The organism is Luteococcus peritonei (assembly GCF_039526385.1).
Classification (GTDB): domain Bacteria; phylum Actinomycetota; class Actinomycetes; order Propionibacteriales; family Propionibacteriaceae; genus Luteococcus; species Luteococcus peritonei.
Genome location: NZ_BAAAIX010000009.1, coordinates 94,863 through 206,924 on the forward strand (window position 1 = coordinate 94,863; position 112,062 = coordinate 206,924).

The following is a 112,062-nucleotide window of genomic DNA, read 5'->3' on the forward strand; positions in this document are numbered from 1 at the left end:
CCTGGAGCCCGGCCAGGGCAGCGTCGGGGTGCACGTCGACATCTCGCACACCGCGGCCACCCTGCCCGGCATGGAGGTGCGCTACGAGTGCACCGTCACCGAGGTGGACGGCCGTACCGTCTGGTGGGAGGTCAAGGCCTTCGACGACCTGGGTCCGATCGGTGAGGGGCGCCATGCCCGCGCCGTGCTCGACCAGGCCCGCTTCGAGGCGGGCGTGAACCGTCGCGCCGAGCAGGCCGAGGTGCCGGGACTGGCCGGCTGACCCGACGCGCAGAGCGCCCGGTCGCCGGCCTCAGAACAGGCTGTCCGGCTCCGGCGGCGGGGCGTAGGAGGGATCCACCCCGCGGAAGAGCTTGCTGACGCTCTTGCCCTCGTGGGTGCGGGCGATGGCGTCGGCGAACAGGCCGGCCACGCTGCGCACCTCCAGCTCGGGCCAGTCGGCGGGGCGCGGGACCGTGTTGGTGGTGATCACCTCGTCCACCATCGGGTGGCGCCGCAGCCGCTCGACGGCCTTGCCGGTGAACAGGCCGTGGGTGGTGGCCACCGAGGCCTGGACGCAGCCGAAGTCCTTGAGCCGGTTCAGCAGCTCGACGATGGAGCCGCCGGTGGCGATCTCGTCGTCCAGCACGATGGCCTTGCGTCCCATCACGTCACCGACGATGGAGTCGATCACCACCCGGTCGTCGGCCAGCCGCTGCTTGGAGCCGGCGGCCACCGGCAGGCCCAGCAGGCGGGCGAAGATGGTGGCCTGCTTCGCATTGCCGAGGTCCGGCGAGACGACGGTGTACTCGGACAGGTCGCGGCCACGGAAGTGGTCGGCCAGCACGCCGATCGCGGTGAGGTGGTCCACTGGCACCGAGAAGAAGCCGTGCACCTGCGGGGAGTGCAGCGCCATGGTCAGCACCCGGGTGGCGCCGGCGGTGGTGATCAGGTCTGCCACGAGCCGGCCGCCCATCGAGATCCGCGAGGCATCCTTCTTGTCGCTGCGGGCATAGGCGAAGTGCGGCATCACGGCGGTGATGTGAGCCGCCGAGGCGCCCTGCGCGGCATTGATCATCATCAGCAGCTCCATCAGGTTCTCCTGGGTGGGAGGGACCAGCGGCTGGATGATGTAGACGTCGCGGCGGCGGCAGTTGGCCAGCAGCTGGGTCTGGATGCAGTCATTGCTGAAGCGCTTGATGTCCACCTTGCTCAGTGGCACGCCCAGGTTGGTGCAGATCTCCTCGGCCAGCTCGGTGTGCGCCGAGCCGGAGAAAACGACGATGTCCCTGTCCTTCACGCGGGTGCCTTCCGGGCGAGTGGTGCTGACCGGACCACAGTAGTGCCAGATGCCGTGGGCGGGGCCCGGTCCCGCGATCCTGGCGCGGCACGGCCCCGGGCTGCGGGGATGCCGTCGGCTGGTCGACGGGCCGCCCCACCCGACCACCTGGCCGCCCCCACCCGGCGACGATGCGGGTCCGCGGCGTCACCTCGCCTAGGATTGGCGCCATGGCAACCACTTCCTCCACCGCCCTGTCCCGCCTGCGCACCACCGCCCTGGTGATCGTGGCGTGCGTGCTGGTCCAGGCGGCGCTCGGCATCGCCTCCCTCACCGGCTACCCCCAGGTCAACGAGATCCACGGCTGGATCGGCTACGTGACCTTCATCGCCTCCATCGTCGCGGCCGTCCTGGCCTTCAACCTCAGCAAGCTCTCGGCCCGCTTCAAGGGCACCTTCTTCCACGCCCTGAGCCTGCCCGTGCTGGCGCTGGTGCAGATCGGCATCATCGAGGCCAGCCAGGGCGCCGGCGCCATGAAGTGGCTGCACGTCGTGCTGGGCATCGCCTTCGTGGTGGCCTCCGTCGGCCTGTACGCCATGACCGGCGCCAAGCAGAACGGCCGCAGCGACGTCGTCGCCTGACCCCTGACCGACGAGGCGCCCCGGACCTGGTGGTCCGGGGCGCCTTGCCGTCTGCGGATCGGCCGGGCGCCCAACCCCGGAAACCGGCCCGTCGATCGTGAAGATGGCCCGGGACCCGCCGATCTCCGGATCGAGGGCGCGGATCTCAGGGTTGGGGCGAGCTCACCGCTCGTGCGGCGGCGGGGGAGGCCGGTGGCCGGGCGGCGGCGGGGCCGGGATGGAGTCCAACGAGGGCGTCTCGCCGGGCCAGAGCAGCGCGACGGTGCACGGCGCGTGGTCCAGCACGAACCGGGTGTGCCGCCCCAGGCTGGCCGGCCCCAGCCGGGACCGGTCCCCGTCGCGGGCCAGCAGCAGCAGGTCGGCCTGGTCGCAGGCGGCGGTGACCACCCGCTCGACGCGCCCGCTCAGCACCTCGGTGCGGCAGTCCCGGCCGAGCGCATCCGCCGCGCGGGCCAGCAGCTCGGTGGCGGCCTGCTCGGTGAGCCGCTCGCCAACCTGCTGGTGCTCCTCGCGACGGCGCCCCCGCCCCATCAGCCCGCCCATCATCGAGCTGGGCAGCGCCTCCTCGGCGTCGACGGCGGCCACCAGCCGCAGCTCGTCCTCGGCCGGGCGGCGTCGCGCGGCCTCCACCACGGCCTGCCAGGTTCCCGGTTCGATCCAGGCCAGCACCCTCATCCTCAGACTCCCATCACTCGAGCGGCGCCCCACAGGGCGATCGTGCACAGCACCAGGCTGGCGGGCACGGTGGCCACGCCCAGCTTCGTGAACTCGGCCACCTCGGTGTCGTGGTCGTGGTCGGCGACGATGCGTCGCCACAGCAGCGTGGCCAGTGAGCCCACATAGGTCAGGTTGGGGCCGATGTTGACCCCGATCAGCACCGCCAGCACGGCCACCGGGCCGGCGGGCGCCACCAGCGGCAGCAGCACCAGGACGGCGGGCAGGTTGTTGACCAGGTTGGCCAGCAGGGCCGCGGTCAGCGCCAGCGCCAGAAGGCTGCCCAGCCCGGCACCGTGCGGCACCAGGTGGCCCATCGCCTCGGACAGGCCGTTGTCCACCACGGCGCGCACCACCATGCCCAGGGCCAGCACGAAGGCCACGAACCACAGGTTCACCGAACGGGCCAGCGCGACGGCCTCCTCGCCTCGCTGCGCCCCCGAGGCCTCCACCAGTCGCTTGCCGCCCAGCAGCACGACGCCCGCCAGCGCGGCCCAGAAGGTCTCCACGCCCAGCGCCGAGCAGGCCACGAAACCCACCAGCACCAGGACCAGGACCGCCACGGCGAAGCGCGGGACGGCCACCTCCTCCTCGTCGCCGCGGCCTCCCTGCTCGTGCACCGACAGGTCGCTGGCGAAGTGGCGCCGGAAGACCAGGTACTCGATGGCCAGGCTCACCGCCCAGGGCAGGAACATCACGGCCGCGAACATCCCGAAGCCCAGTCCGGAGGCCTGCAGGGCCAGCAGGTTGGTGAGGTTGGAGACCGGCAGCAGCAGCGAGGCCGAGTTGGCCAGGTGGGCCGTCGCATAGACGTGCGGACGGGGCCGCACGCCCACCCGCGAGGCGGTCGCGAAGACCACCGGGGTGAGCAGCACCACGGTCGCGTCCAGGCTGAGCACGGCCGTGGTGACGGCGGCGGCCACGAAGACCAGCCGCAGCAGCCGTACCGGCTCACCACGCGCACCACGGGCCATCAGCTGGCCGGCGGCGTGGAAGAGGCCTTCGCGCTCGCACAGGTCGGAGAGCACCAGCACCGCGGCCAGGAAGGCGACGGTGGGGCCCAGCGAGGCGGCCTCCTCGCCGGCGGTGTGCAGGCTGATCGCGCCTGCTGCCAGCAGCAGCAGGGCGCCGGGCACCGCGGCCACGGCCTCCGGCAGCCCGCGTGGCCGGATCACGGCGAAGCCCAGCACCAGCACCATGACGGCCAGGCAGAGCGCCTCCGTCGGGTTGGCCATGGCTCCCATGGGCCCTCCTCCCGCCGGTCGAGGCGGGCCGCGGTGGCGTCGCCGGAGGGCAGGCTATGCCCGCAGTGGTCCAGCGCGGAAGGGCTTGGTCCGCCGGTGGTCGATTCAGCCCGCGGCGAGGCCGAAGCCGACGGCGATCGGCTCGGTCTGCCCGCCGACGTGCTGCAGGGTCGCGCCGTCGTCCAGCACGGTGAGCTGCGAGGCGTGGTGGCGCAGGGCGGTGGCGACGCGGTCCAGCAGCTCGGGGTACTCGAACCACTCGACGCCGGGGCCGCGATGGTGACGCACCTCGACGAAGGGCAGGCCTCGTGCCTGCGCGGCGGCCCGGGCCACCTGGTGCATCCGCACGTGGTCGGGATGGCCGTAGCCGCCCTCGGCGTCGTAGCTGACCAGCACCTCGGGCTGCCAGGTGTCGAGCAGTGCCAACAGGTCTGCCACCTCCTGCTCCAGCGGTGCGACGCTGAAGGCGCGTGCGTCGGTGGTGTCGGCGGGCCCGGCCAGGCCGGGGCGGATCCACTCCATGCCGGAGTCGCGGTAGCGGCGTTCCGGCAGACCGGCCGCGCGGGCCGGTGCCGTGCCCAGGAAGGCGTGGCGCTCCACCCCGAGCACGGCCAGGGCGCCGGCCAGCTCACCCATCCGGTGCTCCTCCAGGTCCTTGCCGGCGACCCGGTCCGCGACGGCGGGCACCACCTCGCCCATCTCGCCGCGGGTGGCGGTGACCAGCTGCACCTGCTTGCCGGCGTCGGCCAGGTGGGCGATCAGGGCGCCGGTGGCGATGGTCTCGTCGTCGGGGTGGGCGTGGCAGAAGAGCACGCGCCGCATCTCGTGGGTGATGGTGGTCATCGCTTCTCCAGCAGGGTGCGGTAGTGCTCTTCCAGGCGCTCGGCGACGCTGTCCCAGCCGAAGCGCAGGGCGCGCTCCCGACCGGCCTCGCCCATGGCGTCGGCGCGTCGGGGATCGGAGAGCAGTTCGTCCAGCGCGCGGCTCCAGTCGTCGGCCTGCCGGGAGGCCATCACGATGCCGGTGACGCCGTCCTCGACCGCCTCGCGCAGACCGCCCGAGTCCGCGGCGAGCACGGGCACGCCGCTGGCCTGGGCCTCCAGCGCCACCAGCCCGAAGGTCTCGCTGAAGGAGGGCACCAGCACCGCGCGGGCACCGCGCAGCAGCCGGGCCAGGTCCTCGCGGGTCTGGCTGCCCAGCCAGCAGGTGCGGTCCACGATGCCCAGGCTCTGCGCCAGGTCCACCAGCTCGTCGCGGTAGCCGGCGAAGTCCTGGCTGGCCTCCCCGGCCACCGCCAGGGTGGGACGTCGATGCTCGGGGATCCCGGCCAGCGCCACCAGCGCCAGGTCGGGGGCCTTGAGCGGCTGCAGGCGGGCGGCGAAGAGCACATAGCCGTTGGGATTGGGGGCGACGCAGACCGGGCCGAACTGGGGCGGCTCGTCGTCGCCGTCGAGCTCGGGGGCCCAGCGGCGGTCTGCCTCGCAGAGCGGGTGGAAGAGTTCGGTGTCCACGCCGGGGTGCACCACGACCACCCGCTCGGCGGGGGCGCCGCAGCGCTCGATGATGGTGCGCGCCTCGTACTCGCTGACCGCCACCACCAGGTCGGAGCCCTGCGCGATCAGCCGCTCACCGGCATTGCGACCGGGCGACTCCGGCGGCTCTCCCTCGCTGAGCGGGGAGTCCGGCGGGGCCGCGACGGAGTGGAAGGACTGCACGTGCGGCACGCCCCAGGCCCGGGCCACCGGCAACGCTGCCACGCCGCTCATCCAGTGCTGCGAGTGCAGCAGGTCATGGGGCGGCAGGTCGGCCAGGGCGCGGGAGAAGTCCTCGATCCACTCCTCCTGCGCACTCTTGGCGAGCGGCTCTGCCGGGCCGGCGTCGAGCTGGCGCACCACGACGCCGGGATGGATCTCGGTCAGCTCGGGCAGCTCGGGGTTGTCACGACGGGTGATCAGCTCCACCTGGTGGCCGCGGTCGGCGAGCGCGCGGGCCTGGTGCACCTCCACCACGTTCATGCCGCCGGCGTCCTTGGAGCCGGGGGAGTCCAGCGGTGAGGTGTGGAGCGAGACCAGTCCGAGACGCATGTTGGGATGCTACTTGGCCTCAGGAAGGGCTGATGCGGTGGAGCGTGATCTGGGACTGCACACCCAGCCTCATCGGGGTGGACTGGCCCACCCCGGAGTCGATGTAGAGGGTCGCGGCGCCGTTGCGGAACAGGCCCTTGTCCAGCCGCGGCAGGAAGCCGCCGCCTGGCGTGTAGAGGGCGCCCAGCCAAGGCAGCCGCACCTGGCCGCCGTGGGTGTGACCGCAGACGGCCAGGTCGGCGTCGAGGCGGCCCAGGTCGTCGAAGAGCTTCTCGGGGGAGTGGGTGAGCACCAGGTGGTAGGCCTTGGGCCGTGCGCCCACCAGCGCCTGCTCCAGGTTGCCGACGCCGGTGTGGTAGTCGTCGGTACCCACCACGTCGAGGCTGCCCCAGGGTCCGTCGAAGCGCTGGTTGGCATTGCGCAGCACGACGACGCCGTGCCGCTCGAGCATCTCGACCACCTGCGGCAGCAGGCCCGAGGCCCACTCGTGGTTGCCGGGCACGTAGAAGAGCGGGATGTCGAGGGCAGCCAGCTCGGCGACGAAGGGCTCGATCCGGGATAGGTCCTTGGTGTAGCTGTTGATCAGGTCGCCGGTGAGCGCCACCAGGTCGGGGCGCAGCTCACGGGCCTGGGCCACGATGCCGTCGCGCTGCGGGCCGGGGCGCATGTCGTGCACGTCGGTGATCTGCAGCATCCGCAGCTCCTGGCTGAGCTGGTCGGTGCGGTGCTCGACGGTCTCCAGCCGGGTGTGACCGGTCTCCCATCGGCTGCGCAGCACCACCGCCGCGAGCAGCACCGCGCCCACCAGGGTGAGCACGAGCAGGGTTCGCAGGAGTCGGCGCAGCATGCCCGCCAATCTATGACAGGGCCACGAATGGGCGCCTCCCACCAGGGTCTGGTGGGAGGCCCGGCGTCGGCCCGTGGTCCTGCCACAGTGTCACGGTTTGGTGGGCGTACACCCCCACCAGACTGTGACATTGTCCGCGGCGACGAGACCTCCGGCTCCGCGCCCGAGGCATGGCGCCGGAGGTGCACGAAGGGCCCCGTCATGTGACGAGGCCCTCCGGATCTGGAGCGGGCGCCGGGAATTGCACCAGGCTCTCCCACCAGGAAGGTGGGTGTTCTGCTACTGAACTACACCCGCGGGGTGCGTCTCACCACTCTACCGGGTGCCCGTGCTCGACGACGAATCGAGCGCCTCGGCGTGCTCCGTCTCCGGCAACAGCGGCCCCGATCAGCGGACGCCGGGACGCGACGAGGGGCCGGACGCTCATCGCGTCCGGCCCCTCGGGTGTCTCAGCAGGGAGTCACTCCCCGCGTCAGGATCACTCGGCGTCGAGGTCCTTCTCCACCAGGGCGGCGATGGCCTCGACGGCCTCGGCGTTCTCGCTCTCGATGGTGACCTGGGCGCCCTTCTCGGCACCGAGGGTCATGATGAGCAGCGGGGAGGAGGCGTCGACGCCCTCCTCGCCATCCACCGACAGGGTGATGTCCTCGTCGTACTCGCCGGCAGCCTCGGCGATCAGGGCGGCGGGACGCGCGTGCAGGCCGACGCTCGAACCGACGGAAACGGTCTTGCTTGCCATGGTGGTTCCTTTCAGCAGTGAATTGCTCAATTGTGACTGATCTCAGGCCGCAGCAACAGCCGGGGCGGCGTCTGCGGGCTTGCGGGTGGACTTCAGCACGATCACCAGGATCGCGGAGATCACCGTGCCGACGGCGATCGACAGCAGGAACTTCCACCAGGTTCCGTCCATCGCGAACAGGACGAAGGCGCCACCGTGCGGGGCACGCGACATGGCGCCCAGGGCCATGCTCAGCGCGCCGGTGACGGCGCCGCCCACCATGGTGGCGGGGATGATGCGCAGCGGGTCGGCGGCGGCGAAGGGGATCGCGCCCTCGCTGATGAAGGAGGCGCCCAGCAGCCACGAGGCGCGCCCGTTCTCCTGCTCCACCTTGGTGAACAGCTTGGGACGCAGCGCGGTGGCCAGGGCCAGCGCCAGCGGGGGCACCATGCCGGCGGCCATCACGGCGGCCATGACCTTGAAGGAGCTGGTGCTGCCCGCGCTCAGGCCGGCGGTGGCGAACAGGTAGGCCGCCTTGTTGACCGGGCCGCCCAGGTCGAAGCACATCATGAGGCCGAGCACGACGCCCAGCAGGACGATCGAGGCGCCGGTCATGCCGTTCAGGCCGTTGGTCATCATGCGCATCAGCACGGCGATCGGACGGGCCAGCACCAGGTACATCAGGCCGCCCGAGACCAGGGTGGCCAGCAGCGGGATCACCACGACGGGCATCAGGCCGCGCATCCAGGCGGGCACCCGCCAGGAGGCGATCCACTGCGCCACCAGACCGGCGATCAGGCCGCCCACCAGGGCGCCCAGGAAGCCGGCGCCGGTGGCACCGGCCACCGCACCTGCGACGAAGCCCGGCACGATGCCGGGACGGTCGGCCAGCGCGAAGCCGATGTAGCCGGCCAGCGCGGGCAGCAGGAAGCCCATCGCGGTGCCGCCCAGGGTGAACAGCAGCGCACCCAGGTACGCCATCAGGCTGCTGTGGCCCAAGGCGTGCGGGGCCAGCTCCGCCGCATTCGGCAGGTTGGTGATCGAGTTGTTCTTCATGATGTCCGCGGCCGTGGCGGTGATGTCGTAGCCGCCGAACAGGAAGCCGAGCGCGATCAGCAGACCGCCCGCGGCGACGAAGGGCACCATGTAGGAGACGCCGGTCATCAGCGCCTGCTGGATCCGCTTGCCCCAGCTGAGCTGGCTCCTGGAGGCACCGGAGCCGGCGGCGGCCGCGGCGGCGGCATCGCCCTTGACCCGCGGCCCGTTGGGATCGTCGGCGGCGGCCAGCGCCTCGGTGATCATCACCTTCGGCTCGTTGATGGCCCGCTTCACGCCGGACTCGATCACCGGCTTGCCGGCGAAGCGCTCCCGGCCCTTGACGCCCACGTCGGTGGCGAAGATGACCGCATCGGCGCGGGCGATCTGCTCGGCGGTGACCGGGTCGGTGGCCGAGGAGCCCTGCGGCTCGGTGATGACCTCGACGCCCATCTCCTCGCCGGCGCCGGTGAGGTAGTCGGCGGCCATGTAGGTGTGTGCGATGCCGGTGGGGCAGGCGGTGATGGCGATCACGGAGCGCTGGCCGGAGCCGGCGCTCTGGGCGGAGGCCGCCGGGGCGGGCTCGCCGTTGATCGGCACCACGTTGCCGACGGCCGCGGCGGCACCGGTGGCGGCGTCGCCCGTCGCCACCTGGGCGGTGGCCGGGGCCACGCCGTCGGGCTCGACGACGTCGCGCACCAGGCTGACCACCTCGTCGGCGGTGCGAGCCTCGCGCAGGGCGATCAGGAAGTCCTTCTTCACCAGGGCGCGGGCCAGCTTGGTCAGCAGCTTCATGTGGTCGGCGCCGCCGGACTCGGCCGCGGCGATCAGGAAGACCAGGTCGGCCCGGCCGTCCTTGGCCCCGAAGTCCACCGGGGTGGTGAGGCGGGCGAAGCCCAGCGATGGCGTGTTCACGGCGGCGGAGCGGCAGTGCGGGATGGCGAAGCCGCCGGGCATGCCGGTGGGCGACTTGCCCTCGCGGACCAGGGCGTCGGCGGCCAGGCCCTCGGCCTCGGCGCGTCCGGTGGAGGCGACGATCCCGGCCAGGCCGCGGATCACCTCCTCCTTGGTCTGGCCCAGGTCGACGTCCAGGGCCACCAGGCCCGGTTCGATCAGTGATGGTGTGCTCATGACTTCCTACTTTCCGGTGGACGGGGTGGTCGGCTGCACCGCCCCGGGTACTGCACTGTTCAGCTGACGGGGGTGACGACGACGGCGTCGGGAGTGGTCTGCTCGGGGCTCGGGAGGGAGGATCCGGGAAGGGCTGCTGCCCCGGAACCATAGGCGACCGCGCGCCGCAGCCGCTCCGGCGCGTCCAGCCCTTCTCGCTCGGCGAGCAGGTAGCCGGTCAGGGAGGAGTCGCCGGCGCCCACGGTGGAGGCCACCTCGATGGGCGGCGGGGTGGCGTGCCAGGCGCCGTCGGCGGTGACCAGCAGCGCGCCGGAGCCACCCAGGGTGACCAGCACCGCGCCGACGCCCTGCTGCACCAGACCGCGGGCGGCCTCCAGCACGGGCGCCCAGTTGCTGGCGGCGGCCTGCGCCTCCAGCGCCAGCCCGTCGGCGCCGACGATCTGTCCCAGCTCCTCCGAATTGGGCTTGATCAGGTCGGGCGCGGCCTCGGGTAGCGCGGCGGCCAGGGCCTGCAGCGGGGCGTCGGAGGTGTCGACGGCGATCCGCACGCCCAGCGGGCGCAGCGCAGCCACCAGCTGCGGGTACCAGTCGGCGGGGGCGCCGGGCGGCAGCGAGCCGCACAGCGCCACCCAGTCGGCCTCGCGGGCCGCCTCGGTGAGCTGCTCGACGCAGGCGGTCACCTGCTCGGCGTCCAGGGCGGCGCCGGGCTCGTTGAACTTGCTGGTGGTGCCGTCGGCCTCGGTGAGGGTCAGGTTGGCACGCACCGGGTTGCCGGTGGGCACGTTGCGGTAGGGTAGGCCGAGGGCGTCCAGCCCGGCCAGCACCGGGTCGCCGGCGTCGGCGGGCAGCACGGCCAGGGTGGGGGCGCCGGCCAGGTGGGCCGCGCGGGCGACGTTGACGCCCTTGCCGCCGGGCTGGCCGGTGGCCTGCCCCAGCCGGTTGACGCCACCGCGGACCAGCCGGCCCTCCAGCCGGGCCGTGCGGTCCAGGCTGGGATTGGGGGTGAACGTGACGATCATGCGACGACGACCTCGATTCCTCGGTTGGAGCAGTACTCGTGCTGGTCAGGGGTGAGTGCGTCGGTGATGATCACGTCGACGTCCTCGAGCCTGGCGAAGGAGTGGGTGGCCTCGACGTCGAACTTGCGCGAGTCGGCCAGCACGATGACGCGGCGCGCATTGCGCACCATCCGGGCCTTGACCGCGCCCTCCTCTCCGTCGGGGGTGGAGAAGCCGTGGCCAGGCGTGATGCCGTTGGTGCCGACGAAGGCCACGTCGACGCGCAGCTCCTCGAGCCGGGCGACGGTGCCGGCGCCGACGCAGGCCTGGGTGATGCCCTTCACCCGGCCGCCCAGCAGCTCCACCTCGCCGGCATAGCGCACCGAGAGGTTGGCCGCGATCGGCACGGAGTGGGTGAAGACGGCCAGGTGGGAGTCGGCCGGCAGCAGCTGGGCCAGCCGGCTGGTGGTGGTGCCGGCGTCCAGCAGGATCGAGGCATAGGGCTGCTCGGGCAGGTGGGCCACGGCGGCCTGGGCGATGCGCTCCTTCTGCTCCGCCGCGCTGTTCTCCCGGTCCACCAGCGCCAGATCGCCCAGCGGCAGGAAGTCGGCGGGCATGGCGCCGCCGTGCACACGACGCAGCAGGCCCTGGCGGTCCAGCACCTCCAGGTCGCGACGGATGGTCTCGGGCGTCACGCCGAAGTGGGCGGAGGCGCCGCTGACCGACAGCCGGCCCTCGCTGCGCGCCAGCTGCACCAGCAGCTTGCGTCGTTCCTCCGCGTACATAGGCTTCGTCGCCCTCCTGACTACGGCCGATGGTCTCGTCCATCGATCAGATCAAACACAACTCAACAATGAAAAGTGTCTGTTTGTGTTTGAACCATACCTCCTTGTGTGGGGTCTCGCAAGAGGGTTGTCCGTCCGTGGGATGGGCCCGTGTTCTACAGTGGTCCCCAAGATCGCCGACGCGCAGGTGTCGGCCTGGGGGGTCCGCCCGGCGGACGCACGACGAAGGGTTCACAGATGAGCACCACCACCGAACTGCGCGGCACCGGGGTCGTCCCGGGCGTCGCCCACGCTCCCGCGATCTGGACGGCTCCCCGCCCCCAGCTGCCCGAGCACAGCCCGAACATCGCCGAGGAGGGCCGCGAGGCCGAGGCCGGCCGCTTCCAGGCCGCCGCGGCGGCCGTCAGCAGCCGCCTGTCCCAGCGCGCCTCGCACGCCACCGGTGTCGCCGCCAACGTGCTCGAGGCCAATGCCTCCATGGCCAGCGACAAGGGCTGGCACAAGGCGATCATCAAGAAGATCAAGACCGGCATGCCCAGCCACCTGGCCGTGGCCCGCGCCACCGACGAGTTCGTGGTGATGTTCGAGAAGATCGGCGGCCTGATGGCCGAGCGCACCACCGACCTCAAGGACATCCGTGACCGCGTGATCGCCGAGCTGCTTGGCAAGCCCGAGCCCGGCGTGCCCACCCCCGAGCGCCCCTCCATCCTGCTGGCCGACGACCTCGCCCCCGCCGACACCGCCGGTCTGGACCCCACCCTGGTCATCGGTCTGGTGACCGAGCTCGGCGGCCCCACGAGCCACACCGCCATCATCAGCCGCCAGCTGGGCATCCCCTGCATCGTGGCGGTCAGCGGTCTGCAGCACATCGCGGCCGGCACCGAGCTGCTGATCGACGGTGCCGCCGGCACCCTGACCACCGGCATGGACGCGGTGGACGCGGAGGCCCTGGTCAAGGCGGACTTCGAGCGTCGTGAGGCGATCCGCAGCTGGCGCGGCCCGGCCCAGCTGGCCGACGGCACCCCGGTGGACGTGCTGGCCAACGTGCAGGACGGGGCCGGCGCCGGACGCGCCGCCGCCAGCCAGGCCCAGGGCATCGGCCTGTTCCGCACCGAGCTGTGCTTCCTGAGCGCGGAGACCGAGCCCAGCATCAAGGAGCAGGCCCGCATCTACCGCGAGGTGATCGGCGCCTTCCCGGGCAAGAAGGTCGTGGTGCGCACCCTGGACGCCGGCAGCGACAAGCCGCTGAAGTTCGCCAACTTCGACGAGGAGGAGAACCCCGCCCTCGGCGTGCGCGGCCTGCGCCTGGCCACCGGCCAGCCCAGCCTGCTCACCAACCAGCTCGACGCCATCAAGGCGGCCAGCGACGGCAAGGCCACCTGGGTGATGGCGCCGATGGTGGCCACCATCGACGAGGCCAAGGACTTCGCCGAGCAGTGCCGCACCCGCGGCCTGAAGCCCGGCATCATGGTGGAGATCCCCGCCGTCGCCGTGCAGGCCGACAAGTTCCTGGAGCACGTCGAGTTCCTGAGCATCGGCACCAACGACCTGACCCAGTACACGATGGCCGCCGACCGGATGAGCCCTCAGCTCGCCTCGCTGACCGACCCGTGGCAGCCGGCCGTGCTCTCGCTGATCGGCATGACCGCCGCCGCCGGCCAGCGCGCCGGAAAGCCGGTGGGCGTCTGCGGCGAGGCCGCCGCCGATCCCCACCTGGCCTGCGTGCTGGTGGGCCTGGGCGTCACCTCGCTGTCCATGGCCGTCGCCGCCATCCCGGCCGTGGGTGCCCAGCTGGCCCGTGTCACCACCGAGCAGTGCAAGGCCGCTGCCGAGGCCGTCCTGGCCGCGCGCAGCACCCAGGAGGCGCGTGACATCGCCCGCGCCCAGCTCGGCTGACCTGACGCATCGACGACGGCGCCCCGGGGATTCCCGGGGCGCCGTCGTCATGTCCGGGTCTGGAGGCCCAACCCGGAGGTGGCCCAGCCCCAACCCTGAAAGTCGCGCCGTCGATCGGCTGGAGCGGCGATCTCGGGCGAATTCCGGGATCGAGGGGGCGGATTTCAGGGTTGGACGATCGCCACACTCCTGCAGGCGGCCGGTCTCGAGGCGGCGAGCCCGGCGGGCCGCGCGTCTCGTCGGCTGCGGGGCTCAGAGTGCGCGGCGGAAGACCTGCAGCGCGATGTCCTCGCGCGGGCGCCAGTCACGCTCGGGCAGGCGCTGGAAACCCAGCGATCGGTAGAGGTGGTGGGCCGAGGTCATCCAGTCGGCGCTGGAGAGCACGACGGCGCCCAACCCGGCCTGGCGGGCCAGCTCCAGCACGGCCTCCACGAGCAGCCGGCCCACGCCACGTCCTTGGGCGCGGGGATCGACCGCGAGCATCCGGAACTCCCCCTCGTCGTCGGTGGCCACCTCGTGCAGCGGCGAACCGGGCGGGCACCAGGTCACGGTGCCGAGCACCTGCTCGCGCCCCTTCGCATCCGGCTCCACGGCCACCAGCACCACGGCCTGCTCGGCGCGGCCGGCGGCATCGCGCAGCACGTCGAGGTAGGGGTCGGTGTGCGAGAGCTCAGAGGCATCGAGGTAGGAGCGCACCGCCACCGACCCGGCCCGGGGCAGATCAGCCGGACGGGCCAGGCGCACCACCGGCCCGGCCTCGGCCACCGCCTCGCCCGGCCTCACCAGCACGATCCGCCCGGAGTCCAGGTCCAGCGGGCGCGGTCCGGTGCCGCCGCGCTTCATCTGCACCACCAGCACCTTGTCCAGGTCCTTCTGCTCGCGGGCATGGCGGCCTGCCGGGTTGAAGGCCTCGAAGAATTCGCTCATGGCTGCTCCTTGCTGCGTCGCCCCACCCTACGGCGAGCCCGTCCGGGGCGCAGTAGGGTCGCAGCACAGGCCCTGACCAGCAGCGCGAGGAGTGCCCCATGCAGTTCACCACCCCGCCCGGCGGCGTGCTGACCAACCAGGTCGGCGCCATCACCGGCGATGTCGACGCCCGGATCGCCGAGGACGGCACCGTGCGGATCCGCTACCTGGGTGCCGAGGAGGAGTACACCGTGGCCGGGGGGCGTGCCGACACCACCCTGGACGTGGTGGTGGCCCGGCTGGCGAATGATCCCGGCCCGGACGCCGACGGCAACCCGCTGGCCACCTCGCTGGCAACCCAGCCGGTGCCCGACGACGGCTTCATCGACGACGAGCCCGAGCGGCTGGGCGACCAGCTGCTCTGAGCTCGCCGTCGTGGGCGGGATTTGCCGTCGCCCCGCCCGACCCCGCCGTCTCCCGCCCGACCCCGCCGTCGCCCGCCTCGACCCCTCTTCACGACGCCCCGATCCCCTTCACGACGCCCCGACCCCTCAACAACCGGGTCAGAGCGCAGAGAGCGGGGTCGGAGCGCAGAGAGCGGGGTCGGAGCGCAGAGAGCGGGGTCGGAGCGCCGGGAGCGGGGTCGGAGCGCCGGGAGCGGGGTCGGAGTACAAGGAAGCGGTCGCCAGCACGAATTGGTCACCGCTGATCCGCACCGACTCGCCCTCGCCCTTCTCCACACGAGCCGACGTCCGCCCAGGGCAGTACCCGCCCCGACCCCGTTGCCGCCGCCTCGACCCCTCAACAACCGGGTCGGAGCGAAGGGAACGGGGTCGGAGCGCACCCAGCGGGGTCGCGACGCGCCGCGGACGGGTTCGGCGTGGTGACGTAGGACGGGTAGAAGCGTCGGCCCCACTTCTCACGCCCGACCGCCTTCACGACGCCCCGACCCCCTTCACGATGCCCCGACCCCGTTCCCGCTGCTCCGACCCCCTTCACGGCGCCTGGACCCCCTTCACGACGCCTCGACCCCTCAACTACCGGATCGGAGCGCACAGAGCGGGGTCGGAGTGCACGGAGATGTGCAGAACAGGGGCCGGACCCGACGGTCCGACCCCTGCTCCTGTACTGCACCCGGCGCAGTCCTGCACCGGCTGCGCGTGCTCAGTCGAGCGGCACCTGCTCGGGCGGCAGCGGCGTCTCCACCACGTCCTCCGGTACCTCCAGCTCGGTGACCGGCATCTGCGGGCGCACGATCAGCACCTCGCAGGTGGCGCGCTTGACCACGTCGGTGGCCACCGTGCCCAGCAGCCGGTCGGCGATCGAGACATCCTGGATGGCGCCCACCACGATCAGGTCGGCCTGGTGCTGCCCGGCCACCTGCAGCAGGGCCGCTGCCGGCTCACCGTCCACCAGCAGGGCGGCCTTCACGCGCGCACCCACCTGACGGGCCACCTCGACGCCCTGCCGGACCGCCTCGGTGGCGGCCACGTGACCCTTGACCTGCCCGAAGGAGGTGTCGCCACCCAGAGTGTTGGTGTTGCGGGCCTCCTGGCGCCGCGACAGGCTCGACCAGGCGCAGACCACCACCAGGTCGGCATCCTCCTCGGCCGCGAGCCAGGCGGCGCGGGCCACCGTCGGCTCGGCCAGGGCCGACCCGTCGGTGCCCACCACGATCGTGCGGTATCCGTTCATCGTCGCCATCTCAGTGCGCTCCCATCGGTACGGCGGTGACGTCCTCGACGTCCTTGACGATCGGCGGCTCCTTGATCATCAGCATCACCAGGCCGGCGATGGCCAGGAAGGCCGCGGCGAAGGTGAGAGCGTTGACCGGGTTGTCGCCCAGCAGGTGCTTGTAGACCCAGCCGAAGGTCAGCGTCTGGATCAGCATCGGGATCACGATCATCATGTTGACGATGCCCATGTAGACGCCGTAGCGGGTGGAGGGCACCATGCGCACGATCATGATGTAGGGCACGCCCATGATGGAGGCCCAGGCCACACCCAGGCCGACGATGGCCACCATCTGCATCACCTGGCTGTTCATGTGCGGGAAGACCAACAGGCCGGCCGTCGCGCACCACAGGCAGATGGCGTGCACCCACTTGGCGCCCAGCTTCTTGGCCAGCGCCACCAGGCCAAAGGCCACGCAGAAGGTGACGATGTTGTAGGTGGCGTTCACCCGGCCGGTCTGGGCCACGGCCAGCTGGCCGCCGTGCGAGGTGAGGTCCTGGGTGCCGTAGAGCACCTTGGCGATCGCCAGCGAGATGTACTGCCAGTAGCAGTTCATCGCGTACCACTGGAAGAAGTAGACACCGGCCAGGATCTTCATGGCCGTGGGCATGTCGACGATGGCCTCCCAGATCTCGCGGACGAAGGCACCGGCGCCGCCGCCCTGGGCCTTCTTGGCCTTGAGATCGGCCATCTCGGCGGCACTGGGCTCGTTCTCCGGGGTGCTGGTGACGCTGATCAGCACGCTGACCAGGGAGCAGACCGAGCCGAGCATGAAGGCGCCGAAGGCCCACTTCGGGATGCCGATGCCGGTGCCCAGGCCGAAGAGCGCCTGGAAGAGGCTGATCGACAGGTTGGCCAAGGTGATGCCCAGGCCGGTGAAGAAGGACTGCGCCAGGAAGCCCTTGCCCAGCTGCGAGGGCGGCAGCTTGTCGGCGATGAAGGCGCGGTAGGGCTCCATCGCGGTGTTGTTGCTGGCGTCCAGCAGCCACAGCAGCAGGGCCGCCATCCAGACCGCCCAGACGAAGGGGAACAGGAACAGGCAGACCGAGCAGCCGATGGCACCGATCAGGAAGAAGGGGCGACGACGGCCGCGGAAGAAGCCCTTCTCCACCCAGGTGCGGTCGCTGAGCGCGCCGATCAGCGGCTGGATGAACAGGCCGGTGATGGGGCCGGCCAGGTTGAGCAGCGGCAGCTCCTCGGGATTGGCGCCGAGCATGGAGTACAGCGGCGTCATGGCCGTCTGCTGCATGCCGAAGGAGTACTGGATGCCGAAGAAGCCGAGGTTCATGAGCAGGATCTGCTTCATGGTCATCAGCGACTTGGTGCGCACCACGGTGGGGTTGCTGGCCAGGCCCCCGGTGGGGGTGGCGGAGACGTCGCTCATCGACGGGCTCCCTTCTGCTCGATGCGGCGGCCATGGGCCTGCAGCCAGGTCTCGAGGCGGTCCAGCTCGGCCTCCCAGCCGGTAGCGTGCTCGGTGGCGATCTCGGGGTCATAGGGGCCCTGGATGATGCGCACCAGGGTGCCGCGGCCCAGCTTGGTGAACTCGACGCGCAGCTCCATCTGGGCACCGGCGTCGATCGCCTCGTCGCCGCTGATCCGCTGCTGGGCCACGAAGACGTCGGGCCGGAAGAACTCGGTGAAGACCGCATCGGTGCTCACCACCAGGCCGTCGGACTCGCGGACCTTGTCGTGGTGGTGGCGGCCACCGGCGCGCAGGTCGCTGGTGACGGTCTCGGTGTCCACGTGCCAGCCCGGCGAGCCGCGCCACTGGCTCATCTGCTCCGGCGCGGTCCACGCGTCGAAGACGTCCTCGCGGTCATAGGGGAACTCCCGTTCCACCACGACGATCATGTTCGCTGTCATCACTTCCCCCTGTTGGCCGGGGTGCTACATCGCACCCGTGGGGGACATGCTTCACCGCGGAACCTTCTGCTGGTAAGGCGTCTCAGGGAGTTACCCCCTTTTGGGCAGTGAGATATTCCGCACTCCCCGACTCCGACCCTGCTCACTGCGCTCCGACCCCGCTGCCTGCACTCCGACCCGGTTGTTGAGGGGTCGAGGCGACGGAAACGGGGTCGGGGCCGGGACCATCGGCCGAGACTGGAGCGTGGGCGGCCAGACCCTGGTGGGGGGGCACAGCGGCGAGGATCCGCGAGCGGCGCGTGGTGGCGACGACTGCCCCTCGTCGCGAGCGCCGATCCCGGCCTCGGGGGATGCACAGACGGCCCAGTGCAGGCTCACAGCAGATGCATAGACCCGCTGGCGAGTGTGGAGCAGTACCTGAACCCGAAAGGCTTCCCATGTCCCAGACCCCCGCCCTCGCGCTCGCCACCCCGGGTGTCGCGCGGACGGCCCCCGAGGTGGAACCCTCGGCTCCGGCCGCCGCCCCCACGACGAGGCGCCGCAATCCCGTGGTCCGGCTCTTCGCCGGTTCCGAGACCGACCCCGCCTGGGCCCGCCCGGCCCTGTGGGGGCTGCTGCTCGTCGCCGCGGTCACCTACCTGTGGAACCTGACCGCCTCCGGCTACGCCAACGACTTCTACGCCGCGGCGGTGAAGTCCTCGACGCAGAGCTGGACGGCCTGGCTGTTCGGCTCGCTGGACTCCGCCAATGCCATCACCGTGGACAAGCCCCCGGCCGCGCTGTGGGTGATGGGGCTGAGTGCCCGGCTGTTCGGCTTCTCCTCCTTCTCGCTGCTGCTGCCGCAGGCCCTGATGGGCGTCGGCACGGTGGCCCTGGTGGCTGCCGCGGTGCGACGCTGGCACGGCCACCTGGCCGGGCTGGTGGCCGGTGCGCTGGTGGTGGCCACCCCCGTCGCGGCCCTGATGTTCCGCTTCGACAATCCCGACGCCATGCTCACCCTGCTGATGGCCGGTGCCGCCTACTGCGTGGTCCGCGCCATCGAGACCAGCCGCGGCCGCAGTGCGCTGGGCTGGATGGTGGCCGCTGGTGCGGCGATCGGCTTCGCCTTCCTCACCAAGATGCTGCAGGGCATGCTCGTGCTGCCCGGCTTCGTGCTGGCCTACCTGGTGGCCGCCCCGCGCAGCTGGAAGGCCCGGATCGGCCACCTGCTGGCCGCGCTGGTCTCGATGGTCGTCTCGGCCGGCTGGTTCGTCGTGCTGGTGGAGCTGTGGCCCGCCTCCGCCCGTCCCTGGATCGGTGGCTCCACCAACAACTCCGAGTGGGAGCTGGCGCTGGGCTACAACGGTCTGGGCCGGATCCTGGGTGGCAGCGGCAACGGTGGCGGCGGTGGTGGCGGCGGCTTCGGTGGCACCGCCGGCCTGCTGCGGATGTTCAACAGCCAGTTCGGCACCGAGGTGAGCTGGTTCATGCCTGCCGCCCTGCTCCTGCTGGTGGCCGGCCTGGTGGCCCGCGGCCGCGCGCCGCGCACCGACCGGGTGCGTGCCTCGCTGGTCCTGTGGGGCGGCTGGGTGCTGTCCACCGGCCTGGTGCTGAGCCTGATGGAGGGCACCGTGCACTCCTACTACGCCATCGCCCTGGTCCCCGGCCTCGCCGCCACCATCGCGGTGGGCGGTCGGGAGATGTGGGAGCGCAGCGGCAGCATCGTCTGGCGCACCGTGCTGGGCCTGGCCGTCTCGGTCACCGCCGGCTGGGGCTTCTGGCAGCTGGGCCACTACGCGGCCGGCTGGCACTCCTGGATCCGCTGGAGCGCGCTGGTGCTCGGCGTCGCCGCCCCGATGGTCTTCGTCGGCCTCAGTGTGCTGGACCAGAAGACGCGCTGGGTCCGCAGCGTGGCCGTCGGCGCGCTGCTGGTGGGCAGCCTGGCTGCCGCCGCCCCGTCGGTTGCCTGGACGGCCGCGACGATCAGCACCGGCCACACCGGCTCGATGCCCGCCTCCGGCCCGGCCTCGGCCAGCACCGGTGGCATGGGTGGCGGACGCGGCCAGATGGGCACCCCGCCCAGCGGCGACGGCGCCCCGCAGGGAACTGCCGCGCAGGGCACCGCCCAGTCCGGCACCGGCCAGACCGGCACCAGCCAGACCGGGACCACCCCCACGGTGCAGCCCGGCACGGCCGAGGCCCAGCAGGCGGCAGACCAGTCCACCTCCTCCCAGAACGGCTCCGGCCAGGACGGACAGGACGGCGGGATGGGCGGCATGGGCTCGTCGAGCAACAGCGAGCTGATCGAGGCGCTCAATGCCACCAGCAGCACCTGGTCCGCAGCGGTGATCGGTGACCAGACGGCCGCCGGCTACATCCTGGACTCCGACACCGCCGTGATGTCGATCGGCGGCTGGAGCGGTACCGACGAGAACGTCACCATGGAGCAGTTCAAGACCTACGTGGCCAACGGCGAGATCACCTACTTCATCGCCGGCGGCGGCATGGGTGGTGGCCAGGGCGGCAACGGCTCGGCCAGCGAGATCACCGCCTGGGTGCAGGCGAACTACGAGGCCACCACCATCGGTGGCACCACGGTCTACGTGCTGAACAGCTGATCCCTGGACCGCACACCCGACGAGCGGACCGACCCCTGCGGGCCGGTCCGCTCGCGTCGTGACGGCTTGGGATCTGCTGTGCATCGGGGCCGGGGGCTTTCCCCTGCGAGCGAACAGCAAACACGCCAGATCCTAGTCAGGGCAGGTTTTGCCGGCCGGTGCTGGGTCACGGTCAACAACGGCGTGGTGACCAGTCGGTGAACAATGGGCGATCCTCTTGTGATGGACGAATTCGGGGGAGCAGGCATGACGGCGGCACGTTGGGCACGTTGGGTGGCGCTGGCGGTGGGCCTGACCGCGGCCTGCCAGGCGGTCTACCACCTCACCGGCACAGGCGGCCGCATCCTCAGCCTGGACCGTGAGCTCTCCTTGGCGGGCGGCCCCTCGCAGTGGACCATCCCGATCCCGGCCCTGCTCAGCTTCCTCACGCTGGTCGGTGCCGGCCTGCTGTGGTGGCGCGCCGCCCGGGTGCATGCCACGGGTGTGCGTCTGGCCGGCCTGGTCCTGTCCGGCTTCCTGCTCTTCATGGCCCTCGACGAGCTGCTGGGCATCCACGAGCAGGTGGGTCACCTGCTGCGCGTGAAGTGGCTGGTGGCCTATGCCCCGCTGATCCTGCTGGCAGGTCTGGGCTCGCTCTACCTGGTGGCGAGGCTCTGGCAGCTCGCCCGGCCCGCCGCCCTGGCGCTGCTGCTCGGCGGCTGCTGCTGGGTGCTGGCGCAGACCCTGGAGATCCTGGAGTGGAACGGCGAGCGCCACGTCAGCCGTGGCTACACCGAGATGATGACCGTCGAGGAGATCGCCGAGACGCTGGGATCGGGTCTGTTCGGCCTGGCCGCGGCCCGGCTCGCCCAGCGTCGCTCCGTGGCCGGCTCGTCCCCGCAGGCCGAGGCCATCCGCCCCGACGAGCGCCTGCAGCACCCTGCCCGCTGACCCTTGGGGCCGCGTCAGCGGTCGCACAGAGCCATGAGATTTGTCATGGCCAGAACGTGAGGTTCGGCCCGGGAGCCCGCAGCCTCCCGACGGGAGGGTTGAGCCATGAGCAACCACCCGATCCCCGCCCTCAACCTGCAGGGCGTCACCCGTAGCTTCGGCGCCGTCGAGGCGGTGCGCGGCATCGACCTCACCATCGAGCCTGGCGAGGTGGTGGCCTTCCTGGGCCCCAACGGCGCCGGCAAGACCACCATCATCGACATGGTCCTCGGCCTCGGCCGTCCCACCAGCGGCAGCGTCGAGGTCTTTGGCATGGCACCGCAGCAGGCCGTCGCCCACGGCCTGGTCTCCGCGGTGGTCCAGACCGGCGGCCTGCTGCCCGACATCACGGTGCGCGAGACGGTCGAGCTCACGGCCAGCCTGTTCGTGCACTCCACCGACGTCGACGAGGCGCTGCGTCGCGCGGGCATCGCCGACATCGCCGGCCGGATCGTCAAGAAGTGCTCCGGCGGGCAACAGCAGCGCCTCTGCTTCGCCATGGCCCTGGTCAGCGATCCCGAGCTGCTGATCCTCGACGAGCCCACCACCGGCATGGATGTCGAGGGCCGTCGCGCCTTCTGGGAGACGATCCACGCCGACGCCGCCCAGGGCCGCACCGTGCTCTTCGCCACCCACTACCTGGAAGAGGCCGACGACTTCGCCGACCGGATCGTCCTGCTGCGCCACGGCCAGGTGGTCGCCGACGGCACCGCCGCCCAGATCCGCGCCATGGTCTCCGGCCGCACCCTGCGGGCCCGGCTGCTGGCGCCGCTGGAGCAGGTGCGCGCGCTGGTGGAGCCGCTGGGTGCCCACGACGTGCAGCTGGTGGGAGCCACCCTCAGCCTGGTGGCAGACCAGACCGACCCGATCGCCCACGCCCTGATCGGGCAGGGCCTGGCCCGCGACGTCGAGATCACCACCCGCGGCCTGGAGGACGCCTTCGTCGCCCTCACCGCAGACCAGGCCACTGCCTCGAGCACCCCCGGCGAGAACGCCCTCGCCGGCACCCGATGAGCCACCCTTCACCTGTCAGGAGCCAGTCATGAGCAGCCTCACCCTTCCCGCAGCACCCGTCGTCACCCCCGCACCCACCACTCGAGAGGAGATCCTGGCCGGGCGTCCCCGACCCGCCTGGGGCGGCCTGAACCGCACCCTGCTGGGCCTCGAGGTGCGCCGCCTGCTGCGCAACCGCCGTTCCCTGTTCGTCACCATCGCGCTGCCCACGCTGATGTACCTGATGATCACGCAGGGCCTCGATGCCTCGGAGAAGGTGGGCCGTGGCACCGTCGGCGGCCTGCTGATGGTGAGCATGGGCCTCTGGGGCGCTGGTGCCTGCACCGCCACCGTGGGCGCAGCCGTCGGGCTGGAGCGCGCTGTGGGGTGGAGCCGCCAGCTGCGTCTGACCCCGCTGAGCCCGGTCGCCTATGTCGTCGCGAAGACCCTCGCCGGCATGGCCGGTGGCCTGGCGGGCGTGCTCGCCGTCACCGGCTGCGGCATCGCTCGCCACGACGGCACCCCGCTGCAGGTCATCCTGCCCGCCATGCTGGTGGTCTGGCTGGGTGCTGCCGTGTTCGCCGCCTTCGGTCTGTTCGTCGGCTACCTGATGCCCACCGACAACGCGATGCAGCTGGTCTCGCTGGGCATGACCGCCTTCTGCTTCCTCGGTGGCCTGTTCACGCCGATGAGCGATGACTCCTTCTGGGGCCATGTGGCCCGCTTCACCCCGATGTGGGGTCTGCGGCGGCTGGCCATGAGCCCCTTCGGCGATGGCCAGTTCACGTGGCTCGCCGTGGCGAATGTGGCGGCCTGGTTCGTCATCTTCGTCGGCGGTGCGGCCTGGCTGATGGCCCGCGACACCGATCGCGTCTGATGCCACCTACGATCAGCTCCATGAGCCAGTCCACCGCCGTCGAGACCTCGCCGGCGGTGGGCCGCATCCGGCGGGCCTTCCGGGTGGGCTGGCCACTGCTGTGGGGCATCAACATCGCGCCGCTGGCCTGGCGCGATGCACAGCACGGCGGCACAGACCACTGGCTCGCCGGAGGGCTCGTTCTGGCCGGCACCGTCCTGACCGTGGTGCTCACCATGTGGGTCACCTCCCAGCTGCACGCAGGCCGCACCACCACTCACCCGGCTGCCCTGCTGGCCCTGGCGGCCTGCTTGGTGGCGGGCTTCGTGAGCTGGCAGGTGACCCGGGAGGCCGCCCATCTCCAGCTGGTGCCCTTCGTCGCGGTGGCCCTGGCGCTGATGTACGACTGGCACGTGGCGCTTCCGGTGAACCTGGTACTGGCCGCCGCCGTCTTCCTGGCCGACCCGCTGGATGCCGGGTGGAGCGAGGCGCACGGCATGGCCCTGGGCACCCTGGGTGCCATGGCCGGTGCAGGTTTCGGCCGGATCGCCTCCCAGCGTGGTCGTGAGGCGCGGGCGATGACCGAGCACGCCCGCCAGCTGGAGATCAGTGAGGAGCGCAACCGGATGGCGCGTGACCTGCACGACATCCTGGGCCACTCGCTCACCGTCATCACCCTGAAGGCGGACCTGGCGGCCCGGCTGGTGGATGCCGACCCGCAGGCCGCCAAGCAGGAGCTGGCCGAGGTGCAGTCACTCTCCCGCTCCGCGCTGGCCGACGTCCGGGCGACGGTGAACAACTACCGGGAGATGTCGCTGGCCGGCGAGATCGCGCGGGCCGCGAAGACCTTGGGCAGTGCGGGGGTGAAGGCAGAGCTGCCGACCAGTGTTGACCAGGTGGAGCTGGACCTGCGCGAACTGTTCGCCTGGAGCCTGCGTGAGGCCGTCACCAATGTGGTCCGCCACGCCGAGGCGCGCCACTGCCGGGTGGAACTCGGCGCGGGGTGGATCAGTGTTGCCGACGACGGCCGCGGCATCTCCGGGCCCACCGACGGGCACGGGCTGGAAGGGCTGCGGCAGCGGGCCGCGGCGGCCGGCTGTCGGGTGGACCTGGCCGCCGGCATCGGCGGTCGCGGCGCCGAACTACGAGTGGCGAGGGTGGACGCATGATCACGGTGATGCTGGCCGACGACCAGGGCCTGGTGCGCGGTGCGCTCGCAGCACTGCTCACGCTGGAGGGCGACATCGACGTCGTGGCCCAGGTGGGTCGAGGCGACGAGGTGCTCGCCGCGGCTCAGGCGCACCGCCCCGATGTGGTCCTGATGGACGTCGACATGCCCGGCATGGACGGGCTGGCCGCCGCCGCCCAGCTGCTGCGTGAGCTGCCCCGCACCAGGGTGCTGATCGTGACCACCTACGGGCGCCCTGGCTTCCTGAAGCGGGCGATGTCCTCGGGGGCGCACGGCTTCATCGTCAAGGACACCCCCAGCGACGAGCTGGCTGAGGCCGTGCGACGGGTGCACGCCGGGCTGCGCGTCGTGGACCCTGCCCTGGCCGCCGACTCGCTCGTCTTCGGGGACTCCCCGCTGACCGCCCGGGAGACCGAGGTGCTGCAGGCAGCCGCCGATGGCGCCACCGTGGCGGAGGTGGCCCGACGGGTGCACCTGAGTGAGGGCACGGTGCGCAACCACCTGAGCCAGGCCATGGCCAAGACCGGCGCGGCCACCCGCGCCGAGGCGGTGCACATCGCGGCGGAACGGGGCTGGGTCGTCGCCTGATCGGCGCGGCCTTCCTGGCGTGGTCAACCCCGAAGCCGGCCCAGGCTGGAGACCCAGCGTCCCCGCAGGGCCAGCAGCACCACAGCGCAGACCGCGAGCAGCACCACCGAGAGCGCCACGGCGGCGTCGGGATCGTTCTGCATGGCCAGGTAGACCGCCAGCGGCATGGTCTGGGTGCGGCCCGGGAAGTTGCCGGCGAAGGTGATGGTGGCGCCGAACTCGCCCAGCGCCCGGGCCCAGCACAGCACCGTCCCGGCCAGTACGGCCGGTGCCGCCAGCGGCAGGGTGACGTGCCGGAAGACCTGCCAGGAGGAGGCGCCCATGGTCTCCGCGGCCTCCTCCAGCGCCGGGTCCCGGTTGGCCAGCGCACCCTCCAGGCTCACCACCAGGAAGGGCATCGCGACGAAGACCTGGCTGAGCACCACGGCCGTCGTGGTGAACGGCAGGGTGATGCCGAACCACACGTCCAGCCTGCTGCCCACCACGCCCATCCGGCCGAAGGCGAGCAGCAGGGCCACGCCGCCCACGACGGGTGGCAGCACCAGCGGCAGGGTGACCAGGGCCCGCACCGCGGCGGCCAGCCGACCGGCCGCGCGCCCATGGCCCTGGGCCAGCCACCAGGCCAGTGGCACGCCCAGCAGCAAAGAGATCAGGGTGGCCGTCGTCGCGCAGAGCAGGGAGAGCCCCAGTGCCGGGCCCACCGTGGGACCGGCCAGCAGCTCACCCATCCGTCGCCAGGGCGCCCGCAGCAGCAGGCTGCCCAGCGGGACGGCCAGCAGCAGGGTGGCCAGCAGCGCCAGCAGGCCCAGGGGGCGGCTGGCGGCGGAATGGGGGCGTGGGCTCACGGACGCTGGAAACCGGCCTGCTCCAGCACGGAGCGTCCCTGCTCGGAGAGCACCAGGTCCACGAAGCCCTTGGCCTGCTCGGCCCGCGGGGCGTCGGTGAGCACGGCGATCGGGTAGCTGGTGGAGACATTCTGGTCGGCGGGGATCTCGATGCCCTTGACCTGGTCTCCGGCGGCCTTCACGTCGGTGGCGTAGACCAGGCCGGCGTCCACCTCGCCGAGCCTCACCTTGGTCAGCACCGACTTCACGTCCGGCTCCTGGGTGGTGGCCGTGACGCTCATCTTCTGCTGGGTGAAGAGCTTGGTGCTCGCGACACCGCAGGGCACCTCGGCCTGGCACAGGGCCAGCTTCAGCTCAGGGTCGGTGAGGTCGGCCAGGGCGTCCACCTTGCCCGGGTTGGCCGGCGGCACCGCGATCTCGAGCACATTGCTGGCGAAGGTGACCGGGTCCTTGGCCTTGCCGGCCGCCACCACGGTGTCCATGTTCCTGGTGGAGGCGCTGGCGAAGACGTCGACGGGGGAGCCGTCGGTGATCTGCTTGGCCAGGGCCGAGGAGCCGCCGTAGGAGACCTGGACGTCGACGCCGGGATGGGCGGCCTCGTAGTCGGTGGCGATCTGGTCGAAGCTCTCCTTCAGGCTGGCCGCGGCCAGCACGGTGATCGTGTCGCTGCCGGCCTTGCTGGCGCCAGCGCTGGCGCTGCTGCCGGTGGAGGCGGTGCCGGAGCAGGCGGCCAGCCCCAGGGCAGCGGCGGCGAGCAGGGCGGCGGGGCGGATCGGCTTGTCCATGGGCCGTCCTCAGTTCTCTCGCGGCGTCTCGACCACGACGTGGGTGGCCTTGACGCTGGCGACGGCGAGCACGCCGGGCTCCAGGCCCAGCTCGTCGGCGGCCTCCCGGCTGATCAGGCTGACCACCCGGTGCGGACCGGCCTGGATCTCCACCTGGGCCATCACGGTGTCGCGCACCACGCGCGTCACCAGCCCGGTGAAGGTGTTGCGGGCGCTGCGCGGAGTGAGGGCGCGGTGACCGGGCAGCTCATCCGGCCCGGCCAGCTCGACGGCCAGTGCGGCCAGCCGCTCACCGGAGACCACCTGCCGGCCGGATTCGTCGATCCCGCTGTCCATACGGCCTGAATCGATCCACCGTCGCAGCGTGTCGTCACTGACGCCCAGCAGCTCGGCGGCTTCGCGGATGCGGTATTCCATGCTTCATTCAACCGCATCTGCGGAGATTCTGACCACCGGTGGCCGTGTTGGACATCGACGGAGGCTGGCCCCCGCCACGACGTAGGCTCGATGTCATGGTCAGGGGTGGCAGGCGTGGGGGGCTGGTGGCGGCTGGCGCGAGCCTGCTCGCAGCCCTGCTCCTGGCCTCGTGCAGCGCCACCCCCCAGACCACCGCTCCCACCGCTCCCGCCCCCGCCAGCAGCACCGCCGCCGGCTCCGATCCCGACCCGGCCGTATCCCCGCAGGCCTCGCGGGAGACGGTCACTGCCGCCGTCGCCTGGACCAATACGCACTCCGTGCCGCTCAGCGACGTCACCTCCGTCGCCGGTCAGGCGCTGGTGGTGGCCGGCGTGGACCGACGCCTCGAGGTGCAGTCGCTGAACCTGGCCACCGGCGAGGTGGTCTGGGCCCACCGGGTCACCGCCTCGCTGGTCTCGCCCCAGCAGCCGATCGACGTGACCGCCCTGGCCAACCGCTACGTCGCGGTGCTGGAGCCGCTGTCCGGCGGCGGCCAGCGTGCCCGGCTGCAGCTGCTGGACGTCACCCAGAAGGGCCGCATCGTGGGCGGCAGCGGCACCTACCAGTTCACCTCCTTCCCGGAGACCTGCCCCGACGACAGCTCCTCGGTCTGCGCCCGCGCCGTGCGCGGCACCACCGCCGTCGAGGTGAGGCTCAGGCCCGGCAGCCCGGCCCGCGAGGTCCGGCTGGCCGACTCCGGCGACAGCTACCAGGACCTGGCCAGCAGTGGCCTGGTGCGCTTCTTGGACCCCGCCACCCGCACCGTCACGATCGGCGTGGAACAGGGTGGCAAGCTGCGCTGGAAGAAGTCCGAGAAGGAGCTCTTCGGCAAGCTGTCCACCGACGGTGGCTGGTACTTCCGGCGCGAGGGTGACGTGATCCACGGCTCGGTGGGCCTGGCGCGTCCCCGCAGCACCGACCAGCTGCCCGTCCGTTACCTGGGCGTCGGCCTCGACGCGCGCACCGGGAAACGGTTGTGGAGCCTGCCCGGCGCGGACCTGGGCTGCGCCTCCACCACCGAGGTGGTGCTGGCCTGCCGCTGGCAGGCCGGACGGGTGCTGCCCTCCGGGCTGCTGGACGGCGGCCGCATGGTCCTGCAACGCCTGGACCCCACCACCGGGAAGGCGCTGTGGACCACCCGCCCGCTCTTCGTCACCGGACGGATCGCCGCCCGGCTGGGGCAGGCCGGGGACGGCGTCGTGGTGGAGGAGACCGACGGACGCATCGTGGTGGACGTCACCACCGGCGTCACCCGCCGTGCCACCGCCGTCGACGCCACCTGGAGCACGGTCCTGGTCGACGTGCCCAGCGCCGAACCCTGGTACCACGGCAGCACCCGGATGGACACCCGTCGCGGCGCCGTGAACCAGGTCTCCGGATCCCGGCCCGAGGCCTTCCATCTGCCCATCCCGCAGGCCGTGGGCGCCCAGTTCGGCCGGCTCCGGGTGCTCAGCCTGCCCGGCCGCATCGTCGCCCTCGACACCCAGGGCTGAGCGACGGCTGCCTGGGCATCCCCGGCCGCTGAGGCACTGAGCACCCGCTGAGCCGGCCGGACCGCATCGGCCTGCGCGGCTGGGAGACTGGCCCCATGGAGCTGGTGTGGTGGGCGCTGCCGCTCGGACTGGTGATCGGTGCCGTGATGGGCAGCCTGGGCGGTGGTGGGGCGATCCTCACCATCCCGCTGCTGGTCTACGTGCTGCACCAGGAGCCCCATGCGGCCACCCTGGGGTCCCTGGTGATCGTGGCGATCTCCTCGGTGGTCGGGCTGCTGCCGCACGCCCGACGGGTGCAGTGGCGCGACGGCGCGGTCTTCGGCGGCATGGGCATCGTCGGCTCCATGCTGGGCACCGCGGCCGCGGTGAGGATCCCGGCCGAACTGTTGATGAGCCTGTTCGCCGTGCTGCTGCTGGTGGTGGCGGGGCTGATGCTGCGCCGACGAGGAGCCGCGGCCGCCACGCCGGTGCGGCGCGGCTTCTGGCCGCTGCTGGCCACCGCCACCGGGGTGGGGATGCTCACCGGCTTCTTCGGCGTGGGCGGCGGTTTCGCCGTGGTGCCGGCGCTGACGCTGGTGCTCGGCTTCACGATGCACCAGGCGATCGCCACCTCGCTGCTGGTGATCTGCATCAACTGTCTCACCGCGCTCGCCTCCCGGGTGGGCAGCGGCATCGGCCTCGACTGGGGCGTGGTGCTGCCCTTCGCCGTCGGCGCCAGCCTCGGCAGCCTGGTGGGTGGTCGACTCACCCGCGGGATCGACCCGCGCACCCTGCAACTGGCCTTCGCCTGCCTGCTGGTGGGACTGTCGCTGTGGATCGGCGGCCAGAACATCCCCCAGCTGTTCTGAGCCGCGGTCACCAGCGCCCGTCCCCCGTGCATGGCGGGGCCCCGGCGCCGTCGCGGCACCGGGGCCCCGGCCGGGGCTGATCAGCCGCCGATGTTGACCATCCAGCGCACGCCGAAGCGGTCGGTGATCATGCCGAACTCGGCACCCCACATCTGCTGCGCCAGCGGCACGGTCACCTCGCCGCCCTGGGCGAGACCCTGGAACCAGCCGCGCATCTTCTCGGCCTCGGACTCGTCGCCCACCAGGGAGACCGACATGTTGTCGCCGAAGGTCAGCGGCATCTCGTCGGGGGTGTCGGAAGCCAGCAGCACCAGGCCGTCGGCGGTGGTGAGCATGGAGTGCATCACGCCCTGCATCTCGGGCATGCCGGAGTCGGCGAAGGACATGACCTGCAGATCGCCGCCCAGCACGCTGCGGTAGAACTCCATGGCCTCCTGACAGGTGCCGCGGAAGTTGATGTAGGGGTGGAGCGTGACGCTCATCGGGTCTCCTCAAGTAGTTGAATCGGAAAGATTCTACTGCCCGTCATGATGCTGCCCCGCCACTAGATTGGGGACCATGCCGCTGCTCTTCCTGGACCTGGACAACACGCTGGTGGACCGCGCCGCCGCCTACCGCCTGTGGGCGCAGGGCTTCCTGGCCCAGCAGGGGGCCGACCCCGCGCTGCTCGAGGAGATGGTGCGCGCCGACGGTGACGGGCTGCGTCCCAAGCCGGAGGTGCAGGCTGACATCGCCCAGCTGCTGGACCTCGATGCCGAGCAGGCCGCCACCATCACCACCGTGCTGCGCCAGGGCGTGCTGGACCACCTGGCCCTCGACCCCACCGTGCCGGTGGCCCTGGAGAAGGCGCGCGCCGCGGGCTGGACCCCCTTCATCGTCACCAATGGCGTGGTGCCGCAGCAGGACCTGAAGATCACCAACCTGGGCCTCGACGCCCTGGTGGACGGCTGGGTGGTCAGCGACGTGGTGGGGGTGCGCAAGCCCGACCCGCGCATCTTCACCATCGCCGCCGAGCAGGCCGGCCAGCCGCTGGAGGGCGCCTGGATGGTCGGTGACGCGCACGACACGGACATCGAGGGTGCCCAGGCCGCCGGCCTGCGCTGCATCTACATGAGTCGCGGGCGCGCCTGGCCGCAGGATCTGCCCGAGCCCGACGCCTTTGCCGACAGCCTGCCCGAGGCCGTCGACATCGTGATCGCCTCGGGCACCTGAACCGGAGCGAAGCCTTCCCGACGACGACAGGGCCGGGCGGACCCCAGGGGATCCGCCCGGCCCTGCTGCGTCGTGCCGGGTGCTGGACGCTGCTGAGCTCAGACGGTGACCGGCTCCTCGGCGCGGGTGCTGCCGATCAGCTGGGCCAGGTCGGCCGGGCGTGGCTGGGCCCGGCAGATGACGACGGCGGCAACCAGCCACAGGGTGGCCACCAGGAAACAGATCAGTGCGGTCATGTGGGTACTCCTAAGGGTCGGCGGTGCACCCCGAACACCGCACCTCGACGGCGAGGCGTGATCACCGTAGCGGTTCAGCAAGTCTTCAGGAAGTGGATCCGGGAAAATTTTCATCCCGCTCTGACCAGCGCTGATGAGGTCGAGGCGCGCAGTGGGTCGGATGGCCGTCAGGCGGCGGCGATCCGGTCGTCCTCCGGGGTCGTGGCCCACGACTGGCCGGGCTCGGGGGCCAGTGCGGTGTTCACGGCCAGGCGGGTGGAGTCGCGGCCGTCGGCCAGCCAGAGCAGGGCTGCGAGGGCCCAGAGCAGGGCGACGAGGGCGATCAGCAGAACGGTCATGTGGGGGGCTCCGCGGGTGTGGCTGACAGGTGGCTTCCACTCCCCGCGGTGGAAGGGTTCTCCGGCTTTCCCGGTACTGCGTCCGAAGGATGGTTCGGCAGCCTCCCCCGCGCCGCCTCGGGTCCAGCATGGCAAGTGCTGGACATCTGTGCCAACCGGCTGGGACAGAATTATGTCGACCAACTGTTCAGTTCTTCACTTCCCGCGGAGCACAGCCTTCCGCTTCCTCAGGTGCGCTGGTTCGGTTCCGGCCGCAGGCGTCCGGTGGAGTAACCTCGGTCGTCCATGCCGAAGCCCTTCCCCGCCCCCGCCGTCTGCAACGGCGCAGCCGTGCCCGCGCGGGGGAAGGACCGCACCACGGAGCAGGACGGAGGCCAGCAGCAGTGAGCACCTCGGCCTTCGAGCACATCTCCCCGGCCTGGCCCGGTCGCGCCCCCTGGGGCACCGCCCGCAGCCTGCGCGCCTGGCAGCAGGAGGCGCTCGACATCTACCTGCGCGACGAACCACGCGACTTCCTGGCCGTCGCCACCCCCGGCGCCGGCAAGACCACCTTCGCGCTGCGGGTGGCCAGCGAGCTGCTGCAGCGCCGCATCATCACCCGCATCGTCGTGGTGGCCCCCACCGAGCACCTCAAGGTGCAGTGGGCCGAGGCCGCGCACAAGGTGGGCATCAACATCGACCCCGGTCTGGGCGGCTCGATGCGCGGACGCTCCCGGGAGTACGACGGCATCGCCGTCACCTATGCCGGCGTCGCCGCACGGGTGCACCACTACCGGGCCCGCACCGAGAACTTCAAGACCCTGGTGATCCTCGACGAGGTGCACCATGCCGGCGACGCGCTGAGCTGGGGCGATGCCATCCAGGAGGCCTTCGACCCGGCCACCCGGCGGCTGGCCCTGACCGGTACCCCCTTCCGCTCCGACGACAGCCCGATCCCCTTCGTCACCTACGAGGAGCTGCCCAGCGGCGCCAAGCAGTCGCGGGCCGACTACACCTACGGCTATGCCGAGGCGCTGCGTGACCACGTCGTGCGCCCGGTGCTCTTCATGGCCTACGGCGGTCCGATGCGCTGGCGCACCAAGGCCGGCGACGTGCTCTCCGCCAACCTGGGCGAGGCGCTCACCAAGGACCTCACCGCCCACGCCTGGCGCACCGCGCTCGACCCCAAGGGCGAGTGGATGGGGGCCGTGCTGCAGGCCGCCGACGTCCGGCTCACCGAGGTGCGTCGCCACGTCCCCGACGCGGGCGGCCTGGTGATCGCCACCAACCAGACCCAGGCCCGCGCCTACGCCCGGCTGCTGGAGCAGATCACCGGCGAGAAGCCCACCGTCGTGCTCTCCGACGACACCGGCGCCTCCAAGCGGATCGAGCAGTTCAGCGCCTCCGACAGCCGCTGGCTGGTCGCGGTCCGGATGGTCTCCGAGGGTGTCGACGTGCCGCGCCTGGCCGTGGGCGTCTACGCCACCGCCACCTCCACGCCGCTCTTCTTCGCGCAGGCGGTGGGCCGCTTCGTGCGTACCCGGCGCCGCGGCGAGGTGGCCACCGTCTTCCTGCCCACCGTGCCGGTGATCCTGAGCCACGCCGCCCTGCTGGAGCAGCAGCGCGACCACATCCTCGGCGGCCGCAAGAAGGCCGATGCCGACGACCTGTGGGCCCAGGAGGAGGCCCTGATGGAGGAGGCGAACCGCTCCGAGAGCGCCTCCGACGACCTGCTGAACGGTGAGTGGGAGGCGCTGGAGAGCGTCGCCCAGTTCGACCACGTCATGTTCGACGCCCAGCAGTTCGGCCTGAACGCCGAGCCCAGCTCCGCCGAGGAACAGGAATTCCTGGGGCTGCCCGGCCTGCTGGAGCCCGAGCAGGTCTCCGACCTGCTCAAGGAGCGCCAGCGACGCCAGATGGCCCGGCGCGAACGGATGGAGAAGAAGGAGCGGGTGCCCCCGGAGGTGAGCCTGCACCGGGCGCTGGAGACCAAGCGCAAGGAGCTGAACTCCCTGGTCAGCCAGTACGCCCGCTCCCGCGGCATCCCGCACTCCCACGTCCACGCGGAGCTGCGACGCCAGGCCGGCGGCCCGCCCCTGGCCAAGGCCACCACAGACCAGGTGGACGCCCGGATCCGCCTGGTCCGCCGCTGGCACACCGGACGCTGATCCGCGCCCCAGGACGGTCGTGCGGACCGTCCCGGCAGGCGCGGGGTGCGATCAGGGCCGGGGTTCCTGGGTGGTGTCGGTGATCTCGTCCCATGTGGTCGTGGTGGTGTAGGGCTGGGGCGAGGTGGCGGGGCCGCTGTCACGGACCGCGACGCGGCGCACCGGCAGCAGGCTGTCCTTCGCGAGGGTGATCGTGTCGCGCGTGGTCGGCCATCCCGGGGCCGAGTGGTCCAGCACCAGCACGGCGCGTCCGTCCAGAGTGGCTTCACTCACCGTCACGCCACGGCTGCTGCGGGCCAGCTGCACCAGGGAGGCGCGCATCGCATCGCTGATCGCCGGGTTGGTGAGCCAACTGATGGCCCCCTGCCACTGCTGCATGCCCTCGGGCATCGGCGCGGTGGTGGGGCTGGCGGGCTGCGGCCGGAAGGTGCTGCCCTTGCCGGCCAGCAGCCAGGCCGACAGCTTCTGGGCGTCGGCAGGAACCTGGCCCAGCTCCGCGGCCGCGCTGGTCGTCGGCTCCAGCTCCCGGCCGTCCTGCCAACGACGCTGACTGCCGTCGGCCTCGTAGGAGTCCAGGTTGTGGAGGGTGTCCGCCGTGGCGCTTCCCTCGAACTGGACGGTCTCGGTGCAGCGCACCAGCAGCCGGTGCCCCTCGGCGATGGGGCGTCCTCCCTCGATCATGCCGGCCACCTGCGGGGCGCTGGCGGACGGCGACGGGCCGGCGGGGGAGGCCTGGTGGGTGGACTGCAGCAGGTTGACCCCGCCGATCCCCACGGCGGCGACGGCTGCGGCGGCGATGCCCAGGCGCAGGAAGCGACCCCGGCTGTCGGTGGGCTCGGCGGGCAGCACCTCGTCGAGGATGGTCTCGCGGCGCAGATCCCAGTCAGGGGCGGCCGTCAACAGGTCGTCGGGGGCCAGCAGCGCCAGGTCGTGCAGCTCGAACTCGTCGAGCTCGGGGCGGTGGCTCGTCTCAGGCATGGTGGGCTCCTTGCAGGTCGTCGGTGCGCAGTCGTGCACGCGCGCGGTGGATGCGCACGCGCAGTGCGCCGGGGGTGGTGCCGAGGACGCGGGCGGCGTCGCGGGTGCTGAGCCCGTCCCAGGCGATCAGCAGCAGGGCCTCGCGATCATCCTCGGACAACGAGGACAGGGCCTGCAGGATCTGTTGCCGGTTCACGGCCGTGAGCTCCGGGGAGGCGGTGGCCAGGTCCTCGAGCGGGGCCAGGCGCTGGGCGGTCTGGCCCTGGCGCTGGTCCTTGCGTCGCTGTGCCGAGATGGTGTTGCGGGCCGTGACGATCAGCCAGGGCAGCGGATCGGGCGGCAGCTGGTCGCGCTTGCGCCAGGCGATCGCATAGGTCTCGGCGACGGCGTCCTCGGCGGACTGCGCGCCGGCATGACGCAGGCAGTAGGCCATCAACCGCTGGGCGGTCTGGTCGTACATGGCCTCGAAGCCGGCCTTCTCGTCGGTGCTCACAACACGTACCGTCCGTCGGGGCGAGAGTGTTACACCACGAGTGTCACCCATGCCCGGACAGGTTGCCGTGAGGCGCGGTGCGAGACCGCGTCGCAGGGATGGAGGGGTCGGCGCCCGACAGCTCGCTGCGTCGGGGAAGCGCCCTGGTGGGCAACAACCGCGGCGTCCGCGGGGGTGGGGCTCAGCGCATCTGGATGGTTTTGGCTTCAACAAATTACACTTTGAACGAGCAAGCTGACATAGCCGCTTGTCGGACATCCGTCCGAGTTGAGTCTTCGGTGTGCTCGTTGCGGTACGCGCGCCTGGCCGCGGCCCTCGTCGTCGACCCGCCCGGTACCCCCGGCAGTGCCTCCTCCCCGACCGGGCCCTGCGGCAGTGGCTCCGCCCCGACCGGGCCCTGCGGCAGTGGCTCCGCCGCGACCGGACCCTGCGGCAGTGGCTCCGCCCCGACCGGGTCCCGCGGCAGTGGCTCCGCCGCGACCGGACCCTGCGGCAGTGCCTCCTCCCCGACCGGACCCCGCGGCAGTGCCTCCGCTCCGACCCCGTTCCCGTCGCTTCGACCCCTCAACTACCGGGTCGGAGTGCAGCGAGCGGGGTCTGAGCGCGCAGAGAAGGGTCGGAGCGCAGCGAACGGGGGCGGAGCACACCGAGCGGGGGCGGAGCACACCGAGCGGGGTGACAGCGTCCCGGGGAGACGGTGGCCTTGATGACTGCGTGTCCCTCACGATGGGCGCCAGGGAGGGAGATGGATTCTGGCCCGGCCGTCGCCGCGCGACGTGGTCCATCCGGCGCATGGACCACGAACTGTACGGATTGTTGGTGATCGTGGTTGCTCTACCAACCCCAACCGCTGACGATCCGGCGCGGCTCCTTGCGCCTGCCGCTCGCCGACCGGGAGCCCGGACCGGCCCCGGCCCCGGACCGCTCGGGTCCGGGGCCGGTTCCCGTCGGAGGACAGGAAGGGCGTGCCAGGCGTCGTGCGCCCGTCGTCGCAGCAGGCCAGCGGATGGCTCAGGCGGTGCCCATCAGGGCCAGCAGCACGCCGCCGGCGACGCAGGAGGCCACCTGGCCCGCCGCATTCGCGCCCATGGCGTGCATCAGGATGAAGTTCTCGAAGTTCTCCCGCGAGGCCTCCTTCTGCACCACGCGGGCCGCCATCGGGAAGGCCGAGATGCCGGCCGCACCGATCAGCGGGTTGAACTTGCCGCCCGAGAGCACGTTGAGCAGCTTGCCGAACAGGACACCCGCGGCGGTGTCCACGCAGAAGGCCAGCAGGCCCAGCACCAGGATCATCAGCGTCGACCACTTCAGGAAGCTGGAACCCACCATGGTGGAGCCGATCGCCAGGCCCAGGAAGAGGGTGACGATGTTGGCCAACTCGTTCGACGAGGTGCCCACCAGGCGCTCCACGACGCCCGACTCGCGCATCAGGTTGCCGAACATCAGCATGCCGATCAGCGGGGTGGCGAAGGGCACCAGGATGCCCACCACCACGGTCACGATCACCGGGAACAGGATCCGGGTGCGACGGCTGATCGCGCGCGAGGAGTAGGGCATCTGGATGCTGCGCTCCTTCTGGGTGGTCAGGGCGCGCATGATCGGCGGCATGATGATCGGCACCAGCGACATGTACGAATAGGCCGCCACCGTGATCGGCGCCAACAGGTCCGGGGCCAGCTTGCGGCTGACATAGATCGACGTCGGTCCGTCGATGGCGCCGATGATGCCGATCGAGGCGGACTGCTCGCGGCTGAAGCCCAGCAGCACGGCCAGGATCAGCGTCATGAAGATGCCGAACTGCCCGGCGGCGCCCAGCAGCACCATCTTGGGATTCTCCAGCAGCGGGCCGAAGTCGGTCATGGCGCCGATGCCCACGAAGATCAGCAGCGGGAAGAGCTCGTTGTCCACGCCGGCATGGCGCAGCACGCTGAACATCCCCTCGTCGCCCACCAGCGGGGACAGCGGCAGGTTGGTGAGCAGGCAGCCGGCGCCGATCGGCAGCAGCAGGAGCGGTTCGTACTCCTTGACGACGGCCAGGCCGATCAGGATGCCGCCGACGATCATCATCACCACGCCCTGCCAGGTGACATGGGTCAGGCCGCGCAGCAGCAGGTCGATGGTGGACTCCATCGGGACCAGCTGCGGGGCAAGTGAGGCCAGGGTCATCGCGATCAGCCCTCGAAGCGGACCAGGACGTCGCCGAAGACCACCTGCTGGCCCACCTCGCAGTTGATCTCGCTGACCACGCCGTCCTTCGGGGCGCGCAGCTCGTTCTTCATCTTCATGGCCTCCAGCACCAGCAGCGGGTCCCCGCGCTTCACAGCGTTGCCGGGGCTGGCCGCGATGGAGAGCACGACGCCGGGCATCGGGGCGGTCAGGGCCCCGGCCGCACCCCCGCCGGCACTCGCGGCCGGACGCGGCGGAGGACCGCTGGGCGCACCCTGGGCGGGCACCGCCGGACGGGCCGCCGGGGCGGCAGGAGCCGCGGCGACGTGCTGCACGGGCGCCTGGCCCACCTCCACGCTGGGGGTGATCATCGCCTGGGCCAGGTCCTGGTGGTCACGCAGGCGCACGTCCACGGTGCGTCCGGCGATCTGCACCCGGAAGCTGTTGGCGGTCACCTCCTCCACGTCGAGCTCGTGGTCCGACCCGTTGATCGAGACGGTGTAGCGACGCATCTGCTATCTCCTGTTCCAGGACTGGTTCTGCGCGCCACGGCCGACGGCCACCCAGCGCGAGGTGTGGATCTGGCTGCCGGGCGCATGGGTGCGCATGGCGGGCGCGGCCTGCTGGCGGCGCACCTGGGCGTGGATGACCACGGCCAGCGCCACCGCTGCGGCCTGGTCCACGGTCAGGTCGTCGGTGAGGATCTCCACCGACGTGCTGGCGGGCTCGTCGGGCACCAGGTCCGCGGCGGCCACCGGCTCGGGGGTGGTCTCCAGTGCGGGGGTGGCCTCGGCCTCGACGGCGGGCTTCGGCTCGGCGTCGAGCCGGCCGATGGCCAGCAGCAGGCCCATCAGGACCAGCAGCAGGCCGAAGACCACGCCCATGCCCACCACGGTCATCTCGAGGCCCCATCCAAGGTTGTGCATCCTCATGCCTCCTTAGACCGGGAAGAGCCCGTGCTTCTTGGGGATGTTGGTCTGCACCTTGGTGCGCAGCACCTCCAGGGCACGGATCAGGCGTGGACGGGTCTCGCAGGGCTCGATCACCTCGTCGATCTGGCCCACGTCGGCCGCGCGGTAGGGGTTGAAGAACTTCTCGCGGTAGTCGTCGATGAACTCCTTCTCGACGGCGGCCGGGTCGTCGGCAGCCTGGATGGCGCGACGGTTCAGCAGCCGCGCGGCCCCCTCCGGCCCCATCACCGCGATCTGCGCGCTGGGCCAGGCGAAGGCCACGTCATTGCCCATCTGCTTGGAGCTCAGCGCCACGTAGGAGCCGCCGATCGCCTTGCGGGTGACGACGGACAGCTTCGGGACGGTGGCCTGGCAGTAGGAGTAGATGATCTTCGCGCCGTGCCGGATCACCCCCGCGTACTCCTGCTGCACGCCCGGCAGGTAGCCGGGGCAGTCCACGAAGGTGACGATCGGGATGTTGAACATGTCGCAGATGCGGATGTGGCGGCTGATCTTGTCCGAGGAGTCGATGTCCAGGCAGCCCGACATCACGGTGGGCTGGTTGGCGATGATGCCCACCGAGTGGCCGTCGAGCCGGGCGAAGGCGCAGATGGCATTGGCGGCCCACTGCTCGTGCACCTCCATCACGCTGCCGGCGTCGAAGACGCTCTCCAGCACGTCGCGCATGTCATAGGCCATGGCGTCGTCGGTGGGGATGATGTCGTTGAGCATCTCGTCCATGCGGTCGGGCGAGTCGTAGGCGACGATCTGCGGCGGGTCCTCGGTGTTGTTCTGCGGCAGGTAGCTGAGCAGCCGCTTCACCATCTCGATGGCCGCCTGCTCGCTGCCGGAGGCGAACTGGGCGACGCCGGAGCGGGCGTTGTGCACGAAGCTGCCGCCCAGGTCCTCGGCGCTGACCTGCTCGCCGGTGACGGCCTTGATGATCTCCGGGCCGGTCAGGAACATGTTGGAGGTGGTCTCCACCATCACGGTGAAGTCCGTCAGCGCGGGGGAGTAGACCGCGCCGCCGGCGCAGGGGCCCATGATCAGGCTGATCTGCGGGATCACGCCGGAGGCCGCCACGTTGCGGTAGAAGACCTCGCCATAGGCGGCCAGCGAGCGCACGCCCTCCTGGACCCGGGCGCCGCCGGAGTCGTTCAGCCCGATCAGCGGGATGCCGGACTCCAGGGCCAGGTCCTGGATGCGGCTGATCTTGTTGGCCTGGACCTCGCTGAAGGAGCCGCCCAGGACGGTGAAGTCCTGCGCGAAGACGGCCACGCGCCGCCCGTTCACCTTGCCGAAGCCGGTGATGACGCCGTCGCCCGGGAAGCGCTGGTCGGCCATGCCGAAGTCGGTGGTGTTGTGGGTGGCCAGGGCTCCGAGCTCCTGGAAGGAGGCCTCGTCGAGCAGGATGGCGAGCCGTTCCCGGGCCGTCAGCTTGCCCTTGGCGTGCTGTGCTTCGATGCGCTTGGTACCGCCGCCCTGGAGCGCCTGTTCGCGCATCTGGCGGAGGGTCTCGAGTCGTTGCGACATTGCCTCGTCTCTCTGGGTGGTCCGTGGCTCCCACGCTAGACAGCGAGTTCTTGGTGACTTGCCCCCGGGGTGGCCCCGCAGGGCCTGTCAGCGGCGATTGGATCGTTCAATCTCCGGTGCCCTGGCGGGGTGGGTGGGAAACCCCACAGCTGGTCTGACTCCATGCGCCGTGGCGCCATCACTCCCCATCCCGCGGCGCGCCAGGAGGGTCGGGGGACCGTGGCCCGCGCCGGCGGATGGGCGGTGCCGCTCACTACCCGAACTGGGTGGTACGGGCGTCCAACCCTGAGATTCGCGTACTCGATGCCGGATCTTGCCGATTTCGGACGGCGGATTCATGTGGTCAGCGCAACGGTTCTGTGAGGAGGGGTTGTGATGGCGCATGGGGTCGAGGTTCGTGAGCGGGCGTTGGAGTTGTTGGCTCTGGGGTGGCCTGCGGTTCGAGTGGCTGAGCAGGTCGGGGCCCACAACACGACGGTGGGTGATTGGGCCAAGCTTGCTGGGGTGAAGCTGCAGCGTGGCAGGTTGGGCGGGAGGTCAAGTCCAGGCAAGTGGTGTAACGGCTGGTGATCCTGCAGGGCGGGGTCACCAGCCGTTACACCACTTGCCTGGACTTGACCCCCAGCTGAAACACTCCAAGACATCATCGGTGTTGCACTGACCCCCTGAAGCCACCGACCGATTTCGCGATCGAGGGTGCTGAAATCAGGGTTGGTCCGGCTGGTGTGGGGCCAGGAGGCCGGACCAGGCCACTGCAGTGTCCCCGGAAATCAACCACTCGATCCGGCCAAGGACCCGCCGTGCGCTGAGCCCCGCCCCGCGGCCGACGTCGAACGGTCGATTTCCGGGGAGTGGGCCGTCGTGCCCGCCTGTGTCCCGGACCAGGCGTCGGGGAGACCCAACCGCCCGGACCCGTGCCGGTCCGAGCACCCGGGCCGAGCAACCGACCTCGCGCCTGCTGGGTCCACGTCGCGCCTCCTGGGTCCACGTCGCGCCTGCCGAGCAACGTTGCGCCCCGCACTACGAGCGCAACGTTGCATTTCAGGCGCGAGGTGTCCGGTGAGGCGCAAGGTCGTCTTCTGGGGCGCGAGGTCGTCGTGCGGGGCGCGAGGTGGTCGTGGGGGGGCAAGGTGGTCGTGGTGAGCGCACGGTGCTCCTGTTGGGCCCACGGTGCTCCCGGCGCTACGGCACGCGACAAGGCCCCGCGGACCTGGTGGTCCACGGGGCCCTGGAGCAGGAGACACGAGGCCGTGCAGCGGGCCTGAGATGGCACTGGAACGCGACCAGGTGCGTGGGCTGCCGTGCCTGCCGATGCCGTTGGCGAGGGAGTCGCTCGTGGCCAGCGGTGTCAGGCCTGGGCGACCCAGGTCCCTGCCGTGCTTTCCTGTCGCGCCCGCATCGTCTGCCGCGCCGGCCGTGGGCTCCTTGCCCGGAGCCGTCACGGTGGGCCGGCCCGGCCAACGGTCTCGCCGGGGCCGATGCCGGCGCCGGCTACTTCATCGCGCCCTGGGAGACCGAGCCCTGGAGCTGGCGCTGGAAGATCACGTAGACCACCAGCACCGGCAGCACGGTGATCACGACGCCCGCGAAGAGGGCGCCGAAGTCCACCGCATAGCCCGCCTGTGAGGCGAAGCGGGCCATGCCCTGGCTGAGCACGTAGTTCTTCTCGTTGGTGTTCAGGGCCGCCGGGATCAGGTACTGGTTCCACAGGCCCAGGAAGTTGAAGATGGCCACGCTGGCCAGGCCGGGACGGGCCATCGGCAGCATGATCGAGAAGAAGGTCCGCCATTCGCCGGCCCCGTCGATGGCGGCAGCCTCGCTGATCTCGTGCGGCAGCGCCCGGAAGAAGGCGTACAGGAAGAAGACCGTGAAGGGCAGCGCGAAGGCCACATAGGTGATCACCAGGCCCGGCAGCGTATTGGCCAGGCCGAAGCCCTTGAGCACGAAGAAGAGCGGCACGATCGCCAGGAAGATCGGGAAGGTGAGCCCTGCCAGCATCAGGTAGTAGATGGCGCGTCGGCCGCGGAAGTCGAAGCGGGCCAGCACATAGGCGCACATCGCGCCCAGCAGCATCACCAGGAAGAGCGCCGAGGCCACCACCACCACGGTGTTGCGGAAGTAGCGCCCGATCCCGGCCGTGGTCCAGGCATTCGCATAGTTCACCCACTGCACCCGGTCGGGCAGGCTGAAGGGAGAGGCGAAGATCTCGTTGGTGGTCTTGAAGCTGGTCAGCAGGGTCCACAGCATCGGGCCCACTACCAGCACCGCCCACAGCGCCAGCAGCACGTGGGCGACGGCCGCGAAGCTGCGGTCGCCGGAGCTGAGCACCGGCTTGCGCTCCGGGCCCAGGTCGAAGTCACGGTGCACATCCCCGGTCAGCCGGGGAGGATTCACGACGGTGCTCATCAGAAGCTCACCTCGTCCTTGCCGCCGGTCAGCCGGTTCACCGCGAAGACGATGGCGCTGAAGGCGAGGGTCATCAGGGCCAGCACCACGCCCATGGCGCAGGCCAGGCCGAACTGGCTCTTGGTGAAGGCTGTCGTGTACAGCTGCTGGGCCATCACCAGGGTGGAGTTGCCGGGGCCGCCCTCGGGGTTGAGCGCCTGCATGTAGACGAAGGCGTCGAGCGCCAGGATGCCCATGTAGATGTAGGCGGTCTGCACGTTCTCGCGGATCAGCGGGATGGTCATGCTCACCGCCGTTCGCCAGCGCCCCGCGCCGTCGAGCCGGGCGGCCTCGAAGACCTCCTGCGGGATGCCCTTGATGGCGGCGATGAAGAGCACCATGTAGAAGCCCACGAAACCCCACAGGATGATGAAGATGGTCACCGGCATGGCCGTCGCCTCATTGCCCAGCCAGGGGAAGTCCTTGAAGCGCTCGAAGCCCAGCTTCACCAGGATGCCGTTCACCAGGCCCGCCGAGGGGTCGAAGATCCGGCCCCACATCAGGCCGATCACGATGGCCGGGATGGTGTACGGGAAGAAGGAGACGACGCGGTAGAAGCTCGAGCCCTTCAGGCCGCGCACCTGGCCGTGCGAGGAGCCGCCCACCGTGATCAGGCTGGCCAGCACCAGCGCCAGCACGATGGTGAGCAGCGGCAGCACCAGCGCCAGCAGCAGGTTGTTGCCGATGGCGGTGCGGAAGGTGTCGTTGTGCAGCAGCTTGGCGTAGTTGTCCAGGCCGACGAACTTGCGCTCGTTGGAATAGCCGCCCCAGTTGGTGAAGGAGTACCAGACGGCCTGCACGAAGGGACTGACCACGAAGACCAGGTAGAGGGCCAGCGGCAGGCCCAGGAAGACGGCCATGAAGCTGGCCCGGTCGAAGGTCATCTTGCGCCGGCGCCGCACCGGGGCTGGTGCCCCGGCCTCGGGTGGCGGTACTGCTGCGATGGTCACGCTCTCACCCCTGCTGCTGGTTCTGGTCCACGACGTGCGGCGCCGCGCACGACGGGCCCGGCCGGTGCGGCCGGGCCCGTCGGCGCTCAGGGCGCCGGCTGCCTCACTTGGCGGTGTACTTCTTGATCGACGAGTCCTCGCGGATGGTGTCGGTGATCTTCTGCAGCTCCTTGGTGAGCGTGGCCACGTCCATCTTCCCGTCGAGGAAGGAGTTCCACAGCACCAGCTGGTCCTTGTTGGTGCCGTAGTAGTCGACGAACTGCCAGGAGTAGATGGCGTCGCCGGCCTCCTCCAGCAGCTTGATCTGGCTGGCCAGGGCGGTGGAGCCGAAGGCATCGGTGGGGACGGTGTCCTTGACGATGGTGGGGGCCAGCTTGGTCTTGGCGAAGTTGGTGGCCGCCTCCTTGGAGAGCATGACGCGCATGAACTCCTTGCCGCCGGCCGGGTTCGCGGCCTTGCTGGGCACGATGTAGCCCTCGCCCGCGGTGGAGTGCAGTGCCTTGGCGCCGAGCTTCGGGGCATCGGTGACCGAGAAGTCGCTCAGGCCCATCATCTTGAAGCCGTCCTTGGTCTGCTTCTTCATCTCGTTCTCGATCCACGAGCCCGAGGGGTAGAGCAGCGCGTCCTGGTTGTTGGACCACTGGGCCTGGGCAGCCGTGAACTGGGTGCCCGAACCGCCCGGCTTCACCATGCCGGCGTCGATGATCTTCTTCATCGCGGTGAAGACGTCCTGCACCGGCTTCTGGCTCCAGCAGTTGGCCTGCATGTTGTCCAGGGCCAGGCGGGTCTCGTCGCCGCCCTCCTTGATGGCCGAGCCGATCGCCATCGTCTGGTAGTAGGTGGCGGCCTCCTTGCCCCACAGGAAGAGGAACTTGTTCTTGGCCTTGGCCTTGGTGCCCAGCTCGTAGGCCTCCTCCCAGGTCTTCGGCGGGGTCCAGCCGTTCTCCTCGAACAGGCTGGAGGAGTACCAGGTGGCGTAGACGGTGAGCACGTAGTTGATCACGGCCAGCTTGCCGTCGATGGTGCCCGGCTCCAGCACGCCGTTGTAGAGGGTGTCGCGGATGGTGCCACCCTCCAGGTTCTTGGCGTCGATGACGCTGGAGAGGTCCTCGAGCTGGTCCACGATGGCGCTGATGCCGATCAGGTCCTTGCCGGAGTTGTCGATCACGTCGGGCGGGTTGCCGCCGGCGAAGCGCGGCTGCAGCTCGGTGCCGATCTGGGTGGACGGCGCCACCTGCACCGACGGCTTGAAGGACGCGCCGGACATGATCTTGCCGGCATTCTCGGCGTAGTCGATGCCATAGCCGCCGTTGAAGACGACGGCCTCCACCTTGGATCCCTGGGCGACGCCGAAGGGGTTGTCGGCGGCACCGGCCGCGGCGGAACCGGAGCCGGAGGCGGCCGGGGCACCGGAGCTGGCAGGGGTGTCGCTGGCGCTGCCGGCGCAGCCGGCGAACGAGGCGGTGCCGGCCAGGGCGGCGGTGGCGAGGGCGCCGCGCAGCAGGCTGCGGCGGTCGAGCTGGGGTTGCTGCATGCTTCTCTCCTTCGAGGACGGTGACAGCACCTCCGGGCGGCTCGTCGATGAGTCCGGACGGTGACTGGTCGAGGCCGGCGACGAGGTCGGCCATGGCGGGCACACTACTGCCGACAAGGGCCGATGCGGCGGCAATCGAGCACTCGTGCAGCGCGCGTCACCAAACTGCAACATATTCTCGCGCCCGGGCCGGCGCGCCGACCTGCCCGGGCGCCCACAGAGGGGCCGCGCCGGGCTCAGCCGAAGCTGACCTGGCGGCCCAGGCTGCCGTTGATGGTGGCCAGGTAGTCCGGCGACTGCACTTCGGCCAGCCGCTCCTGCACCCGCGCCAGCCGGTCGGCCAGGTCCAGCCGCTCGACGGGCTGCACATTGCCCTCGGAGTGCACGAAGGGGCCCAGGTCGGCGATGCCCTGCTTCAGGTGCGCCACCTCCGCGGCCTGCTTGGCGCTCAGCCGCTGGGCATACCAGCCGGAGTCCAGGATGGTGCGGCGCTCGAAGAGGCGACGGAAGTCCGGGCTGTCCAGCGTCCACCCCTCCTTGCTCTGCCCCTGGGCCATGATCTCCAGCAGCGCCCGCAGCGGCTTGACGGCCAACCGGATGGTGCCGTCGTCGAAGTAGGCCCTGGCGACGCGCTGGTGGGTGGCCACGATCACGTCGACGCTCTCGGCGAAGACATCCAGGTCCTGCAGCTCGGGCTTGAGCATCTGCTCGGTGAAGACCACGTCGGGGTGCAGGAAGATGCGCCCGAAGTAGGTGCTCACGAAGAGCTCGTTGATCCGGTAGCCCAGCCGGCTGGCCTGCACCGTGCGGCCCTGGTGCTCGAAGTCGCTGATCCGCTCCAGGCAGCCGGCCTCGATGAGCGCGGAGGCCTTGCGCTCCTGCGGCCACATCCGGCTGAACAGCTCCGGCACCAGCAGCGAGATGTCGTGGTCCACCCGCACCTGCGGGCCGATCACGCCGGCGCTGGACAGCCAGCCGTCGGTCTCGGTGAGGGCATAGCTGAGCAGGGCGGCGTTCAGGTCGACGATGGCCGGCAGCGCGTTGAAGGGCCCCTTGGTCATGGCGCCCTCGGAACCGGCACCCGTGGTGGAGGGCGACTTTCCGGTCATCGAGCTGATGAACTCCATGAACAGCTCGGGCAGCTCCATGTAGTGCAACGGGTTGTAGGCGCACAACGGCGGCACGCCCGGCTCGGCGGCATTGTTGCGACGCCCGGCCGCCACCACGTCCACCGGCATCCGCAGCGCCTGGCCGGCCGGCACCCGCTGCTGCAGGTGCACCGCCAGGTCCGCGGCCGCGGTGGCCTCCGGATTGGTCAGGTCGGGCCGCTGCTGCAGGTAGCGCGGGTTCTTGGACCGCTTGCCGTCCACCAGCCGCGGCTCGGAGCTGATCGCCAGGTAGGCGGGGGAGTCGTCGTCGCCACCCGCGGCGAAGTCGCGCACCAGCTTCGCCATCGGCTCGGTGAAGCGGCTGAAGCCGGCCGCGTCGGCGATCATCTCGCGTGCCTCGGGACGGGTGATCGGCTGGAAGTTGCTGATGAAGGAGTCCGTGCCGGACATGTCCTTCTCGGTCTGCTTGTCGTAGCCGCGGTGGATGGCGTCGTCGGGACGCTGGAAGAGCAGCTGCTCGCAGTTCTTGACGTACTTGGCGCTCACCGGGTCGTCGTCCAGCTGCGCGGGAGGGGCCACCACGGAGGCGGTGATGTCGTCCTCGGTCTGCACCTTCGCGGCGGGAGAGAAGTCGGGTCGCAGGCTGAACAGCCGCCAGCCACCGTCGGCCTCGAAGCCCACCCGCAGCATGTTGACCATGATCTTCTCGCCGTCCAGGCGCACCGCATTGCCCTGCCGGCCGTTCAGCCGCCCGACGGTGAAGTGGCTGCGCCAGTCCTCGCCCCACTCCGGGCGGTAGTAGCGCTTGACGGTGAAGACCAGCTCGCTGACGTGGGCCGGGATGGTGTGCAGCCACTGGTTGTAGTCCTCGGTGAACTCCTCACGCGGGGTGAGCAGCTTGATCACCGAGCCGAGCGAGCGCTCCGGGCTGAGCAGCGGGCGGGTGTCGTGCGCGGCGGGATCCTTGAAGCGGTCGGAGTAGTCGCGCTCCAGCAGCTCCTGCACCAGGTCCATGTCGGCGTCGAAGTCGGCGGCATAGGCGTTGTCGAAGACGAAGGCGTCCAGCAGCGACTTGCTGATCTCGCTCTTGCCGCCGCCGGAGACGGTGGCCGGCTTGTGGCACTGGGTGGACTGCGGGGAGGTGCCGATCAGGTGCCACTGGGTGGGGTCGGCATCACGCGGCTTGGCGTGCACCCGGTAGCCATTGGGGGCCAGGTAGGTGATGCCGGCCAGCAGCTGGATCCCACCGGTGCTCTGGTCCGGATTGGTCCAGCTGATCCGCTGCTCGCGCATCGAGTAGGTGGCGCGCCCGGGCACCAGCACCAGGTGGGGCTGCTCCCGGTCGACGGCCCAGCCGCCCTCGCGCAGCTCGAAGCGCTGCGGGTCGCGAGCCACCACGTCGGCGACGGTGTAGTCGTCGGGGGTGTAGGTGTCGGTCCACTCCTGGCCCAGGTTGTAGGCGGGGAAGGCCAGGGCGCCGCCGGAGTGCTCCTCCTCGGCCAGGCCGAACAGGTTGGCGGAATAGGAGATCTGGGTCTTGACCTCCTTCTTGCAGTAGCCGAAGTAGTTGTCCGCGATCACGGTGACGATCACGCCGCGCTCGTCGCGGGCGCAGACCTTGAAGGCCTGGCCGCCGTTGTAGAGCTCGGACTCCTCGCTCCAGCACATGCCGTCGCGACGCTGTCGCTCGGTGGCGTGGTCGACGTGCGGCAGGCCCAGCTCCTGCTTGGTGACATGGGTCAGGTGCGGGGCAAGGATGACCGCGCCGGTGGTGCCGGTCCAGCCCTCCGGGTCCAGCGAGGCGTCGTTCTCCGGCAGGTGCGGGTCGCCGCCGTTGCCGAAGATGCCCTCGACGAAGTCCAGGTTGGCCACCAGCCCGCCGGGCACGATGAAGCGGGTCTCCATGGTGCGCTCGCCGGTGAAGCCGGGCACCGCGGGCACCACGAGGGGACGCAGCAGCAGGCTCACGAAGCAGGCGGCCGGCTCGGCGTCGTTGGCGGTGAAGGGCAGCACCATGTCATGCTCGGGCGGCTGGAAGGCCAGCTCCAGCAGGCGCCCGAAGACCTCGCGTGGCACGGCCAGCTTGTCGTCGGGGATGGGCAGCCCGCCCTCGGCGACGTGGAAGACGCCGGCGGTGGTGCGACGGTCGTTGGCCGGGTTGTGCAGCACGCCGTTGCCCAGCCGGTAGGAGCTGAGCAGCTCGGAGGAGAAGTCGTCGCCGTCGTGCGGCAGGCTCAGCGCGCGGGCCAGCCCGGGGGCGTCCAGCACCAAGGTGCGGTTGGGCAGCTGCGGGTGGGCCTCGGTGCCGGCCAGGTAGTCGTCGACGAAGTCCTGGATCCGGCGGTCCGCGGCGCACAGCCGATGGCCCAGCCGCCGCGAGAGCTCGCGCTGGCGCTTGATGATGGGGCCCACCAGGTCCGACTCCTGGCCGGGAGTCTGGGCGGCGAGCGGCTGGCCGAGCAGGGCCAGGCGCAGGTTGATGGCGGCGGTGACGTCGGGTGCAGTGGTGTGGGCCATGGCTCCATTGAAACCCTCGCCCCTGACCGCGCGGGAGGGCGGGGTCGGATTGTGGGCCCTGTGCGTCCGCGGTCCGGACAATTGCGCAAGCCGGGTCCTGCACAAATGTCGACAGGCCGTGCACTTCTGTTCACACACTGGGGTGGGCCGTGCACGTCGGAGGTGCTTTGGGCCGGGGGCTCGCGCTGCCGAGGGGCGCTGCCTAGGCTGGGTGCACGGTGAGGGAGCCGCCCCGGCAGCCCGCCGCAGGAGGGGACCGCGATGAGGAAATTGCAGGCCGATGTGGTGGTGATCGGTGGCGGCGCCACCGGAGCCGGCGTCGTGCGCGACGTGGCGATGCGCGGCTACACGGCGATCCTGGTGGATCGCTTCGATCTCGGTCAGGGCACGACCGGCCGCTACCACGGCCTGCTGCACTCCGGCGGCCGCTATGTGGTCTCCGACCCGCACTCGGCCACCGAGTGCGCCCAGGAGAACGAGATCATCACCCGGATCCACGCCGACGCGGTGGAGGCCACCGGCGGCCTGTTCGTCGTCACCCCGGAGGACACCGAGGAGCATGCCGACAAGTTCCTGGCCGCCTCCCGGGCCACGCAGGTGCCCTGCGAGGAGATCAGCGCGGCCGACGCACTGCGCCGCGAGCCCCGGCTGAACCCCGGCATCAAGCGCGCCTTCGCCGTCCAGGACGGCACCGTCGACGGCTGGCAGATGGTCTGGGGTGCGGCCCACAGCGCCATCGACCACGGCGCCCAGGTGCTCACCTACCACGCCGTCGAGAAGATCACCCGCGAGGGCGACCAGGTCAGCGGCGTGATCTGCCGCGACATGAAGAAGGACGAGCTGGTCCAGATCGACTGCCGCTTCGCCATCAACGCCGGCGGTCCCTGGGCCGGTCAGATCGCCGCCATGGCCGACTGCCCCGGCGTCGAGGTGGTGCCCGGCCGCGGCATCATGATCGCGATGAACCACCGGCTGGTGAACACCGTGGTGAACCGCTGCATCTACCCCGCCGACGGCGACATCCTCGTGCCGGTGCACACGGTGTGCATCATCGGCACCACCGACGTGAAGGTGGACGATCCCGACAAGCTGGCCATCCCGCGCGACGAGGTGCAGCAGATGCTGGACTCCGGCGAGGCGCTGGTGCCCGGCTTCCGCCAGGCCCGCGCGGTGCACGCCTGGTCCGGCGCGCGCCCGCTGGTCAAGGACTCCCGCGTGGCGCTCACCGACACCCGCCACATGAGCCGCGGCATGAGCATCATCGACCACGAGGCCCGCGACGGCCTCAAGGGCCTGCTCACCATCTCCGGCGGCAAGCTGACCACCTACCGCCTGATGGCCAAGAACATCACCGACGTGATGGTGGAGCAGCTCGGTGAGCCCGAGAAGGTCTGCACCACCGAGACCGAGGCGGTGCCGGGCAGCAAGGACGGCAAGAACTACCTGGTGACCCACCGCCTCGAGGAGCGCGAGCACGACCGGCTCGACGAGCAGATCATCTGCGAGTGCGAGCTGATGAACCGCCGCCAGCTCACCGACCTGATGGACGCCAACCCCGACGCCACCTTCGACGACCTGCGCCGCCAGCTGCGCCTGGGCATGGGTCCCTGTCAGGGCGGCTTCTGCTCCACCCGCGCCGCCGGCATCGCGCTGGAGCACGGCCACGCCGACGTGGACCGCGCCACCGAGATGCTGCGGGGCTTCCTCAAGAACCGCTGGGTGGGCCTGTGGCCCATCCTCTACGGCGACCAGGTGCGTCAGACCGCCCTGGACAACTGGATCTTCAAGGGCACCCTGGACATCGAGCACCTGCCCCCGGCCGGGGCCGGTCCGCTGGTGCCCGGCGAGCCCGCCGACCAGTTCGCCATCCCCACCACCCAGCCCGCCCCCGAACGGGTCGACCCGGAGCATGACGGCGCCGAGGACAAGGCGGGGGCGCACGACGTCGCCGGTGCCGAGGGCGCCGGCGAACCCGAGGTGGCCACCCGCGCCGCGGGCGAGCCCGATTCCCAGAACCACGAGAACGAGAGCGGGGTGTCGCTGTGAGCGACGTCATCGTCATCGGCGCCGGCCTGGCCGGCCTGACCGCCGCCCTGCGCCTGCGCCAGGCCGGCCGCACCGTCACCCTGCTCACCAAGGGCATCGGCGGCATCCAGCTGGGCCAGGGCACCGTCGACGTGCTGGGCTACATGCCCGGCCGGGTCGAGCAGCCGCTGGACGCCCTGGAGCGCTTCGTCGCCGAGAATCCCGAGCACCCCTACGCGGTGCTGGGGCGTGAGGGCGTCGAGAAGGGCCTGGCCTGGCTGGCCGAGACCCTGGGCCCCGAGCACCTGCAGGGCGAGCCCAATGCCAACCGGATCTACCCCACCGCCGTGGGCGCCATGCGTCCCACCGCGCTGGTGCCCCCGTCGATGGCCGCCGGCGCGATCGACGCCGACAGCCGCTTCGTGATCATCGGCATCCGCCAGCTCAAGGACTTCTACCCGCAGCTGGTGGCCGAGAACCTGGCCCGCACCGACCTGGCCGACGGCCGTCGCATGCAGGTGCGCCACGAGCAGGTCAGCTTCGAGGCCCGCGCCGGGGAGGCCGACCCGTCCGGCCTGGCGATGGCCCGTGCCCTGGACGACCCGGCCGCGCGCCGTCGCCTGGTGGCCCTGCTCAAGCCACTGGTCCGCGAGGGCGAGACCGTGGGCCTGCCCGCGGTGCTGGGCGCCAACGACCTGAACGCCTGGCGCGACATCAGCGAGCAGCTGGGGGCCCCGGTCTTCGAGATCCCGCTGCCCCCGCCCTCGGTGCCCGGCTGGCGCCAGAACGAGAAGCTGGTGCAGCTGGTCAAGGACTCCCGGGTCCGCTTCGTGAACGGCACCAAGGTGCTGCGCGCCCGCGTCGAGGACGGCGTGGTCAGGGGCGTCACCATCAAGGGCACCGGCCGCGAGCAGGAGTACGTGGCCGACCACTTCGTGCTGGCCGCCGGCGGCTTCGAGTCCGGCTCGCTGGTGCTGGACAGCCACAACGAGCTGCACGAGGCGATCTTCGACCTGCCCGTCAAGGGCGGCACCATCGAGTCGATGGTGCACGGCGACTACTGGGGCGGCGACCAGCCGCTGTTCAAGGCGGGCCTGGCCGTCGACGCGTCGATGCGCGTCACCCGCCCCGAGGGTGGCGTCGTCCACCCCAACCTGTTCGCCGCCGGCGGCATCCTCGCGGGTGCCCAGCGGTGGACCGAGAAGTCCGGTGAGGGCATCGCGCTGGCCAGCGCGATCCGCGCTGCCGATTCGATCCTGGAGGACAACTGATGAGCAGCGACATGAAGGCCAATCCCGAGACCCACGAGGAGCTGCAGCACGAGCTGCTGCACACCGCCGACGCGCACGACTCGCTGGGCCATGCCGCCGACAGCCTCAGCCGCGCGACGCTGGACCACTGCGTCAAGTGCACCATCTGCGAGACCGCCTGCCCGGTGGCCCGCGTCACCCCGCTGTTCAGCGGCCCCAAGTTCGTCGGCCCGCAGGCCGAGCGCTTCCGCAACGGCGAGAGCGTGGACCACTCGCTGGACTACTGCTCCTCCTGCGGCATCTGCACCCTGAGCTGCCCGCAGGGCGTGCAGATCGCGGAGCTGAACTCGCAGGCCCGTGCGGTGATGAAGTCCGATCACATGCCGGTGCGTGACCGCCTGATCACCCAGACCATGCTCGAGGGCATGGTGATGAGCCCGCTGGCCCCGATCGCCAACCCGGCGCTGAACTTCAAGCCGGTGCGCACCGTGATCGAGAAGGTGGTGGGCGTGCACCGCGAGGCGCCCATGCCCACCGCGCACACCGAGACCTTCCGCAGCTGGCTGAAGAAGCGCCCGGCGCGCACCACCGAGTCCACCCGCGGGCCGGTGATCTTCTTCCACGGCTGCGCCGGCGGCTACTTCGAGGTGGAGACCAGCAAGAAGACCGTCGAACTGCTGGAATTCCTGGGCTACGAGGTGCTGGTGCCCAAGCAGGGTTGCTGCGGCCTGGCCGAGCAGTCCAACGGCCTGTTCGAGCAGGCCACCAAGAGCGTGCTCAAGCTGTGCAAGCAGCTGCGCGCCTCCGGCCGTGACCTCACCATCGTCTCCGCCTCCGGCTCCTGCGCCGGCATGCTGAAGCACGAGGCCCACGAGATCATGGGCGTCGACGCCGAGGAGCTGAAGGACGTCGGCACCCGCACCCGCGACATCAGCGAATTCCTGCTGGAGCTGGCCGACGCCGGTGAGCTGCCGCTCGACTTCCGCGAGATGAACATGACGGTGCCCTACCACCAGCCCTGCCAGGTGAAGAGCCAGGGCATGGGCATCCCGGCCATGCACCTGATGGAGCTGATCCCCGGGCTGAAGGTGGCCGAGTCCGGGCAGCCCTGCTGCGGCATCGCGGGCACCTACGGTCTGAAGAAGGAGAAGTACGAGATCGCCCAGGCCGTCGGCAAGCCCGTCTTCGAGCACATGAAGAAGTACGACGAGGGCGTCGGCGCCTGCGACACCGAGACCTGCCGCTGGCAGATCCGCAAGGGCTCGGGCGTCAACACCGTGCACCCGGTGGAGATCCTGCACTACGCCTACGGCCTGTCCGACGACCTCTTCGAGGCGAAGGTCGGCGAGCGCTGAGCCTGGCCGTCGGACATCGCTGAATCTGGTGCTCGACGGGGCCACGACCGACCAGAGGTGCTCCTCCCGAACCGGGGAGGGGCACCTCGTCGTCTGCCGGCCGTTCCTGTGGACCGGAAGCACGTGGTTCCCAGGGTTCCACCGCGCCACGCCAGGGCCCACAGCACCATCGGGCAAGGGGTGACCCTTCGGCCCGGTGCTAACCGTCGGAGGGGGCGGAGCCGCTCGGCCGGGCAGCTCCGGGCGGATGTGATCCCTGGTCCTGCGTGCGCTGCGCCGCGGCGTCCAGCTCGGGGGCTCCATTGGAGACGATGGTAACCCTGCCATCGACGGGGGTGGAGACGTAGCGGGCCTTCGCGCCCGGGGCCAGGCGTAGGGCTCTGTGCGAGGGGAAGAGCTCCGCGCACCGCTGCCGGAGGCCCAACCGACTGGCCGCGTCGTCGATTAGGGCGCACTGCTCCGACGAGAGCTGGACGTAGGACTGGTCAGGAAGTGTGAGCCCGGTGAGGTCGACCCCGAGGGCGGCGGCGTCGAACTCCCCGTGCGGCCCGGTCTCGGACTTCGACTGCTGGACGGCCGTGGCTGCCGTGCTCTCGAATCCGCAGGCCTCGGCCATGGCCTCGACGGCCGAGTGCCCACCGGAGCAGGCGGAGAGGGCCAGCACGAGGAAGGTGCCGACCAGGCAGGGCAGACGTCCACAGCGGCTGGTCATCGGCGCCTCCTCGGGTCGTGGGCGACGGTACTGGCCGCACTGCCGGAGGTCACGACGCTGGCACCGCCCGGCTCGCTCGCTGGGGGACAGTCGGGAGCATCGGAGCGGGGATGGTGCGGCCCTGGCGTCGGGGTGACGACGCCAGGGCCATGTGCTGCCACGGGGGGCTGGTCTGTGGGGCAGTCCGCCCGTGGCACGCTCAGAAGCCGCCGGGGCCACCACCGGGCCCGCCGCCACCGGGTCCGCCGAAGCCGCCACCGGGGCCGCCGAAGCCACCGCCCGGACCGCCGTTGCCGCCGCCGCCGAAGAGCCGTCCGAAGCCGCCGCCCATGCCGCCCTGCTGGCGCAGGCCGCCGAAGCTGCCCATCCCCATCTGGTTGTGGGCGCGCCGGCCGAACAGCCCGCCGCCGAGCAGTCGGGTGAGCAGACCCGGGCGGCCGCCCACCCCGTCGCCCCCGGTGACCATGCTGAACAGGCCGGAGCCGATGAAGCCACCGGCCACCGAGGTGAGCAGGTTCCTCCCGGTCGAGCCGCCGATCGCGCCCTGGGCCTGGCCGAGCACGCTCTGCAGGGTGCCGGGCTGCTGCACCTCCAGCCGGGTGGCAGAGCGCGCCAGCGACGCGGCCGAGGCGTCGGCCGGCGTCTCGCCGGTGGTGGAGAGGGCCTGCAGCACCTGCTGGCGCTCGGCAGCGCTCACCTGGGCGAAGGCCTGCTCGTGCGCCTGCTCGATCTGGTCGGGGGAGGCGGTGCGCAGCAGGTACTGGTAGCGCGCCACCGCGTCGCCGGAGGAGTTGGTCTGGCTGGTCATCGTGGGGCTTCCTCTCTGTGGATGCCTCAAGCCTTCCGAGCCGGTCTGGCCGCCGCCTTGGTGTCGGCTGTGCGTCGTCTGTGAGACCGCCCTCCCGGGGCGGTAGCCCGGGCACAGGACGACGAAGGGGCCGGACCATCAGGTCCGGCCCCTTGTCAGGAGTGCGTGGCGCGGGCTGCGCGAGCGTCGAAGATCAGCGGCGCCCGCGGCGCGAGGAGAAGCTGGCAGCCCCGCCCGTGGAGCCCTCGCGGGCGGCACGGGCCTCCGCGAAAGGATTGCGACGGGCCGACGAGGAGCCGGACTCGCTGCGCGAGGCGCTGCTGGTGGAGGCGGTCTCGCCACCCGAACGAGCGCCGCCGGAACGGCCGCCGCCGGAGCGACCACCGCGACCGCGGCCACCGCCCTGGCGGGCCGAGGGGCCCTCGGAGCCACGGCCGCCACGGCCACGACCGCCGTTGCCGCCACGTCCGCGGCCACCGTTGCCGCCGCCGTTGTTCTGCTGCTGCTCGGCCTTGTTCGGGTAGGCCAGCTTCTCGGCGTCGTCGGCGCTCAGGAAGGTGCGCTCACCGGGAGCCAGGTCGTCCAGGGTGCCGCGGTCGGCACCGGAGATCGTGGGCTTGATCTTGGCGGCGCGCATCAGGCCGCGCACCTCGTGGCGCTGCTCCGGGGTCACCAGGGTGACCACGGTGCCGGCCTTGCCGGCGCGGGCGGTGCGGCCCGAGCGGTGCAGGTAGGCCTTGTGCTCGGTGGGCGGGTCAGCGTGCACCACCAGGCCGACGTCGTCGACGTGGATGCCACGCGCGGCGATGTCGGTGGCCACCAGGGTGTCGACGCGACCCGAGTGGAAGGCGTCCATGTTGCGGGTGCGGGCGTTCTGGGCCAGGTTGCCGTGCAGCTCCACCGTCGGGATGCCCTTCGCGAGCAGCTGCTTGGCCAGCTTCTTGGCGCCGTGCTTGGTGCGGGTGAACAGGATGGTCTTGCCGGGCGAGGCGGCGAGGTCGGCCAGGATCACGGTCTTGTCCGCCGTGGCCACCTCCAGCACGTGGTGGTCCATGGCGGCGACGGGGCTCTCGGCCGAGTCGGCCTCGTGGGTCACCGGCTGGTGCAGGTAGCGCTTGACCAAGACGTCGATGCCGTTGTCCAGCGTGGCGCTGAAGAGCATCTTCTGGGCCTGGGCGGGCACCTTGTCGAGGATCCGCTTGACCATGGGCAGGAAGCCCATGTCGGCCATGTGGTCGGCCTCGTCGATGACGACGACCTCGATGCCGGACAGGTCCACGGCACCCTGGCCCATCAGGTCGAGCAGACGGCCGGGGCAGGCGATCAGCACGTCGAGGCCCTTGGCCAGCGCGCGCACCTGCGGGTTCTGGTTCACACCGCCGAAGATGGTCAGGCTGCTGAGGCCGGTGCCCTTCTCCAGCGGGAGCAGGGATTCCTCGATCTGCGCGGCCAGCTCACGGGTGGGGGCCAGCACCAGGGCGCGCGGCTTCTTGGCCACGACGCGGCGCGGGTCGCCCATCAGGCGGGCCACCAGCGGGAGCAGGAAGGCATAGGTCTTGCCGGAGCCGGTGCGGCCGCGGCCCAGCACGTCGCGCCCGGCGAGCGAGTCGGGCAGGGTGGCGAGCTGGATGGGGGTGGGGCTGGTGATGCCGCGGCCCTCGAGGGCAGCGGCGAGGTTCTGGGGCACGCCCAGGGAAGTGAAGTCAGACATGGGAAGACAAACCAATCAATCGGCGTCTTGCACGGCGCGCTCAGCTTGATCCGTCCATACGGTGCGGCGCGGCCAGCGGAACCTCCTCATCCCGTCGGGAGAGGCATCCGATCACCGAGGGTTCGCTGCAAGACTGGGCGAACCAACTGTTCAACCATAGCGCGGCCAGAAGTTGAACGTGCAATCCGTGGGGATCGGCCTCTCCGTGGGCCCACAGGAAAGCCCGTTGTCAGCGCGGGGTGGGAGCCGGTGGTGTGCAGCTGTGCGGGCGGGACCGCGAGCCGGGGGCCGGGATCGCGAGGTGGGGGCTTGTGGCTGGGGCGGTTCGCACCTGACAGGGCGGGATCACGGCCGGTGGGGCCGCATCGCCCCTGCAGGAACAGGGGCGATCCGCACGCTGAGGCCGTGATCTGGGTAGCTGGTCATCCTGCCTCAGGGCGCATCCGCGGCTCAACGGTCAGCCGCCGACCGGGTGGCCTGTGACCGCCCTGTCGTCGATGATGTCGCGTAGCTCGCCGGTCCCCGCGCCGTTGGCACGTGGAGGTTGCCCCCCGCGCTGACTGGGGCAAATGTCCAACCCTGAAATCCGCGCCCTCGATTGCATTTCCGGCCCGAAATCGACGATTTTCGGGATCGACGGCGCCACACCCCCCCGGAGCGGCGACCGGACTCAGGCGAACTGCCAGGACCGCTTGCTCAGCCCGTACCAGAAGCCGTCCAGGGCCGAGGTGCTCTCGATCGAACCGGAGGCATCGGCCGCACCCAGCGCCACGTAGAGCGGGGCCCAGTGCTCGGTGCGCGGGTGGGCCTCGTGGGCGCCCGGCGCCTTGTGCTCGAAGTCCAGGATGGCGTCGACGTCGCCGCGCTCCATGGCCTCGGCGGCCCACTGGTCGAACTCGGCGGAGACGCCGGGCGGGGCTGCGTCGGCGGGGGCCGACGGGTTGAACCAGCGCAGGTTGTGGGTGGTGAAGCCCGAGCCGATGATCATGGTGCCCTGCTCCCGCAGCGGTGCCAGCTTGCGACCCACCTCGAAGAGCTGGCGCGGGTCGAGGGTGGGCAGGCTCATCTGCAGCACCGGCACGTCGGCCTCGGGGAAGAGCTCCTTGAGCGGCACATAGGCGCCGTGGTCCAGCCCGCGCGACTCGTCGTGCTGGATCGGGTGCTCGGCGGTGGCGGTCAGGGCGGCCACCTGGTGGGCCAGCTCGGGGGCCAGCGGGGCGTCATAGGTGACCTGGTAGTAGCGCTCCGGGAAGCCCCAGAAGTCATAGGTGAGCGGCACCTTGCGCTCGAAGGCGCTGACCGTGACGGGGGCCTGCTCCCAGTGGGCGGAGACGATCAGCACGTCCTTGGGGCGCGGCAGGGCGTCCGCCCAGTCGTGCAGCTGCCCGGGCCAGGTGGCGTCGTCGGCCAGCGGCGGTGCGCCGTGGCTGAGGAAGAGGATCGGCTGGGTCTCGGTGCTCGTGGTCATGTGGGTGGAACACAGTTGAAACTTCAAATATTCCCCGTGGGCACGCTTGCTCGGACGGCGCGCCATGTCGCGCCTGGGTCAGGGTGTGTCCCGGGCTCCACCTCGCGCGCCGGGCTCCACTCCGCGCTCCGGGGCTCCACCTCGCGCGCCGCGAGCAACGTTGCGCGCGGCACTACGCGCGCAACGTTGCGTACGGGGCGCAAGGTGGCACGGGCGGGCGCGAGGTAGCACGGGCGGGCGCGAGGTGGAGAGGGCGGGCGCGAGGGGGTCGGGGCGCGGGTCTCCCGGTGGCCGAGGGCCCGGTCGAGACCCTGGTGGGGTGCGGTGCGTCCTGCCGGGCGCGTGGGTGGGATGGCGGGCGCAAGGTGGCACGGGCGGGCGCAAGGTGCCGTAGCGGCGCGAGAGGGTCGGGGCGCGGGTCTCTCGGCGGCCGAGGGCCCGGTCGAGACCCTGGTGGGGTGCGGTGCGTCCTGCTGGGAGCGTGGGTGGCAGGGCGGGTGCGAGGTCCAGACTGAGTGTGCGCGACGAGGCGCGGGACATGAGCGGTCTGGAGCGGCAGCTTGGTGGACACGACATGCCGGGTGCACCGGATGCCGCGTGGCCTGACGGCCGCGGGGCTCCTCCCGTGCCGCACCCGCAGCGGCAGCGGACCCCTCCGGCTCCGCAGCCGCAGTGGTGGGGGGGTCCCGGCGCAGCCGCAGTGGTGGCGGGGAGCTCCCGGCCCCGCAGCCGCAGTGGTGGCGGGGCGCTCCCGGCTCCGCGGCCGCGAGGGTGTGGCTCAGTCGATCGGCTGGCCGCCGAGGGGTAGCAGGCCGTAGGCGTGACGGATGTGCTCCTCCATGCGGCGCTCGGCGAGCGAGGCGTCGCCCGCGGCGATCGCCTCCAGGATGCCGTGGTGGTCGTGCCGCAGCCGCACCCGCAGTGCCTCCCAGTCCTCCACCCGACGCTCCGCCTCGAGGATGGGGGTGCGCAGGCTCTCGCGCACGGCCTGGGTGAGGTCGGCCAGCATGGTGTTGCCGCTGTGCTGGGCGATGCCGACGTGGAAGCGGGTGTCCAGCTCGTTGAACTCGTCGCGGTCCTCGGCCTGGTCCATCCGCTCCAGCAGCCCACGCAGGGCAGCCAGGCCGTCCTCGTCGATGCTGCTGCAGGCCAGGGCGGCGCTGCCGCGCTCGAGCGCGATCCGGGCCACCACCACCTCGTGCAGCGGGAACTGGGCCAGCGTCACCTGGAGCCGCAGCAGCCGTTGCAGGGCCTGGCTGCGCTCGCTGATCACGTGGGTGCCGGCGCTCGCCCCGCTGCCCACCCGGCTGGCCAGCACGCCCTGCGCCTCCAGGGTGCGGATCGCCTCGCGGATGGCGGGGCGGCTCACCCCGAGCTGCTGGGCGAGCTCGCGCTCCGGGGGCAGTCGGTCACCCACCGTCAGCCGTCCGTCGAGGATCTGCTCGGTGAGGTGCTGCAGCACGGTCTCGAAGGCGCGCGGCTCGCCCGCCTGCTCCGTCGCCGACCCGCGCCCGTGGCTCTCCAGGGTGCTCATGGGCCCAGTCTTCCACCGCTGGAGGCGGAAGTCGGCAGGAGGGTCCGCCATGTGGCGAGTCCTGGAGGGCTCGCCCCCGAGAGGGTGTGGCGAGCGGCCGATCAGGGGCACTAGCGTCGCTGGCCCCAATGCCTGAGCAGAGGAGCAATGCCATGCAGGTGGCCACCGGAACCATCGCCAGCACCGACCCCGCCGCCGACACCCAGCGGGTGGTCGAGGCCCTTCGCCCCCAGCGACGCAGCGACGAGAGCGAGCCGCGCACGGTGGGCACGGACCGCACCAATGTCCCGCTGACCCCCGAGCACTCCAGCCCGGTGCGTGACAACGCGGACGAGGCGCTGGTGGAGTTCACCGACGGCAGCCTGCTCCGCCTCACCCCCAGCCCGGGCGTGATCCGCGTGGAGACCCAGGTGCCCGACGACGTCGACATGACCTCCTTCCAAGACCAGGTGGCCGCCCGGATCGGCATGCCGGTCTCCTGGCTGCGCGACTGACACCGACCCCGACCCTGCCCCAACGACGGAGCAGGTTCTGTCTCGATTTAGATAGATAGACTATCTATGGAATGATGCGCGGGTGACTCCCGATCCCACCGCCGGCCTGGCGCTCGACGCCATGCTCACCAGCGCCCGCCTGACCCGCTATGTGCGCCGCCACGGCCACCCGGCCGACACCGCCGCCACCTGGCGGGCCCTCGCAGCCCTGGCCGATCAGGGGCCGCTGCGGCTGGGGGAGTTCGCCCAGCTGGACCAGCTGAGCCAGCCCACCGCCACCGCCAAGATGAACCGCCTGGTGGCGGCCGGGCTGGTGGAGCGCCGCGCGGATCCCAGCGACGGCCGGGCCCAGCTCTTCCAGCTCACCCAGGCCGGCCATGAGCGGCTGGCCGGCATGCGCGAGCAGGGCCTGGCCTGCCTGTTGCCGGGCATCGAACAGCTCGACGACCAGGAGCGCGCCCGGCTGTCCGAGGGCCTGGCGGTGCTGCGTCGCGTGCTCGACGGTTGCGCCACGCCGGCCATCACGGCGGGCGCCCGGCCCGTCGGTTCCCCCGAACCCACCGAATCCACCGACAAGGAGACGCCCCACCCGTGAGCACCACCACAGACCAGTCCCGACGCCCCGGCCCCGAGCCGGACCTGGTGCGCGACGGCACCGCGGAGCACCACGCCCGCCCCGACTCAATCCTGCGCCAGCCGCGGGCGGTCTGGGCCGTGGCCTTCGCCTGCGCCGTCGCCTTCATGGGGATCGGACTGGTGGACCCGATCCTGCCCGCGATCAGCGAGCAGCTGCATGCCAGCCCCAGTCAGGCGATGTGGCTGTTCACCAGCTACCTGTTCATCACCGGCATCGCGATGTTCTTCACCTCCTGGGTCTCCAGTCGCTGGGGTGCCCGACGCACCCTGCTGGTGGGCCTGGCGCTGATCGTGGTCATGGCAGCCGGTGCCGGTGCGGTCAGCGACGTGAACCTGATCCTGGCGCTGCGGGCGGGCTGGGGCCTGGGCAATGCCCTGTTCATCTCCACCGCGCTGGCCTCCATCGTGGGCGCCGCCAGCGGTGGCGTGGACTCGGCGATCATGCTCTACGAGGCGGCGCTGGGTGTCGGGATGGCCTGCGGCCCGCTGCTTGGCGGACTGCTCGGCTCCTGGAGTTGGCGCGGACCCTTCTTCGGCACCGCCGCGCTGATGGCCATCGGTTTCGCCGCCATCGTCGTGATGCTCGACGAGCGCAGCCGCCCCGCGCCGATCAGCCTGCGCGTCACCGGCCAGGCACTGCGCCATCCCGTCCTGATGACGCTGGCCGCCGCCGCCTTCTGCTACAACTACGGCTTCTTCGGCATCCTGGCCTACTCGCCCTTCCCGCTCACCCGCGCCGGGGAGCAGGCCGGCATCCACGTCGGGGCCTTCCAGCTGGGCCTGGTCTTCTTCGGCTGGGGCCTGCTGCTGGCGCTCAGCTCGGTCTTCCTGGCGCCACGGCTCACCGCCCGTCTGGGGCGCGGCCCGGTGCTGACCGGTGGCGCCGTCGCGCTCGCCCTGCTGCTGGCGCTGCTGGCCAGCCAGGTGCACCACTTCTGGGGACTCGTCGTGCCGATCGTGCTCTCCGGCGCCGTCTCTGGGGTGATGAACACCGTGCTCACCGAGGCGACGATGGAGTCCACCGACCTGCCGCGCTCGGTGGCCTCGTCCACCTATTCCGGCGTCCGCTTCCTGGGCGGTGCGGTCTCCTCCGCCCTGGCCGGCGGCATCGCGGCCCGCCACGGCGCCGCCATGCCCTATGAGGTGGCGGCGGGCGCCTTCCTGGCCTGCGGCCTGGTGCTGGCCCTGCGGCGGCGCAGCCTGGCGGCCATCGATCGGCACGTGGCCTCCCGCGATTGAGCTGACGATCGTCCAGAATTGACCCGGGAGTGGCTCACGGGCCGACTCCCGACCCCGGGGGATGATGGTGACGACAGACCACCCGAAAGGATGTATCTGTTGCTGGCAAATCGCTGTGACAAGCGGCGATGCTGGGGCACGTTTGGTCGATGAGCCGACATGCCCATAGGTTCTTCTAGTTCGTCAATCCCAGGAGGCACATCGCATGGCCGAGCAAGATCGACCAGAAACCCCCGGCGCCGGCCGCAAACGGCGCCCTGGCGGCTCCGCAGCCCGCCAGCACCACCAGCATCCCAGCCACCGCCAGGGTCGCGGCCTGCTGAGCTCCCAGGCAGGGCTCGCCCGCGTCACCGGCGACGGTCGCATCGTCGACACCGCCCACCCCGCCCTCGAGCCGCCGCCCGAGGCGATGGCCCACGAGCGCCCCGGTTCGCTCGACAAGGTGGTCTTCGGCGTCTCCGCGCTGGTGGCCGTCGCCTTCGTCGCCTGGGGCATCCTCGCCCCCAAGGGCCTGGCCACGGCCTCCAGCTCCGGTCTGGACTGGGTGGTCACCAATGCCGGCTGGCTCTTCGCGCTGGCCGCCACCGGTTTCGTCTTCTACATCGGCTGGCTCGCGATCAGCCCCTACGGCCGCATCCCGCTGGGCCGCGACGGCGAGGAGCCGGAGTTCAGCACGGTGAGCTGGATCGCCATGATGTTCAGCGCCGGCATGGGCATCGGCCTGATGTTCTACGGCGCCGCCGAGCCGCTGGCGCACTTCGTCACCCCGCCGCCCGGCACCGGCGAGGAGGCCAATGTCAACGCGGTCCGCACCGCGATGGCCACCACCCTGTTCCACTGGGGCCTGCACCCCTGGGCCATCTACGCCGTGGTGGGCGTCGCCATCGCCTACGGCGTCTTCCGCAAGGGGCGTCCGCTGACCATCAGCGCCGTCTTCGAGCCCATCCTGGGCAAGCGCCAGACCTACGGCCCCGCCGGCAAGGTGATCGACATCTTCGCGATCTTCGCCACCCTGTTCGGCTCGGCCACCTCGCTGGGCCTGGGTGCCCTGCAGATCGCCCACGGAGCCGAGATCGTCGGCTGGGCGGGCAAGGCCGGCAACACCTTCCTGGTGCTGCTGATCACCGCGCTCACCATCTGCTTCATCCTGTCCGCCGTCTCCGGCGTCGGCAAGGGCATCCAGTACCTCTCGAACATCAACATGGTGCTGGCCCTGCTGCTGGCCCTGTTCGTCTTCGTGCTGGGCCCCACCGTCTTCATCCTGAACCTGATCCCCACCACGCTGGGCACCTACCTGCAGACCCTGATGCAGATGTCGGCCCGTACCGCGGCCTCCGGCGCCGAGGGCGCCAACGACTGGCTGGCCGGCTGGACCATCTTCTACTGGGCCTGGTGGGTGAGCTGGACCCCCTTCGTGGGCATGTTCATCGCCCGCATCTCCAAGGGCCGCACCATCCGCCAGTTCGTCTCCGGCGTGCTGCTGATCCCCACCATCGTGAGCCTGATCTGGTTCGCCATCTTCGGCGGTGCCGCGATCAACGCCGAGCAGGCGGGCGCCGCGCTGAGCAAGGTCGAGAGCGCCGAGGGCACCCTGTTCTCGCTGCTCGACACCATGCCGCTGGCCGGCATCACCTCGGTGCTGGTCATGGTGCTGGTGGGCATCTTCTTCGTCTCCGGCGCCGACGCGGCCTCCATCGTGATGGGCACCCTGAGCGAGAACGGCACCATCGAGCCCAGCCGCAAGACCGTGGTCTTCTGGGGCGTGGCCACCGGTGCCGTCGCCGCCATCATGCTGATCGCCGGCGGCGAGGACGCGCTGAGCGGCCTGCAGTCGATCACCATCGTGGCCGGGCTGCCCTTCATGGTGATCATGGTGCTGATGGCCGTGGCGCTGACCAAGGACCTGTCCAGCGACCCGCTGATCGTGCGCGGCCGCTATGCCAAGGCCGCGGTCGAGCAGGCCATCGTCGAGGGCGTCACCGCCCACGGCGACGAGTTCCACCTGGCCGTCGAGCCGGTCGCCCCCGGTGAGGGCGTGGGCAACAAGGTGGACACCACCACCATCCCCGCCGTCACCGACGAGGTGATCGCCGAGCAGGAGGGCGCCACCCGCGCCTGAGCCGTGCTTGGACGACGGCCGTCCCGCAGCCTGCGGGGCGGCCGTCGTCTGTTTCCCTGCCCGCCCTCGCGGCGCGAACCCGCGCTGCCTAGGCTGGGGGCGAGGCCGGCGGCCGGCCAGAACCAGGAGTGAGCCATGGACCTGCCCCAGTTGCGACGCCCGATCGTGGTGGCCCCGATGGCGGGCGGTCCCACCACCCCCGAGCTGGTGGCGGCGGGTTGCCGCGTCGGGGGAGCCGGCTTCCTGCCCGCCGGCTACCTGACCGCCGCGGTGCTGGAGCAGAAGATCACCGCCCTGCGCGACCTGCTGGGCCCGGGCGAGGAGGCCTGGGGTGTCAACCTGTTCGTCCCGTCCCCCGCAGACCGTGCCCGCGACGAGGCGGCTGTCGAGGCCTACCGTGCCCGGCTCGGCGACGGTGCCGGGGAGCCCCGCTGGGAGGACGACGACCACTACCCCGACAAGCTGCGGCTGCTCACCGAGGTGAGCCCGGTGCCGATGGTGAGCTTCACCTTCGGCTGCCCCACCCGTGAGGTGGTGGACGCCCTGCACGCGGTGGGCAGTTCCGTGCTGGTGACGGTGACCGAGCGCCACGAGGCCACCGCCGCGGTCGCCTGCGGTGCCGATGCGCTGGTGGTGCAGGGTTTCGACGCGGGCGGGCACCGCGGAACCCACGACGCCGCGGCCGAGCCGAACTCCCGCGACGCGCTGGCCCTGCTGCCCGAGCTGTCCTACGTCGAGCTGCCCAAGATCGCCGCCGGCGGGGTGGCCACCGCGGGCGACGTGCGCCGGCTGCTGGAGGCCGGTGCGGTGGCGGTGCAGGTGGGCACCGCCCTGCTGCGCTGCCCGGAGGCCGGCACCAGTGCTGCGCACCGCGAGCTGCTGGCCCGCGCCACCGGCACCCGGATCACCCGCGCCTTCAGCGGTCGCCCGGCCCGTGGCCTGGTCAACCGCTTCCTGACCGAGCACGACGCCGAGGCACCGTCCGTCTACCCGCAGGTGGACCAGGTCACCAAGCCGCTGCGGGCCGCGGCTGCGGCCGCCGGGGACGGCGAGGCGATCTCCGGCTGGGCGGGCACCGGCTGGGCCGCCGGCCAGGAGCTGCCGGCCGAGCAGGTGCTGACCCAGCTCTGTGAAGGACTCTGAGGCGCCTCGGCGGCCCTTCACGAGCAGCGCCGGGGGAGCCCATGTTCCTCGCTGGATCCCTGCCGTGACAGGCGAACCCGCCGCGGCTGCTCTGTCCCGTGGTTGCTGCCAGGGGATCACGGGGGCGAGCTGAAGGGGGGACCGCGACGGGCTCGAGGCCAGCCTAGCGGCGTCGCCAGGCTCCGCCGGTGGGTACCACCATGGGAGTCAGCGAGACCGGATCGTCCACCACCAGGCAGTCCAGGCCCCAGACCTCGCGTACCAGGTCGGCGGTCAGCACCTGCTGCGGTGCGCCGGTGGCCACCACCTCGCCACGGCGCATCACCACCATGTGGTCGGCATAGCGGGCCGCCTGGTTCAGGTCGTGCAGCACCGCCGCCACCGTCACGCCCTGGTCCTGGTTCAGTCGGGCGAAGACGTCGAGCAGCTCGATCTGGTGGCTGATGTCCAGGTAGGTGGTGGGCTCGTCGAGCAGCAGGATCGGCGTCTGCTGGGCGATCGCCATGGCGGCCCAGACCCGCTGCCGCTGGCCGCCGGACAGCTCGCCCACCTCGCGCTCGGCCAGCTCGGCCACGTCCGTGGCGCGCATCGCCCAGTCCACCGCCTGCTCGTCGGCCTCGGTCCACTGCCGCACCAGCTTCTGGTACGGGAAACGGCCACGGGCCACCAGGTCGGCCACCCGGATGCCGTCGGGCGCCACCGAGCTCTGCGGCAGCAGCCCCACCTGGCGAGCGGCCTGCTTGGGCCGGTAGCCGGACAAGGGCTGGTCGTCGAGCAGCACCTGGCCCGAGCGCGGCGTCAGCAGCCGGGCCAGCGAGCGCAGCAGCGTCGACTTGCCGCAGGCATTCGGCCCGACGATGGCGGTGAAGCTGCCGTCGGGGATGGTGACGCTGAGCGCCTCGCTGACCACGCGCTGGTCGTAGGCCAGCGTGACCTCGTGGGCGCGCAGCCGGGACGTGGGGTTCATGCTTCCTCCAGTGGTCATGAGCGCCTCACCTGGGCGACGAGCAGGGCGAGCAGGTAGGCGCCGCCGCCCACCACGGTGACGATGCCCACCGGGACGTCGGATCCCAGCAGGTGCTGCGCGGCCACGTCGCTGGCCAGCAGCAGGAGGGCGCCGCACAGCGCGGAGCCCACCAGGGGCACGCCCGCCCCGCCCAGCAGGCGGTGGGCGATCTGCGGTGCGGCCAGGGCGACGAAGGCGATCGGTCCGGCCGCGGCCGTGGCCACCGCCACCAGGGCCACCGCCACCACCATCAGGGCGATCCGGGTGCGCTCCACCGGCACCCCGTGGGCGCTGGCGGCATCGTCGCCCAGCTCGAGCTGGCGCAGCGGGGCGGCCAGCAGGGCCACGGCCGGGGTGAGCAGCAGCAGGCAGCCGATGGCTGGCAGCAGTTCAGGCCAGCCCACCAGCGAGAGGGTGCCGGCGCCCCAGATGGAGGCGGCCATCGCCACCTCCGCCTGCACCCGCATCAGCAGGAAGAGGTTGAGCGCGTGCAGCATGGCCGTCACGCCGATGCCCACCACCACCAGCCGGTAGCCCTGCACCCCGCCCTGGCGCAGGCTGAACAGGTAGACCACCGCGGCCGTGGCCAGGCCTCCCAGCAGGGCGCCGGCCTGCGTCGAGGCGAAGGAGCCGCCCAGCACCGTGGTGGCCAGCAGGACGCCGGAATAGGCGCCGGTGGAGAAACCGATCACGTCGGGCGAGCCGAGCGGGTTGCGGGTGAGCGACTGGAAGACGGCGCCGGAGACGGCCAGCGCGCCCCCCAGCAGCAGGGCCGCCAGCACCCGGGGGGCGCGCCACTCCCGCACCACGGTGCTGGCGAAGCCGTCCTCGCGCACCAGCGCGGAGAGCACCTGGCCGGGGCTGAGCGGGTAGTCGCCCAGGCCCATCGCCCAGACGGCCAGCAGGGCGGTGAGCGCCAGCAGCAGCAGGCCGCGTAGCAGTCCGTCGCGACGCACCGGTGTGCCCACCACGGGCATCCGCAGCATGCCGGGACGGGTGGTGGATGGGGCAGGGGTGCGCGGGTTCGCGGTGCTCACAGCTCGGCCATCCTGCCGCGGGCCAGCCAGATCAGCACGGGGGCGCCGAGGAAGGCGGTGACGATGCCGGCGGGCAGCTCGCCCGGGGGCATCACGATGCGGCCCAGCACGTCGGCGAGCAGCAGCAGGGCGGGGCCCAGCAGCAGGCTGTAGGCCAGGATCCAGCGTTGGTCGGGGCCACAGATCCGTCGGGCGGCGTGCGGCACCATCAGCCCGACGAAGGCGATCGGGCCGGCAAGGGCGGTGGCGGTGCCCGCCAGCAGGGTGACCGCCAGGATCGCCAGACCACGCACCAGCGCCACGTTGGCGCCCAGGGCGGTGGCCAGGTCGTCGCCCAGCGCGACCGCATTCAGCGAACCCGAGATGCCCAGCGCCAGGACCAGTCCGACCACCAGGAAGGGCAGGGCGACGGGGATGTGGGCCCAGCCGCGGTCGGCCAGCGAGCCGGCCCGCCAGGTCTGCATCACGGTGAAGCGCTGCGGGTCGGCCATCACCATGGCCGAGGTGATGCCGGTGAGCACCGCACCCAGGGCGGTGCCGGCCAGCACCAGTTGCACCGGGCTGCCGCCGTTGCGTCCGAGCGATCCGACCGCGTGCACCCCGACGGTGGCCAGCGCGGCGCCCACGAAGGCGGCCAGCAGCAGGCCCAGCGAGGAGTCCAGGCCGGACAGCCCGGCGGCCATGGCCACCGCGAAGGCGGAGCCGGAGGTGGTGCCGAGGATGCCGGGATCGGCCAGCGGGTTGCGGGTGACCGCCTGCACCAGGGCACCGGAGGCGGCCAGCGCGGCACCGGCCAGTAGGCCCAGGGCGGTGCGGGCCAGCCGCAGGTCCACCACCAGGCGGACCTCCTGGGGCACCGGCCGGCCTCGCACCGCGTCGAGAATGTCACCCACTGGGACGGTTCGCGCGCCCACCGCGATGGCCAGCAGAATGGCCGCTGCCACCAGCAGCAGCGCGGCAACGAGGCCGAACAGTCGTCTGGTGGTGGCCCGGCGTCCCCCGTCGGCAGGCCGGCCCGGTGGCTCCTGGCGCGGGGGACGTCCGGTATCGGCTCCCGCCGCGGTCGTGGTCACCCAATTACTATAGGTTAGCCTTACCTAATTGATCACCGCGGGGTCTCCAGATGGTCCCCGCCCGCCGAGAGGACCCGATGAACCGCCGTCAGCTGCTGACCACCCTTGCCCTGTCCGCCACCCTCGCCACCGTGGGCTGCTCCTCCTCCCCCGAGGCCGGCAGCGCCGCCAGCGGCTCGGCCTCGGGTGCTGCCGAGAGCGGCTTCCCGGTCACCGTCGCCACCAAGTTCGGCGACGTGACCATAGAGAAGAAGCCCACCCGCGTGGTGGCCCTGGGCTGGGGCGATGCCGAGGACGCGCTGCAGCTGGGCGTGCAGCCCGTCGGCGCCTCCGACTGGCTCGGTTTCGGCGGCGAGGGCGTCGGCCCCTGGCTGAAGGGGAAGTACACCACCGCCCCCACCATCATCGAGACCATGGAGCCCAGCTACGAGAAGATCGCCGCGCTCAAGCCCGACCTGATCCTCGACGTGAAGAGCTCCGGCGACCAGGCCCGCCACGACAAGCTGAAGCAGATCGCCCCCGTGGTCGGCGTCCCGAAGGGTGGCGACTCCTACCTCACCACCTCCGACCAGCAGCTCGAGATGATCGCCGCCGCCCTGGGTGAGAAGGCCAAGGGCGAGCAGCTCAAGGCCGAGGTCGACGCCAAGGTGGCGAAGGTCACCGCCGCCAACCCGGGCTGGAAGGGCAAGACGGCCAGCGCCGTCTCCCGCACCAGCGAGGGCTGGGGCGCCTATGTGAAGGGCGGCGACCGGATCGACTTCCTGGAGAAGCTGGGCTTCGTGCAGAACCCGAAGATCGCCGCGCTGCCCGTCTCGGAGACCGGTTTCTCGGTGAAGATCTCCGCGGAGAAGCTCGACGTGATCGACTCCGACCTGATCATCGGCTTCCCGATCTTCGTCAAGCCGGAGCAGATGAGCAATGACGCCGCCTTCAAGGCCGTGCCCGCCGTCAAGGACGGCCGGGCCCTGGTGCTCGACGGCGACCTGGCCCAGGCCTTCTCGCTGGGCTCCCCGGCGGCGCGCAGCCATGCCATCGACCAGCTGGTGCCCAGGATCGAGGCCGCGCTGAAGTGATGCCACGCGGGGCTGTTGTGCACTGACGTGCGGCCCCCGCGGTGTCTCCTTGCTGTTCATCGACCAGGATCCGCCACGATCCGGTTCCGATGGCCCCGAACCGGGCCCGGAGGCCGGATCGTGGCGGATCTGGTTGAGGTGGCCGAGGCCGACGGCTGCTCAGGGCCGGGGCTGCCGGTTGGTCGACGCCCGGTACGGGCTGGTGGGCGCCGGGACGGCTGGTTCGGCCGTGGCTCAGGCGGGCTGGTCGAAGCTGCGACGGTCCACGTCGTGCAGTTGCACCAGGCGCAGCAGGACGCCCATCCCGGCGAAGGCCACCCCGGCGATGCCGGCGGCGCCGCCCAGCATGGCCACCAGGTACTGCTGGCGGGTGGCGGTGAAGGGATCGGAGACCGGCCAGCTCTGCCACAGGCAGGCCGCGGCCACCGCCAGGCCGACCGTGCCGGCGGCCACCATCAGGCCGGGCACGGTGCGCCGGGCCAGCGAGGTGGAGGGCGCCTGCTCGCCGCTGCGGCGACGCACCAGCCAGTGGCGCAGGCCGTTGACGCAGAGCGCCATGATCGCCCAGCACAGGCAGACCAGGTAGCCGCCCACCACGTCGGAGGGCCGGTGCCAGTGGGCCACGAAGGTGCCGTAGCCGAAGGCCAGCATCACACCGGCGCCCACCACCGCCACCACGGAACGCAGCGCGCGGGGCGCCACCAGCAGGGCCGCCACCATGGCCGAGGCGGCCGCGGTGGTGTGGCCGCTGGGATAGGAGTTGTGCATCAGCGGACCCTCCACCAGGTTGAGCCGGTAGAGCACGTGGTACTTCAGCACCCGGGTGGACAGGTTGGCGCCGGCCACCACGACGGCGGCCTCCAGGCCCAGCAGGAAGCGTCGTCGCAGCAGCGCGGTGAGCGCCACCAGCACCATGGTCAGGGCCACGCCCTGCACCGAGACCACCTCGAGCATGGTCTCGAAGTGGTCACTGACCCGCCAGGAGCCGATGTTGCCGCCCTGGTAGGACAGCGTGTCCAGGATCTGCCCGCGATGGGTGTGGACGAAGAACCACCAGACGCCGATCACGGCCGCACCGCAGGCTGCGCTGAGTAGCAACGGGCGGACCCAGCGCCAGGCCGACCACGAAGAAGACATGGGAGCCAGTCTTGCAAGCCACGGGAGCAGGGTCTCGTCGAGCGCGGCGGCAGCTCAGCGATTCACAGGCTCCTCACAGTCCGTGCATTGGGTTTTTCTGGTTTCGCCACGTTGACTGGATCCATGTCCCAGCAGCACGACCCGCACCGTCCCGCGCCCCAGCAGCCCGACCAGGACTGGTTCTGGGCCCGCCCCGAGACCGACGGGCCCACCCACGACGAGCCGACGGGCGTGCTGCCGGGCGAGGAGTCGACGCAGGTGCTCTCCGACCCGTCCACCCGGCCCGGTGGCGAGCCCACCCAGGTGCTGCCGCAGGCCGCCTGGCCCGAGGGCGAGGAGACGACCCGGCAGTTCGCCACCATCGAGCAGACCCAGCAGATCCCCACGGTCGAGCAGACCCAGCAGATCCCCACGGTGGAACAGACCCGTCAGTTCCCCGAGCTCGGCCTGCAGCCCGGCGTCCCGCAGCCCGGAGCCCAGCACCTGGGGATGCAGCAGAACAGCCTGTCCGGCGGCCAGGCGGGCCAGGGAAGCCAGGACTGGTCCGCCCCTGAGGCCCCGCCCGGCGCGCCGGTGGCCTATGCCGCCCCCATCCAGCCCGGCCCCGCCTCCGGCGAGCCAGGCACCCCCACCCAGCCCGGCCCCGCCTCCGGCGAGCCAGGCACCCCCACCCAGCCCGGCCCCGCCTCCGGCGAGCCAGGCACCCCCACCCAGCCCGGCCCCGCCTCCGGCGAGCCAGGCACCCCCGTGGCGGCCGGCCAGGGCGGCGGCGCGGTGCCGCCCGGCTGGCAGCCGCCCTCCGGGCAGCCCTGGGGCGCCCCGCAGCCCCAGCCACGCCAGGACAAGCCGCGCGGCCGCGGCCTGCTGGCGCTGGTGGCCGTCGGTGCGGTGGCCTCGCTGGCGCTGACCCAGGCGCCAGGCCTGCTGCAGAACAGCTCCGGCCAGGCCCAGCCCGGTGCCAGCCAGAGCCAGGACCCCAACCAGCTCGACCCGCGCCATCCCGCCGGCGAGCAGAGCGACCAGACGCAGACCAGCCCCACCGACGGCTCCGGCTCCAGCGAGGGGCCCACCACGTCCGACGAGCAGGGCAGCGACCAGCAGCAGGGCGCCGAGGGGATGCCCGCGGAGCAGAACCCCTTCGACCCCTGGGGCCAGGGCCAGTCGGGCCAGGGCCAGTCGGGTCAGGGCCAGTCGGGGACCGGCACCACCCAGTCGAGCCAGCAGACCACCGCCACCGCCGAGCAGAGCGTCGGCGTGGTCCTGATCTCCACCGCCAGCTCCTCCGCCCAGGGTGCGGGCAGCGGCATGGTGCTCAGCTCCGACGGCTACGTGCTGACCAACTACCACGTGGTGCAGTCGAGCACCCGGGTGCGCGTCGAGGTGGCGTCCACCCGCAAGACCTATACCGCCACCGTCGTGGGCCACGACGCGGGCCACGATGTCGCGCTGCTCAAGCTGCAGGACGCCTCCGGGCTGCAGACCGTCAGGCTCGACGACGACGGCGACCCGGCGGTCGGCGACACCGTCACGGCCGTCGGCAATTCCGAGGGCCAGGGCTACCTGAGCGCCGCCGAGGGCAAGGTCACCGACCTCGAGGCCTCCATCACGGTCAGTTCCGAGACCGCCTCCAACGGCTCGGAGAGCCTGACCGACGTGCTCAAGACCACGGCCGGTGCCCTGCCCGGCGACTCCGGCGGGCCGATGCTCGACGACGAGGGCGAGGTGGTGGGCATCACCACCGCCGGCGAGCAGGCCTCCACCGGCCCGCGGAGCCAGGCGGTCACCGTCGCCAGCTATGCGGTGCCGATCGAGCGCGCGCTCACCATCGTGGAGCAGATCAAGGCCGGCGACGAGTCCGGCAGCGTGCGGATCGGCCCCAATGCCTACCTGGGCGTCTCCGTGCTCTCCGGCCAGGGTCGCGGTCTGGTGGTGAGCTCCGTGGTGCCCGACGGACCGGCGGCCGCCGCCGGCATCACCCGTGGCTCCACCATCACCGGGCTCGATGGCACCACCATCACCAGCCAGGCGGCCCTGGCCGGCGAGCTGGCCGCCAAGGAGCCCGGCGAGAGCGTGGAGATCAGCTGGGTCGACGCCTCCGGCCAGTCACGCAGCGGCACGGTGCGGCTGGGATCCAGTCCCGTGAACTGAGCCGGGCCTCCCATCGGCTGGCCGATCGGACGTTCCATGGCCCGCTGCCCGCCCGGCATAATGCGGTCCATGGGGGTGCGGAGCACGGAGCAGGCCAGGCGCGAGGCACGCGTGCGCGCGGCCGCGCAGGAGCTCTTCCGCACCAACGGCTACTCCGCCACCTCGATGCGCCAGATCGCCGAGGCGGCCGGGGTCTCGGTGGGGACGGTGGCCAACTGCGGTGACAAGCCCGAGCTGCTGGCCGACCTGTTCGGCGCCAGCGAGGTGGCCGCGACGCTGGGCCGGGTCGCGGCGCTGGAGGCCTCCGGCGGTCAGCACAGCCTGTCGGAGGAGATGGACCACATCTTCGCCAGCTGGTTCGACACCATCGAGGAGCACTGCGGCCTGGTGCGCGACTACGTGGGCAGTCTGCTCGACGGGTTCGGCGCCGAGGCGCGCGCCGGGATGGACGTGGTGGTGCAGGAGGCGCTGGGGCGCCGCATCATCGCCCACCACCCCCGCGTCGGCCTGGAACGGGCCCGCGCGCTCGCCGACACCATCTTCTGCACCTACTGCACCTACGCGATCGCCGTGGTGATGGGGATCCACGACGCCGAAGGGGGGCGCGCCCAGGCCCGTCGTCTGGTGGCGGAGCTCTTCGACGCCGGCACCCTGGGCTGAGCCGACCCACCGCTGAGGCAGGGCTGTGAGCGGTATGACCGCTCCGCTCGTCGGTCGCATCATGGGGGCACGGCTGGCAGTGGGCCCGCCCCGACGAGGATGGCGCCATGGACCTGAGCTGGCTGCTGGGACAGGTTCCCGGACCGATCTTCTATCTGCTGCTGGGCCTGCTGGTGGGCGTCGAGAGCATCGGCATCCCGGTGCCCGGGGAGACCGCGATCATCGCCTCGACGCTGGCTGCCCACCACCCGGCCGCCAGCTTCGGCCCGGTGGGGATCGCACTGGCCGCCATCACCGGCGCGGTGGTGGGCGACTCGATCGGCTACTGGATCGGGCGCGAGAAGGGCGACTCCCTGCTGCGCTTCATGAACCGGCACTTCCCGCGCCACGTCACCCCCGCCCACATCGGCTGGGCCCGCGACCTGATGCGCCGCTACGGTGCCGGGGCCGTCTTCGGCGGGCGCTTCGTCGCGCTGCTGCGGATGCTGGCCGGTCCGCTGGCCGGGATGATGGGGATGCACTACCCGACCTTCCTGGCCGCGAACATCGCCGGCGGCATCTGCTGGGCCGGCGGCACCGTGGCCCTGGTCTGGGTGCTGGGCGCCGTGGCCGAGACCTGGTTGAAGCGGGCCGGCTGGATCCTGCTGGGCCTGGTGGCGCTGGTGGCCGTGCTGGGGGCGCGCACCATGAACCGCCGGATCCAGGCCGACGTGGAGCGCTGGGCCGCCGAGCACCCGGATCGGCTCACCATCTGAGCCGTCGTGCGCGTCGGGGCCTGCGCCGCGGATGGCAGCCCGGGTAGTGTCGCCCCATGAGGATCCTGCTGGTCGAGGACGACCGTTCACTGGCTGAGGTGACCCGACGGGGCCTGACCGCCGAGGGGCACGTGGTGGACCTGGCCCGCGACGGCCGCGAGGGCTGCCTGAAGGCCGTCCACGGCGAGTACGACGTGGTGGTCCTGGACATCATGCTGCCGCTGATGAACGGCTACGACATCCTCAAGGCGATGCGCGCCGAGGACGTGTGGACCCCGGTGCTGATGCTCACCGCCAAGGACGGCGAGTGGGACCAGGCCGACGCCTTCGACCTGGGCGCCGACGACTACCTGACCAAGCCTTTCAGCTTCGTGGTGCTCAACGCCCGGCTGCGGGCGCTGGCCCGTCGCGGTGGCTCCGAGCGGCCCACCCAGCTCACCGCCAAGGGACTGGTGCTGGACCCCGCCACCCACCTGGTGCACCGCGGCGACACCAAGATCGACCTCACCCCCCGCGAGTTCAACCTGCTCGCGTACCTGATGCAGCAGAAGGGCGCCGTGGTCACCAAGGCGCAGATCCTGGACGGCGTCTGGGGCAGCGAGCACGACGGCGACCCGAACGTGGTGGAGGTCTACGTCGGCTACCTGCGACGCAAGCTGGACACCCCCTTCGGGGAGAACACCATCCAGACCGTGCGGGGCGTCGGCTACCGCCTCGAGATGGACTGAGGCTCGCCCGGCTCAGTCCGCCGGGCACAGGCCGCCCGGCACCGGGGCGCGGGACGCCCGGCTCAGGCCAGCGTGCCGGCCTCGAGCGGCAGCTCCACCTCGAAGCAGGCGCCGCCCAGGTCCGAGTCGACCACCCGCACCCGGCCACCGTGGGCGCGCACGATCTGCGCCACGATGGCCAGGCCCAGGCCGGAACCACCCTGGTCCCGGCTGCGCGACTCCTCCAGCCGCACGAAGCGGTCGAAGACCTTCGAGCGGTCCTCGGGCGCGATGCCGTTGCCGTCGTCCTCCACCCGCACCACCGCACGGGGCTGGACGGGGTCCATCGCCAGTGAGACGCCCACCCGCACCTGGGAACGGGCGTGGCGGGCCGCGTTGTCGCACAGGTTGCGCAGCACCTGGCGCAGCAGGGCCGGATCGGCCTCCAGGCGCACCGCGTGGATGTCGGTGCTCACGGTCCGGTCCGTGGCCTGGCGCAGCCGGCGGGCCTCCTCGCCGGCCAGGTCGTCCAGGTCCAGTTCGGTGCGGTTCACCCGCAGCCCCCCGTCGTCATTGCGGGAGAGGGTGAGCAGGTCCTTGACCAGGTCGTTGAGCCGGGTGGCCTCCGCACTCATCAGCGGTGCCATCTCACGCCAGGTCTCCAGCGAGTCCTCGTGGCCGGCGATCTCCAGCGCGCCGCTCAGGCTCGCCAGCGGGGATCGCAGCTCGTGGCTGGCGTCGGACAGGAAGCGCTGCTGCGAGGCCTGGCCCTCCTGCAGCCGCTCCAGCATCTGGTTCATGGTCAGCGCCAGCGACTGGAGCTCGTCCTGCGCCTCCGGCACCGGGATGCGCTGGTCCAGCGTGGTGGAACGGATCCGGGCCACCCGCTCGATCATCTCGTCGACGGGCTCCAGGGCGCGGCCGCCCACCCACCAGGAGACCAGGCCCACCACCAGCATCACCAGCGGGACGCAGGCGAAGAGCAGCCCGACGGTCACCGTGACGGCGCTGTGCTGGTCCTCCTGGGAGGTGGCGGCCAGCACCACGTACTTGCGGCCGTCGAGGTCCATCCCCTTGGCCAGCACCAGGTCGCGGTGCTCGTTGCGGTCCTCGGGTCCCCACCAGTTGACCACGCCCTCGCTGGCGCTCTGCCCGGGCTCGGGACGCATCGCCGAGATCGGGCTGTGCTCGCGTGCGCTGGAGCTCCAGACCACCCGGCCGTTCTGGTCCAGCACCTGCACCACGTAGTCGGCCTCCAGCTGGAGGTCACCGGGCAGGCTGTCGATGCCGCCGGCCTGCACCTCGCCGATGGTGCGCTCGATGACGTCGACCGAGCGGCTCATCAGGGCATTGGACAGCGAATTGGTCAGCAGGTTGGCGAGCACCAGGATGCCGACGCACAGCGGCACCGCCACCATCGCCACCGGCACCGCAGTCAGCTGCTTGCGGATGCCCCAGCGAGACCAGAAGCGGGTGGGGCGATGCATGTCCATGGCAGCACGCTACGCGGTGGGGGCTGAGCCGGGGCTGAAGTGACGGCGGTCGGTCCGGGCGACCCCGTGCCGGGCTCAGTCTCGTCGGGGCGGCAGCCCGGTGAGCCGACGGATCAGGTCGAACAGGGCGGGGCTGCCGGGGCCCTCCACCACGTGGTCGGCGGCCTGCTGCACGACCGGGGCGCAGGGCATCACGCCGATCGACTGGCCGGCCAGCTGCAGCATGGGCACATCGGTGGCGGTGTCGCCGACGGCCAGTACCTGCTCCGGGCCGATGCCGAGCCGCTCGCACAGCGCCAGCAGGCCGTTCGCCTTCCCGGAGGTGCTGGGCCAGATGTCCATCAGGGTCAGGCCGGAGTGCGTGATGTTCACCCCGTCCAGGCCGTCGACGGTGGCCTCCAGCTCGGCCAGCGCCTCCGGTGTGCCGTCGCAGACCACCTTGAGACAGCGCTGTCCCGCCAGCTCCAGCGGCTCGATGCCGCGGGCCCGCACCTGCGCGGTGCACCAGGTGTCGTGCTCCTCACGGTCGATGCGGGGCTGCTCACCGATCGCGAGCCAGCGGCCGTCAGCCGTGTAGGCGTGGAAGGCGCCGTGCTCGGCGAGCCGGGCCAGGGCCTGCGACAGCTCCGGGGTGATCTCGAAGTCCATCTCATGCACCACCGTGCCGTCCGACAGGGTGGTGAGCGCACCGTTGTAGCTGATCCGGTGCATCCGTGGCCCGATGGCCTGGTTCACGATCGCCATCGACTCGTCGAGCCGGGCGCTGGCCAGCGCCACCGCCATCCCGTCGGCCACCAGAGCGGCGACGTCGGCGGCGGTGCCCGGCTCGATCCGGTGGCCGGTCTCGAGCAGGGTGCCGTCGAGGTCGAAGACGACGAGCTGGGTCTGGGTCACGTTTCCTCCAGGGCAGGCTGTGACTCGAACCTATCGCCTGTCCTGAGGGGGCGCCCACGGGTTACGGGGCTCGTCGGGCGGGAGCTGACGCGTGGGCTCCTCGCCGGGGATCTGGGCGGTGGGCTCGTCGGATGGCTGGGGCCAGGTGCTGCCCTGCTCGGGGGTCGGCTGCGCGGGGGCCTGGTTGTCCGAGGGTGCGGGCCACTGGCCGGGCTGCTGCGGCTGGTTGGGCCACTGGCCACCCTGCTGCTGGGGTTGGGCCGGCCACGGGCTGCCCTGCTGCGGCCAGGCACCCGGCTGCGGGGTGCCGCCCCACTGCTGCTGCGGGGCCTGCTGATCCCACTGCTGCTGGCCCGGCTGCTGCTGCGGCCACCCGGGCTGCTGCAGCCCGGTCATCTGGTTGCCGGGGATGAAGACGGGAGCGGTGCTGGTGCCAGCAGGCGCGAGCCGCTCGATCTCCTTGCGGCGCACCGCGTCGATGTACATCACCGTCACGTAGACCACGCCCCAGATGGCGGTGGCCAGCGAGACCAGGAGGGTGAGCAGGCCGACGATCGCCAGTGCCACCAGGTTGGGTTCCATGTTGCCCTGGGCATCGGGGGTGGCGCTGGCGGCCACGGCCGGGCTGAGCACCATCTGCACCGCGCTGCTCGCGAAGCTGGGCACCAGCATGCCGACGATGTAGAAGCCCAGGGTGCGCCAGAAGGAGCCCTTGGTGAGCTGCAGCGAGCGACGCAGCACGTCGAGGCCGGAGCGGCCCTCCAGGGCCAGCACGGCGTTCGCGTAGACCAGGCGCACCGAGAGGTAGATGATCCCGATGTAGACGGCGACGATGACGGCGGCCATCAGGATGCCGGCGAGGGCAGCACCGCCGCTGGAGCCACCCTGGTCGGCGCTGTCGAGGGCGACCGCGAAGAGGCCGATCACCAGGCCGATCACGCTCAGCATCACGAGGGCGGCCACCAGCCCCAGGCCCAGCAGCACCAGGGCGCGGCCGATCACCCCGCGGGTGGCGGCCTTCGTGCTGGACCAAGAGGGACGAGTGCCGCGGGCCAGCTGGTCGACGGCCGAGACCTGCATCGCGGTGAGCTTGATGCTGGCCGCGGCGATCAGGGCCGGGCACAGCAGCCCGCTGATGATGCCGGCGATGATGATGCGCGGGAGGTGCGGGCCCATGTCGGTGCCGGCGGGCTGGTCCAGTGCGTCCAGACCCACCAGGGCGACGAAGACCCCGACGCCCAGGGCAACCGCCACCCAGACCAGCACGACCTGGACCAGCATCAGGCCGACCAGCAGGCCGGGGGCACGCCGCAGGGCGCGCCAGCTGGTGGTGAACAGCTCCCCGATGCCCATCGGGCTGCGCTCGAGGATGCTGGGGACAGGGGGCGGACCGCTGGGATCAGGCAGGGAAGGCAGGCTCATGCCCACGCTCCTAGGACGCCGTGGGGTCGGCCCACCGAGCCCTGGGGCAGGCGCGGGAATTCCTCAACCCACGTCACCTGCTGGACCAGCGCGGCGTCACCTGTTGGACCAGCCCGGCTGAGAGCGACGGGCTGCACCACGTCGACTGGTCTGAGGCAGTCCTCGATCCAGGCCGCCTTCACGCCCCAGGTCTCAGGGCCGGTGGGGTCTCGAGGCCGGTGGGAACCCGGGGCCGGGAGGGTCTCAGGGGCGGTGGACCCTCAGGGCTGGTCGGGGGCTCCGGGGTCCACGGCGAGGTCCTGCGAGGCGTCCAGTGCCCCCACCTCGGCCCGCTTGGCCAGGGTGCGGGCCCGCTCCACCTGCTCCTCCCAGTGCTGGGGGTCGTCGGTGGGCAGCATCCGGTTCTCCGGGTGCAGCCCGGCGCGTCCGTCGAGCAGCTCGCGCAGGATGTCGGCATGGCCCACGTGGCGGGCGACCTCGGCCAGGTGGTGCACCAGGACGGCGCCCAGGGTGGTCTGCGGGGCGGGCCACCAGGGGATGGTGCCGGGGGTGTCCATCGGCTGGGAGGCGATCAGCTCGTCGGCCTGCTCGCAGGCCTGCCGGTAGAGCGAAACCAGTCCCGGCGCGTCCTCGTCGGGCTCGGCGATGAAGTCCTGGGCGGGATCGGCCTCCGGGTGCAGCATCGGCAGGTCCGGCACGGGGCGTCCGAAGCCGGTGCCGAAGTGGCCGAACTCGAGTGCCGTCAGGTGCTTCAGCAGACCCAGCAGGTTGGTTCCGGTGGGGGTGAGCGGGGTCCGCAGGTCTGGCTCGGGAAGCCCCTCGACCTTCCAGAGCATGGCCTCACGCAGGCCGCGCAACTGCTGGTGCAGCTGCTGCTGGATGGCGTCCGGGCTGGTCTGGCTGGGCTGGGTCATGGCTTCCACGCTAGGCGCTGACCGGGTCGGGACAATCGACCATCGGCCCGTGCCCGCGGCATTCGCCCTGCCGCGAAATCTCCTGTCCCGCCGCGTGCCTTCTGGCTGCGCGCGGCCCTTCGATCCTGCACGAGGCGCACCGAGTCCGCGAGACCTCGGTCAACCGGTGGACGAAGGCCCCCGGTGGAGCCTCCTCGCCTTCCCGCGTGGCCTCCCGCTCAGCCGTTCCCCGGGCCATCCCCGGAAAACGACCTCTCGATCACCCGGCTCCCCGCGCGCTCCGCGTGGGTTCGGGCCGGCTGCGCGTCGAGCGGTCGATTTCCGGGACGTAGTGCGAGACAGGCCGGGTGCGCGATGTCCGGGGCGTGGCGGGCGCGAGGTGCAGGAGTCGAGAACCGGGGGCGCCTCCCGGGAAGGCGTCCCCGGAAAACGACCTCTCGATCACCCGGCTCCCCGGGCGCCCCGCGTGGGTTCGGGCCGGCGGCGCGTCGAGCGGTCGATTTCCGGGGGACGGTCGCCGCGGCACGGGCCCGCCGACGCAATGGGCCCGGCCAGCGCCATCGGGGCGGACTTGCGAAGTCAGGTTAGGCTGCCCTAAGTTTGTCGCGTTTGAACAATGCAGACGTTGCCTAATTCCTCCCGACCGCCGGGCCGGGAGCGGGCAGCCGTCACCACGACAGGGGAAGCACGTGCTCGCCAACTACCTGATCGGGCTCCGCGAGGGCCTGGAGGCCTCACTGGTGGTGGTCATCCTGGTGGCCTACCTGGTGAAGTCCGGGCGTCGCCACCTGCTCGGCCGGATCTGGACGGGTGTCGGGATCGCCGTCGCCATCAGCCTCGGCTTCGGCGCCCTGCTCACCTACGGTCCCAAGGGCCTCACCTTCGAGGCGCAGGAGGCCATTGGCGGCGGGCTGTCGATCATCGCGGTGGGCTTCGTCACCTGGATGATCTTCTGGATGGCGCGCAGCTCGCGCACCATGAGCACCGAGCTGAAGGCAGCCATCGACGCGGCCGAGGCCAGCCGTCGCTCGTTGGTGCTGGTGGCCATGCTCGCCGTCGGCCGCGAGGGGCTCGAGACCGCCCTCTTCCTCTGGGCCGCCACCAAGGCCGCCGCCCGGGACAATGCCTCCACCACCGCCCCGCTGCTCGGCGCCCTGCTCGGCCTGCTCACCGCCGTCGCGCTCGGCGTGGCCGTCTATCGCGGCGCCGTGAAGCTGGACCTGGGTCGCTTCTTCCGCTGGACCGGCGGCTTCCTGGTGCTGATCGCCGGCGGCGTGCTGGCCTATGCCGTCCACGACCTGCAGGAGGCCCGCATCCTGCCCGGCCTGCACAACTACGCCTTCGACCTGTCCGCCCGGATCGACCCGAGCGGCTGGTTCGCCACCCTGCTCAAGGGCATCTTCAACTTCTCCCCGGCGATGACCGTGCTGGAGGTGGCCGTCTGGCTGCTCTACGTCATCCCGGTCATGGCCTGGTTCGTCCACAACGTCCGTCCGGCCCGCCCCTCGGCGCCGACCCCCACCCCCGCGGGCACCGAGGCCCGCACCACCGAAGGAGTCCCCGCGTGAAGCCCACCCGCACCCTCGCCGCCCTGTCGGCCCTCGCCCTGCTCGGGCTGGCCGGCTGCACCGACAACAATGCCCAGTCCTCGAGCTCTGCCTCTCCGGGCAACCTGAACGTGACCAGCACCGACACCGAGTGCCAGGTCAGCGCGGCCACCGCCCCGTCGGGCAACCTGGTCTTCACCGTCACCAACCAGGGCAGCAAGATCACCGAGTTCTACCTGCTGGCCGAGGACGGCCTGCGGATCGTCGGCGAGGTGGAGAACATCGGCCCGCAGATCACCCGTGACCTGGTGCTCAAGGCCGCCCCCGGCAAGTACTTCACCGCCTGCAAGCCGGGCATGGTGGGCGAGGGCATCCGCCATGAGTTCACCGTCACCGACTCCGGCGCCGACCTGGGCGTCAGCGCTGACGACAAGGGCCTGGTGGACCAGGCCAACACCGCCTACGCCGGCTACGTGAAGGACCAGACCGAGCAGCTGCTCACCGGCACCCAGGAGTTCGCCCAGCTCTACATCGCCGGCAAGGACGACGAGGCCCGCGCCCGCTACGCCCCCACCCGCGTGCACTGGGAGCGGATCGAGCCCGTCGCCGAGAGCTTCGGCGACCTGGACCCGCGGATGGACGCCCGCGAGGCAGACCTCGAGTCCGGCCAGAAGTGGACCGGCTGGCATGCCATCGAGAAGGACCTGTGGCCCCCGAAGAGCGGCCACACCGCGCTGACCACCGCCCAGCGCAAGGCCCTGGCCGACCAGCTCGTCGCCGACACCAAGACCCTCTATGACCGCACCCGCGCCATGAAGTTCACCGCCAACCAGATCGCCAACGGCGCGAAGACCCTGCTCGACGAGGTCGCCACCGGCAAGGTCACCGGCGAGGAGGAGATCTGGAGCCACACCGACCTGTACGACTTCCAGGCCAACGTGGACGGCGCCCGGGTGGCCTGGAAGGGCCTCGAACCGCTGCTGAAGAAGAAGGATGCCGAGCTGAACTCCCAGCTCACCCTGAAGTTCGCCGCGCTGCAGAAGCTGCTCGACGCCCAGCGCCAGGGCGATGGCTTCGTCGGCTACGACAAGCTCACCAAGGACCAGGTCAAGGAGCTCTCCGACGCCGTCAACGCGCTGTCGGAGCCGCTGTCCAAGGTGCCTGCCGCGGTGACCCTGTGACCTCCCCCCAGGAGACGGGCGACGCGTCAGAGGCGACGCCCGAACCGGTGCCCGGCCCCCAACCCGATCGGGGGCCGGGCGTCGGCATGTCCCGGCGCGGGCTGATCGGCTGGGCCGGCGCCACCACCGCCGTGGGGGCCGCTGCCTTCGCGGGCGGCCGCAGCACCGCGCACGCCGCCGAGCCCCAGCCCGCCGAGGACGGCCAGGCGGTGCCCTTCCGCGGCGAACACCAGGCCGGCATCACCACCCCCGCGCAGGACCGGATGCACTTCGCCGCCTTCGACGTCACCACCTCCTCGCGCGACGAGCTGGTGGCCCTGCTCACCGCCTGGACCCTGGCCGCGGAGAAGATGACCCGAGGCGAGTCGGTGGGCGGGGAGACCTCCTACGACGCCCCGCCCGACGACACCGGCGACGCGCTGGACCTGGCCGCCGCCAACCTGACCCTCACCTTCGGGTTCGGGCCCACCCTGTTCGAGAAGAACGGGAAGGACCGCTTCGGCCTGGCCCAGCGTCGCCCTGCGGCCCTGCAGCGGCTGCCCCACTTCTCCGGCGACAACCTCAACCCCGCGCGCAGTGACGGCGACCTGTGCATCCAGGCCTGCGCCGACGACCCACAGGTGGCGGTGCACGCCATCCGCAACCTCACCCGGATCGCCTTCGGTACCGCGGTGCTGCGCTGGAGCCAGCTCGGCTACGGCCGCACCTCGTCCACCTCCAGTGCGCAGAAAACGCCCCGCAACCTGTTCGGCTTCAAGGACGGCACCGCCAACCTCAAGGCCGAGGAACCCGACCTGGTGGACCAGCACGTCTGGGTGGGCCGCGGCGATGATCCGAAGGCCGACTGGCTCGCCGGCGGCAGCTACCTGGTGGCCCGTCGGATCGCCATGAACATCGAGACCTGGGACCGCGCCAGCCTGCGCGAGCAGGAGCGGCTGGTGGGCCGCGACCGGCGCGAGGGCGCCCCGCTCTCGGGCGGCACCGAGTTCAGCGCCGTCGACTTCGCGCTCACCGGACGCGAGGGCAAGCCGCTGGTGGACCCCGGCTCCCACGTCGCCGTCGCGCACCCCAGCCGGAACAAGGGCGTGCAGATGCTGCGCCGCGGCTACAACTACACCGACGGCAATGACGACCTGGGCCGGCTGGACGCGGGCCTGTTCTTCATCTGCTTCGTGCGCGACCCGCGCACCCACTACATCCCGATGCAGACCCGGATGGCCACCCAGGACCTGATGGCGGAGTACCTGCAGCACCGCGGCAGCGGGCTGTGGGCGGTGCCGCCGGGCGCCCGCGAGGGCGAGTTCGTGGGCCAGGCGCTCTTCTCCTGAGCCCCGGGCCGCGGCCCTCGCCCGCCCTGTCGCTCCACCGCTCCCCGGGGGAACCGCCTGTCCGGCACCGCTGCGCGGGGAGCCGTCCTGCGCGTCCCGGGGGTCTGCCGTGCACTTCCCCGGAAATCGACCGCTCGATCTGATCCCTGGCGCCAGCCACGCGGGCGCGTCGGCGCGGCCCGTCGTCGAGCGGTCGATTTCCGGGGCGAGGCGCCCGCGCTGCCAGACTGGGGACCATGACCTTCGACCTCGCCGCCATCGGAGCCGGGCTGCCGGTGCTCGCGGCGCGCGAGGAGCTGGAGCAGGTGCTGCGCCGTGAGCGGATGGCGGTCGTGCAGGCTCCGCCCGGCACGGGCAAGACCACCCTGGTGCCGCCGCTGGTGGCCGAGGTGGTGGCCCAGCTGGCCTCCCGTGACTCGACGGAACCTGGCCGCGTCGTGGTGACCCAGCCGCGCCGGATCGCCGCCCGCGCCGCCGCGCGACGCCTGGGCCAGCTCTCCGCCGGCCGACCCGGGGAGCCAGTGGGCTTCACGGTGCGCGGCGAGTCCACCGCCACCCGTCGCACCGCCGTCGAGTTCGTCACCACCGGCGTCCTGCTGCGCCGCCTGCTCGCCGACCCGGGCCTGGACGGCACTGCCGCGGTGGTGCTCGACGAGGTGCACGAGCGCGCCCTGGACTCCGACCTGGTCTTCGCCATGCTGGTGGAGCTGCGCGAGCTGCGGCCCGACCTGCTGCTGGTGGTGATGTCGGCCACCCTCGATGCCGCGCGGTGGGCGGGCCTGCTGGGCGGGGCGCAGGGCCCAGCGCCCGTCGTGGCCGTCGCCACGGACCTGCACCCGCTGGAGGTGCGCTGGAGCCCGACGCCGCCGGGCACCCGTCGGCTCGACGACCGGGGTCTGACCCCCGCCTTCCTGGACCACCTGGCCGCCACCGCCCGCGAGGCGCTGGCGAGCACCGGCGAGGGCAATGTACTGGTCTTCGTGCCGGGCGCCCGCGAGGCCGATCGGGTGGCCGAACGCCTGCAGGGACAGGGGATCGAGGCCCAGGCGCTGAGCGGCTCGCTGGATGCCCGGGCCCAGGACGCGGTGCTCACCGACCGGCCCGGCCGTCGGGTGATCGTGGCCACCGCCGTCGCGGAGTCCTCGCTGACCGTGCCAGGGGTGCGCGCCGTCGTGGACTCCGGCCTGTCCCGCGAACCGCGCTACGACACCGGGCGACGAATGGGCGGACTGGTCACGGTGAGCGAGCCGCGCAGCTCAGCCGAGCAGCGCGCCGGACGTGCCGCCCGGCTGGGGCCGGGCCTGGTGATCCGATGCTTCCCGGAGTCCGACTGGCCCCGGCTGCGCCCCTTCACCGTGCCCGAGATCGCCACCGCCGACCTGACCGGCGCCGCCCTAGACCTGGCCTGCTGGGGCTCACCCGGTGGGCACGGCCTGGCGCTCCCGGACCCACCGCCGCCCGCTGCAATGGCGGGGGCGGTCGCCACGCTGACCGCGCTCGGTGCCCTCGACGAGGGCGGCCGCGCCACGGACCTGGGGCGTCGGATCGCCTCGGTGCCCGCAGATCCTCGACTGGCCCGTGCCCTGCTGGAAGCTGCGCCGCTGGTGGGCTCGCGAGCAGCGGCCGGGGCCGTCGCGATGCTGGCCGGCGACGAGCGCGCCCCGGGCGGCGACCTGGAGCGACTGCTGCGTGAGCTGCGCTCCGGTCGGGGTCCCGCCGCGCATCGCTGGCGACGCGAGGCCGATCGGCTGGAATCGTTGGTGGGTCAGCAATCCGGTGAGCCCGCCGGGGCCCTGGGGCTGGTGGTGGCGATGGCCCACCCGGACCGGATCGCCCGTCGCCGGGGCCCGGACTCGACCGCCTACCTCACCACCGGCGGCACCGGCGCGGGCCTGGAGCAGGGCTCTGCGCTGCGCGGGCAGGAGTGGCTGGCGGTGGCCGAGATGGCCCGGGCCCGCACCAGCGATGCCAGCGGTGCCGTGATCCGGGCGGCCGTCCCGATCACCCGGGAGCTGGCCGAGCAGGCCGCCGAGCACCTGCGAACCCGGCGGGTGGAGGCGCGCTTCGAGTCCGGCCGGGTGGCCGCGCGCTCCCTGGACCTGCTGGGGGCGGTCGAGCTGGCCGCCACCCCCGTCGCGCCCAGCGTGGAGCAGGGCCGCGAGGCCGTGCTGCAGGTGCTGCGCGAGCGTGGGCTCGGGCTTGACGGGCCGGGGCTGCTGGAGTGGGGCGAGGGCCCCCGGGTGCTGCGGGCGCGGCTCGGCCTGCTGCACCGGGTGTTGGGGGACCCCTGGCCCGCGGTGGACGAGACCTCCCTGCTCGAGTGCAGCGACGAGTGGCTGGCCCCGGAGCTGGACCGGCTGGCCACCGGAACCCCGGCCCCGCGGCTCGACCTGACCAGTGCCCTGCGGCGGCTGCTGCCCTGGCCCGAGGCGGGGCGGCTGGACGAGCTGGCGCCGGAGCGGATCGAGGTCCCCACCGGCTCCCTGGTGCGGCTGGCCTACCCGGAGGATCCCGCCGATCGCGTGGTGCTGGCGGTCAAGCTGCAGGAGTGTTTCGGGCTGCTGGAGACCCCGCGGATCCTGGACGGCCGGGTACCGGTGCTGATGCACCTGCTGAGCCCGGCGCAGCGGCCGCTGGCGGTCACGGACGACCTGGCCAGCTTCTGGGCCAATGCCTATCCGGCGGTGCGTGCCGAGAACCGGGGCCGCTACCGGAAACATCCTTGGCCAGATGACCCACTTTCTGCTGCGCCGCGACGTGGCACCACCAAATCCGGGCACTGACGCAATATGATGCCCGTAATAGTCGGCCCGGGCGAAAGCTGCCCGGCCTGACTGGCACGACACTGGCGTCCAAGGTGGTCTCCGGAGATCCGTGGCCGGCGAACCGGATGGGTGAGACGCCGCGGAGGGGACGGACACGACGCGTTCCCCGGAGCGCCGAGCGCTCGGGGCCGGCTCGGACGGCGCCACGTGCGCCGCACCGACCAGGGGAGCGACGCCATCGTGCAGCGATGCCGGGTGCCCACGGGCACCCGGCATTGTCATCCAGGCGCACTGCACCCCGGAAACCGACCTCTCGATGCGCCCGTGCGCCTCGTCCCCGGCTGCACGCCGTAGGGGCGAGATCGTCGAGTGGTCGATTTCCGGGGATGGCGGCCGGATGTCGACGGGCCCCGGTCGGGAAGAACCGGGGCCCGTCGTACCTCTGGGGGAGGGGTCTGGCCGGTCAGGAGCGGACCAGACGGATGTGGGGGCCGGACGTGCCGACCCGGACCTGCTGCCCGGTCACCGGGCGCCGGCCCAGGAGCCACGCGACGGCGGCGGGAGAGAGGGTGACGGCCTTGCTGGACTGCTGCTTCATGGCTTCTCCTTGGCTCGGGCCCGGCGCTCCGGGCTGACACCAAGAAGACTGTTCCGCGAGCCTGTGCGCGGGCTGTCCGGTGGCTCGGCATCGGATGTGAGCTACCGCGGGTGCGGCATCCAGCCGGCGGGCAGGCCTCCCGGGGCATCCCGGGTCCGGGACTGCCGTGGAGGTCGGTTCAGAGCTGGCCGACCACCCAGTCGATGCAGCCGGTGAGTGCGCTCACGTCGTCGGGCTCGACAGCCGGGAACATGCCCACCCGCACCTGGTTGCGCTTCAGCGCCCGGTAGGGGAAGACGTCGAGCACGCCGTTGGCGGCCAGCGTCGAGACCACGGCCGCGGCGTCGATCGAGGAGTCCAGGTCCACGGTGCCCACCACCTGCGAGCGGAAGGCCGGGTCGGCGACGAAGGGCGTGGCCCAGTCGGTGCGCTCGGCCCAGTCGTAGAGGCGCGAGGAGGACTCACGGGTGCGGGCATCGGCCCAGGCCAGCCCGCCCTGGTCGTTGAGCCAGCGCAGCTGCTCGTCCATCAGCACCAGGGTGGCGATGGCGGGGGTGTTGTAGGTCTGGTGCTTGGCCGAGTTGTCGATGGCCGTGGTGAGGCTCAGGAAGTCGGGGATCCAGCGGTCGGTGGCGGCCAGCTCGCGGGCCCGCTCCAGGGCGCGGGGGCTCATGATGGCGAACCACAGCCCGCCCTCGCTGGCGAAGCCCTTCTGGGGGCTGAAGTAGTAGACATCGCACTGGCTCAGGTCGACGCCCAGCCCGGCGGCACCCGAGGTGGCGTCGATCACCATCAGCGCGTCGGCGTCGGCGCCCGCGAGGCGCTGCACCGGCAGCATCACGCCGGTGGAGGTCTCGTTGTGGGGCCAGGCGTAGAGGTCGACGCCGGCGGTGGCGTGCGCGACGACGCCCTGGCCGGCGGGCACCTCGATGACCTCGGGCTCGGCCAGGAAGGGTGCGCGGGTGGTCTCGGTGGCGAACTTGCGGCTGAACTCGCCCAGCACCAGGTGCTGGCTGCGCTCGCGCGCCAGGCCGAAGGTGGCCACGTCCCAGAAGGCGGTGGCGCCGCCGTTGCCCAGCACCACCTGGTAGCCCTCGGGAAGCGTGAAGAGATCGGCCAGGCCCTGCTGGACGCTCGCGACCAGGTTCTTCACCGGCGGCTGGCGGTGCGAGCCGCCGAACAGTTCGTGGCCGCGACGGGCCAGCGCGTCCACCTGCTCGGGGCGCACCTTGGAGGGGCCGGAGCCGAAGTGCCCGTCGGCGGGCAGCAGGTGCGCGGGGATGGTCAGCTGGTTCACGGTGGGCCTCTCGTCGGTGCCCCACCAGTCTTTCGCACCGGGCCCACGACGCCGCGGTCCACGCCGAGGGGCGGACATCCCCGGAAACCGACCGCTCGATCACGCGCTTGCGGCCGGCTGCCGCGGACGGGTCAGGACGCTTCGACATCGAGTGGTCGAAAACCGGGGGACAGGTCCGGCCGGACCGGGCAGGATCAGGGGATGGCCATCAGCTACCGCACCGACTGCGAGGGCATCGGCGAGAGCATGCTCGACGGATTCTTCGTGGGCTGGCCTGGGACCAGGGGCGCGGAATCGGCAGCAGGGAGAAGGCTGACCGGCGTCCGCTGCGCCGGACGGGACGGCCGGTGCGCCCAAACGGCCGGTCTGGTCAGGCGAGACGGCCCGCGGCCAGGGCGGCCAGCAGGACGAAGCAGGTCTGGCCCACTTCCACCAGCGAGCCGAAGGTGTCGCCGGTGAGCCCGCCCAGGCGGCGCAGCAGGTGACGCTGCCACAGCGCCGCCATCAGCCAGGACAGGGTAGCGGCCACCGGCAGCACCACGGCCAGGGCGGGGCCGGAGGCCAGGAAGCCCGCGGCAGCACAGGCCAGCAGCGCGGCCAGCGCGTCCACGGCGGCCGCTGCCGGCGAGGTGACGCCCGTGAACAGGACGCCGAAGCCACCCGGCCGGGCACCCGGGATGCCGCGCACCGTCGCCAGCACCACCCCGATCCGTCCCACCATCGGCAGGCAGACCGCCGCCGCCACCAGCCAGCCGGCTGCCGCCGCACCCAAGGAGACCAGGGCTGCGGCCTGCAGCAGCAGCACCAGCACCACGGTCGCGACCCCCATCGGGCCGATGTCGGAGCGCTTCATCAATGCCAGGGCTTCCTCGGGCGCCTTGCGGGAGGCCAGTCCGTCGGCGGTGTCGGCCACCCCGTCCAGGTGCATGGCGCCGGTGATCCCGGCCAGCGTGGCCAGGGCAGCCATCGCCGCCAGCGCACTCCCTGCCCCGCAGGCCAGCACCAGCCCGGCCGCCGCGCCGCTGGCCAGGCCGCAGACCAGACCGGCCCAGGGCAGGGCCAGCATGAGCCGACGGGCCACCGGACGGTCCACCTCCAGCACCTCGCCGACCGGCAGCAGGGTGAACATGCCCAGCGCCTGCAGCAGGGAGCGCATCAGGCGTCCTTGATGGTCATCGGGATCCCGGTGATGCAGAAGACGACGCGCTCGCAGGCGGCGGCCACCCGGGTGTTCAGGATGCCCAGCTGGTCGCGGAAGAAGCGCCCCGACCAGTGCGCCGGCACCACCCCCTGGCCCACCTCGTTGCTCACCAGCACCACCTCGCGGGAGGTCTGTTCGATGGCGGCCACCAGCGCGTCGACCCGCTGCTGCAGCCGCTCGCGCGCCGCCTCACAGGGCCGCTCGCCCTCCCAGATGCCGCACTCGTCCATCATCCGGGTGAGCCAGACGCCCAGGCAGTCCACCAGCACCACAGCATCGGAGGAGTCACCCAGCACCGCGGCCACGTCGGCGGTCTCCAGGGTGCGCCAGTGTGCGGGGCGTCGGGCCTGGTGCAGCGCGATCCGCTCCACCCACTCGGCATCGTCGGGGTCGACGGCGGAGGTGGCGACGTAGTCCACCGCCGGGGCGGGGGCCACCAGCGCCTCGGCATGGGTGGACTTGCCGGAGCGGGCGCCGCCGAGCACCAGGCTGCGGCTCATGCGTGCTCCTCGGTGACGCCGGCGGAGGCGAAGGTGGCCATTTCGCCCAGGACGCGGGCCGCGGTGGCGACGACGGGCAGTGCCAGTGCGCCGCCGGTGCCCTCGCCGAGCCGCAGGCCCAGGCTCAGCACCGGGCGCAGGCCCAGCTGCTCGCAGGCCCGTCGGATACCGGGTTCGGCGCCCTCGTGGCCGGCCACCAAGTAGCCCTGCACCGCGGGGCACAGGGCCACCGCCACCAGGGCCGCCGCGCAGGCGATCGCGCCGTCCAGCACCACCGGAACCCGCTGCTCCGCCGCGCCCAGCAGCAGGCCCACGACGGCGGCGTGCTCGAATCCGCCGACGGCGGCCAGGGCGCCGATCGGGTCGCCGGCGACGGCCCGGTTCACCTCGATACCGCGACGGATGGTGGCCACCTTGTGGGCCAGCATCGGATCGGGCGCCCCAGCTCCACGGCCGGTGGTGAGCTCCGGGTCCAGGCCGGTGAAGACGCTGGTCAGCGCCGCGGCGGGGGTGGTGTTGCCGATCCCCACCTCGCCCGGCACCAGCACGTCGAAGCCGTCGCGCACCGCCTGCTGGGCCGTGCTGATCCCCACCTCGACGGCAGCCAGCGCCTGCTCCCGGGTCATCGCCGGCCCTTGGCTCAGGTCCTGGGTGCCGGCGGCCAGCCGCTCGTCGCGCACCCCGTCGACGGCCTGCAGCATGCCCACGTCGACGATCCGCACCGCGGCCCCGGCGGCACGGGCGATCACGTTCACCCCGGCGCCACCGGCGGCGATGTTGGCCGCCATCTGGCGGGTGACCTCCTGCGGCCAGGGGGAGACGCCCTGCGCCTGCACCCCGTGGTCGCCGGCGAAGACGCAGACCAGGCCGGCCTCGGGCACCGGTGGCGGGCAGGTGCGGGCGATGGCGGCGAGCTGGTTGCCCAGCGTCTCCAGCTCACCGAGGGCCCCGGCGGGCTTGGTGAGCTGCAGTTGGTGGGCCTCGGCGGCGGCGCGGGCCTGCTCGTCGACGGGGGTGATCGCGGCCAGGGTGGCCTCGTACAGGGTGGTCATCGGTGTCCTTCCATCAGGTCTTCGAGGGCGCCCACCAGGGCGCGGGTGGTGGTCTCGTCGCGCACCGCGAGCCGGATCCACTGCGGGCCGAGGCCGGGGAAGCTGTCCCCGCGTCGCACCGCGAATCCCCGTGTGGCCAGGGATTCGCGCACCGAGCCGAGCCGGCCGGTGTCCACCAGCACGAAGGGGGCACAGGGCTTGGCCACCGGCGGCAGCCCGATCCGGGTGAGTTCGTCGACGAGCAGGCGACGCTGCTGCTCCAGCAGCCCCAGGTCGGCCCGGGCGAAGGCCAGTGCCTCCGGCGTGGAGCAGCCGATCATGGCGGCCAGGGCCGGGGTGGAGACCGCCCAGGGGCTCTGCTGGCGCTCCAGCCGGGCCACCAGCTCCGGGTCGCCCACCACGTAGCCGGCGCGGATCCCGGCCAGGCCCCAGGTCTTGGTGAGCGAGCGGGTCACCAGCAGGCCGGTCATGTCCTGGCCCACCAGCGATTCCGGCTCCCCGGGCAGGGCATCCATGAAGGCCTCGTCCACCAGCAGCACCCGGCCGGGGGCGCGCAGCTGCTGCAGGACGGCGGCGGGGTGCAGCACGCCGGTGGGATTGGTGGGATTGCCCACCACCACCAGGTCGGCCGTGGGATCCACCAGTTCGGGGTGCAGCCGGAAGGGCGGCTCCAACAGCAGGCGACGCGGCAGGTGGCCGGCCAGCCGCAGGGCGTGCTCGGGCTCGGTGAACTGCGGGTGCACCACCAGCGACTGGCGGATCGGCAGGGCGCGGGCCACCAGGGCGAAGGCCTCCGCAGCGCCGGAGGTGGGCAGCACCATCTCGGGGGCGACGCCGTGGCGTCCGGCCAGGGCCTCGCGGGCCTGGCGGGCGTCGGGATAGGGGGCCCAGGTCTCCGGGCGGGCCAGCTGCTCGGCGAGCCAGCCGGGCGGGGCGGTGCGGCGCACGTTCACCGCCAGGTCCACCAGCCCTTCGGCCAGGTCGGCGTCGCCGTGGTGGGTGAGGTCGGGGGAGGTGGTGCGGCCATCGTGCCTGGTGGTGCGGGCACCGTCCAACGGGATGCGGACACCGTCCCCCAACGGGGTGCGGGCGTCGGGCGTCGCGCTGTGGGCCCGCGCGGTGTCGTGGCCGACCCTCGTGGCGTCACCGGCTGGGAGATTCGGGGCGACCGCGCGCCCTTCCTCCGGGGCGATGCCCGCGCCCTCCTCCGAGGCACCCGAAGCGGCCGCATCTCCTGCTGGCAAGGGATGGTGCGTGGCCCAGTCGGCGGCGGCGAGGGCCAGCCGCTGGGCGGCCTGCGGGAAGCCGGCCCAGTGCAGGTGCTGGTAGCTGGCGTGCACGGTGGGCCGGCCGGTGCCGGCCGGGTCGGCGCTCAGTCCGTCGAGCGTCTCGGCCTCACCCAGCTGCCAGGCCGGGGTGATCCGGCTCCCGCCGCCGTCGGGCGCTGCCTTCTCGGGTCCCGCCAGTTCGACGACGGTGCGGTGGAACTCGTGGCTGGCCACCTGCTGCCCGGCATCGGCCAGCAGGGTGTCGCCGACGGCCACCGGGGTGCGGTAGCCCAGCTGCAGTCGCGGGGCCATGCGGGCGGTGAGGTCGAGGGCCCCGCTCATCGGTCGGCCGTCGATGCTGCGGCACAGATAGAGCAGGCCGGCGCACTCGGCGACGGTGGGCAGCCCGGCGCCTACCAGGTCTCGTACCTGCTCGCGCAGCGGCAGGTTGGCGGCGAGCTGGTCGGCGTGCAGCTCGGGGAAGCCGCCGCCCAGGTAGAGGGCGCTGGTGCCGGGCGGCAGGCAGGTGTCGGTGAGCGGGTCGAGGTCCACCACCTCGCAGCCCGCGGCCTGCAGCAGCTCGACGGTCTCGGGATAGCGGAAGGTGAAGGCGCGCCCGCCGGCCACCGCCACCCGCGGCCGGCCGTCCACCGGGCGCACCACCGTCGAGGGGTCCCACGGCTCCACCATGACCTCCGGGGCAGAACGGGCGACGCGCAGCACCGCGTCGAGGTCCAGGTGCTCGGCCACCAGCCGGCCCGCGTGCTCCACCATCGCGGCGGCCTGCTCGCGCTCGGCGGCGGGCACCAGGCCGAGGTGGCGCGAGGGCGTGACCAGGTCCGGGTCGCGCGGCAGAGCTCCCAGCAGCCCGATGCCCACCTCGTCCAGGGCGCGACGGCACTCGGCGATGTTGCGCGGGCTGGAAGTGTGGTTCAGCACCACGCCGGCCACGTCCACGTCGTCATAACGGGCCATGCCCAGCGCCTCGGCGGCCAGCGTGCGCGAGGAGTGCGAGGCGTCCAGCACCAGCACGACGGGGGCGCGCACCAGGCCGGCGGCATGGGCGGTGGAGCCGAAGGCCTTGCGACCCACCGGGTCGGTGCCCAGCCGCCCGTCGAACAGGCCCATCACGCCCTCGATGACGGCCACCTCGGCACCGGCGGCGCCGTGGGCGAAGAGCGGGGCCACCAGCTCGGTGCCGCACAGGTGCGGGTCGAGGTTGCGACCGGGGCGGCCGGTGGCGAGCGCGTGGTAGCCGGGGTCGATGTAGTCGGGGCCCACCTTGGCGGGGGCCACCTGCAGGCCGCGCTCGCGCAGTGCCGCCATCAGCCCGACGGCCACCGTGGTCTTGCCGTGCCCCGAGGCGGTGGCGGAGACCACCAGGCGGGGTGGCAGGGGAGTGGCGCGCATGTCGTCCTTCGCGACGGGCGGCGAAGGGGCGACGGGAACCGTCCGCCCCTGGGCCGGGAGCGGTCAAGGCGCACCAGACAGGCGACCGGGCTCGTCCCCGTGCAGGGGCATCACCGTTGCGGGACAGCGCCGGGTTCTGACCGGCTTCGCTGGACCTGGTGCACTGGCCGGGAGGCCAGCGGATCCCACCCTAGCGGGCGGCCCGGACGAGCCGGGGAGCAGGTGGGTTGTGGAGGTTGGTGGCACGCGCGGCCGGTGCGGCGGTGAGGTGATGGCGGCCCCGAGCCCAGGAGCGAGGCTGCGGCGCGTGCCAGGACGCTGGACAAGGGTGGCTTCCGCGTGTGCGCATACACACCCCCATACACACTTCGAGGAACCGCCAGGAGGATCCGGTGCCAGGCGGCGGCGTGGGTGCTCGCCCCCGGATCGCGGCCGTACGGTGCACGTCGCGGCTGCTGCAGCAGGGGTGATCCGGATGGCCCGGCCGTGATCGGGACCTGCCGCGCACCCCACCCGTCGCGGGCCCGTCGGGCTGTGCCATGATGTCGCCAGCCGCACCAGCGGCTGACAAGTCCACACGCCACCATGGCGACGCGAGGAAGCCGGTTGAGCCGGCACGGTCGCGCCACTGTAGCCAGCCCCACGGGGCCGGGAGTCAGGAACTCGCCCGCCATGGTCGTCCCCGACCACGAGACGCGTCATCTCGTCAGGAGAAGCCATGAACGCTGTACCCCGCGTGCCCCGGCACGCCACCCGCTCCGTCCGTCCCTGCGGCATCGAGGGGGTGGCACTGTGAGGACCCGACCCGATCGTTGCCCCGGCGTGCTGCGCCCTTGGCCCGCCGACGACGGCCTGCTGGTACGGATCCGGCTGGTCGCCGGCCGCCTCACCACCGATCAGCTGCGCCAGCTCTCCCGCGCCTCCCAGGACTTCGGCGACGGGATCGTGCGCAGCACCAATCGCGCCAACCTGCAGCTGCGCGCCTTCGGCGACGACGGCACCGGCCACCTGCGCCCCGAGGCGCTGGCCGCCATCACCGCCACCGGCCTGCTGCCCTCGCCCCGCCACGACCTGGTGCGCAACATCATGGCCAGCCCGCTCACCGGCATCGCCGGCGGTCGCGCGGACCTGCGCGGCCTGGTGGACGAGCTGGACCGCCTGCTGCTGGCCTACGACAGCCTCACCGGCCTGCCCGGCAAGTTCCTGTTCGTGCTCGACGACGGGCGCGGCGATGTGCTGGCCCACCCCTGCGACCTGGGCATCGTCGCCCTCGACGAGCGGATCGGCCAGCTGCGCATCGGCAGCGGATGGGGCGACGTGGTGGAGCTGGACCGGGCCCCCGGGATCCTGGTGGAGCTCGCCGCCGCCTTCGTCGCGAAACGTGGCGAGCAGCCCACCGCGCCCTGGCACGTCGCCGAGATGGAGACCGGCTTCCGGCCGCCGCAGTCGCCCGAGCCGGGACTCCCGCCGGTGCTCGGCTCCCTGCCCTTCGGCCCGGTGGAGCAGGCCCCGGGCTGGCGCCACGAGCCCTTCGGCGAGGCCGGCCTGGATGCGGCGCAGGTGGAGCGGATCACCACCGGCGTCGACCAGCTGTTGGTCACCCCCTGGCACGGGGTGCTGGTGCCGCCACCCGTCGTCGAGCGCGAGGCCGTCGCATGAGCCTGCGCCCACCCACCCGTCGCTACGACTACCAGCCGCTGGGCGAGGCCATCTACCTCGACTCCTTCGCCACCATCCGCCGTGAGGCCGACCTCTCCCGCATCCCCGCCGACGCGGAGAAGATGGCGGTGCGGATGATCCACGGCAGCGGCCAGGTGGACCTGGCCCAGGACCTGGTGGTGCACCCCCACCTGGTCCGGGCCGCGCGCGGCGCCCTGCAGGCCGGGGCGCCCATCCTGTGCGATGCGCAGATGGTGGCCTCCGGCGTCACCCGGCGACGGCTGCCCGCCGACAACGAGGTGCTCTGCCTGCTCGGCGACCCGCACGTGCCGGACCTGGCGCGCGACTGGGGCACCACCCGCAGCGCCGCCGCCGTCCAGCTCTGGACCGACCGGCTGGCCGGCGCCGTCGTCGCCATCGGCAACGCCCCCACCGCCCTGTTCCACCTGCTGGAGATGCTCATCGACGGCGCCCCGCGCCCGGCCGCGATCGTCGGCTGCCCGGTGGGCTTCATCGGTGCCGCCGAGTCCAAGCAGGCGCTGGCCGACCTGGCCGACGAGCACGGCATCGACATCCCCTTCGTGACCGTCAGGGGGCGTCGGGGTGGCTCGGCGATCACCTGCTCGGCACTCAACGCACTGGCCCAGGAGCAGGAATGAGCGGACGGCTGCACGGCGTCGGGGTGGGCCCCGGCGACCCGGAACTGGTGACCCTGAAGGCCGCCCGGCTGATCGCCCAGGCCGACGTGGTGGCCTGGCACCATGCCGCGGGCAAGCCGTCGAATGCCCGACGGGTGGTGGCCGACCTGATCCCCGCCGGCGTGCTGGAGGAGGCCCTGACCTATCCGGTGACCACCGGCGCCACCAGCCATCGGGGCGGCTACGAGGGCGCCATGGCCGACTTCTACACCGAGGCCGCGGAACGGCTCGCGGTGCACCTGGCGGCCGGACGCGACGTGGTGCTGCTGGCCGAGGGCGACCCGATGCTCTACGGCTCGTTCATGTACATGTTCGACCGGCTGGCCGACCGCTTCGAGGTGGAGGTGGTGCCCGGCGTGCCCGCCTTCGCCGCCGCCACCGCGGCCGTCGCCAGCCCGCTGGTGCGCCAGCGCGACGTGCTCTCGATCCTGCCCGGCACCCTGCCGGAGCCGGAGCTGGCCCGACGCCTGGCCGACACCGACGGCGCCATCATCATGAAGCTGGGCCGCACCTTCCCGTCGGTGCGCCGTGCCCTGGAGTCCGCCGGCCGGCTCGACGGCGCGGTCTACGTGGAGCGCGCCTCGATGCCGGAGCAGCGCTGGCTGCCGGTGGCCGAGGTGGACCCCGCCACCGTGCCCTACTTCAGCCTGATCGTGGTGCCCGGCGACGCGCTCAACGGCACACGCTCCCGGACTGCAGGGGACTCTGCGGCGGACGCACCCCAGGCGTCGGTGACGACTGGTGATCGCCCGGCGGCGGTCCCCGGCCCCGAGGCATCGGCGACCACCGACGCCCCCGCCGAGCTGCTGGTCGTCGGTCTGGGTCCCGGCCCGGAGCGCTGGATCACCCCCGAGGTCACCGAGGCGCTGGCCGGGGTGGGGCACGTCGTGGGCTACGGGTCCTATGTGAACCGGGTGCCGCAGCGCCCCGGGCTGGTGCGCCATGCCTCCGGCAACACCGTCGAGGTGGACCGGGCCCGCGAGGCGCTGGAGCTGGCCCTGGCCGGTGAGCGGGTGGCCGTGGTCAGCGGTGGCGACGCCGGGATCTTCGGCATGGCCGCGGCCGTCTTCGAGGCGGCCGAGGACCCGCGCTTCCACCGTGTGCCGATCCGGGTGCTGCCCGGGGTGAGCGCGGTGCAGGCGGTGGCCGCGCGCGCCGGGGCCCCGATCGGCGCCGACTTTGCCGTCATCTCGCTCTCGGACCGGCTCAAGCCCTGGCCGGTGGTGGAGCAGCGGCTGCGCCATGCCGCCCGGGCCGACCTGGTGCTGGCGCTCTACAACCCGGCCTCCCGCTCACGCACCGAGCAGATCGAGCGGGCGCGGCTGGCGCTGCTGGAGGAGCGCGGTCCCGAGACCGTCGTCGTGGTGGGCCGCGACGTGGGCCGCAGCGAGGAGGAGCTGCGGGTGACCAGCCTGGGCCAGCTGGACAGCAGCACGATCGACATGAAGTGCCTGGTCATCGTGGGCTGCGAGGGCACCCGCGTCTCGCCGGCGGGGGTCTGGAGCCCGCGCTTCGTGCCGGACGATGCTGCTTCGAGCGTCGAGGCAGCGGGCGTCGAGACCGCGGGAGGGCAGCGATGATCCACTTCGTCGGAGCCGGTCCTGGCGCCGCCGACCTGCTCACCGTGCGCGCCACCCGGCTGCTCGCCGAGGCCGACGTGGTGCTCTATCCGGGCACCTACCTGGACCCGGAGGTGCTGGCCCATGCCGGTGCCGGGGCGCGGCTGGTGGACACCCAGCGGATGGACCTGGACCAGATCACCGAGGTGATGGTGCAGGCCGACCGGGAAGGCCTGCAGGTGGTGCGGCTGGCCTCCGGCGACCTGAGCGTCTACTCGGCGCTGCACGAGCAGACCCGACGACTCGACGCCGCCGGCGTGGCCTGGGACTGCACCCCCGGCGTGCCGGCCTATGCCGCGGCGGCCGCCCTGGTGGGCCGGGAGCTGACCGTGCCGTTGCTGGCCCAGTCGGTGGTGCTGACCCGCACCCAGGCCCGCTCCACCGCGATGCCCGAGGGGGAGAGCCTGGAGGCCTTCGCCGCCACCGGAGCGACGCTGGTGCTGCACCTGGCCATCACCCGGTGCCGCGAGCTGATGGAGCGCCTGCTGCCCAGCCACGGCGCCGACTGCCCCGTCGTCGTGGTGCACCGCGCCAGCCAGCCCGACGAGCTGGTGCTGCGCGGCACCGTCGCCGACATCGCCGACCAGGTGGAGGCCGCCGGCCTGCGCCAGGCCGCGGTGATCCTGGTGGGCCGCGCCCTGGCCGCCGGGCAGGGCACAGAGTCCTTCCTCTACGACCCGACGCGGGAACGGCGCCGCGCGGACTGAACCGCCGCGGCAGCGGGCCTGGCCGGCGGCACCGGGAGCTGGAGCGTGCTCAGGGCAGCTGCCAGAACCACTGCGTGATGGTGCGGGCCGGCGTCCAGCCGGTGAAGCGGCCCAGGGGTGCCGAGCTCTCCAGACTGATCCGGGTGAGCTCCCCACCGTGCTCGCCGTGCAGCCGGGCCAGCAGCAGCTCGCTCTCCAGGGTCACCGCGTGCACCACGATCCGACCGCCCGGGGGCAGGGCCGCCAAGCAGGCCTGCACCACGCCCGGCACGGTCGCGCCGCCGCCGATGAAGACCGCGTCGGGAGCATCCAGACCGGCCAGCGCTTCAGGCGCGGCACCCTCGACGACGCGCAGCCCGGGCACGCCCAGCGCGGCCGCATTGCGCGCCGCCCGCGCGGCCCGCTCCGGGTGGGCCTCCACCGCGGTGGTGCGGCAGCTGGGGTGGGCTCGCATCCACTCGATGCCCACCGAACCCGACCCGGCCCCGACATCCCACAGGTGCTCGCCCGGCTGCGGCTGCAGCCGGGCCAGCGCCGAGGCGCGGATGTCGCGTCGGGTGATCTGGCCGTCGTTCTCGAAGGCCTCGTCGGGCAGCCCCGCCGACCAGCCGACCAGCGCCTGCGGACCGGGACCGCACTGCACCGCCAGCACCGCCAGCCGCGGAGAGGCGCCCTGCCAGTCCTGTGCCCGGCCGCTGCGTCGTGACTCCTGCGGCGAGCCCAGGTCGCCCAGCACGGTGACCTCGGCTTCGCCATGGCCCACCGCCACCAGCAGCGCGGCCAGCCGCTCGGGCGTGGTCTCGTCACTGCCCAGCACCAGCAGCCGACGACCGGGTGAAAGCTCGCGCAGCACCAGCTCCAGCGGTCGGCCCACCACGCTCACCACGGCGCAGGACTCCGCCGACCAGCCCATCCGGGCCCGGGCCAGGGCCACCGAGCTGGTCGCGGGCCAGACCTCCACCCGATCGGCGCCCAGCAGGTCCACCAGCGTCGAGCCGATCCCGGAGACCATCGGGTCGCCGGAGGCCAGCGCGACGATGCGGCGCCCGGCCAGGCCGTCGAGCAGCGAGGGCAGGTTCTCGCGCAGCGGGCTGGGCCAGGTCAGTTGTTGCTGGCCGGGGGTCTCGGGCAGCATCGCCAGGTGACGGGCGCCGCCCAGCACCACCTCGGCGCCCAGCACCCGCTCACGGGCGGCCGAGGGCAGGCCCTCCCAGCCCTCGGCCCCGACGCCCAGGACCAGCAGGCGTGGGGAATCCGGTGTGGGCGGCGGTTCTGGGGAGGATGGCAGCGTCGGGTCAGGGGCCGTGGGGCTGCCGGACCCGTCGACCTGCCGCGGCTCGGTGATGCCGGGCGCGGTCTCGGGTGCCGACGGCTGGGGATCCTGCTCCGCCCCACCGTCTGCCCACCTCGCCTCTTCACCATGCGTGCCGGAGGCGAGCGCCAGCACCCAGTCGCGGGCGGCCGTCACGTCGTGGACGGTCTCGACGCCATCGGCGGGGTCGGGGCGTCGCACCACCACCACGGGCAGCCCGAGCTGGGCGGCGGCCTGCATCTTCGGCCAGGTGTAGCTGCCGCCGGAGTCCTTGGTGACCAGCACGTCAGCACCGTGCTCGCGGATCAGCGCCAGCTCGCCGTCGAGGCTGTACGGCCCGCGGCTGGTGACCAGGCGCCAGGCCTCGGGCAGCGTCAGGTCCGGCTGCTGCACCACCCGCGCCAGCACGGCCAGCTCGCCGAGCGCCGGGACGAAGCGGGCCAGCTCCTGGCGACCCACCGTGATGAAGGGGCGACGGCCCAGCGTCGCGGCCAGCTCGGCGGCCTGATCGTGGTCGTCGGCGAGGTGCCAGGCCTCGTCGACGGGCCAGCCCGGCCGCTCCAGGCGCACCAGCGGAAGCCTGCGCCCGTCGGGCAGCGGGTCGGCGCAGGCCAGCGCGGCATGCCGGCTCATCCCTTGCGCGAACGGATGGGTGGCGTCGACCACGGCGTCGAAGTCGGCCAGCGCCCGGCGCAGCCCCTCGACCCCGCCGAAGCCACCAATCCGCACCTCGCCCACCGGCAGCCGGGGCCGGTCCACCCGCCCCGCCAGCGAGCTGACCAGCTCGACGCCGGTGCCCTGCAGCATCGCCGCCAGCTCGCGTCCCTCGCTGGTGCCGCCCAGCAGCAGGAGCCTCATCGCCGCTCCTCAGGGGCCGATGCGCCCAGGGTGCCGGGGGCTGGGTGGGTTCGGGGCACCGATGCCTCCGCGACCGGCTGCTCCGCGGATTCCCGCGTACCGCCCGGGGCTGCGGACTCCTCCGGGCTGGCCGGCAGCGCCGATTCATCCGGGGCGCGCACCAGCGCGATGTCCATCACCCACCCGTCCTGCTCCAGCGCCGCCCGACGTGCCTGGCGCACCTGGTCGAGTACCTCGTCGATGCGCCCGGCCACCAACCGCTCGCCGTCACAGCCCAGGTTCGCCGCCCACCAGATCTGCCAGTCGGCCAGACCGGCCAGCTCGTCCAACGTCCGCTCGCTGCCCAGCATCACCACCACATTGCGCTGCCCACCCTCGACGGCCTCGCGCAGCCGTCGCGCCGAGGTGAGGTGCACCGGCTCGCCCACCCGGTGCAGCACGATCCGGTGCCGCGCCGCCAGCAGCTGCGGGGCGCTGATCCCCGGCATCACGTCCCAGTCCACACCCAGCTGGCCGGCCAGCTGCTCGGCCAGCCGCACCATCGAGTCGTAGAGCGAGGGGTCGCCCCAGGCCAGCAGCGCCGTCCGTCCGCCGCGCTCGCGCAGCGCCGCCGCGATCCGCTCCACCCGGGCCCGGTGCCAGTCCGCCACCGCCGCCAGGTAGTCCGACGGGTCGCGGTCCCGCGGCGGGTCCGGCACCACCACCAGCTCGACGCCGTGCTGCTCGGCCACCAGCCGTCGCACCGCCAGCTGCTCGTCGGCCTCCCGGCCCGCGTGCGCGCCCGGGGCCGCCGACTTGTCCAGCGCCACCACCTGGTCGCACTCGCGCAGCGCCGCCGAGACCTCCGGCGTCACGTGCTGCGGACCCATCCCGATCCCCAGCACCCGCAGCGCCGGCGCCGTGGCGTGCAGCTCCGGGGTCACCACTCGATGCCCGCCTGGCCCTTGGCGCCGGTGTCGAAGGGGTGCTTCAGCTTGGTCATCTCGGTCACCAGGTCGGCGGCATCGATCACCTGCTGCGGCATCCGGCGCCCGGTCATCACCACGTGCTGGGTGCCCGGCCGCTCGGCCAGGGTCTGCAGCACCTCGTCGACGTCGAGCCAGCCATTGGCCAGCACATAGCTGAACTCGTCGAGCACGTAGAGGGTGTGGGTCTGCTCGGCCAGCTGCTGCTTGATCCGCTCCCAGCCCTGCCGCGCCAGCTCGGTCTGGTCCACGTCCTGGGTGGCGCGCAGCCAGGTCCAGCCGGCGCCCATGGCATGCCACTCGACGGGCCCGCCCTGGCCGGTCTGGCGGTGCACCTCGTCGAGGGCGGCGAAGGCGGCCTTCTCGCCGGTGCGCCAGTTGGGCGACTTCACGAACTGGTAGACACCGATCGACCAGCCCTGGTTCCAGCCGCGCAGCGCCATCCCGAAGGCCGCGGTGGACTTGCCCTTGCCATCGCCGGTGTTGACGATCAGCCGTGGTTGGCGGCGCAGCTGGCGCGTGGTGAGCTTCGGGTCGGTGGTGGGCGGGGTTCCCTGCATCAGTCCTCCTGGGATCGGGTGGTGAGGTCCAGCAGCGCGTCGACGTCCACCTGGGACTCGAGCGCATCGGCGAGCGTGGTGATCATGGCCTCGCGACGTTCTGCGTAGCCAGGGGCGTCCGGCCAGGGCCGCCAGGGGTGGCCGGCATCCTGCGCGACGCGGGCCAGCCAGCCGCGACGGAAGGCGTCGTGCTCCAGGGCGCCGTGCCACAGCGTTCCCCAGGTGGCGCCGACCCGCCAGCCGTCGAGGAAGGGTTCGGGCCGTTGCTCCGATGGCAGGTCCGTGAGACCGCGGTCGGTGCGGCTGACGATGCCGTGGTGGATCTCGTAGCCCTGGGTCGTGAGGCCCTGCCAGCTGCCCGAGGGGCGGGCCAGCACCTTGTCGGCGCCGAAGTCGGTGCGTACCGGCAGCAGGCCCAGCCCCGGCACCTCACCGGTTCGGCTGCCCTCCACCTCGTCGGCCACCAGCTCACCGAGCATCTGGTAGCCGCCGCAGATGCCCAGCACCGGGCGGCCCAGGGCGTGGCGGCGCAGCACCACCTCGTCGAGCCCCAGGTGACGAAGCCAGGCCAGGTCGTCGGTGGTGGCGCGGGTGCCGGGCAGCACCAGCAGGTCGGCCTCCAGCGCCACCTGCGGATCGGCGGTGACCTCCACCCGCACGCCCGGCTCGGCGGCCAGCGCGTCGACGTCGGTGGCATTGCTGACCCGGGGGAAGCGCAGCACTGCCACCTGCAAGGGGTTCGTGGTCTGTGCGCCGCGGCCCCAGCCGCCGATGGCCAGGGCGTCCTCGCTGTCCAGCCAGACCCCGTCGAGCCAGTTGAGCACGCCGAAGCTGCGCAGCCCGGTGCGTCGGCTGATCTCGGTCAGGCCGGGGGCCAGCACCTCGGGGTCACCGCGGAACTTGTTGACGATGTAGCCGGCCAGCAGTGTCCGGTCGGGCTCGTCGAGCAGGGCCCAGGTGCCGTAGAGGCTGGCCAGCATGCCGCCCCGGTCGATGTCCCCCACCAGCACCACGGGCAGGTCGAACTGCCTGGCCAGCCCCATGTTCACGTAGTCGCCGACGCGCAGGTTGATCTCCGCGGGGGAGCCGGCGCCCTCGCAGACCACCAGCTCGTGGCGCTGCTCCAGTTCGCGGTAGGCGGCGAAGGCGGCCTCGGCCAGGTGACGACGGCCGGTGGCGTACTGGCCGGCCTCCAGCGTCCCGTCGGGCTGACCGCGCAGCACCACGTGGGCGCGACGGTCCGTACCCGGCTTGATCAGCACTGGATTCATGGCGGTGCACGGCTCCACCCCGGCCGCGGTGGCCTGCAGGTACTGGGCGCGGCCGATCTCGCCGTCGCCCACCACCATGGAGTTGTTGCTCATGTTCTGCGCCTTGAAGGGCACCACGTCGATCCCGCGCCGCGCATAGACCCGGCACAGGCCCGCCACCACCAGCGACTTGCCCGCATCCGAGCTGGTCCCGGCCACCAGCAGCCCGCTCATCGTGCCTCCCGGGTCATCCACGTCGGGCGCGGCCACGCCTTGGTGCAGCAGGCCCGGGCCATCCCCGGAAATCGACCGCCCGATGGGGTCATCCGGCCCCTGCGGTGGGCGCGGGGGCGTCGAGCGGCGGATTTCCGGGGCAGGACGAGAAGTGCCGGGGCCGGCGTCGATTCGTGGGCGCCACCGGCCCGGCCCCACGGAGCTGATCCGGCAGCGGGAATGCCGGAGACACGCCCCAGCCCCGGAAATTGACCCGTCGATGCGGCCACCGGGCCGCCGAGGAAGGGGCGGGGGCGTCGAGCGGCCGGTTTCCGGGGGACCGCGAGCAGGGCCGCCGCTGCCAGGGCTGTGGCCGCCCACTGGATGCGACATTCGAGCCGGACGCCCGCCCGCAGGTCGGCCGCGGTGGGACGTGGCCCGTCGCCGAGCAGGCCGCGATGCTCCACGCGCCCACCCGGATAGACATTGCGGCCGCCCAGCTGCACGCCCAGGGCGCCGGCGAAGGCTGACTCGCACCAGCCGCCGTTGGGGCTCGGGTGGTCATGGGCGTCGCGTCGCATCACCTGCCAGGCCCGGGAACGTCGTTCCCCGGCCAGCAGGCAGGCCAGCGCCCCGGTGATCCGGGCGGCGGGCCAGCAGGCGGCGTCGTCGAGACGCGCGGCGGCCGTGCCGAAGTGCTCGTAGCGCTCGTTGTGGTGGCCCACCATGGCATCGAGGGTGTTGATGCCGCGGTGCAGCAGCAGCCCCGGGACCCCCGCGAGGGCGCCCCAGACGAGCGGGGCGACCACCGCGTCGGCCGTGTTCTCCGCCACCGACTCCAGCGTCGCCCGGGCCAGCTCCGGCTCGTCGAGCTCGTCGGACAACCGCCCGCACAGGTGGCCCAGTCGTGCCCGGGCCGAAGCCAGGTCGCCGGCTGACAGGTGGTCGGCCATCACGCGCCCCTCCCGGGCCAGGCTCGCGCCCCCGGTGACCGCCCAGGTGGCCAGGGCCGTCGTGGCCACCCGTGCCAGCGGATGGCGTCGGCCCACGGCCTCCGCCGTCAGCCCGAGCGCCGCCAGCGGCGCCAGGCAGAGCGCCACGTGCAGCGCCCCGGCGGCACGGTCGTCGCGCCAGGTGTGACGCTCCAGCCAGGCCGCCCAGCTGCCGAACCAGGCCACCGGGTGGTGGTGCTGCGGGTCAGGCACCAGCCGGTCGGCGGCGGTGCCCAGCGCCAGGCCCACCGCGCGCCCGATCATCGGGCCCCCACTAGGCTCGACGCATGGACCTGCTGCTGGTGCGCCACGGACAGAGCACCTGGAACCTGGAACGACGGCTGCAGGGCCAGACCATGGACGTGCCGCTCACGGCGCTCGGCCAGCAGCAGGCGCGCCAGGCGGCCGATGAGGTGGCCCGGCTGGTGCCGCAGGGCACCCCGGTCCTCACCAGTGACCAGCTGCGCGCCCGGCAGAGCGCCGCTCTGCTGGCGGCCCGGCTGGGCAGTCGGATGGTGGAGACGCCCCTGCTGCGGGAACAGGGCCTGGGACGGCTGGAGGGGCTGGGCCTCGACGAGCTGGTGGCCGAGCCGACGCCGCCGGGCCGCCACGTCACCGAGGTGGCCTGGGGTGGCGGGGAGTCGATCGAGCAGGTGCACCACCGCTGCCGGAACCTGCTGGCACTGCTGGCGCGTGAGCACGCGGCGGCCGACGCGCTGGTGCTGGTGAGCCATGGCGACCTGATCCGCTGCCTGCTCAACGTGCTGGACGGCCGGGGTCACCGCGAGATGGAGTGGCCTGCCGTCGCCAACGGGCAGGTGCTGCGGCGCACCTGGGGCGCGGCTGGCTGAGGCTGGCGGCATCGTCGTCCTTCGTCAGCGGCAGAAGGACGGGGGACCGTCCGCCCCTCGGCCGGGAGCGGTTCTGGCGCCCACCACCAGGCGACCGGGCTCGTCTCCTTGGGGAGCATCACCGTTGCGGGACAGCGCCGGATTCTGACCGGCTTCGCTGGTACTGGGCACTGGCCCTGTGGCCAGCAGGAACACCATAGCGAGAGCTGGCACCGGCAGCGCGGGTAGGCGCCCCCCGCCCCGGAAATCGACCTCTCGATGCGCCGAGCGCCGCCGGCCGCGCGGGGGCTGGGGACCGGCACCTGATCGAGCGGTCGTTTTCCGGGGAATGCCCGGTCGGCCTCACGGGGCGCAGGGTGCGGCAGTGGCCCGACCGGTGTCCGGGTCGCGGCCAGCGGCTGCGGGGCAGGGGTGCGGCGCAGGTCCAGGTCGCCGCGGGACCGGAGTGCGGTGCAGGGCCAGGCCGCCTCTGGACGGGCCTCATTCCCGCCTGGCCAGCACTTCCGCGTCATGGCCGGCGCCCTGAGGCTGCGCTGCGGTCAGTCTGTGCGGGGCCTGAGCGGGGTTCGAGAGCCCAGTTGATCCCACTTAATGTGAAACGCGGTCGGTCCCGACGGGCGGGACGGCCACGGAGGAGATGACATGACCTGGTGGCAATCGATCATTCTGGGCATCGTCGAGGGAGTGACCGAGTTCCTGCCGGTGTCGAGCACGGGCCACCTGACGATCGTCGAGAAGCTGATGGGCATGCCCATCGAGGACCCGGGCGTGACCGCCTACACCGCGATCATCCAGATCGGCGCCATCCTGGCCGCCGTCATCTACTTCTGGGGAGACATCGTGCGCATCGTGAAGGCCTGGTTCGCCGGCCTGCGCAACGAGTCGAAGCGTGACTCCGACTACAACATGGGCTGGGCCGTGATCGTCGGCACCGTCATCACCGCCGGCATCGCCCTGCTGGGCGAGAACCTGATCACCGGCGCCCTGCGCTCCATGTGGGTGGTGGCCACCGGCCTGATCGTCTGGTCGATCGCCATGTTCGCCGCCGACCGCTACTCCGCCACGCTGGACAGCTCCAAGCAGCGCAGCCTCGACTCCATCACCTGGAAGGACGGCGCCCTGCTCGGCCTGGTGCAGTGCATCTCGCTGGCCCCCGGCGTCTCCCGCTCCGGCGCCACCATCGTCGGCGGCCTGTTCAGCGGCCTGGACCGCCTGGCCGCCACCAAGCTCTCCTTCTACCTCGGCATCCCGGCGCTGACCGCCGCCGGCCTCTACCAGGCCGCCACCGAGGCCTCCAACGTGAGCCACACCATCGGCTGGGGCGTCGTCGCGATCGGCACCGTGGTCAGCTTCTTCGTGGCCTACGCCTCCATCGCCTGGCTGCTGAAGTTCGTGGCCAGCAACACCTTCACCAGCTTCGTGGTCTACCGCGTGCTGCTCGGCCTGGCCATCTTCGGCCTGCTCTTCGGCAACGTCATCACGGCCAACTGAGCCGTCGACACCAGGAACCGCGTCCCGTCCCGGGGCGCGGTTTCGTCGTCCCGAGAGGAGCACCATGACCGACCGGAGCCGCGCCGTGCTGGCGCTGGTGACCTCGATGGTGCTCTTCGCCGCCAGCTACACCATCACCAAGGTGGCGCTGGTGGACCTCGGCCCGATGACCCTGGGCACGGTGCGCTTCCTGCTGGCCACCGTGCTGATCGCCGGCTGGTTGGCCCTCACCCGCGGCTTCCAGCGCCCCACCCCGCGCGACGCGCGACAGCTCGCCCTGGGCGGCCTGCTGGGCGTCACCGCCTACTTCGCGCTCGAGAACCTGGGCGTGGCCTGGTCAACCGCCACCGACGCCACCCTGCTCTCGGCCGCCTTCCCGGCCGTGATCGCCATCGCCGACGTGCTGCTCAACAAGGCGCGGATCAGCCCAGCCGGCTGGCTCGGCATCGTGCTGGCGATGCTGGGTTCGGTGGCGATCGTGCTCGGCCCGGCGCTGCTGGGCGGGTCGCTGGCCACCGGTGAGGCGCCGCGACGTCTCTGGGGTGACCTGCTGATCCTGCTGGCCGCCGTGGTCTGGGCGCTCTACACCTTCGCGACGCGCGAGGTGGTGGGGCGCTACTCGTCGTGGACGACGGTGCTCTGGCAGGACGGGGTGGGCGCGCTGGCCTTCATCCCGCTGGCGCTGACGGAGGCGCACACCTGGCACGCGCCGCGCCACCCGGTGGCCACCATCAGTGCCGTGGCCGTGCTGACCGTCGCCTGCTCGGTGCTCGCGATGGTCTGCTATGCCCTGGCCGTGCGCCACCTGCCCACCGCCGTGGTGGCCGCATCGATCAACCTGGTGCCGCTGTTCGGGCTGGTGATCGCGCTGCTGGTGCTGCACGAGGCGGTGGTCTGGCCGCAGGTGGCGGGTGGCCTGGTGGTGATCGCCGGGGTGCTGCTCACGCACCGCGGCTGAGCACCCGGTGCTCGGACCCGCGGCCGGGTCTCCCGGCGGGGGCCCTCGGTTCAGCGCTTTTCGCGACGCTCCACCGGCAGCCCGGCCTGCTTCCAGCCGCTGAAGCCGCCGGCCAGGTGGGCGACGTCGTCACGGCCCATCCGGGTCAGCACCTCGGCCGCCAGCGCGGAGCGCCAGCCGGAGCCGCAGTAGAGCACCAGGCGGCGCCCGTCGTCGAGCTCGGGCTTGTAGTAGGGGCTGGCGGGGTCGACCCAGAACTCCAGCATCCCGCGCGGGGCCAGCCTGGCGCCGGGGATCATCCCCTCGCGCTCCACCTCGCGCACGTCACGGATGTCCACCAGCAGCACGTCGGGGCTGTCGAGCAGCGGTTCCACCTCCTCGCGCTGCAGCGTCGTGATGCCTTCCTCGGCCTGCGCCACCAGGTCGGCGGCGGAGGTGGTGAGCGGGCTTCCCGGGGTCCTGGCCATGGTTCGTCCAATCGTCACGTCGTCGTGGTCACGACGATCCCAAACCGACGGCCCGGCCTGCAAGGATGCGGCCATGCGCATCGCGGCGATCAGCTATGGCACCGAGGGCGACGTGCGCCCCATGCTCGCCCTCGGTCGTGAGCTGGCCGCCCGGGGTCACTCGATGGTGCTGGCCGGCGACGCGGCCGGTGCGCCGCTCGCCGCGCAGGTGGGCGTCGACTACGTGCCACTGGGTGGTGACCTGCGCCAGCGGATCGCCGGGCCGGGCGAGATGGGTGACGTGGTGCGACGCGGCGCCCTGGCGCTGAGCGGCATCCGGCCGGTGCGTCGGTTGCTCGACGAGCACCTGCACCGCTGGACCCTGGACCTGGTGGAGGCCGCCAGCGATGCCGACGTGGTGCTCTCCAGCGGGCTCTCGCTGCCGGCCGGCTTCACCGCCGCCGAGGCGCTCGGCCTGCCGGTGGTGGCCACCTTCTTCCAACCCTTCGCCGCCAGCCGCCGGGCCAAGAGCGCGATGCTCCCGCCCGCGGTGCCCGCGCCGGTGCAGGGCCCGCTCTTCCGGCTGGGCAACCGTGTGGCCTGGAATGCCATGCGGGACACGGTGAACTGCTCGCGCTCCCGGTTGGGCCTGCCGTCGCGACGCACCGTCTGGCGCGACTACCGCCAGCTCGGCGCCTGGTCACCGACGCTCGCCCCGCAACCCGGCGAGGAGGTGTGCGTGACCGGCCAGTGGCGGCTGGAGACCGGTCAGGACTGGCAGCCCGACGAGGCGCTGGCCGCCTTCCTGGCCGACGGGGCGGCGCCGGTGCACATCGGCTTCGGGTCGATGGCGGTGCCGCAGCGGGTGCTGACCGAGGTGGTGGCCGGGCTCGACGGGCACCGCGCGATCCTGGCGCCGGGCTGGTCGACGACACTGCCGACGGACCTGCCCCGCTCGGTGCACGTGGTGGGCCCGGTGCCGCACGACTGGCTCTTTCCGCGGGTGCGGGCGGTGGTGCACCACTGCGGTGCGGGCACGAGTCACACGGTGGTGCGGGCAGGGGTGCCCAGCATTCCGCTGCCGATCACCGCGGACCAGCCCTACTGGGGCGATCGGCTCCATCGGCTGGGGCTGGGTACGCGTCCGGTACCGGCCCACCGGGTCACCGCCGCCCAGGTGCGCTCGGCGCTGGGACAGGTCGACGATCTCGCCCCCGCGGCGCGTCAGGCCGCCCAGCAGATGGCCGTCGAGGACGGTTGCGGGGCTGCGGTGGCCGAGCTGGAGCGCATCGTCGGCCAGACGCCGCGGTCCTGACCCGTGGCTTGATCCGCAGGCCAGCCCCGCCAGTGGTTGGTGGCGGACCGGATGGCGCCGATCAACGCTCCGGCATCCGCGCCGATTGCGACGGGGCGGGGCGGTGGTCTTCCGGCCGCCCGGCCCTGGAGGCGCTGCGAGCCTGGAACCCTTGGTGGTCGTGGTGCGGCACCTGCGGCGGTTGGCTGGTCCCGCCGCACCGGATCGCTGCGGGGGGCGACTCGGAATCGTGTGTGCATGGGGTTGTGGATGCACACCTTCCGAGACCTGCAACCCTGCGCGGCAGATCCGGACGGCCTGATCTTCTCCGCGCGGTCCGCAGCGATGGCCGGCTCCCCGTTCGCCACCCATCCGCACCGGATTTCGGCGGGAAGCTGCTCGGATGGCTACCCCGCGTGCCGCCGCTGGGCGCCCGGGGCAAGGCGGTGAGCCGGGTCCAGGCCTGGCGTCAGGCAGTCAGATGCTGAGGTCCTGGGCGATCTCCCAGGAGTGGCCGTCGGGGTCACGGAAGCTGGCCGTGCGCATCTCCCACGGCTGGTCCACGGGGCCCGTGTCGAAGCTGACGCCGCGCTCGGTGAGGATCTCGACGACGGTGTCGATGTCGTCCACCCAGATGCTGAGCTGGCTGCGCAGGCCGCTGCTGCGGTCGCCCACCGGAGCCGGGGTGACCAGCCGCTCGCCCTCGGAGCTGAGCAGCAGGTTCAGCACCACGCTGCCCAGGTTGTAGCCCAGCGACTGGTCGTCCATCCACTGCGGCTGCTCGTCGAAGGTGCGCGAGTAGAACTCGCGCGAGGCCTCCAGGTCCTCCACCAGCAGGGTGACGGCGGACAGGGCGGGCGTGAAGGACTGCTCGGGGTTGGGCATGGCCCACAAGATATCGGGCGGGGTGCACGTCTGAACCACTGACCGTCCCGCGGGACGGACGTCCCGCTACCTCGAGGATGCCCGAATCCTGTGCTCACAGGGATGCCCGGCGGGCTTGCGCAACTCGCCCAGCACAAGGCCGATGCGGCAGGCACGTCCAGGGCACGGATCCGCGGCCACGGCGATCCGAGGCCGCTGTGCCGCCCAGCACTACGATCCCGCAGGGAGGTCTGGTGACCGTCCCGGCAGCCCCCGCGTCGCTGCCCTCAGGGCCGCCGGGCAGCGCGGCGGCGAGCCGTTGCTGGCACGCCTTCTGCGGACCGCGGGCCGCGGCCGGCTCAACGGGTGAGCAGCGGGAGCACCACCAGGTCGGTCAGTTCCTCGATCCGTGCCGTGGTCACCGGTCCGCCGTCCAGGTCCTCGGCCACCAGCATCCGTGGGCCCACCGAGAGCACCAGCGGGTCCATTGCGCGGGGCCTGGCCTCGCCGCGCGCCACTGCGTCGGCGACGACCTGCACCCACAGCTGCTGGCGTGGCACCATCACGGCGCTGAGCGCCCGCTCCACCAGCTCGGGGTCACGGGGGCGGGAGGCCATCACCGGACGCAGGGCGCGCCCCGCATCGGTCTCGAGATCGGCGGCCTGCCCGCTCAGCAGGAAGATCACGTCCTCGCGCAGGCTGGTGCCGGGCGGCTCGCGCAGGGCCGGCGAATGCTCGCTCGCCGCCACCAGCGCGTCCACCACGAGGTCCGCGAGACGGCCGTCGCCGCCCAGTACCTCGTCGGGGCGGCAGCCCACCTGCTCGGCGATCGTCGCCACGTCGAGCCCCTCCCAGCCCCGGGTGGCCAGGTGGTGCAGCAGGGCGGCGTGGACCCGCCCGGTGCGCTCGTCGGAGGTGGGCATGCTTCCACGCTAGGTCAGCCGGTTGCCCGAGGGGAGTCCTCGGCGGGGTGCACAGCGGACTCTCATGCGATGCTCAGCTGCCGTCAGGAGCGCTGCTGGCCAGCACCTAGGCTCGTCGGGTGAATCCCTCCTGCACGCACCTTCGGACCGACGGCGCGGGCCGTCCTGCCAGCCAGCCGGCCCCCGCCCCCGTCGCGGACACGGCCGGTGGGCTGTCGGTCCGTTGGGTGGTGCACACCGTCGGGCCGGTCCCCACCCGTGGCCGGGAGCGTGCGTGGGCAACCGGCAGTACCGCGGCGCCCGGTTGCTCCGGCGCGAGCGGCACGGATGTCCGGGGACTGGCCCGGTGAGCAGCGCCGCCGAACCGACCCGCGGCCTGCGGAACCTGGCGCTGGCAAGCCTGGTGCTGATGGCGATGCTCTGGGGATCCACCTTCTTCTCCATGAAGGGCCTCACCGGCCGGATGGCCGTGCCCGACCTGCTCGCCGTGCGCTTCCTGGTGGCTGCACTGGCCACCGGCCTGATCGGCTGGCGCGCCTGGCGGATGAGCCGCGCCACCCTGGTGCGTGGCGTGGTGATCGGCGCCATCTACGGCACCGCGCAGCTGGTGCAGACCACCGGGCTGGCGCACACCGCCGCCTCGGTCTCCGGTTTCGTCACCGGCCTGTACGTGGTGATCACGCCCTTCCTGGCCGCCTGGCTGCTGCGCGAGCGGATCCTGCCGGCCACCTGGCTGGCGGTGCTGCTGGCCACCGTCGGGCTGGGGCTGCTGACGCTCGACCTCGAGGCGGGCCTCCGGACCGGGACGGGCGAGCTGCTCACCCTGGTCAGCGCCGTGATGTACGCGGGCCACATCGTCGCGGTGGACCGCTGGTCCACCGGCTCCACGGCGATGAGCCTCACCGTGGTGCAGATGGCCACCGTCGCGGCGGTCTGCAGCCTGGCCGCGCTGCCCGGCGGCATCCAGCTGCCACCCACCGCGGGCGACTGGGGCCTGATGCTCTACCTGGCGCTGCTGGCCGGCGCCCTGCCGATCTTCCTGCAGGTCTGGGCGCAGAGCGTCGTGGAGTCCTCGACGGCGGCCGTGCTGATGGCCGGCGAGCCGGTCTGGGCCGCGGTCTTCGCGGTGCTGCTGGGCGGCGAGCTGCTCAGCTGGCAGATGGTGGTGGGCGGTGGGCTCACCGTCGTCGCGATGATGCTGGTGATCCAGGCGCCCCGGTGGGCCGCCCGCAGGGCCTGACTACTTCTTGCGGCGGTCCATGGCCACCATCAGCAGGCCACCGATGATGGCCGCATTGGCCATGAAGCTGCTGCTCTCGTGCATCTTCTTGCCCGGGTCGGTCTGCTCCCAGAAGGGG

General features: G+C 72.2%; 97 protein-coding genes, 1 tRNA gene, 1 pseudogene and 2 riboswitches (2 of these 101 running past the window's edge). Of the genes and pseudogenes, 40 read left to right on the forward strand and 59 right to left on the reverse strand.

All coding sequences use genetic code 11. The features are described from left to right. On the forward strand, positions 1 to 262 hold the 3' portion of the coding sequence (locus ABD073_RS04270; RefSeq protein ID WP_343872596.1) for a thioesterase family protein. The gene continues 176 nt to the left of window position 1, outside the view; 262 of the gene's 438 nt are visible here — the last part of the coding sequence; the start codon falls outside the window, past its left edge; its stop codon occupies positions 260 to 262. 30 nt (positions 263 to 292) lie between these two features. Here ABD073_RS04270 and ABD073_RS04275 read toward each other — a convergent pair whose 3' ends face one another. Continuing rightward, positions 293 to 1,279: a ribose-phosphate diphosphokinase gene (locus tag ABD073_RS04275; RefSeq protein WP_343872597.1), complete on the reverse strand. Its 987-nt coding sequence runs from the start codon at positions 1,277 to 1,279 to the stop codon at positions 293 to 295. Positions 1,280 to 1,488: 209 nt separating this feature from the next. Between ABD073_RS04275 and ABD073_RS04280 the strand changes: the two genes are divergently transcribed. Then, positions 1,489 to 1,899, forward strand: coding sequence for a hypothetical protein (locus tag ABD073_RS04280; protein ID WP_343872598.1), 411 nt, complete (start codon positions 1,489 to 1,491; stop codon positions 1,897 to 1,899). Positions 1,900 to 2,061: 162 nt separating this feature from the next. On the opposite strand, the gene ABD073_RS04285 is transcribed toward ABD073_RS04280, so the two are convergent. From ABD073_RS04285 to ABD073_RS04330, 10 genes are all read right to left on the reverse strand, one after another. Then, on the reverse strand, positions 2,062 to 2,568 hold the full coding sequence (locus ABD073_RS04285) for a universal stress protein (RefSeq protein ID WP_343872599.1): 507 nt from the start codon (positions 2,566 to 2,568) through the stop codon (positions 2,062 to 2,064). 8 nt (positions 2,569 to 2,576) lie between these two features. Further along, the gene (locus tag ABD073_RS04290; RefSeq protein WP_343872600.1) at positions 2,577 to 3,857 is read right to left on the reverse strand and encodes an SLC13 family permease; all 1,281 of its coding nucleotides are present in this window, start codon (positions 3,855 to 3,857) and stop codon (positions 2,577 to 2,579) included. 105 nt (positions 3,858 to 3,962) lie between these two features. Further along, a complete protein-coding gene (locus tag ABD073_RS04295) occupies positions 3,963 to 4,700 on the reverse strand; it encodes a PIG-L family deacetylase (RefSeq protein WP_343872601.1) in 738 nt (245 codons plus the stop codon). Next, positions 4,697 to 5,941 (reverse strand): glycosyltransferase, encoded by a 1,245-nt coding sequence (locus ABD073_RS04300; RefSeq protein ID WP_343872602.1) that lies wholly within the window; start codon positions 5,939 to 5,941, stop codon positions 4,697 to 4,699. Before ABD073_RS04300 ends, ABD073_RS04295 begins: the two co-directional genes overlap by 4 nt. A gap of 19 nt (positions 5,942 to 5,960) precedes the next feature. Then, positions 5,961 to 6,788 carry a metallophosphoesterase gene (locus ABD073_RS04305; RefSeq protein ID WP_343872603.1) on the reverse strand — a complete coding sequence of 276 codons (828 nt, stop codon included), beginning with the start codon at positions 6,786 to 6,788 and terminating at the stop codon, positions 5,961 to 5,963. Positions 6,789 to 7,011: 223 nt separating this feature from the next. Then, positions 7,012 to 7,085, reverse strand: a tRNA-Gly gene (locus ABD073_RS04310). 181 nt (positions 7,086 to 7,266) lie between these two features. Next, on the reverse strand, positions 7,267 to 7,527 hold the full coding sequence (locus ABD073_RS04315) for an HPr family phosphocarrier protein (RefSeq protein ID WP_343872604.1): 261 nt from the start codon (positions 7,525 to 7,527) through the stop codon (positions 7,267 to 7,269). Positions 7,528 to 7,569: 42 nt separating this feature from the next. Further along, positions 7,570 to 9,672: a PTS fructose transporter subunit IIABC gene (locus ABD073_RS04320; RefSeq protein ID WP_343872605.1), complete on the reverse strand. Its 2,103-nt coding sequence runs from the start codon at positions 9,670 to 9,672 to the stop codon at positions 7,570 to 7,572. A gap of 59 nt (positions 9,673 to 9,731) precedes the next feature. Further along, positions 9,732 to 10,691 (reverse strand): 1-phosphofructokinase family hexose kinase, encoded by a 960-nt coding sequence (locus ABD073_RS04325; RefSeq protein ID WP_343872606.1) that lies wholly within the window; start codon positions 10,689 to 10,691, stop codon positions 9,732 to 9,734. Continuing rightward, the gene (locus ABD073_RS04330; RefSeq protein ID WP_343872607.1) at positions 10,688 to 11,455 is read right to left on the reverse strand and encodes a DeoR/GlpR family DNA-binding transcription regulator; all 768 of its coding nucleotides are present in this window, start codon (positions 11,453 to 11,455) and stop codon (positions 10,688 to 10,690) included. The genes ABD073_RS04325 and ABD073_RS04330 overlap by 4 nt, the downstream gene beginning before the upstream one ends. A gap of 237 nt (positions 11,456 to 11,692) precedes the next feature. On the opposite strand from ABD073_RS04330, the gene ptsP reads away from it, so the two are divergent. Then, on the forward strand, positions 11,693 to 13,351 hold the full coding sequence (gene ptsP / locus ABD073_RS04335) for a phosphoenolpyruvate--protein phosphotransferase (RefSeq protein ID WP_343872608.1): 1,659 nt from the start codon (positions 11,693 to 11,695) through the stop codon (positions 13,349 to 13,351). Positions 13,352 to 13,603: 252 nt separating this feature from the next. Here ptsP and ABD073_RS04340 read toward each other — a convergent pair whose 3' ends face one another. After that, the gene (locus ABD073_RS04340; protein WP_343872609.1) at positions 13,604 to 14,278 is read right to left on the reverse strand and encodes a GNAT family N-acetyltransferase; all 675 of its coding nucleotides are present in this window, start codon (positions 14,276 to 14,278) and stop codon (positions 13,604 to 13,606) included. A 98-nt stretch (positions 14,279 to 14,376) separates the two neighbouring features. Here ABD073_RS04340 and ABD073_RS04345 point away from each other — a divergent pair, with 98 nt between their 5' ends. Beyond that, the gene (locus ABD073_RS04345; protein ID WP_343872610.1) at positions 14,377 to 14,682 is read left to right on the forward strand and encodes a hypothetical protein; all 306 of its coding nucleotides are present in this window, start codon (positions 14,377 to 14,379) and stop codon (positions 14,680 to 14,682) included. Between the two features lie 739 nt (positions 14,683 to 15,421). On the opposite strand, the gene ABD073_RS04350 is transcribed toward ABD073_RS04345, so the two are convergent. Genes ABD073_RS04350 through ABD073_RS04360 form a run of 3 tightly spaced genes read right to left on the reverse strand, consistent with a single transcriptional unit; the run spans position 15,422 to position 17,857 of the window. Continuing rightward, entirely contained in the window at positions 15,422 to 15,952 is a 531-nt protein-coding gene (locus ABD073_RS04350) for a universal stress protein (RefSeq protein WP_343872611.1), read from the reverse strand. 10 nt (positions 15,953 to 15,962) lie between these two features. Continuing rightward, complete coding sequence (locus ABD073_RS04355) at positions 15,963 to 17,375, reverse strand: MFS transporter (protein WP_343872612.1); 1,413 nt, start codon at positions 17,373 to 17,375, stop codon at positions 15,963 to 15,965. Further along, positions 17,372 to 17,857, reverse strand: a complete 486-nt coding sequence (locus ABD073_RS04360) for an SRPBCC family protein (RefSeq protein WP_343872613.1) — start codon at positions 17,855 to 17,857, stop codon at positions 17,372 to 17,374. The genes ABD073_RS04355 and ABD073_RS04360 overlap by 4 nt, the downstream gene beginning before the upstream one ends. Before the next feature lie 437 nt (positions 17,858 to 18,294). Here ABD073_RS04360 and ABD073_RS04365 point away from each other — a divergent pair, with 437 nt between their 5' ends. The 6 genes from ABD073_RS04365 to ABD073_RS04390 all read left to right on the forward strand — a co-directional run bounded on the left by ABD073_RS04365 (position 18,295) and on the right by ABD073_RS04390 (position 25,049). Then, positions 18,295 to 20,454, forward strand: coding sequence for an ArnT family glycosyltransferase (locus tag ABD073_RS04365; RefSeq protein WP_343872614.1), 2,160 nt, complete (start codon positions 18,295 to 18,297; stop codon positions 20,452 to 20,454). 246 nt (positions 20,455 to 20,700) lie between these two features. Then, complete coding sequence (locus ABD073_RS04370) at positions 20,701 to 21,384, forward strand: hypothetical protein (protein WP_343872615.1); 684 nt, start codon at positions 20,701 to 20,703, stop codon at positions 21,382 to 21,384. Between the two features lie 105 nt (positions 21,385 to 21,489). After that, on the forward strand, positions 21,490 to 22,437 hold the full coding sequence (locus ABD073_RS04375) for an ABC transporter ATP-binding protein (RefSeq protein WP_343872616.1): 948 nt from the start codon (positions 21,490 to 21,492) through the stop codon (positions 22,435 to 22,437). A gap of 28 nt (positions 22,438 to 22,465) precedes the next feature. Continuing rightward, on the forward strand, positions 22,466 to 23,293 hold the full coding sequence (locus ABD073_RS04380) for an ABC transporter permease (protein WP_343872618.1): 828 nt from the start codon (positions 22,466 to 22,468) through the stop codon (positions 23,291 to 23,293). Between the two features lie 20 nt (positions 23,294 to 23,313). Further along, entirely contained in the window at positions 23,314 to 24,441 is a 1,128-nt protein-coding gene (locus tag ABD073_RS04385; protein WP_343872621.1) for a sensor histidine kinase, read from the forward strand. Continuing rightward, positions 24,438 to 25,049: a response regulator transcription factor gene (locus tag ABD073_RS04390; protein WP_343872622.1), complete on the forward strand. Its 612-nt coding sequence runs from the start codon at positions 24,438 to 24,440 to the stop codon at positions 25,047 to 25,049. Before ABD073_RS04385 ends, ABD073_RS04390 begins: the two co-directional genes overlap by 4 nt. A 23-nt stretch (positions 25,050 to 25,072) precedes the next feature. On the opposite strand, the gene modB is transcribed toward ABD073_RS04390, so the two are convergent. Genes modB through ABD073_RS04405 form a run of 3 tightly spaced genes read right to left on the reverse strand, consistent with a single transcriptional unit; the run spans position 25,073 to position 27,096 of the window. Beyond that, entirely contained in the window at positions 25,073 to 25,894 is an 822-nt protein-coding gene (modB, locus tag ABD073_RS04395) for a molybdate ABC transporter permease subunit (protein ID WP_343872623.1), read from the reverse strand. Beyond that, positions 25,891 to 26,679, reverse strand: a complete 789-nt coding sequence (gene modA / locus ABD073_RS04400) for a molybdate ABC transporter substrate-binding protein (protein WP_343872624.1) — start codon at positions 26,677 to 26,679, stop codon at positions 25,891 to 25,893. The genes modB and modA overlap by 4 nt, the downstream gene beginning before the upstream one ends. A 9-nt stretch (positions 26,680 to 26,688) precedes the next feature. Continuing rightward, complete coding sequence (locus ABD073_RS04405) at positions 26,689 to 27,096, reverse strand: TOBE domain-containing protein (RefSeq protein WP_343872626.1); 408 nt, start codon at positions 27,094 to 27,096, stop codon at positions 26,689 to 26,691. A gap of 125 nt (positions 27,097 to 27,221) precedes the next feature. On the opposite strand from ABD073_RS04405, the gene ABD073_RS04410 reads away from it, so the two are divergent. Continuing rightward, positions 27,222 to 28,628 (forward strand): PQQ-binding-like beta-propeller repeat protein, encoded by a 1,407-nt coding sequence (locus tag ABD073_RS04410; protein WP_343872627.1) that lies wholly within the window; start codon positions 27,222 to 27,224, stop codon positions 28,626 to 28,628. Between the two features lie 95 nt (positions 28,629 to 28,723). After that, positions 28,724 to 29,476, forward strand: coding sequence for a sulfite exporter TauE/SafE family protein (locus tag ABD073_RS04415; RefSeq protein ID WP_343872628.1), 753 nt, complete (start codon positions 28,724 to 28,726; stop codon positions 29,474 to 29,476). A gap of 80 nt (positions 29,477 to 29,556) precedes the next feature. Here the strand turns inward: ABD073_RS04415 and ABD073_RS04420 are convergent, their stop codons facing one another. Then, positions 29,557 to 29,958 carry a VOC family protein gene (locus ABD073_RS04420; RefSeq protein ID WP_343872629.1) on the reverse strand — a complete coding sequence of 134 codons (402 nt, stop codon included), beginning with the start codon at positions 29,956 to 29,958 and terminating at the stop codon, positions 29,557 to 29,559. A 76-nt stretch (positions 29,959 to 30,034) separates the two neighbouring features. Between ABD073_RS04420 and ABD073_RS04425 the strand changes: the two genes are divergently transcribed. Continuing rightward, positions 30,035 to 30,688: an HAD family hydrolase gene (locus ABD073_RS04425; protein WP_343872630.1), complete on the forward strand. Its 654-nt coding sequence runs from the start codon at positions 30,035 to 30,037 to the stop codon at positions 30,686 to 30,688. A 98-nt stretch (positions 30,689 to 30,786) separates the two neighbouring features. Here ABD073_RS04425 and ABD073_RS04430 read toward each other — a convergent pair whose 3' ends face one another. Further along, on the reverse strand, positions 30,787 to 30,924 hold the full coding sequence (locus tag ABD073_RS04430; protein WP_343872631.1) for a hypothetical protein: 138 nt from the start codon (positions 30,922 to 30,924) through the stop codon (positions 30,787 to 30,789). 167 nt (positions 30,925 to 31,091) lie between these two features. After that, complete coding sequence (locus tag ABD073_RS04435; protein ID WP_343872633.1) at positions 31,092 to 31,262, reverse strand: hypothetical protein; 171 nt, start codon at positions 31,260 to 31,262, stop codon at positions 31,092 to 31,094. 383 nt (positions 31,263 to 31,645) lie between these two features. Between ABD073_RS04435 and ABD073_RS04440 the strand changes: the two genes are divergently transcribed. Further along, positions 31,646 to 33,409: a DEAD/DEAH box helicase gene (locus ABD073_RS04440; RefSeq protein ID WP_343872634.1), complete on the forward strand. Its 1,764-nt coding sequence runs from the start codon at positions 31,646 to 31,648 to the stop codon at positions 33,407 to 33,409. 51 nt (positions 33,410 to 33,460) lie between these two features. Here ABD073_RS04440 and ABD073_RS04445 read toward each other — a convergent pair whose 3' ends face one another. The 10 genes from ABD073_RS04445 to ABD073_RS04490 all read right to left on the reverse strand — a co-directional run bounded on the left by ABD073_RS04445 (position 33,461) and on the right by ABD073_RS04490 (position 48,084). Beyond that, on the reverse strand, positions 33,461 to 34,387 hold the full coding sequence (locus tag ABD073_RS04445) for a hypothetical protein (RefSeq protein ID WP_343872635.1): 927 nt from the start codon (positions 34,385 to 34,387) through the stop codon (positions 33,461 to 33,463). After that, on the reverse strand, positions 34,380 to 34,880 hold the full coding sequence (locus ABD073_RS04450) for an RNA polymerase sigma factor (RefSeq protein ID WP_343872636.1): 501 nt from the start codon (positions 34,878 to 34,880) through the stop codon (positions 34,380 to 34,382). The genes ABD073_RS04445 and ABD073_RS04450 overlap by 8 nt, the downstream gene beginning before the upstream one ends. A 1,011-nt stretch (positions 34,881 to 35,891) precedes the next feature. Then, positions 35,892 to 37,046 (reverse strand): sodium ion-translocating decarboxylase subunit beta, encoded by a 1,155-nt coding sequence (locus ABD073_RS04455; RefSeq protein WP_386751655.1) that lies wholly within the window; start codon positions 37,044 to 37,046, stop codon positions 35,892 to 35,894. A 5-nt stretch (positions 37,047 to 37,051) separates the two neighbouring features. Then, a complete protein-coding gene (locus ABD073_RS04460; RefSeq protein WP_343872638.1) occupies positions 37,052 to 37,558 on the reverse strand; it encodes an acyl-CoA carboxylase biotin carboxyl carrier protein subunit in 507 nt (168 codons plus the stop codon). 3 nt (positions 37,559 to 37,561) lie between these two features. After that, entirely contained in the window at positions 37,562 to 37,978 is a 417-nt protein-coding gene (locus tag ABD073_RS04465; protein ID WP_343872639.1) for an OadG family transporter subunit, read from the reverse strand. Positions 37,979 to 37,984: 6 nt separating this feature from the next. Beyond that, positions 37,985 to 39,529 carry an acyl-CoA carboxylase subunit beta gene (locus tag ABD073_RS04470; RefSeq protein WP_343872640.1) on the reverse strand — a complete coding sequence of 515 codons (1,545 nt, stop codon included), beginning with the start codon at positions 39,527 to 39,529 and terminating at the stop codon, positions 37,985 to 37,987. 1,491 nt (positions 39,530 to 41,020) lie between these two features. After that, positions 41,021 to 41,935 carry a carbohydrate ABC transporter permease gene (locus ABD073_RS04475; protein ID WP_343872641.1) on the reverse strand — a complete coding sequence of 305 codons (915 nt, stop codon included), beginning with the start codon at positions 41,933 to 41,935 and terminating at the stop codon, positions 41,021 to 41,023. Then, on the reverse strand, positions 41,935 to 42,924 hold the full coding sequence (locus ABD073_RS04480; RefSeq protein ID WP_343872642.1) for a carbohydrate ABC transporter permease: 990 nt from the start codon (positions 42,922 to 42,924) through the stop codon (positions 41,935 to 41,937). The genes ABD073_RS04475 and ABD073_RS04480 overlap by 1 nt, the downstream gene beginning before the upstream one ends. Positions 42,925 to 43,027: 103 nt before the next feature. Next, a complete protein-coding gene (gene ngcE / locus ABD073_RS04485) occupies positions 43,028 to 44,458 on the reverse strand; it encodes an N-acetylglucosamine/diacetylchitobiose ABC transporter substrate-binding protein (protein ID WP_343872644.1) in 1,431 nt (476 codons plus the stop codon). A 236-nt stretch (positions 44,459 to 44,694) separates the two neighbouring features. Further along, positions 44,695 to 48,084: a PPi-type phosphoenolpyruvate carboxykinase family protein gene (locus tag ABD073_RS04490; protein WP_343872645.1), complete on the reverse strand. Its 3,390-nt coding sequence runs from the start codon at positions 48,082 to 48,084 to the stop codon at positions 44,695 to 44,697. Positions 48,085 to 48,345: 261 nt separating this feature from the next. Between ABD073_RS04490 and glpA the strand changes: the two are divergent. The 3 genes and pseudogenes from glpA to ABD073_RS04505 form a co-directional block, all read left to right on the forward strand. Further along, positions 48,346 to 49,899 (forward strand): annotated as a pseudogene (glpA, locus tag ABD073_RS04495) (anaerobic glycerol-3-phosphate dehydrogenase subunit GlpA); the annotation flags it as partial. 227 nt (positions 49,900 to 50,126) lie between these two features. Continuing rightward, entirely contained in the window at positions 50,127 to 51,380 is a 1,254-nt protein-coding gene (glpB, locus tag ABD073_RS04500; RefSeq protein ID WP_343872646.1) for a glycerol-3-phosphate dehydrogenase subunit GlpB, read from the forward strand. Continuing rightward, positions 51,380 to 52,714 carry an anaerobic glycerol-3-phosphate dehydrogenase subunit C gene (locus ABD073_RS04505; RefSeq protein ID WP_343872647.1) on the forward strand — a complete coding sequence of 445 codons (1,335 nt, stop codon included), beginning with the start codon at positions 51,380 to 51,382 and terminating at the stop codon, positions 52,712 to 52,714. The genes glpB and ABD073_RS04505 overlap by 1 nt, the downstream gene beginning before the upstream one ends. Positions 52,715 to 52,913: 199 nt before the next feature. Here the strand turns inward: ABD073_RS04505 and ABD073_RS04510 are convergent, their stop codons facing one another. The 5 genes from ABD073_RS04510 to ABD073_RS04530 all read right to left on the reverse strand — a co-directional run bounded on the left by ABD073_RS04510 (position 52,914) and on the right by ABD073_RS04530 (position 58,947). Then, a complete protein-coding gene (locus ABD073_RS04510; RefSeq protein ID WP_343872649.1) occupies positions 52,914 to 53,426 on the reverse strand; it encodes a hypothetical protein in 513 nt (170 codons plus the stop codon). Positions 53,427 to 53,625: 199 nt separating this feature from the next. After that, positions 53,626 to 54,234 carry a hypothetical protein gene (locus ABD073_RS04515; protein ID WP_343872650.1) on the reverse strand — a complete coding sequence of 203 codons (609 nt, stop codon included), beginning with the start codon at positions 54,232 to 54,234 and terminating at the stop codon, positions 53,626 to 53,628. Between the two features lie 193 nt (positions 54,235 to 54,427). Next, positions 54,428 to 55,945 (reverse strand): DEAD/DEAH box helicase, encoded by a 1,518-nt coding sequence (locus tag ABD073_RS04520; protein ID WP_343872651.1) that lies wholly within the window; start codon positions 55,943 to 55,945, stop codon positions 54,428 to 54,430. A gap of 670 nt (positions 55,946 to 56,615) precedes the next feature. After that, positions 56,616 to 57,413, reverse strand: coding sequence for a dioxygenase family protein (locus tag ABD073_RS04525; RefSeq protein WP_343872652.1), 798 nt, complete (start codon positions 57,411 to 57,413; stop codon positions 56,616 to 56,618). A gap of 778 nt (positions 57,414 to 58,191) precedes the next feature. Beyond that, positions 58,192 to 58,947, reverse strand: coding sequence for a FadR/GntR family transcriptional regulator (locus ABD073_RS04530; RefSeq protein WP_343872653.1), 756 nt, complete (start codon positions 58,945 to 58,947; stop codon positions 58,192 to 58,194). Between the two features lie 128 nt (positions 58,948 to 59,075). Between ABD073_RS04530 and ABD073_RS04535 the strand changes: the two genes are divergently transcribed. From ABD073_RS04535 to ABD073_RS04555, 5 genes are all read left to right on the forward strand, one after another. Then, positions 59,076 to 59,441: a hypothetical protein gene (locus ABD073_RS04535; RefSeq protein ID WP_343872655.1), complete on the forward strand. Its 366-nt coding sequence runs from the start codon at positions 59,076 to 59,078 to the stop codon at positions 59,439 to 59,441. Between the two features lie 82 nt (positions 59,442 to 59,523). Then, complete coding sequence (locus ABD073_RS04540; protein WP_343872657.1) at positions 59,524 to 60,036, forward strand: MarR family winged helix-turn-helix transcriptional regulator; 513 nt, start codon at positions 59,524 to 59,526, stop codon at positions 60,034 to 60,036. Further along, positions 60,033 to 61,316 (forward strand): MFS transporter, encoded by a 1,284-nt coding sequence (locus tag ABD073_RS04545; protein WP_343872658.1) that lies wholly within the window; start codon positions 60,033 to 60,035, stop codon positions 61,314 to 61,316. Before ABD073_RS04540 ends, ABD073_RS04545 begins: the two co-directional genes overlap by 4 nt. Before the next feature lie 205 nt (positions 61,317 to 61,521). Beyond that, positions 61,522 to 63,435 (forward strand): BCCT family transporter, encoded by a 1,914-nt coding sequence (locus ABD073_RS04550; protein ID WP_343872659.1) that lies wholly within the window; start codon positions 61,522 to 61,524, stop codon positions 63,433 to 63,435. Positions 63,436 to 63,570: 135 nt separating this feature from the next. Then, positions 63,571 to 64,578, forward strand: coding sequence for an NAD(P)H-dependent flavin oxidoreductase (locus ABD073_RS04555; protein WP_343872661.1), 1,008 nt, complete (start codon positions 63,571 to 63,573; stop codon positions 64,576 to 64,578). Between the two features lie 163 nt (positions 64,579 to 64,741). Here ABD073_RS04555 and ABD073_RS04560 read toward each other — a convergent pair whose 3' ends face one another. The 3 genes from ABD073_RS04560 to ABD073_RS04570 are packed head-to-tail and all read right to left on the reverse strand — an operon-like array spanning position 64,742 to position 67,694. Next, entirely contained in the window at positions 64,742 to 65,545 is an 804-nt protein-coding gene (locus ABD073_RS04560) for an ABC transporter ATP-binding protein (RefSeq protein WP_343872662.1), read from the reverse strand. A 14-nt stretch (positions 65,546 to 65,559) separates the two neighbouring features. Further along, positions 65,560 to 66,621: a FecCD family ABC transporter permease gene (locus tag ABD073_RS04565; protein ID WP_343872663.1), complete on the reverse strand. Its 1,062-nt coding sequence runs from the start codon at positions 66,619 to 66,621 to the stop codon at positions 65,560 to 65,562. Further along, the gene (locus tag ABD073_RS04570) at positions 66,618 to 67,694 is read right to left on the reverse strand and encodes a FecCD family ABC transporter permease (protein WP_343872664.1); all 1,077 of its coding nucleotides are present in this window, start codon (positions 67,692 to 67,694) and stop codon (positions 66,618 to 66,620) included. The genes ABD073_RS04565 and ABD073_RS04570 overlap by 4 nt, the downstream gene beginning before the upstream one ends. Positions 67,695 to 67,771: 77 nt before the next feature. On the opposite strand from ABD073_RS04570, the gene ABD073_RS04575 reads away from it, so the two are divergent. After that, positions 67,772 to 68,767, forward strand: a complete 996-nt coding sequence (locus ABD073_RS04575; RefSeq protein ID WP_343872665.1) for an iron-siderophore ABC transporter substrate-binding protein — start codon at positions 67,772 to 67,774, stop codon at positions 68,765 to 68,767. Positions 68,768 to 69,001: 234 nt separating this feature from the next. Here ABD073_RS04575 and ABD073_RS04580 read toward each other — a convergent pair whose 3' ends face one another. Beyond that, entirely contained in the window at positions 69,002 to 69,904 is a 903-nt protein-coding gene (locus ABD073_RS04580; RefSeq protein WP_343872667.1) for a phosphatase PAP2 family protein, read from the reverse strand. 123 nt (positions 69,905 to 70,027) lie between these two features. Here ABD073_RS04580 and ABD073_RS04585 point away from each other — a divergent pair, with 123 nt between their 5' ends. From ABD073_RS04585 to ABD073_RS04600, 4 genes are all read left to right on the forward strand, one after another. Further along, positions 70,028 to 72,052, forward strand: a complete 2,025-nt coding sequence (locus tag ABD073_RS04585) for a trypsin-like peptidase domain-containing protein (protein WP_343872669.1) — start codon at positions 70,028 to 70,030, stop codon at positions 72,050 to 72,052. Positions 72,053 to 72,121: 69 nt separating this feature from the next. Then, positions 72,122 to 72,712 (forward strand): TetR/AcrR family transcriptional regulator, encoded by a 591-nt coding sequence (locus ABD073_RS04590; RefSeq protein WP_343872670.1) that lies wholly within the window; start codon positions 72,122 to 72,124, stop codon positions 72,710 to 72,712. A gap of 107 nt (positions 72,713 to 72,819) precedes the next feature. Continuing rightward, a complete protein-coding gene (locus ABD073_RS04595; protein WP_343872671.1) occupies positions 72,820 to 73,467 on the forward strand; it encodes a DedA family protein in 648 nt (215 codons plus the stop codon). A 56-nt stretch (positions 73,468 to 73,523) separates the two neighbouring features. Next, the gene (locus ABD073_RS04600; RefSeq protein WP_343872672.1) at positions 73,524 to 74,195 is read left to right on the forward strand and encodes a response regulator transcription factor; all 672 of its coding nucleotides are present in this window, start codon (positions 73,524 to 73,526) and stop codon (positions 74,193 to 74,195) included. Positions 74,196 to 74,257: 62 nt separating this feature from the next. Here the strand turns inward: ABD073_RS04600 and ABD073_RS04605 are convergent, their stop codons facing one another. The 4 genes from ABD073_RS04605 to ABD073_RS04620 form a co-directional block, all read right to left on the reverse strand. Continuing rightward, a complete protein-coding gene (locus tag ABD073_RS04605; RefSeq protein WP_343872674.1) occupies positions 74,258 to 75,667 on the reverse strand; it encodes a sensor histidine kinase in 1,410 nt (469 codons plus the stop codon). Positions 75,668 to 75,742: 75 nt separating this feature from the next. After that, positions 75,743 to 76,561 (reverse strand): HAD-IIB family hydrolase, encoded by an 819-nt coding sequence (locus tag ABD073_RS04610; RefSeq protein WP_343872676.1) that lies wholly within the window; start codon positions 76,559 to 76,561, stop codon positions 75,743 to 75,745. Positions 76,562 to 76,591: 30 nt separating this feature from the next. Continuing rightward, on the reverse strand, positions 76,592 to 77,983 hold the full coding sequence (locus ABD073_RS04615; RefSeq protein WP_343872678.1) for a DUF7847 domain-containing protein: 1,392 nt from the start codon (positions 77,981 to 77,983) through the stop codon (positions 76,592 to 76,594). Between the two features lie 260 nt (positions 77,984 to 78,243). Next, positions 78,244 to 78,897, reverse strand: a complete 654-nt coding sequence (locus tag ABD073_RS04620) for a DinB family protein (RefSeq protein ID WP_343872680.1) — start codon at positions 78,895 to 78,897, stop codon at positions 78,244 to 78,246. A 689-nt stretch (positions 78,898 to 79,586) separates the two neighbouring features. Here ABD073_RS04620 and efeU point away from each other — a divergent pair. The 4 genes from efeU (at position 79,587) to hrpB (ending at position 85,736) form a co-directional block, all read left to right on the forward strand. Then, entirely contained in the window at positions 79,587 to 80,465 is an 879-nt protein-coding gene (gene efeU, locus ABD073_RS04625) for an iron uptake transporter permease EfeU (RefSeq protein ID WP_343872682.1), read from the forward strand. Continuing rightward, a complete protein-coding gene (gene efeO, locus ABD073_RS04630) occupies positions 80,462 to 81,625 on the forward strand; it encodes an iron uptake system protein EfeO (RefSeq protein ID WP_343872684.1) in 1,164 nt (387 codons plus the stop codon). The genes efeU and efeO overlap by 4 nt, the downstream gene beginning before the upstream one ends. 86 nt (positions 81,626 to 81,711) lie before the next feature. After that, complete coding sequence (gene efeB / locus ABD073_RS04635) at positions 81,712 to 82,953, forward strand: iron uptake transporter deferrochelatase/peroxidase subunit (protein ID WP_343872686.1); 1,242 nt, start codon at positions 81,712 to 81,714, stop codon at positions 82,951 to 82,953. Between the two features lie 236 nt (positions 82,954 to 83,189). Continuing rightward, complete coding sequence (gene hrpB / locus ABD073_RS04640) at positions 83,190 to 85,736, forward strand: ATP-dependent helicase HrpB (RefSeq protein ID WP_343872687.1); 2,547 nt, start codon at positions 83,190 to 83,192, stop codon at positions 85,734 to 85,736. Between the two features lie 445 nt (positions 85,737 to 86,181). Here the strand turns inward: hrpB and ABD073_RS04645 are convergent, their stop codons facing one another. The 6 genes from ABD073_RS04645 to ABD073_RS04670 all read right to left on the reverse strand — a co-directional run bounded on the left by ABD073_RS04645 (position 86,182) and on the right by ABD073_RS04670 (position 93,044). Beyond that, complete coding sequence (locus tag ABD073_RS04645; protein WP_343872688.1) at positions 86,182 to 86,316, reverse strand: hypothetical protein; 135 nt, start codon at positions 86,314 to 86,316, stop codon at positions 86,182 to 86,184. 178 nt (positions 86,317 to 86,494) lie between these two features. Next, entirely contained in the window at positions 86,495 to 87,613 is a 1,119-nt protein-coding gene (serC, locus tag ABD073_RS04650) for a phosphoserine transaminase (RefSeq protein ID WP_343872690.1), read from the reverse strand. Between the two features lie 370 nt (positions 87,614 to 87,983). Then, positions 87,984 to 88,769: an adenosylcobinamide-GDP ribazoletransferase gene (locus tag ABD073_RS04655; RefSeq protein ID WP_343872692.1), complete on the reverse strand. Its 786-nt coding sequence runs from the start codon at positions 88,767 to 88,769 to the stop codon at positions 87,984 to 87,986. Further along, positions 88,769 to 89,314: a bifunctional adenosylcobinamide kinase/adenosylcobinamide-phosphate guanylyltransferase gene (cobU, locus tag ABD073_RS04660; RefSeq protein ID WP_343872694.1), complete on the reverse strand. Its 546-nt coding sequence runs from the start codon at positions 89,312 to 89,314 to the stop codon at positions 88,769 to 88,771. The genes ABD073_RS04655 and cobU overlap by 1 nt, the downstream gene beginning before the upstream one ends. Further along, positions 89,311 to 90,366, reverse strand: a complete 1,056-nt coding sequence (gene cobT / locus ABD073_RS04665; RefSeq protein WP_343872696.1) for a nicotinate-nucleotide--dimethylbenzimidazole phosphoribosyltransferase — start codon at positions 90,364 to 90,366, stop codon at positions 89,311 to 89,313. Before cobT ends, cobU begins: the two co-directional genes overlap by 4 nt. Next, entirely contained in the window at positions 90,363 to 93,044 is a 2,682-nt protein-coding gene (locus tag ABD073_RS04670; RefSeq protein WP_343872698.1) for a cobyrinic acid a,c-diamide synthase CobB, read from the reverse strand. Before ABD073_RS04670 ends, cobT begins: the two co-directional genes overlap by 4 nt. 59 nt (positions 93,045 to 93,103) lie before the next feature. After that, positions 93,104 to 93,218, reverse strand: a riboswitch (cobalamin riboswitch). 618 nt (positions 93,219 to 93,836) lie between these two features. Here ABD073_RS04670 and ABD073_RS04675 point away from each other — a divergent pair. From ABD073_RS04675 to cobM, 4 genes are read left to right on the forward strand one after another with little or no spacing between them, the layout of a single operon-like run. Further along, positions 93,837 to 94,703 (forward strand): nitrite reductase, encoded by an 867-nt coding sequence (locus ABD073_RS04675; RefSeq protein WP_343872700.1) that lies wholly within the window; start codon positions 93,837 to 93,839, stop codon positions 94,701 to 94,703. Beyond that, complete coding sequence (locus ABD073_RS04680; RefSeq protein WP_343872702.1) at positions 94,700 to 95,362, forward strand: precorrin-8X methylmutase; 663 nt, start codon at positions 94,700 to 94,702, stop codon at positions 95,360 to 95,362. Before ABD073_RS04675 ends, ABD073_RS04680 begins: the two co-directional genes overlap by 4 nt. Further along, the gene (locus ABD073_RS04685) at positions 95,359 to 96,981 is read left to right on the forward strand and encodes a precorrin-2 C(20)-methyltransferase (protein WP_343872704.1); all 1,623 of its coding nucleotides are present in this window, start codon (positions 95,359 to 95,361) and stop codon (positions 96,979 to 96,981) included. The genes ABD073_RS04680 and ABD073_RS04685 overlap by 4 nt, the downstream gene beginning before the upstream one ends. After that, positions 96,978 to 97,727 (forward strand): precorrin-4 C(11)-methyltransferase, encoded by a 750-nt coding sequence (cobM, locus tag ABD073_RS04690; protein WP_343872706.1) that lies wholly within the window; start codon positions 96,978 to 96,980, stop codon positions 97,725 to 97,727. The genes ABD073_RS04685 and cobM overlap by 4 nt, the downstream gene beginning before the upstream one ends. A gap of 49 nt (positions 97,728 to 97,776) precedes the next feature. Here cobM and ABD073_RS04695 read toward each other — a convergent pair whose 3' ends face one another. Genes ABD073_RS04695 through ABD073_RS04715 form a run of 5 tightly spaced genes read right to left on the reverse strand, consistent with a single transcriptional unit; the run spans position 97,777 to position 104,141 of the window. Next, the gene (locus ABD073_RS04695; protein ID WP_343872708.1) at positions 97,777 to 99,897 is read right to left on the reverse strand and encodes a cobalt-precorrin-6A reductase; all 2,121 of its coding nucleotides are present in this window, start codon (positions 99,895 to 99,897) and stop codon (positions 97,777 to 97,779) included. Next, the gene (gene cobF / locus ABD073_RS04700) at positions 99,894 to 100,820 is read right to left on the reverse strand and encodes a precorrin-6A synthase (deacetylating) (protein ID WP_343872709.1); all 927 of its coding nucleotides are present in this window, start codon (positions 100,818 to 100,820) and stop codon (positions 99,894 to 99,896) included. The genes ABD073_RS04695 and cobF overlap by 4 nt, the downstream gene beginning before the upstream one ends. Beyond that, complete coding sequence (cobO, locus tag ABD073_RS04705) at positions 100,817 to 101,422, reverse strand: cob(I)yrinic acid a,c-diamide adenosyltransferase (protein ID WP_343872711.1); 606 nt, start codon at positions 101,420 to 101,422, stop codon at positions 100,817 to 100,819. The genes cobF and cobO overlap by 4 nt, the downstream gene beginning before the upstream one ends. After that, the gene (locus ABD073_RS04710) at positions 101,422 to 102,906 is read right to left on the reverse strand and encodes a cobyric acid synthase (protein ID WP_343872713.1); all 1,485 of its coding nucleotides are present in this window, start codon (positions 102,904 to 102,906) and stop codon (positions 101,422 to 101,424) included. Before ABD073_RS04710 ends, cobO begins: the two co-directional genes overlap by 1 nt. After that, positions 102,903 to 104,141, reverse strand: a complete 1,239-nt coding sequence (locus ABD073_RS04715) for a cobalamin biosynthesis protein (RefSeq protein ID WP_386751657.1) — start codon at positions 104,139 to 104,141, stop codon at positions 102,903 to 102,905. Before ABD073_RS04715 ends, ABD073_RS04710 begins: the two co-directional genes overlap by 4 nt. Before the next feature lie 23 nt (positions 104,142 to 104,164). On the opposite strand from ABD073_RS04715, the gene ABD073_RS04720 reads away from it, so the two are divergent. From ABD073_RS04720 to ABD073_RS04730, 3 genes are all read left to right on the forward strand, one after another. Continuing rightward, complete coding sequence (locus ABD073_RS04720) at positions 104,165 to 104,728, forward strand: histidine phosphatase family protein (protein ID WP_343872716.1); 564 nt, start codon at positions 104,165 to 104,167, stop codon at positions 104,726 to 104,728. A gap of 71 nt (positions 104,729 to 104,799) precedes the next feature. Next, positions 104,800 to 104,923: riboswitch (cobalamin riboswitch) on the reverse strand. A 447-nt stretch (positions 104,924 to 105,370) separates the two neighbouring features. Next, complete coding sequence (locus ABD073_RS04725) at positions 105,371 to 106,219, forward strand: undecaprenyl-diphosphate phosphatase (RefSeq protein WP_343872718.1); 849 nt, start codon at positions 105,371 to 105,373, stop codon at positions 106,217 to 106,219. Between the two features lie 64 nt (positions 106,220 to 106,283). Continuing rightward, positions 106,284 to 107,177 (forward strand): DMT family transporter, encoded by an 894-nt coding sequence (locus ABD073_RS04730; RefSeq protein WP_343872720.1) that lies wholly within the window; start codon positions 106,284 to 106,286, stop codon positions 107,175 to 107,177. Between the two features lie 50 nt (positions 107,178 to 107,227). Here the strand turns inward: ABD073_RS04730 and ABD073_RS04735 are convergent, their stop codons facing one another. Then, a complete protein-coding gene (locus ABD073_RS04735) occupies positions 107,228 to 107,644 on the reverse strand; it encodes a rhodanese-like domain-containing protein (protein ID WP_343872721.1) in 417 nt (138 codons plus the stop codon). A 73-nt stretch (positions 107,645 to 107,717) separates the two neighbouring features. Here ABD073_RS04735 and ABD073_RS04740 point away from each other — a divergent pair, with 73 nt between their 5' ends. Continuing rightward, complete coding sequence (locus tag ABD073_RS04740; RefSeq protein ID WP_343872722.1) at positions 107,718 to 108,938, forward strand: glycosyltransferase; 1,221 nt, start codon at positions 107,718 to 107,720, stop codon at positions 108,936 to 108,938. Positions 108,939 to 109,394: 456 nt separating this feature from the next. Here ABD073_RS04740 and ABD073_RS04745 read toward each other — a convergent pair whose 3' ends face one another. Together ABD073_RS04745 and ABD073_RS04750 are read right to left on the reverse strand one after the other, a co-directional pair. Continuing rightward, on the reverse strand, positions 109,395 to 109,802 hold the full coding sequence (locus tag ABD073_RS04745; protein WP_343872724.1) for a VOC family protein: 408 nt from the start codon (positions 109,800 to 109,802) through the stop codon (positions 109,395 to 109,397). 338 nt (positions 109,803 to 110,140) lie between these two features. Next, positions 110,141 to 110,704, reverse strand: a complete 564-nt coding sequence (locus ABD073_RS04750; protein ID WP_343872726.1) for a TetR-like C-terminal domain-containing protein — start codon at positions 110,702 to 110,704, stop codon at positions 110,141 to 110,143. A gap of 346 nt (positions 110,705 to 111,050) precedes the next feature. On the opposite strand from ABD073_RS04750, the gene ABD073_RS04755 reads away from it, so the two are divergent. After that, positions 111,051 to 111,944 (forward strand): DMT family transporter, encoded by an 894-nt coding sequence (locus ABD073_RS04755; protein ID WP_343872727.1) that lies wholly within the window; start codon positions 111,051 to 111,053, stop codon positions 111,942 to 111,944. On the opposite strand, the gene ABD073_RS04760 is transcribed toward ABD073_RS04755, so the two are convergent. Continuing rightward, positions 111,945 to 112,062, reverse strand: partial view of a DoxX family protein gene (locus tag ABD073_RS04760; protein ID WP_343872728.1) — the 3' portion only. Its footprint extends 278 nt past the window's final position; the window shows 118 of its 396 coding nt (coding positions 279-396); the start codon falls outside the window, past its right edge; it ends in the stop codon at positions 111,945 to 111,947. It lies immediately after the preceding gene.

Coding starts and splice junctions, on each gene's coding strand:
- ABD073_RS04745 (WP_343872724.1), bottom strand. CDS start 109,802: ATGCCCAACCCCGAGCAGTCCTTCACGCCCGCCCTGTCCGCCGTCACC.
- ABD073_RS04595 (WP_343872671.1), top strand. CDS start 72,820: ATGGACCTGAGCTGGCTGCTGGGACAGGTTCCCGGACCGATCTTCTAT.
- ABD073_RS04350 (WP_343872611.1), bottom strand. CDS start 15,952: ATGAACGGATACCGCACGATCGTGGTGGGCACCGACGGGTCGGCCCTG.
- ABD073_RS04330 (WP_343872607.1), bottom strand. CDS start 11,455: ATGTACGCGGAGGAACGACGCAAGCTGCTGGTGCAGCTGGCGCGCAGC.
- ABD073_RS04300 (WP_343872602.1), bottom strand. CDS start 5,941: ATGCGTCTCGGACTGGTCTCGCTCCACACCTCACCGCTGGACTCCCCC.
- ABD073_RS04515 (WP_343872650.1), bottom strand. CDS start 54,234: ATGACCAGCCAGACCAACTCCTCCGGCGACGCGGTGGCGCGCTACCAG.
- ABD073_RS04730 (WP_343872720.1), top strand. CDS start 106,284: ATGACCGACCGGAGCCGCGCCGTGCTGGCGCTGGTGACCTCGATGGTG.
- ABD073_RS04345 (WP_343872610.1), top strand. CDS start 14,377: ATGCAGTTCACCACCCCGCCCGGCGGCGTGCTGACCAACCAGGTCGGC.
- ABD073_RS04315 (WP_343872604.1), bottom strand. CDS start 7,527: ATGGCAAGCAAGACCGTTTCCGTCGGTTCGAGCGTCGGCCTGCACGCG.
- ABD073_RS04685 (WP_343872704.1), top strand. CDS start 95,359: ATGAGCGGACGGCTGCACGGCGTCGGGGTGGGCCCCGGCGACCCGGAA.
- ABD073_RS04725 (WP_343872718.1), top strand. CDS start 105,371: ATGACCTGGTGGCAATCGATCATTCTGGGCATCGTCGAGGGAGTGACC.
- ABD073_RS04740 (WP_343872722.1), top strand. CDS start 107,718: ATGCGCATCGCGGCGATCAGCTATGGCACCGAGGGCGACGTGCGCCCC.
- ABD073_RS04425 (WP_343872630.1), top strand. CDS start 30,035: ATGCCGCTGCTCTTCCTGGACCTGGACAACACGCTGGTGGACCGCGCC.
- ABD073_RS04385 (WP_343872621.1), top strand. CDS start 23,314: ATGAGCCAGTCCACCGCCGTCGAGACCTCGCCGGCGGTGGGCCGCATC.
- ABD073_RS04605 (WP_343872674.1), bottom strand. CDS start 75,667: ATGGACATGCATCGCCCCACCCGCTTCTGGTCTCGCTGGGGCATCCGC.
- ABD073_RS04305 (WP_343872603.1), bottom strand. CDS start 6,788: ATGCTGCGCCGACTCCTGCGAACCCTGCTCGTGCTCACCCTGGTGGGC.
- ABD073_RS04465 (WP_343872639.1), bottom strand. CDS start 37,978: ATGAGGATGCACAACCTTGGATGGGGCCTCGAGATGACCGTGGTGGGC.
- cobO (WP_343872711.1), bottom strand. CDS start 101,422: ATGCAGGGAACCCCGCCCACCACCGACCCGAAGCTCACCACGCGCCAG.
- ABD073_RS04505 (WP_343872647.1), top strand. CDS start 51,380: ATGAGCAGCGACATGAAGGCCAATCCCGAGACCCACGAGGAGCTGCAG.
- ABD073_RS04455 (WP_386751655.1), bottom strand. CDS start 37,046: ATGACCCTGGCCTCACTTGCCCCGCAGCTGGTCCCGATGGAGTCCACC.
- ABD073_RS04430 (WP_343872631.1), bottom strand. CDS start 30,924: ATGACCGCACTGATCTGTTTCCTGGTGGCCACCCTGTGGCTGGTTGCC.
- ABD073_RS04290 (WP_343872600.1), bottom strand. CDS start 3,857: ATGGGAGCCATGGCCAACCCGACGGAGGCGCTCTGCCTGGCCGTCATG.
- ABD073_RS04750 (WP_343872726.1), bottom strand. CDS start 110,704: ATGCCCACCTCCGACGAGCGCACCGGGCGGGTCCACGCCGCCCTGCTG.
- ABD073_RS04670 (WP_343872698.1), bottom strand. CDS start 93,044: ATGCGCGCCACTCCCCTGCCACCCCGCCTGGTGGTCTCCGCCACCGCC.
- ABD073_RS04655 (WP_343872692.1), bottom strand. CDS start 88,769: ATGCGCTCCCTGCTGCAGGCGCTGGGCATGTTCACCCTGCTGCCGGTC.
- ABD073_RS04645 (WP_343872688.1), bottom strand. CDS start 86,316: ATGAAGCAGCAGTCCAGCAAGGCCGTCACCCTCTCTCCCGCCGCCGTC.
- ABD073_RS04695 (WP_343872708.1), bottom strand. CDS start 99,897: ATGAGGCTCCTGCTGCTGGGCGGCACCAGCGAGGGACGCGAGCTGGCG.
- ptsP (WP_343872608.1), top strand. CDS start 11,693: ATGAGCACCACCACCGAACTGCGCGGCACCGGGGTCGTCCCGGGCGTC.
- cobM (WP_343872706.1), top strand. CDS start 96,978: ATGATCCACTTCGTCGGAGCCGGTCCTGGCGCCGCCGACCTGCTCACC.
- ABD073_RS04490 (WP_343872645.1), bottom strand. CDS start 48,084: ATGGCCCACACCACTGCACCCGACGTCACCGCCGCCATCAACCTGCGC.
- ABD073_RS04420 (WP_343872629.1), bottom strand. CDS start 29,958: ATGAGCGTCACGCTCCACCCCTACATCAACTTCCGCGGCACCTGTCAG.
- ABD073_RS04575 (WP_343872665.1), top strand. CDS start 67,772: ATGAACCGCCGTCAGCTGCTGACCACCCTTGCCCTGTCCGCCACCCTC.
- ABD073_RS04590 (WP_343872670.1), top strand. CDS start 72,122: ATGGGGGTGCGGAGCACGGAGCAGGCCAGGCGCGAGGCACGCGTGCGC.
- ABD073_RS04710 (WP_343872713.1), bottom strand. CDS start 102,906: ATGAGCGGGCTGCTGGTGGCCGGGACCAGCTCGGATGCGGGCAAGTCG.
- ABD073_RS04405 (WP_343872626.1), bottom strand. CDS start 27,096: ATGGAATACCGCATCCGCGAAGCCGCCGAGCTGCTGGGCGTCAGTGAC.
- ABD073_RS04280 (WP_343872598.1), top strand. CDS start 1,489: ATGGCAACCACTTCCTCCACCGCCCTGTCCCGCCTGCGCACCACCGCC.
- ABD073_RS04445 (WP_343872635.1), bottom strand. CDS start 34,387: ATGCCTGAGACGAGCCACCGCCCCGAGCTCGACGAGTTCGAGCTGCAC.
- ABD073_RS04520 (WP_343872651.1), bottom strand. CDS start 55,945: ATGTCTGACTTCACTTCCCTGGGCGTGCCCCAGAACCTCGCCGCTGCC.
- hrpB (WP_343872687.1), top strand. CDS start 83,190: ATGACCTTCGACCTCGCCGCCATCGGAGCCGGGCTGCCGGTGCTCGCG.
- ABD073_RS04715 (WP_386751657.1), bottom strand. CDS start 104,141: ATGATCGGGCGCGCGGTGGGCCTGGCGCTGGGCACCGCCGCCGACCGG.
- ABD073_RS04475 (WP_343872641.1), bottom strand. CDS start 41,935: ATGAGCACCGTCGTGAATCCTCCCCGGCTGACCGGGGATGTGCACCGT.
- cobT (WP_343872696.1), bottom strand. CDS start 90,366: ATGACCACCCTGTACGAGGCCACCCTGGCCGCGATCACCCCCGTCGAC.
- ABD073_RS04680 (WP_343872702.1), top strand. CDS start 94,700: ATGAGCCTGCGCCCACCCACCCGTCGCTACGACTACCAGCCGCTGGGC.
- modA (WP_343872624.1), bottom strand. CDS start 26,679: ATGGACAAGCCGATCCGCCCCGCCGCCCTGCTCGCCGCCGCTGCCCTG.
- ABD073_RS04325 (WP_343872606.1), bottom strand. CDS start 10,691: ATGATCGTCACGTTCACCCCCAATCCCAGCCTGGACCGCACGGCCCGG.
- ABD073_RS04390 (WP_343872622.1), top strand. CDS start 24,438: ATGATCACGGTGATGCTGGCCGACGACCAGGGCCTGGTGCGCGGTGCG.
- ABD073_RS04600 (WP_343872672.1), top strand. CDS start 73,524: ATGAGGATCCTGCTGGTCGAGGACGACCGTTCACTGGCTGAGGTGACC.
- ABD073_RS04375 (WP_343872616.1), top strand. CDS start 21,490: ATGAGCAACCACCCGATCCCCGCCCTCAACCTGCAGGGCGTCACCCGT.
- ABD073_RS04380 (WP_343872618.1), top strand. CDS start 22,466: ATGAGCAGCCTCACCCTTCCCGCAGCACCCGTCGTCACCCCCGCACCC.
- ABD073_RS04510 (WP_343872649.1), bottom strand. CDS start 53,426: ATGACCAGCCGCTGTGGACGTCTGCCCTGCCTGGTCGGCACCTTCCTC.
- ABD073_RS04295 (WP_343872601.1), bottom strand. CDS start 4,700: ATGACCACCATCACCCACGAGATGCGGCGCGTGCTCTTCTGCCACGCC.
- ABD073_RS04470 (WP_343872640.1), bottom strand. CDS start 39,529: ATGTCGCAACGACTCGAGACCCTCCGCCAGATGCGCGAACAGGCGCTC.
- ABD073_RS04615 (WP_343872678.1), bottom strand. CDS start 77,983: ATGAGCCTGCCTTCCCTGCCTGATCCCAGCGGTCCGCCCCCTGTCCCC.
- ABD073_RS04460 (WP_343872638.1), bottom strand. CDS start 37,558: ATGCGTCGCTACACCGTCTCGATCAACGGGTCGGACCACGAGCTCGAC.
- ABD073_RS04525 (WP_343872652.1), bottom strand. CDS start 57,413: ATGACCACGAGCACCGAGACCCAGCCGATCCTCTTCCTCAGCCACGGC.
- ABD073_RS04580 (WP_343872667.1), bottom strand. CDS start 69,904: ATGTCTTCTTCGTGGTCGGCCTGGCGCTGGGTCCGCCCGTTGCTACTC.
- ABD073_RS04355 (WP_343872612.1), bottom strand. CDS start 17,375: ATGAGCGACGTCTCCGCCACCCCCACCGGGGGCCTGGCCAGCAACCCC.
- efeB (WP_343872686.1), top strand. CDS start 81,712: ATGTCCCGGCGCGGGCTGATCGGCTGGGCCGGCGCCACCACCGCCGTG.
- ABD073_RS04340 (WP_343872609.1), bottom strand. CDS start 14,278: ATGAGCGAATTCTTCGAGGCCTTCAACCCGGCAGGCCGCCATGCCCGC.
- ABD073_RS04550 (WP_343872659.1), top strand. CDS start 61,522: ATGGCCGAGCAAGATCGACCAGAAACCCCCGGCGCCGGCCGCAAACGG.
- ABD073_RS04365 (WP_343872614.1), top strand. CDS start 18,295: ATGTCCCAGACCCCCGCCCTCGCGCTCGCCACCCCGGGTGTCGCGCGG.
- ABD073_RS04555 (WP_343872661.1), top strand. CDS start 63,571: ATGGACCTGCCCCAGTTGCGACGCCCGATCGTGGTGGCCCCGATGGCG.
- ABD073_RS04320 (WP_343872605.1), bottom strand. CDS start 9,672: ATGAGCACACCATCACTGATCGAACCGGGCCTGGTGGCCCTGGACGTC.
- ABD073_RS04535 (WP_343872655.1), top strand. CDS start 59,076: ATGCCTGAGCAGAGGAGCAATGCCATGCAGGTGGCCACCGGAACCATC.
- cobU (WP_343872694.1), bottom strand. CDS start 89,314: ATGAGCCGCAGCCTGGTGCTCGGCGGCGCCCGCTCCGGCAAGTCCACC.
- ABD073_RS04415 (WP_343872628.1), top strand. CDS start 28,724: ATGGAGCTGGTGTGGTGGGCGCTGCCGCTCGGACTGGTGATCGGTGCC.
- ABD073_RS04585 (WP_343872669.1), top strand. CDS start 70,028: ATGTCCCAGCAGCACGACCCGCACCGTCCCGCGCCCCAGCAGCCCGAC.
- ABD073_RS04370 (WP_343872615.1), top strand. CDS start 20,701: ATGACGGCGGCACGTTGGGCACGTTGGGTGGCGCTGGCGGTGGGCCTG.
- ABD073_RS04620 (WP_343872680.1), bottom strand. CDS start 78,897: ATGACCCAGCCCAGCCAGACCAGCCCGGACGCCATCCAGCAGCAGCTG.
- ABD073_RS04435 (WP_343872633.1), bottom strand. CDS start 31,262: ATGACCGTTCTGCTGATCGCCCTCGTCGCCCTGCTCTGGGCCCTCGCA.
- ABD073_RS04360 (WP_343872613.1), bottom strand. CDS start 17,857: ATGACAGCGAACATGATCGTCGTGGTGGAACGGGAGTTCCCCTATGAC.
- ABD073_RS04720 (WP_343872716.1), top strand. CDS start 104,165: ATGGACCTGCTGCTGGTGCGCCACGGACAGAGCACCTGGAACCTGGAA.
- ABD073_RS04560 (WP_343872662.1), bottom strand. CDS start 65,545: ATGAACCCCACGTCCCGGCTGCGCGCCCACGAGGTCACGCTGGCCTAC.
- ngcE (WP_343872644.1), bottom strand. CDS start 44,458: ATGCAGCAACCCCAGCTCGACCGCCGCAGCCTGCTGCGCGGCGCCCTC.
- ABD073_RS04530 (WP_343872653.1), bottom strand. CDS start 58,947: ATGAGCACCCTGGAGAGCCACGGGCGCGGGTCGGCGACGGAGCAGGCG.
- ABD073_RS04735 (WP_343872721.1), bottom strand. CDS start 107,644: ATGGCCAGGACCCCGGGAAGCCCGCTCACCACCTCCGCCGCCGACCTG.